Source organism: Prevotella sp. E13-17, assembly GCF_022024035.1.
Classification (GTDB): Bacteria; Bacteroidota; Bacteroidia; order Bacteroidales; family Bacteroidaceae; genus Prevotella.
Map to the genome: position 1 here is coordinate 3,106,030 of NZ_CP091787.1, position 115,343 is coordinate 3,221,372.

The 115,343-nt window shown below is 50.5% G+C and carries 79 protein-coding genes, 1 tRNA gene and 1 riboswitch (2 of these 81 only partly in view); of the genes, 35 read left to right on the forward strand and 45 right to left on the reverse strand.

Annotation, left to right across the window (positions count from 1 at the left end):
- From secDF to L6472_RS12415, 3 genes are all read right to left on the reverse strand, one after another.
- A protein-coding gene (gene secDF / locus L6472_RS12405; protein WP_237805561.1) for a protein translocase subunit SecDF crosses the window boundary here: on the reverse strand, positions 1–1,132 show its beginning. It extends 1,907 nt beyond the left edge of the window; 1,132 of the gene's 3,039 nt are visible here — the first part of the coding sequence; the start codon lies at positions 1,130–1,132; its stop codon lies off the left edge, out of view.
- 171 nt (positions 1,133–1,303) lie between these two features.
- Positions 1,304–2,392 (reverse strand): endonuclease/exonuclease/phosphatase family protein, encoded by a 1,089-nt coding sequence (locus L6472_RS12410; RefSeq protein ID WP_237805564.1) that lies wholly within the window; start codon positions 2,390–2,392, stop codon positions 1,304–1,306.
- 14 nt (positions 2,393–2,406) lie between these two features.
- A complete protein-coding gene (locus tag L6472_RS12415; RefSeq protein WP_237808031.1) occupies positions 2,407–3,357 on the reverse strand; it encodes a rhomboid family intramembrane serine protease in 951 nt (316 codons plus the stop codon).
- A gap of 228 nt (positions 3,358–3,585) precedes the next feature.
- On the opposite strand from L6472_RS12415, the gene L6472_RS12420 reads away from it, so the two are divergent.
- From L6472_RS12420 to L6472_RS12435, 4 genes are all read left to right on the forward strand, one after another.
- Positions 3,586–3,858, forward strand: a complete 273-nt coding sequence (locus L6472_RS12420; protein WP_027449222.1) for an HU family DNA-binding protein — start codon at positions 3,586–3,588, stop codon at positions 3,856–3,858.
- Between the two features lie 136 nt (positions 3,859–3,994).
- Positions 3,995–6,187, forward strand: a complete 2,193-nt coding sequence (rnr, locus tag L6472_RS12425) for a ribonuclease R (protein WP_237805566.1) — start codon at positions 3,995–3,997, stop codon at positions 6,185–6,187.
- 6 nt (positions 6,188–6,193) lie between these two features.
- Positions 6,194–6,853 carry a hemolysin III family protein gene (locus L6472_RS12430; RefSeq protein ID WP_237805568.1) on the forward strand — a complete coding sequence of 220 codons (660 nt, stop codon included), beginning with the start codon at positions 6,194–6,196 and terminating at the stop codon, positions 6,851–6,853.
- 10 nt (positions 6,854–6,863) lie between these two features.
- Positions 6,864–7,475, forward strand: coding sequence for a DUF4294 domain-containing protein (locus L6472_RS12435; RefSeq protein ID WP_237805570.1), 612 nt, complete (start codon positions 6,864–6,866; stop codon positions 7,473–7,475).
- Positions 7,476–7,571: 96 nt separating this feature from the next.
- Here the strand turns inward: L6472_RS12435 and L6472_RS12440 are convergent, their stop codons facing one another.
- The gene (locus tag L6472_RS12440) at positions 7,572–8,567 is read right to left on the reverse strand and encodes a M28 family peptidase (protein WP_237805572.1); all 996 of its coding nucleotides are present in this window, start codon (positions 8,565–8,567) and stop codon (positions 7,572–7,574) included.
- 222 nt (positions 8,568–8,789) lie between these two features.
- On the opposite strand from L6472_RS12440, the gene cysS reads away from it, so the two are divergent.
- The 4 genes from cysS to L6472_RS12460 all read left to right on the forward strand — a co-directional run bounded on the left by cysS (position 8,790) and on the right by L6472_RS12460 (position 15,213).
- Positions 8,790–10,280 (forward strand): cysteine--tRNA ligase, encoded by a 1,491-nt coding sequence (gene cysS, locus L6472_RS12445; protein ID WP_237805574.1) that lies wholly within the window; start codon positions 8,790–8,792, stop codon positions 10,278–10,280.
- 255 nt (positions 10,281–10,535) lie between these two features.
- Positions 10,536–13,403 carry a pitrilysin family protein gene (locus tag L6472_RS12450; protein WP_237805576.1) on the forward strand — a complete coding sequence of 956 codons (2,868 nt, stop codon included), beginning with the start codon at positions 10,536–10,538 and terminating at the stop codon, positions 13,401–13,403.
- 89 nt (positions 13,404–13,492) lie between these two features.
- Positions 13,493–14,737 carry a U32 family peptidase gene (locus L6472_RS12455; RefSeq protein ID WP_237805578.1) on the forward strand — a complete coding sequence of 415 codons (1,245 nt, stop codon included), beginning with the start codon at positions 13,493–13,495 and terminating at the stop codon, positions 14,735–14,737.
- Positions 14,738–14,793: 56 nt separating this feature from the next.
- Positions 14,794–15,213 carry a SufE family protein gene (locus L6472_RS12460; protein WP_237805580.1) on the forward strand — a complete coding sequence of 140 codons (420 nt, stop codon included), beginning with the start codon at positions 14,794–14,796 and terminating at the stop codon, positions 15,211–15,213.
- Positions 15,214–15,219: 6 nt separating this feature from the next.
- On the opposite strand, the gene L6472_RS12465 is transcribed toward L6472_RS12460, so the two are convergent.
- Positions 15,220–16,542: a histidine-type phosphatase gene (locus L6472_RS12465; RefSeq protein ID WP_237805582.1), complete on the reverse strand. Its 1,323-nt coding sequence runs from the start codon at positions 16,540–16,542 to the stop codon at positions 15,220–15,222.
- A gap of 119 nt (positions 16,543–16,661) precedes the next feature.
- Between L6472_RS12465 and L6472_RS12470 the strand changes: the two genes are divergently transcribed.
- The 5 genes from L6472_RS12470 to ispG are packed head-to-tail and all read left to right on the forward strand — an operon-like array spanning position 16,662 to position 21,421.
- The gene (locus L6472_RS12470; RefSeq protein ID WP_237805584.1) at positions 16,662–17,309 is read left to right on the forward strand and encodes a hypothetical protein; all 648 of its coding nucleotides are present in this window, start codon (positions 16,662–16,664) and stop codon (positions 17,307–17,309) included.
- A gap of 3 nt (positions 17,310–17,312) precedes the next feature.
- On the forward strand, positions 17,313–18,860 hold the full coding sequence (gene rpoN / locus L6472_RS12475) for an RNA polymerase factor sigma-54 (RefSeq protein WP_237805586.1): 1,548 nt from the start codon (positions 17,313–17,315) through the stop codon (positions 18,858–18,860).
- An 11-nt stretch (positions 18,861–18,871) separates the two neighbouring features.
- The gene (locus L6472_RS12480; RefSeq protein WP_237805588.1) at positions 18,872–19,528 is read left to right on the forward strand and encodes a phosphatase PAP2 family protein; all 657 of its coding nucleotides are present in this window, start codon (positions 18,872–18,874) and stop codon (positions 19,526–19,528) included.
- A 14-nt stretch (positions 19,529–19,542) separates the two neighbouring features.
- Positions 19,543–20,049: a 5-(carboxyamino)imidazole ribonucleotide mutase gene (gene purE / locus L6472_RS12485; protein WP_237805590.1), complete on the forward strand. Its 507-nt coding sequence runs from the start codon at positions 19,543–19,545 to the stop codon at positions 20,047–20,049.
- A complete protein-coding gene (ispG, locus tag L6472_RS12490; RefSeq protein WP_237805592.1) occupies positions 20,030–21,421 on the forward strand; it encodes a (E)-4-hydroxy-3-methylbut-2-enyl-diphosphate synthase in 1,392 nt (463 codons plus the stop codon). The genes purE and ispG overlap by 20 nt, the downstream gene beginning before the upstream one ends.
- 83 nt (positions 21,422–21,504) lie before the next feature.
- On the opposite strand, the gene L6472_RS12495 is transcribed toward ispG, so the two are convergent.
- The 3 genes from L6472_RS12495 to L6472_RS12505 form a co-directional block, all read right to left on the reverse strand.
- Positions 21,505–22,938: an amidophosphoribosyltransferase gene (locus L6472_RS12495; protein ID WP_237805594.1), complete on the reverse strand. Its 1,434-nt coding sequence runs from the start codon at positions 22,936–22,938 to the stop codon at positions 21,505–21,507.
- A 68-nt stretch (positions 22,939–23,006) separates the two neighbouring features.
- A complete protein-coding gene (locus tag L6472_RS12500; RefSeq protein WP_237805596.1) occupies positions 23,007–23,966 on the reverse strand; it encodes a phosphatase PAP2 family protein in 960 nt (319 codons plus the stop codon).
- Positions 23,957–24,970: an NAD(P)-dependent oxidoreductase gene (locus tag L6472_RS12505; protein ID WP_237805598.1), complete on the reverse strand. Its 1,014-nt coding sequence runs from the start codon at positions 24,968–24,970 to the stop codon at positions 23,957–23,959. The genes L6472_RS12500 and L6472_RS12505 overlap by 10 nt, the downstream gene beginning before the upstream one ends.
- A gap of 74 nt (positions 24,971–25,044) precedes the next feature.
- Here L6472_RS12505 and L6472_RS12510 point away from each other — a divergent pair, with 74 nt between their 5' ends.
- From L6472_RS12510 to L6472_RS12550, 9 genes are all read left to right on the forward strand, one after another.
- Entirely contained in the window at positions 25,045–25,689 is a 645-nt protein-coding gene (locus L6472_RS12510) for a M15 family metallopeptidase (RefSeq protein ID WP_237805600.1), read from the forward strand.
- Between the two features lie 125 nt (positions 25,690–25,814).
- Positions 25,815–26,795 carry a TlpA disulfide reductase family protein gene (locus L6472_RS12515; protein WP_237805602.1) on the forward strand — a complete coding sequence of 327 codons (981 nt, stop codon included), beginning with the start codon at positions 25,815–25,817 and terminating at the stop codon, positions 26,793–26,795.
- Positions 26,796–27,048: 253 nt separating this feature from the next.
- Entirely contained in the window at positions 27,049–27,927 is an 879-nt protein-coding gene (locus L6472_RS12520; RefSeq protein ID WP_237805604.1) for a hypothetical protein, read from the forward strand.
- The gene (locus L6472_RS12525; protein ID WP_237805606.1) at positions 27,927–28,610 is read left to right on the forward strand and encodes an HmuY family protein; all 684 of its coding nucleotides are present in this window, start codon (positions 27,927–27,929) and stop codon (positions 28,608–28,610) included. The genes L6472_RS12520 and L6472_RS12525 overlap by 1 nt, the downstream gene beginning before the upstream one ends.
- 3 nt (positions 28,611–28,613) lie before the next feature.
- A complete protein-coding gene (locus tag L6472_RS12530; RefSeq protein WP_237805608.1) occupies positions 28,614–30,560 on the forward strand; it encodes a TonB-dependent siderophore receptor in 1,947 nt (648 codons plus the stop codon).
- Between the two features lie 15 nt (positions 30,561–30,575).
- Positions 30,576–34,727, forward strand: coding sequence for a cobaltochelatase subunit CobN (locus tag L6472_RS12535; RefSeq protein WP_237805610.1), 4,152 nt, complete (start codon positions 30,576–30,578; stop codon positions 34,725–34,727).
- Positions 34,728–34,729: 2 nt separating this feature from the next.
- Positions 34,730–35,407, forward strand: coding sequence for a hypothetical protein (locus tag L6472_RS12540; protein WP_237805612.1), 678 nt, complete (start codon positions 34,730–34,732; stop codon positions 35,405–35,407).
- Between the two features lie 9 nt (positions 35,408–35,416).
- Entirely contained in the window at positions 35,417–36,022 is a 606-nt protein-coding gene (locus L6472_RS12545; protein ID WP_237805614.1) for a MotA/TolQ/ExbB proton channel family protein, read from the forward strand.
- The gene (locus tag L6472_RS12550) at positions 36,003–36,341 is read left to right on the forward strand and encodes a DUF2149 domain-containing protein (RefSeq protein WP_237808032.1); all 339 of its coding nucleotides are present in this window, start codon (positions 36,003–36,005) and stop codon (positions 36,339–36,341) included. The genes L6472_RS12545 and L6472_RS12550 overlap by 20 nt, the downstream gene beginning before the upstream one ends.
- A gap of 516 nt (positions 36,342–36,857) precedes the next feature.
- Here the strand turns inward: L6472_RS12550 and L6472_RS12555 are convergent.
- Positions 36,858–37,661, reverse strand: a complete 804-nt coding sequence (locus L6472_RS12555) for a gluconate 5-dehydrogenase (protein WP_237805616.1) — start codon at positions 37,659–37,661, stop codon at positions 36,858–36,860.
- 231 nt (positions 37,662–37,892) lie between these two features.
- Between L6472_RS12555 and L6472_RS12560 the strand changes: the two genes are divergently transcribed.
- The 5 genes from L6472_RS12560 to L6472_RS12580 all read left to right on the forward strand — a co-directional run bounded on the left by L6472_RS12560 (position 37,893) and on the right by L6472_RS12580 (position 42,919).
- Positions 37,893–38,501: an FKBP-type peptidyl-prolyl cis-trans isomerase gene (locus L6472_RS12560; RefSeq protein ID WP_237805618.1), complete on the forward strand. Its 609-nt coding sequence runs from the start codon at positions 37,893–37,895 to the stop codon at positions 38,499–38,501.
- Positions 38,502–38,554: 53 nt separating this feature from the next.
- Complete coding sequence (locus L6472_RS12565) at positions 38,555–39,406, forward strand: FKBP-type peptidyl-prolyl cis-trans isomerase (protein ID WP_237805620.1); 852 nt, start codon at positions 38,555–38,557, stop codon at positions 39,404–39,406.
- A 2-nt stretch (positions 39,407–39,408) separates the two neighbouring features.
- On the forward strand, positions 39,409–40,311 hold the full coding sequence (locus L6472_RS12570) for an FKBP-type peptidyl-prolyl cis-trans isomerase (RefSeq protein ID WP_237805622.1): 903 nt from the start codon (positions 39,409–39,411) through the stop codon (positions 40,309–40,311).
- A gap of 362 nt (positions 40,312–40,673) precedes the next feature.
- Positions 40,674–41,147 carry an Lrp/AsnC family transcriptional regulator gene (locus tag L6472_RS12575; protein ID WP_237805624.1) on the forward strand — a complete coding sequence of 158 codons (474 nt, stop codon included), beginning with the start codon at positions 40,674–40,676 and terminating at the stop codon, positions 41,145–41,147.
- Positions 41,144–42,919, forward strand: coding sequence for a membrane dipeptidase (locus tag L6472_RS12580; RefSeq protein ID WP_237805626.1), 1,776 nt, complete (start codon positions 41,144–41,146; stop codon positions 42,917–42,919). The genes L6472_RS12575 and L6472_RS12580 overlap by 4 nt, the downstream gene beginning before the upstream one ends.
- Positions 42,920–42,939: 20 nt before the next feature.
- On the opposite strand, the gene L6472_RS12585 is transcribed toward L6472_RS12580, so the two are convergent.
- The 11 genes from L6472_RS12585 to L6472_RS12635 all read right to left on the reverse strand — a co-directional run bounded on the left by L6472_RS12585 (position 42,940) and on the right by L6472_RS12635 (position 55,632).
- Complete coding sequence (locus L6472_RS12585) at positions 42,940–43,755, reverse strand: RNA methyltransferase (RefSeq protein ID WP_237805628.1); 816 nt, start codon at positions 43,753–43,755, stop codon at positions 42,940–42,942.
- A 22-nt stretch (positions 43,756–43,777) separates the two neighbouring features.
- Positions 43,778–43,849, reverse strand: a tRNA-Arg gene (locus tag L6472_RS12590).
- A gap of 94 nt (positions 43,850–43,943) precedes the next feature.
- Positions 43,944–45,338, reverse strand: coding sequence for a DUF5723 family protein (locus L6472_RS12595; RefSeq protein ID WP_237805630.1), 1,395 nt, complete (start codon positions 45,336–45,338; stop codon positions 43,944–43,946).
- A 22-nt stretch (positions 45,339–45,360) separates the two neighbouring features.
- Positions 45,361–47,256, reverse strand: a complete 1,896-nt coding sequence (locus L6472_RS12600) for a hypothetical protein (RefSeq protein ID WP_237805633.1) — start codon at positions 47,254–47,256, stop codon at positions 45,361–45,363.
- Positions 47,257–47,467: 211 nt separating this feature from the next.
- The gene (tyrS, locus tag L6472_RS12605; protein WP_237805635.1) at positions 47,468–48,769 is read right to left on the reverse strand and encodes a tyrosine--tRNA ligase; all 1,302 of its coding nucleotides are present in this window, start codon (positions 48,767–48,769) and stop codon (positions 47,468–47,470) included.
- 800 nt (positions 48,770–49,569) lie between these two features.
- Positions 49,570–49,812, reverse strand: coding sequence for a membrane protein insertion efficiency factor YidD (gene yidD, locus L6472_RS12610; RefSeq protein WP_237805637.1), 243 nt, complete (start codon positions 49,810–49,812; stop codon positions 49,570–49,572).
- A gap of 39 nt (positions 49,813–49,851) precedes the next feature.
- Entirely contained in the window at positions 49,852–50,280 is a 429-nt protein-coding gene (rnpA, locus tag L6472_RS12615) for a ribonuclease P protein component (RefSeq protein WP_255777024.1), read from the reverse strand.
- 21 nt (positions 50,281–50,301) lie between these two features.
- Complete coding sequence (locus tag L6472_RS12620) at positions 50,302–51,051, reverse strand: uroporphyrinogen-III synthase (RefSeq protein ID WP_237805641.1); 750 nt, start codon at positions 51,049–51,051, stop codon at positions 50,302–50,304.
- A 21-nt stretch (positions 51,052–51,072) separates the two neighbouring features.
- Positions 51,073–51,855: a DUF4271 domain-containing protein gene (locus L6472_RS12625; RefSeq protein WP_237805643.1), complete on the reverse strand. Its 783-nt coding sequence runs from the start codon at positions 51,853–51,855 to the stop codon at positions 51,073–51,075.
- Positions 51,852–53,108, reverse strand: coding sequence for a methionine adenosyltransferase (gene metK / locus L6472_RS12630; protein ID WP_237805645.1), 1,257 nt, complete (start codon positions 53,106–53,108; stop codon positions 51,852–51,854). Before metK ends, L6472_RS12625 begins: the two co-directional genes overlap by 4 nt.
- Before the next feature lie 88 nt (positions 53,109–53,196).
- Positions 53,197–55,632: an outer membrane beta-barrel family protein gene (locus L6472_RS12635; protein ID WP_237805648.1), complete on the reverse strand. Its 2,436-nt coding sequence runs from the start codon at positions 55,630–55,632 to the stop codon at positions 53,197–53,199.
- A gap of 818 nt (positions 55,633–56,450) precedes the next feature.
- Here L6472_RS12635 and L6472_RS12640 point away from each other — a divergent pair.
- Positions 56,451–57,680 (forward strand): LL-diaminopimelate aminotransferase, encoded by a 1,230-nt coding sequence (locus L6472_RS12640; RefSeq protein ID WP_237805649.1) that lies wholly within the window; start codon positions 56,451–56,453, stop codon positions 57,678–57,680.
- On the opposite strand, the gene pnuC is transcribed toward L6472_RS12640, so the two are convergent.
- Both pnuC and L6472_RS12650 read right to left on the reverse strand, forming a co-directional pair.
- Positions 57,661–58,290, reverse strand: coding sequence for a nicotinamide riboside transporter PnuC (pnuC, locus tag L6472_RS12645; protein WP_370640854.1), 630 nt, complete (start codon positions 58,288–58,290; stop codon positions 57,661–57,663). The genes L6472_RS12640 and pnuC overlap by 20 nt on opposite strands.
- A gap of 6 nt (positions 58,291–58,296) precedes the next feature.
- Positions 58,297–60,669, reverse strand: a complete 2,373-nt coding sequence (locus tag L6472_RS12650) for a TonB-dependent receptor (RefSeq protein WP_237805651.1) — start codon at positions 60,667–60,669, stop codon at positions 58,297–58,299.
- A 39-nt stretch (positions 60,670–60,708) separates the two neighbouring features.
- A riboswitch (TPP riboswitch) is annotated at positions 60,709–60,809 on the reverse strand.
- 207 nt (positions 60,810–61,016) lie between these two features.
- Here L6472_RS12650 and pyk point away from each other — a divergent pair.
- Entirely contained in the window at positions 61,017–62,456 is a 1,440-nt protein-coding gene (gene pyk, locus L6472_RS12655) for a pyruvate kinase (protein ID WP_237805653.1), read from the forward strand.
- 53 nt (positions 62,457–62,509) lie between these two features.
- The gene (locus tag L6472_RS12660; RefSeq protein ID WP_237805654.1) at positions 62,510–62,665 is read left to right on the forward strand and encodes a hypothetical protein; all 156 of its coding nucleotides are present in this window, start codon (positions 62,510–62,512) and stop codon (positions 62,663–62,665) included.
- Here L6472_RS12660 and L6472_RS12665 read toward each other — a convergent pair.
- The 23 genes from L6472_RS12665 to pnp form a co-directional block, all read right to left on the reverse strand.
- Positions 62,653–62,934 (reverse strand): SemiSWEET family sugar transporter, encoded by a 282-nt coding sequence (locus L6472_RS12665; RefSeq protein WP_237805656.1) that lies wholly within the window; start codon positions 62,932–62,934, stop codon positions 62,653–62,655. The two genes, L6472_RS12660 and L6472_RS12665, sit on opposite strands and share 13 nt — an antisense overlap.
- A 447-nt stretch (positions 62,935–63,381) precedes the next feature.
- Positions 63,382–65,388 carry a hypothetical protein gene (locus L6472_RS12670; RefSeq protein WP_237805659.1) on the reverse strand — a complete coding sequence of 669 codons (2,007 nt, stop codon included), beginning with the start codon at positions 65,386–65,388 and terminating at the stop codon, positions 63,382–63,384.
- Positions 65,389–65,411: 23 nt separating this feature from the next.
- The gene (locus L6472_RS12675; RefSeq protein WP_237805661.1) at positions 65,412–67,448 is read right to left on the reverse strand and encodes a sialidase family protein; all 2,037 of its coding nucleotides are present in this window, start codon (positions 67,446–67,448) and stop codon (positions 65,412–65,414) included.
- Positions 67,449–67,451: 3 nt separating this feature from the next.
- On the reverse strand, positions 67,452–67,979 hold the full coding sequence (locus L6472_RS12680) for a T9SS type A sorting domain-containing protein (protein ID WP_237805663.1): 528 nt from the start codon (positions 67,977–67,979) through the stop codon (positions 67,452–67,454).
- Between the two features lie 81 nt (positions 67,980–68,060).
- Positions 68,061–69,962 carry a VCBS repeat-containing protein gene (locus tag L6472_RS12685; RefSeq protein ID WP_237805665.1) on the reverse strand — a complete coding sequence of 634 codons (1,902 nt, stop codon included), beginning with the start codon at positions 69,960–69,962 and terminating at the stop codon, positions 68,061–68,063.
- Positions 69,963–70,044: 82 nt separating this feature from the next.
- Positions 70,045–71,127: a family 43 glycosylhydrolase gene (locus L6472_RS12690; RefSeq protein ID WP_237805667.1), complete on the reverse strand. Its 1,083-nt coding sequence runs from the start codon at positions 71,125–71,127 to the stop codon at positions 70,045–70,047.
- Between the two features lie 33 nt (positions 71,128–71,160).
- Entirely contained in the window at positions 71,161–72,774 is a 1,614-nt protein-coding gene (locus L6472_RS12695) for a RagB/SusD family nutrient uptake outer membrane protein (protein ID WP_237805669.1), read from the reverse strand.
- A gap of 21 nt (positions 72,775–72,795) precedes the next feature.
- Positions 72,796–75,840 carry a TonB-dependent receptor gene (locus L6472_RS12700; RefSeq protein ID WP_237805672.1) on the reverse strand — a complete coding sequence of 1,015 codons (3,045 nt, stop codon included), beginning with the start codon at positions 75,838–75,840 and terminating at the stop codon, positions 72,796–72,798.
- Between the two features lie 117 nt (positions 75,841–75,957).
- Complete coding sequence (locus L6472_RS12705) at positions 75,958–79,962, reverse strand: two-component regulator propeller domain-containing protein (RefSeq protein WP_237805674.1); 4,005 nt, start codon at positions 79,960–79,962, stop codon at positions 75,958–75,960.
- Between the two features lie 15 nt (positions 79,963–79,977).
- Positions 79,978–80,967: a family 43 glycosylhydrolase gene (locus tag L6472_RS12710; RefSeq protein WP_370640855.1), complete on the reverse strand. Its 990-nt coding sequence runs from the start codon at positions 80,965–80,967 to the stop codon at positions 79,978–79,980.
- A 754-nt stretch (positions 80,968–81,721) separates the two neighbouring features.
- The gene (locus L6472_RS12715) at positions 81,722–82,663 is read right to left on the reverse strand and encodes a glycoside hydrolase family 43 protein (RefSeq protein ID WP_237805676.1); all 942 of its coding nucleotides are present in this window, start codon (positions 82,661–82,663) and stop codon (positions 81,722–81,724) included.
- Positions 82,664–82,676: 13 nt separating this feature from the next.
- The gene (locus L6472_RS12720; RefSeq protein ID WP_237805678.1) at positions 82,677–83,057 is read right to left on the reverse strand and encodes a hypothetical protein; all 381 of its coding nucleotides are present in this window, start codon (positions 83,055–83,057) and stop codon (positions 82,677–82,679) included.
- 201 nt (positions 83,058–83,258) lie between these two features.
- Entirely contained in the window at positions 83,259–85,382 is a 2,124-nt protein-coding gene (locus L6472_RS12725) for a M6 family metalloprotease domain-containing protein (RefSeq protein ID WP_237805679.1), read from the reverse strand.
- 149 nt (positions 85,383–85,531) lie between these two features.
- Positions 85,532–87,430, reverse strand: coding sequence for a RagB/SusD family nutrient uptake outer membrane protein (locus L6472_RS12730; RefSeq protein ID WP_237805681.1), 1,899 nt, complete (start codon positions 87,428–87,430; stop codon positions 85,532–85,534).
- A gap of 39 nt (positions 87,431–87,469) precedes the next feature.
- Positions 87,470–90,736: a SusC/RagA family TonB-linked outer membrane protein gene (locus L6472_RS12735; protein ID WP_237805683.1), complete on the reverse strand. Its 3,267-nt coding sequence runs from the start codon at positions 90,734–90,736 to the stop codon at positions 87,470–87,472.
- A gap of 33 nt (positions 90,737–90,769) precedes the next feature.
- The gene (locus L6472_RS12740; protein WP_237805685.1) at positions 90,770–92,599 is read right to left on the reverse strand and encodes a fasciclin domain-containing protein; all 1,830 of its coding nucleotides are present in this window, start codon (positions 92,597–92,599) and stop codon (positions 90,770–90,772) included.
- 18 nt (positions 92,600–92,617) lie between these two features.
- Entirely contained in the window at positions 92,618–94,780 is a 2,163-nt protein-coding gene (locus L6472_RS12745; protein WP_237805687.1) for a fasciclin domain-containing protein, read from the reverse strand.
- Between the two features lie 29 nt (positions 94,781–94,809).
- Positions 94,810–96,582: a RagB/SusD family nutrient uptake outer membrane protein gene (locus L6472_RS12750; RefSeq protein ID WP_237805690.1), complete on the reverse strand. Its 1,773-nt coding sequence runs from the start codon at positions 96,580–96,582 to the stop codon at positions 94,810–94,812.
- Positions 96,583–96,615: 33 nt separating this feature from the next.
- On the reverse strand, positions 96,616–100,026 hold the full coding sequence (locus L6472_RS12755) for a SusC/RagA family TonB-linked outer membrane protein (protein WP_237805692.1): 3,411 nt from the start codon (positions 100,024–100,026) through the stop codon (positions 96,616–96,618).
- An 18-nt stretch (positions 100,027–100,044) separates the two neighbouring features.
- Positions 100,045–102,867, reverse strand: a complete 2,823-nt coding sequence (locus L6472_RS12760; RefSeq protein ID WP_237805694.1) for a fasciclin domain-containing protein — start codon at positions 102,865–102,867, stop codon at positions 100,045–100,047.
- Between the two features lie 252 nt (positions 102,868–103,119).
- Positions 103,120–106,647, reverse strand: a complete 3,528-nt coding sequence (locus L6472_RS12765) for a hypothetical protein (protein ID WP_237805696.1) — start codon at positions 106,645–106,647, stop codon at positions 103,120–103,122.
- Positions 106,648–106,854: 207 nt separating this feature from the next.
- Positions 106,855–107,088, reverse strand: a complete 234-nt coding sequence (locus tag L6472_RS12770; protein ID WP_237805698.1) for a hypothetical protein — start codon at positions 107,086–107,088, stop codon at positions 106,855–106,857.
- Between the two features lie 150 nt (positions 107,089–107,238).
- Entirely contained in the window at positions 107,239–109,599 is a 2,361-nt protein-coding gene (pnp, locus tag L6472_RS12775; RefSeq protein WP_237805700.1) for a polyribonucleotide nucleotidyltransferase, read from the reverse strand.
- A gap of 149 nt (positions 109,600–109,748) precedes the next feature.
- On the opposite strand from pnp, the gene L6472_RS12780 reads away from it, so the two are divergent.
- The 5 genes from L6472_RS12780 to speA all read left to right on the forward strand — a co-directional run.
- Positions 109,749–110,879 carry a redoxin domain-containing protein gene (locus L6472_RS12780; RefSeq protein ID WP_370640856.1) on the forward strand — a complete coding sequence of 377 codons (1,131 nt, stop codon included), beginning with the start codon at positions 109,749–109,751 and terminating at the stop codon, positions 110,877–110,879.
- Between the two features lie 167 nt (positions 110,880–111,046).
- The gene (locus L6472_RS12785) at positions 111,047–111,568 is read left to right on the forward strand and encodes an NUDIX domain-containing protein (protein ID WP_237805704.1); all 522 of its coding nucleotides are present in this window, start codon (positions 111,047–111,049) and stop codon (positions 111,566–111,568) included.
- 85 nt (positions 111,569–111,653) lie between these two features.
- Positions 111,654–113,969: a type I DNA topoisomerase gene (topA, locus tag L6472_RS12790; RefSeq protein WP_237805707.1), complete on the forward strand. Its 2,316-nt coding sequence runs from the start codon at positions 111,654–111,656 to the stop codon at positions 113,967–113,969.
- The gene (locus L6472_RS12795; RefSeq protein ID WP_237805709.1) at positions 113,966–114,493 is read left to right on the forward strand and encodes a shikimate kinase; all 528 of its coding nucleotides are present in this window, start codon (positions 113,966–113,968) and stop codon (positions 114,491–114,493) included. Before topA ends, L6472_RS12795 begins: the two co-directional genes overlap by 4 nt.
- On the forward strand, positions 114,490–115,343 hold the 5' portion of the coding sequence (gene speA / locus L6472_RS12800; protein ID WP_237805711.1) for a biosynthetic arginine decarboxylase. It continues 1,039 nt past the right edge of the window; only the first 854 of its 1,893 coding nucleotides appear in the window; it begins with the start codon at positions 114,490–114,492; its stop codon lies off the right edge, out of view. Before L6472_RS12795 ends, speA begins: the two co-directional genes overlap by 4 nt.

Below are 115,343 nucleotides of genomic sequence, written 5' to 3' on the forward strand. Positions count from 1 at the left end.
TGATAGCGTAGAGCTGGAAATAGTTGCCCTTCAAGGTGCCAAGGCGCTCGCCTTTTGCACTCCACAAGAGCTTCACGTCTGCGGGCAGGTCTTTCTTAGCAATATCTGAGTAGATGACGGCATTGACAGCTGCGGTATCCAGTTCGTTGACATCACCCAGCATAGCCAGACCAGCACGCTCGGTGTGGAGGTAGTAGAACAGAGGATTCTGCTTCTTCGCCTTCTCAATAGCCTCACTGTTGCCGGCTGTGTCCTTGCCACCAGCCAACTTAGCTGCCAGATCGTTCTGGACTGCTGCAGTGTCGCCCTCAGCAGCCTCAGCAACCTCGGCTACGGTGGTGTCGGCAACCTCGCCAGCCTTCTGGCTCAGCTCTGCAGCATAGTCAGAGTTCAACTTTGACAGGGCAGGAAGGATTTCCTGGGCATTGTAGGTCTCCCAGAACTCCAAATTGGCGCTACCCTGCAACAGCTTACGAACACGCTCGGGCTCCTTCACACCAGGCATCTCGACCATGATACGGCTCTGGCCTTCCAGCTTCTGGATGTTGGGCTGAACCACGCCGAACTTATCGACACGAGTGCGAACGACGGTCTCGGCATTGTCGATAGCCGACTGAACCTCGGCACGGATGGCTGCAACGACCTCAGCGTTGGTACTGCGGGTTGACACCTTGTCGCGCATCTGCTGGGTGGCGAAGATAGCAGCCATGGGGCGCGTCTCGTTCTGCTCCCACATACGGGCAAAGATTGAAACGAAGTCGCCCTGAGTCTTCTTCTCTTCCTCACGAGCCAGATTTAACACTTTGCGGAAACCTGCATCGGTCTTATGGTCTGCCAACATGTCAACGATGTCGGGGACTGAGACTTCGAGAACCACGTTCATACCGCCTTTCAGGTCAAGACCCAGGCCGATTTCCATCTCACGACACTCTTTGAGGTTGTAGGCCCAGAGCCAAACGTTTGAATTCTCGACCGAATCAAGGTACTCCAGACTAGCCTTCTCACCCTGCTGAGCAGCAATCTCAGCAGCCTTGTTCTCGTGATAGCGAGTGACAAACGAGAAGGAAAGATAGAAGCAGCAGATCAGCACAAGTGCGACCGCAATAAACTTTACAATTCCTTTGTTTTGCATTTTATTTTTTTGTTATTAATTAAGTATTTCAAAATTTTAGCTTGCAAATATAGTGATTTTTCTACACTTAGCGAAATTTTCAACCGATTTTCCTTCAATATTTAAGGTTTATGCACTTTTTCCTTGGGTTTTTGGTTTATCGGTAATCGTTTTTAGGGGTGGTTTTAGTTACTATTTTGTCCATTTCAACGAACAACTGATAGGATAGTGATCGCTGTAGTCTGCCCGACTATCAATCTGACAATCAAAGGGTTTAAAATGATCGGAGCAGAAGATATAATCTATCCGCACGTTAAAGCCTTTCTTATTGTAAGAAATGCCTGGTCCGCAACCACTTTCTACATAGCAGTCGTGCAGTCCCTGCCCTACGGTATAACGGGTAAACGAGATGGGGGTGTCATTGAAGTCGCCACATACAATCATGGGGTACTGACGGTGGTCCTCGACATATTGATGAACTGCCTTGGCCTCGCTGGCACGCGACACCATGGCTTTTGAGAGTTTTTCGATAAGCAACAGGGTTTCTGCTTCAGCATCTTCGCGCTCCATATTGCCTCGCAGCACATCCTTATAGCGCTGACGGTCATCGAACGATAAATGGGTGCTCTCCAAATGGTTATTGACCACAATGACGGTGTCATCGTTGACCTTTAAATAGAACGCCACCGAACCATTAGAATACGATTTGTAGTCGATGCGTTCTTTCTTCACAATGGGATAACGGGAATGGATGCCTAACGCATTGATATTGACACTTGTAGGATTGCTCACGTGCACCGTGTCATTGTAAGGATAGGTGTCCAGAAAAAAGGTGAGCTGATTGATTCTGGTGTTCTGTTCTTCCTGAATGCAAACGATGTCGGCATCAACCTTTTTCAGATATGAATAGATGGTGTCGTGAGCATTGCTATAACGGTGATTACCATCATAGCCACACACGTTGTAGGATACAATCTTGATGCAACTATCGGGAACCTCTTTATCAAAATGGATGGGGGCATAATTCCTTATTGGTACGTACGCGAAAGCAAAGGCAAGGAGTGGTATCCACACATATTTCCACTTGAAGAGTACCCACAATACGAGTACAACCAAATTGGCGATGATAAAGAATGGGAAGGTCATGCCCACACACGCCAGCAGCGGATGGGATTCTGGATCCAAACGATCGCTATAGCCAACCGCTACCATTGCAAAGGCAGTGGCACAACTGGCACCGAGCAGGATGCTTACGAGGAATTTTTTGATGCTCTTAAGCATGTGTGGCGATGATTTTATCGATCACGACTGGCTTCAAAGAGCCGTCTCTTCTCGTCTTTTGACAGACTGTCATAACCGCTGATACGTATCTTATCCAGAATTCTGTCTATCTCCTCTTGACGTTCCTTCTTACGGGCATTATATTCCATATCGTTATTAGAAGTGCCATCTGTACGAGTCTGACCGGAGAAGCCTGAAGTGGTCGTGAAGTTATTGCGCCACGTCGATTTTCTCATATTGTCTTTAGACCACCAGTCAAAGAACTGGCGAGTGCCATTCTGGTTGAAGTAATTATCGGGATGCTCACGCCAGTAGCGTATCAACAGAAAACCTGAAAGCATACCACCAAGGTGCGCTATATGAGCAACACCATCATCATACGAGGACATCACTGAGAACAACTCAACAACCACATAGAACGTGATAAACCACTTGGCCTTGACAGGAATAGGTAGCGGGAAAATAAAAATGCGCTCGTTGGGGAAAGTCATACCGAATGCTAACAGAATGGCATAGACGGCGCCCGAAGCACCTATCGTCAGAGAATGATTCAGGAAAGCCGCATTGTCCGACAGGCTCTTGAAGACATCTACGACAGAAGCACCAGGGACCCTACCCGCTACAAACAAATAGTAATCCACGAACTGAACAAGTTCCTGACAGACACCAGCAAAGATTCCACACGTAATGTAAAAAAACAGGAATTTCCTTGCTCCCCACTCACGTTCAATCACGCAACCGAACATCCATAGGGCAAACATGTTAAAGAATAAATGGGTCAAACTGCCATGCAAGAACTGATAGGTCACAAATTGAAACAAATGAAACTTGCTGGCCAAGAAAAAATAAAGGCCACCCAGACCATTCAGATCAATGCCGATGGTTGCCAACACCACCGTTGCCAAATAAGCCAACACATTGATGATAAGCAGATTCTTTGTGACCGTGGGTATATTAGCAAACATGTTCATAGCTCTATGTATAAATTATAATTATCTGTAAATGATGCTTTTGTGCGGCAAAATTACGAAAAATATCTCTTTTTTGCTAAAAAACAGGGGATAAACAACTTTTTTTAGGCAAAAAATAAAAATTTTCTCATTTTTTGCTTGTTATATAAATAGTTTCTTTTATATTTGCGTCAGAAATTAGACAATCTTTTTGTATTATTCACTAAAAAAAACGAAGAAATTATGAACAAGACAGAATTGGTAGAGAAGATCGCAGCTGGTGCTGGTATCTCAAAGGTTGACGCAAAGAAGGCTCTCGATGCAACTGTAGCAGCTATTAAAGGCGCTCTCGTTGCTGGTGATAAGGTAGCTCTCGTGGGTTTCGGTACTTTCGCAGTTAGCGAGCGTCCTGCTCGTGAGGGTATTAACCCCGCTACTAAGGCCAAGATTAAGATTGCTGCCAAGAAGGTAGCTAAGTTCAAGGCCGGCGCTGAGCTTGCTGACGCTCTGAACTAATAAATTCTGTAAAGAAAAAGTTAAGGTGCTTCTTTTCGCAAGAAGCACCTCTTTTTTTTTATTAACCTTGAAAAGTTGCCACATTCAATAAAATTATGTACTTTTGCGAAAGCAATCATAAATAACAGCTTTTATCATGGGTAAGAAAAGAGGTGGAAAACGCATGTCAAAACGCGATATCGCTGATGCGTTACAGGCTTTATTTCAGGCACATCCGAGTGAGACGCTCAGTTTCAAACAGATTTTCAAATCGCTCAAGCTGAGCACACATCCTGCCAAGATGCTTGCCATCGATGTGATGGAAGAGCTGGCATGGGACGACTGGTTGTCGAAGGTGTCGGACAACAGCTATCGCCTGAACTTGAAGACACAGGTTCAGGAAGGCTTCTTTATACGCAAAGCCAACGGCAAGAACTCGTTTATGCCTGCTGATGGCGGCAAGCCTGTATTTGTGGCTGAGCGCAACTCGATGTTTGCGCTCAACGGAGACCGTGTCAAGGTGGCCTTTATGGCGCGCCGGCAGAATCACATCAAGGAAGCTATTGTGACCGACATCCTGGAACGCAAGCATGATCAGGCTGTTGGTGTACTGCAGGTCGAGAAGGATTTTGCGTTTTTAAACACGGAAGGCAACATCTTTGTTCATGACATTCTGATACCCAAAAAGAAACTGAAAGGCGGGAAAACCGGCGACAAGGCTGTGGTGAAAATCATCCAATGGCCTTCCGCCAGCTCGAAAAATCTCGTAGGCGAGGTCGTTGACGTGCTGGGTAAGCAAGGCGAGAACACTGTCGAGATGCACGCCATTTTAGCTCAATATGGCTTACCTTATAAATACCCGAAACGCGTTGAAGAAGCTGCTGAGAAGATTCCAGCAGAGATTACTCAATCGGAAATAGACCGACGAGAGGATTTCCGCGAGGTTCTGACCTGCACCATCGACCCTAAAGACGCAAAGGACTTCGATGATGCGCTGTCAATCCGAAAAGACGGCAACTGCTATGAGGTAGGGGTGCATATTGCCGACGTCACGCACTATGTGACGGAAGGCAGTATCATCGACCGTGAAGCTGAGCAGCGTGGCACCAGCGTCTATCTGGTTGACCGCACCATCCCCATGTTGCCTGAACGCCTGTGCAACTTTATCTGTTCGTTGCGTCCCAACGAAGAAAAGCTGAGCTACAGCGTGATCTTTAAGCTCGACGAGGAAGCAAACATCAAAGACTGGCATTTGGCACATACGGTCATTCGCAGCGACCGACGCTTTGCCTATGAAGAGGTGCAAGAGATACTGAAGACACCCGAAGATGCCGTCAAAGGGCAGAAGTCTGACACAACCGACTGGAGCACTGCTTTGCATACGCTCGACAAACTGGCCAAGAAACTACGCGAACGCCGTTTTAAGAATGGTTCGGTGAAGTTCGACCGCGAAGAACTTCATTTCGATGTTGACGAGAACGGCAAACCGACCCGTTGCTATTTCAAGAAATCGACCGATGCCACCCAACTCGTAGAAGAGTTTATGCTGCTGGCCAACAAGACGGTAGCGGAATGGGTAGGAAAAGCAGGAAAGGCAAACAAGAACGAGAAGACGGAAAAAGCCACCAAAGGCAAGACGTTCGTCTATCGTATCCACGACCAGCCCGACCCACAAAAACTGGAGAGCTTGCGTACGGCGCTGGCGCCCTTCGGTTATAAGGTGAAGACCAGTGGCACCCGTGGTGCACTGTCAAGGGGACTCAACAAGTTAATGGAGGAAGCACAGGGCATGCGCGAGCAGAAACTGGTGGAGACGCTGGCACTTCGCGCTATGATGAAAGCCAAATACTCAACCCACAACATTGGTCACTATGGCTTGGCATTTGACAACTACACCCACTTCACTTCGCCCATCCGTCGTTATCCCGACATGATGGTGCACCGACTGCTCACCCGCTATCAGGATGGCGGACGCTCAGCCAACCAGAATCACTTTGAAGAACTGTGTGAGCATGCCAGCCAAATGGAGCAAACCGCACAGAATGCCGAGCGCGACTCTATAAAATATAAAATGGTAGAGTTCATGGCCGACAAGGTCGGCGAGGAGTTCGATGCCCACATCTCTGGCGTACAATCGTATGGCATCTATTGCGAGATCGACGAGAACCACTGCGAAGGTCTCGTTGGCATGCACGATCTGGATGGCGACTACTATGAATTCGACGAGCGCAACTACTGTTTGATGGGTCGTCGTCATCATCAGAAATATCAACTTGGCGATGCCATCCGCATCAAGGTGGCTCGCGCTAACATAGAAAAGCGCCAGCTCGACTTTGTGCTGGCCGACTAAACAACCATGGCTATCAATTACACAAGAAAAGAAGAAATCTGGAACACATGGACACATGCCGGTGGTGCCATCATGGCTGGTGCCGTCGGCATTGCCTTTATCATCGTTGTGTGTCTGGGCGACATGAACCGCATGTGGGCTGGTATTGGCGTGGGGCTCTACCTGATTGGCATGACAGGCAGCTATCTGGCTTCCACCATCTACCATGCCCTGAAAGAAGACAGTAAGTGGAAGGAGCACCTGCGCAAGTGGGACCATGCCGCCATCTACTGGCACATTGCCGGCAGCTACTCGCCCATCACGCTCATTGCGATGCGCGACTACGGGCACTGGGGATGGGTGCTCTTCACCTTTGTATGGTCGTGTGCCATCATAGGCACCTTCATCAGTTTTATCCGACTGAAAGACCACTCCAACATTGAGACCATCTGCTTCTGCATTATGGGACTGTCCGTCTTGGCTGCATTCAAACCACTCATCGAGACCGTAGAGGCATGGGCAGTGGTCATGATTGTGTTAGAAGGAGTCTTTTATATCACTGGTGCTATCTTCTATTCATTCAACAAAACAAGATACATGCACACAGTGTTTCACTTCTGTGTGCTTGCTGGCTCTATCTGTCACATCATTGCAGTGTGGGACATTCTGATTTGCGGCATCTTTTAATATTATTCAGATGAAAAAATCTTTTCTACTGAGCGCACTCTTGACAACAGGCATCCTGACCATTGCAGCCCAACAGCAGCAAGATCTGGGCGACCCTACCTTTGTTCCCACCGTCAAGGTGAGTAAGACACTGGTGGACGGTGACTCTATCCAGTATATGGAGATGTCAAACGTATATGTTTACCCCGAACCAACTTTCAAGAGTAAGCGTCAGCAGCAAGCCTATATGCGACTGGTGAAGAACGTCAAGAAAGTGCTCCCTCTGGCTAAGAACGTGCGCCAGATGCTCATCGAGACTGCTGAAGTGCTGGAGAAGTTGCCAACCAAGAAAGAAAAAGATGAGCACATGAAACGTGTGGAAGCTTCTATTGTGGCAGAATACAAGCCAAAGATGAAGAAGCTCACCTTCTCACAGGGCAAATTGCTTATCAAGTTGGTAGATCGCGAGTGTAATTCTACAGCCTACGAAGCCATGCAAGCCTTTATTGGCCCTATACGTTCTGGTATGTGGCAAGCCTTCGCCTGGATGTTTGGCGCTTCACTGAAGAAAGGTTATGAACCCGAAGGTGTTGACCGTCTGACGGAACGTGTTGTACTGATGGTTGAGGCAGGACAAATATAGACTTCTGCAACTCATCGTCTTTTTGCATCCTTCTGAAAAGACAGAATGATGCAAAGCAGAAGCTAATGAGCAGAGCAACTAAAACAAAGACACTTCTTATTTTTCAGAATACAGCACCTGAACCAACGTCTGCCCCACCGCCTTCAGAGTGGTTGGATCAATATGTTCCATATCATCATGCACCGTATGCCACGTGGGGCCAAAACTGCTCTCCACGCAATCGGGGTAATATGGAATGATATCAATACAAGGAATACCTGCCACCTCATTGACCGGACCATGGTCGTCGGTTATCATGCCACCATCTTGCTGGGGGAAGAATGAACCGAAGCCTGCCACCTCGGCAGCCTTCCAAACGCGATTCACCACTTTAGGAGCATATTGACGAGAGAACAGCTCACGATAAAAGCGTGCCCCTTGTCCGCCAACCATATCCAGGAGGATGCCATAACGATAGTTTCCGCCTTCTTTCTGTACTTTCTGTTGGGCTGCCCAGTATTGAGCACCTAACGCCCATGAGTCGTTCTGACCGTCGGTACCCCAATCTTCGGCATCGAAACAGACGAAGTCGATGCCAAACGACGCCAGTGTATCCTGTGCAGTATGAATCAATCGAGCGATCTCGAGCATCACAGCCACGCCACTGGCTCCATCATTGGCTGCCATCACCGGTTTGGTATGGTTAGCCTCATCGGGATCATTATCTGCCCAAGGACGACTGTCCCAATGGGCACAAAGAAGTATTCTGTCAGTCTGTTCAGGACGATAGCTCGCTATAATATTATTAGCGCGAAGAGGTGTTCCGTCAAAGCCTTTCAAGACGGCACGCTGTTCGGTGACAGCCATTCCATAGTTCTGAAACTGTGCTACAATCCATGCAGCACACTGGTCGTGAGCCTCACTATTCATCGTACGAGGGCCGAACTCACACTGTTTGGCACAGAAGGCATAAGCAGAGTCAGCAGAAAAGGCCGGTCCCATTGCCACCATTTCGTCTTCGTCCTTAGCACTCTTTTTGGTGCCTCCACAAGCAGTCATCACGATCATTGTCATGATTAGCAGACTGATATATGCCACTATCTTTTTCTTCATTGCTCTCGATTGATTTAGGCTTGCAAATTTACAGTGAATTCCCGAAATCTCCAAATTAATTTGTGTATTTCACAAGAAAACAGTAACTTTGCCGATTGAAAAAGAGCCGACCTGCACAAGGAGGACAGCAATTATCCACCAATGTAAAGAAACAGATTGCATTGGTGCAACGAAATAACGAGATAGACATAGAAATCATTCATAAAGAGATATATAGATTATATGGAATCAAAACTGGTCATTTACAATACGCTGACACGACAGAAAGAGCGTTTTGAACCACTCCATGCACCCAACGTTGGCATGTATGTCTGTGGTCCCACCGTCTATGGCGATCCACATCTGGGCCATGCACGTCCTGCCATCACCTTCGATCTAGTATTCCGCTATTTGAAGCATTTGGGATACAAGGTGCGCTACGTACGCAACATCACTGACGTAGGTCATCTGGAGCACGATGCCGACGAAGGCGAGGATAAGATTGCCAAGAAAGCCCGTCTGGAACAGCTCGAACCTATGGAGATTGCTCAGTACTACACCAACCGCTATCATCAGTACATGGACGCACTCAACGTGCTGCGCCCTTCTATCGAGCCTCACGCCACGGGCCACATCATTGAGCAGCAACAGCTGGTACAGCAGATTATCGACAATGGATTTGCATACGAGAGCAACGGCTCTATCTACTTCGACATTGAAGCCTACAATAAGAAGTTCCAGTATGGCATCCTGTCAGGCCGTTCGCTGGAGAACGTGAAGGATGCCAGCCGCGAACTGGATGGTGTCGGAGAGAAGCACAACCAAGCCGATTTCGCTCTGTGGAAGAAAGCTCAGCCCGAGCACATCATGCGCTGGCCCTCGCCTTGGAGCGACGGTTTCCCCGGTTGGCACTGCGAGTGTACCGCGATGGGACGCAAGTATCTGGGTGAGATGTTCGACATCCACGGTGGTGGTATGGACTTGGTGTTCCCTCACCATGAGTGCGAGATTGCCCAGGCGCAGGCTTCCATGGGGCATCCTGCCGTGAAATACTGGATGCACAACAACATGCTGACCATCAACGGTCAGAAGATGGGCAAGTCGTACAACAACTTCATCACCCTTGAACAGTTCTTCACAGGCAATCATCCACTGCTCGAGAAAGCCTATTCTCCCATGACCATACGCTTCTTCGTTTTGAGCGCCCACTATCGCGGCACCGTTGACTTCTCAAACGAGGCCCTACAGGCTGCTGAGAAGGGTTATGAGAAGTTGATGAATGCCATTGCCGATTTGGATCGCATCCAGGTGAGCGACAAGTGCGACGCCGAAACAGAGAAGGTGGTCAAGACACTGCGCGAGAAGTGCTACGATGCCATGAATGACGATCTGGCTACGCCTCTGGTTCTGAGCCATCTCTTCGAAGCTTGCACCGTTGTCAACAAGTTGGTTGACCACAAGGCCACCATCTGTGCCGACTGTCTGAAGGAGCTTTCTGAGACTATGAAGCTCTTTGCTTTCGACATTCTCGGCCTAAAGTCAGAGAAAAGCGGCTCTAACGACGAGCGTGAGGCTGCCTTTGGCAAGGTGATGGACATGGTTCTGGAATTACGTGCTAAGGCCAAGGCCGAAAAAGACTGGGCTACCAGCGACAAGATTCGCGATGAGCTTGCTGCTGCCGGTTTTGAAGTGAAAGACACGAAAGACGGTGTTACTTGGAAGTTGAACAAGTAAGTCTTACACTCTCAACAAAAAAAAGAAGAAGGGTTAGGTGTTCACCTATTCCTTCTTTTTTTGATCTTTTCAAGCAAAAACACAAATTAATTTGGTTATTCTCCCGAATTGCGCTATTTTTGCGCTATGAAGATGGAAGCTGGAAATCATTTGCGATACTCTCTAAGGGGCAAATCCTTGAATTTCTTTGGAGAACCGGGCTATGGTAGTCTTGGTATTATTCATCTTGCAATAGGTATTACATTATAGCAGAAAATGAAACGAATTGCTTTTCTTTTGGTTGTTGTCATGACGGGTGTGTGTGCTTATGCACAGCTGGACGTCAAGGAGTTGAAACTTAGTAATGGCATGACCGTATGGCTGAACGAGGATCACTCCCAGCCAAAAGTCTTTGGCGCTGTTGTGGTAAAGGCTGGCGCAAAGGACTGTCCCAATACGGGTATTGCTCACTATTTTGAGCATATCATGTTTAAGGGTACTGACCGCATGGGCACTATTGACTATGAGAAAGAGAAACCTTGGCTCGACAGTATCTCGGCACAATACGACCTGCTCAGCAAGACCAAGAATGAGGCAGAGCGCACTCGCATCCAGAAACATATCAACGAACTAAGTCTAAAGGCTGCCAACTATACGATTCCCAATGAGTTCAGTCGGTTGATAACAAAATATGGTGGCAGTTCTCTGAATGCCGGCACCGGTCATGATTTGACCTACTATCACAACTCGTTCCTGCCACAGTTCATAGAACAGTGGTGCTGGCTGAACTCCGAGCGACTCATCAAACCTGTGTTCCGCGGTTTTCAGGGTGAGTTAGAGAATGTTTACGAGGAGAAAAACCGTGCAGCCGATGCCCTAGGCAATGCGCAGGATAAAGTGTTCAGTGCGGTGTTTAAGACCCAGCCCTATGCCTATTCTCTCATTGGTTCTACGGAGAATCTGAAGAATCCACGTCTGTCTGATATGGAAGCCTTTTTCAAGAAATACTATGTAGCATCAAATATGGGCCTGATCCTCTGCGGAGATATTAAGCCTGATGCGGCGCTGACAGCTTTGTTGGAGAAGACCTTCGGACGTGTGCAGACTGGTCCTGCGCCAGAACGAATAAAGAGCCCTATGCCTACGATTACGGCTGGCGAGCGTGAGGAGGTGGAACTGCCTATCCCGCTTGTGGGTGCTGAGGCTCTGATATTCAAGGCTCCAACAGAGTTTGAGCCAGATGCTCATGCGCTCGACTTGGCTAACAAGCTGCTATATAACGGTAAGGCTGGTCTTCTAGATTCGCTGGTCAACGAACACAAATTGATGATGGCTGCAGCTGTGAGTGCCTCGTTGGATGATGCAGCAGGTTCTGGCATTGTGGTCATTCCCAACCTCTTCGGTAAGATGAAAAAGGCTGAGGCCCGTGTGATGGAACAGGTCAAAAAGGTGATGGACGGTGATTTTACTGACGAGCAGATGGAGGCCCTGAAGCAAGAGATGCTGATGGAGGCAGAACTGAACATAGAAACGATTAGCAATCGCTCGAATGTGCTGATTGATGCATTCTCGAAAGGGCGCAGTTGGCAGGATGTGCTTCAAAAGATGGAAGGTATTCGCCGACTGACAAAGGCCGACGTGGTAGCTGCGGCAAGAAAGTATTATGGTGCCAACTATATCACTTTGGTCAAGAAATACGGCACGTCGAAGAAAGAAACACTGAAACAGCCAGGCTATAAGCCTATCAGTCCGAAAAATATGGATACGAAGTCGGCCTTTGCCCAGCAGTTAGAGCAGGTGCCTGTCAAGGATACAACGGTACGTACCGTTGACTTTAAAAAGGATGTGACTATCCATCCTCTCAAATCTCAAACCGTGTTGTTTTACAAGGAGAACCCCATCAATGACGTATTTAGTTTTACCATCCGCTACAAGGATGGTGAACTGCATACACCAGCACTGAAGATCATGGCCGACTATCTGTCGCAGTTGGGCACCGACTCACTGAAGAAACAGCAGTTGGAACAGGCTTGGCAGCGTATTGGCACCACGATGGAGATAGTGCCTGACAACGTAACTTTCAGCATCAACCTCACAGGTCCTGACAATCAACTGGTGCCTGCCCTGCAGCTGTTGGCACATTTCCTGCGTTCGGCCAAAGGAGATCGTGATGCACTCAAAGATGTGAAGGATGAGGACAGGGTGGAACGTAAGAGCTTCGGCAAACAGAAAGACGACGTGTTGCGACCTGTGATGCATCGTATCGCTTATGGAGAAAGGTCGTCTTATCTCACGCAGATGAGTAGGAAGGAGGTGACGTCTCTGACAGATGAAGACCTGATGGTGCTCTTCCGTGAGTTGCAGCGATATGAGTGCGAAATCTTCTACTGTGGTCGCCAACCTATAGCGTATGTAGCGAACGAGTCGCAACGCATCCTTCCTTTGGCTCAATGCACCAAGCCTCAGGCTGATACGTTCCGTCCTTTCCTGCAGTATGATGCCCCAGTGGTCTATTTCTATCATGTGCCAAAGTCACGCCAGAACTATGTGGCCAGCTATGACGCTATCGGAGCGTTGCCTACACAGGCTGACCGTGCGCAGTTCAAGCTCTGGGATGAGTATTTCGGAGGCAGTATGTCGTCTGTGCTTTTCCAAAATGTCCGTGAGTTCCGCTCGCTGGCTTACTCTACGGGTGGCAATGCTCTGACTACAAGTCTTGCCAGGCATCCAGATTCAGTGCAAGGTTATGTCACGATAACAGGTACCCAAGCCGATAAGACATTGGAGGCGCTCTCAACCATAGACTCTCTGTTGCATCAGATACCGATGAAAGAGAACAATCTGGAAGCCGCGCGTCAGAGCGTTGTCAATGATATCCAGAATGCTTATCCTACTTTCCGTACCGTGGGAGAATATGTGGCAAACCAACTGAGAGATGGGTATAGCGCTGATCCTCATGCGGATATTGCCAAAGACATACCTGCCGTTACGTCTCAGGACATCAAGCAGTTCCACCAACGGTATATCGCCTCTAATAAAAATCGTGTCTGGGTGGTTATTGGCGACAAGAAACTGACGGACATGAAGGCCCTTGCTCGCTTCGGAAAGGTGATAGAACTGAAGAAAGAGGATGTATATAGGTAAGATATACATAGGTTAAGAAAAAGCCTGTGATACAAAGAAATATATTCTTTCGTTTTGCTATTCGCTGACTTATTCGTACCTTTGCAACCATGAATTTGAAGGATTTTGAGATTATGGCGCCTGTGGGCAGCCGCGACTCGCTGGCTGCAGCGCTGAAAGCGGGAGCCGACTCCGTGTATTTTGGAGTAGAACAGCTGAACATGCGTTCACATTCGGCCAATCATTTCACCATCGACGACCTGCGCGAAATTGCTGCTACATGTAACGAAGCAGGCGTCAAGACCTACCTCACAGTGAACACCATCATCTATGGCGAGGACATCGCGATGATGCATCAGATTGTAGATGCTGCCGTCGAGGCCAAGATATCGGCTGTGATTGCCTGCGACATTGCCGTGATGACCTACTGCCGCAAGGTAGGCATGGAGGTTCACCTCTCCACACAGTTGAACATCTCCAATGCCGAAGCACTGAAGTTCTACGCTCAGTTTGCCGATGTCGTCGTGCTGGCACGCGAACTCCGTATGGATCAGGTGGCCGAGATCTACCGTCAGATAGAAGAGCAGAACATCTGCGGTCCCAGCGGCAAACAGGTACGCATCGAGATGTTCTGCCACGGTGCTCTGTGCATGGCCGTGAGTGGCAAGTGCTATATGAGTCTTGACAACACGGGGCGCTCGGCAAACCGAGGCTCGTGCATGCAGATATGTCGCCGTTCATACCTGGTGACCGACCGCGAGACGGGCACCGAACTGGAGATAGACAACAAGTATATCATGAGTCCCAAAGACCTGAAGACTGTTCGTTTCATCGACAAGATGATGAATGCCGGTGTCCGCGTCTTCAAGATTGAAGGACGTGCGCGCGGTCCCGAATATGTGCTCACCGTGGTGCAATGCTATAAGGAAGCCATCCAGAGCGTACTCGACGGCACGTTTACCGAAGAGAAGAAGGATGCTTGGGACGAGCGCCTTGCCACCGTCTTCAACCGAGGTTTCTGGGATGGTTACTATCAAGGACAGACACTGGGCGAGTGGAACACCAACTACGGCTCAAGTGCCACCGAGCGCAAGAAGTATATCGGCAAGGGCGTAAAATACTTCTCGAAGTTGGGGGTAGCAGAGTTCTCTGTAGAAGCTGGCACTTTCAGCGTAGGCGACAAGATGCTCATCACCGGTCCCACAACAGGTGCACTCTATGTGACCGTTGATGAGATTCACGATGACACCAGCAGTGTACAAACAGCCCAACAAGGCACACGCGTCAGCATCAAGGTGCCAGAGAAGGTGCGTCCCAGCGACAAGCTATTCCTCATTGAGAAAGTTGAACATTAATAGTTCTTGGTGTTGCCAAGCAAATCAATTATTGATAATTAGGGAATCATTGAAATATGACTATCAACGAAAGACAAGACGAAATTATCGAGGAATTCAGTGGATTTGACGACTGGATGGATAAATACCAACTGCTCATCGACTTAGGCAATGAGCAGGAGCCGCTTGACGAGAAATACAAAACAGAGAGCAACCTGATTGACGGCTGCCAAAGTCGAGTATGGCTACAGGCCGACTATGTCGATGGAAAGATTCACTTCCAAGCCGAGAGCGATGCGCTGATTGTGAAAGGCATTGTGGCATTGCTCATCCGTGTACTTAACGACCAAACGCCGCAAGACATTCTGAGTGCCGACCTCTACTTCATCGAAGAGATTGGCCTGAAGGAGCACCTCTCCCCCACCCGCAGCAATGGTCTGCTGGCTATGGTTAAACAGGCTCGCATGTATGCGTTGGCCTTCAGTCAGAAAGCATAAAGGGGACTACTCTGTCAGATTCTCTTCATACGCATTGATGCGCTGCAGGTAGTAATCACGAAAATCATCCCAATGATAGTATGGGGCAACATCTGTATTCAAAGGCAGAGTTGCCTCATTTTCGTTTAACAGGATTTTGAACAACACATCCTTATCTGATACATTCTTGCGATAAAATGCGAACTGGACATTAGCCCCCATCGGCAAGACGCGATAGTCCACCCATCCACGTTTTTCCAGTTGATCCAGTTCATCCACCTGTTGATCGTAGCCATCCAGTCCCAACAAGCACACCAGTGGCATGATTACCATCTCATGACCAAAGCGAAGCGTACTGCCAGGATGTGCCATTTTGATACAACTGTCGGCCTGCTCAATGATGCGTCGCAACAGGTTGCGCTGCGAATAAGGCTGATCACCACCATCATACGGTGAGAATCCGTTTGTCAGATACTGCAACACATTCTCTTTCTGCCAGTTTTCGTATATCTCTTGATCAGTGTATAGATCATAGAAGGTCATCTCCTTGCGCAATTCCGAGCTCTGCAGATTGGATGCCAACCGAAACAGATGTCGGTTGAGCTTCTCACCATCCACCTGCTGTTCCAGATAGTCTTTGTCATTAAACAAAGCGCCCACCATGCGCTGCCAGCGACGACGTTTCTTACAGAACGTGTCAAAAGCCCGACGCTTCTGTGCCGACAGTCGTTCGGCCTGCAGCCCACTATCCCGCTGACACATATAGTACATCTCATGAAGGCTGGCATCCTGATGAATATCCAACTTCTGATTCAACAGCAACAATTGCTGCAATGCCACGCCCATGGCCAGCACCGTCTGTCCGTCGGTGGTACTATGCGCCTCCACATGCGCCCCTTCTCCAAACACAGGTCTGAATCGTTCATACATGCGTGCAATGATGACCCGCTGTTGCGACAGTCCCACCTCTGTCAGTTCGCCCCATCGCTGATAAGCCTCAGCCTTCATCCGTCTGACACGATCCAGCACATCTTTCCCCAGCGAGGTCAGCATGCCCTTATCATCAGCCGTCGTCAGGCAGTTCAAAGCAAAGTCATAGTCTATCTCCTCCTCATGATGATGCGAGCCGAAATGTCCGTAGTGGCTGACATAGAACAAGCGTTTCCCTTCGGGAGCTGGTGTCTGTTTGCGCTGCCGCGGGATAGGATATGCCAAAAACTCGCCACCAGACAGTCTCAGGTTCTTCTTGAACTCCTCCTTGGGCGTCGGTGCCTGTGTTTGCATCTGTATTTGACCCATGCCAGAAGACGAGAGTGCCGTCAGCATCAGCAGAAAAAACAGTTTTCGCATTGTTCTTAGTTATTATTTGATGCAAAAGTACAAAATAAATCAGAATTCTTCATGAAAGCATCTAAAAAAATTTGGTTATTCACGTTGTTTTCAGTAACTTTGCTCCAAAATTAAAGCACATGGCAAAGAATCAAGTTTGGAACGATGACTTCTGGTTGCCGCTACTGCAGCTCTACCTGAAAAAACCTGTAGGCACCAAACCACTCTACAGCAAAGATTTGGTGGACCTCAGCCTGGAGTTACACATTGCTCCACAGGCCCTGCAAGCTCGCATGCACCAGATAGAAAGACTTGAGACTCCACTCATTGAGCGCCTCTGGCAGACCTACAGCGAGAATCCTCGCCGCCTGCAGCGTGCTGTCAACACCCTGCGTCAGATGAAAGACTTTGGCGCCAGCGATGCATTCTATCGTGGTGTCGAGATACAAGAGTCGTTCGAGAAAGACTTCCGCCCATTGCCCGAGAACGAGCGGCTGAAGCCCGTCATGCTGATTCTTGTGCTCAATCTCTTCTTCCAGCTGACCCCTGCCACAATGGTCGAAGAGACGCCTGAGGTTGTCGAGCTGGCCCGCCAGATGAAGCTGTCGCCTGCCGAGGTCGTTGAAGTGCTCGTCACCTTCCAATCGTGCGATCCCTACTTTACCAAAAGTGATGTCACGCCATCACCACTCTTGCCCGCATGCCAGCAGATCTGGCATCGCTATGGCAATGGAGACCCCAACCAGCTTAACGAACTGGCACAGGAACTGATGGCTTATTTCAAGTAAATTATGGCTCAGATTCAGACTCAGGAACAGCGACAAGAACAGCGCATGCAGCAAGCCATCTCGCAGCAACAGCTGTTGAATGCACAACTGGTGGAACTACCCCTTCAGCAATTCATTGAACGGGTCAACACCGAGATGCACGACAATCCTGCTCTGGAACAACAGACAGACGAGCCAGAATATCCCGACAACCCAGATTTTAACGACAGTCTTGACGCTCAGGATAACCCCAACGAAGACTACGACAGTCAGCGAGAACGCGAAGAACGTCAAGACGCGCTTGACGCCGCCTTGCAAAGTTTTGGCCAAGACGACGAGGATCTGCCTGTCTATTCTGGCAGTCACACCACGGACGAAGATTCTCATGAAGAAGAGTCCTTTGGCACCAACGAGACCTTCTATGACATGCTGCTACAGCAAGTCAGCGAACTGGAACTCAGCGACGAGGAACGCTATGTGATGGAGTATCTCATCCGCTCATTGGCCGACGATGGTCTGCTGCGCACTCCCATCGACACCATCGCAGAGGAGCTGGCAATCTATCACAACATTGATCTCAGCCCAGAAGAAGTCGAGAAGATTCTTCATCGTCTTCAGCAATTTGACCCACCAGGCATTGGCGCTCGCAATCTGCAGGAATGCCTGCAACTACAAGTTAAGCGCAAACTCGACGAAGACACCAGTAACGTCGCGCCACAAGACAAGCTCGACATGGAGCAGCTCATGCTGCGCGTCCTCACCGATCACTTCGACGACTTTAAGAACCAGCGATGGGATAAGTTGCAGAAAGACCTCAACATAGGCAGTCAGCGGATGCAAGACCTGACGCGCGAACTGCGTCACCTCAATCCACGTCCTGGTGCATCCATGAGTGAGACCATCGGTCACTCCATACACCAAATCACCCCCGATTTCATTGTTGAAACACAAGACGATGGTACCGTCACCTTCACACTGAACACCAACGACATACCACAGTTGCAGGTTTCTCCATCATTTGCCGAACTGCTGAAGGACTATCAATCCAACAAGGACAGCATGACCCGCCAGATGAAGGAAGCCCTGCTCTACACCCGTCAGAAAGTAAGTGCAGCACAAAGTTTCATCGATGCCATCAAGATGCGTCATCACTCCATGACCCTCACCATGAAGGCCATCATTCAGTTGCAACACCCTTTCTTCGTGGAGGGCGACGAGACGCTACTTCGCCCCATGATATTGAAAGACGTGGCTGAGAAGACCGGACTGGACATCAGCACCGTCTCCCGTGTTTCCAACTCCAAATACGCTCAGACGCGATGGGGTACCTTCCCCCTGCGCTATTTCTTCAGCGAGAGTTTCACCACACAGAATGGCGAGGAGCTGTCCACCCGCGTTGTCAAAGCAGTATTGCGCGAGATGATCAACGAGGAAGACAAGCGCCATCCCCTTGCCGACGATGTTCTCTGTAAGATGCTGGCGCAGAAAGGCTATCCCATAGCCCGCCGTACCGTAGCCAAATATCGCGAGATGCTGGGCATACCCATTGCACGTTATAGAAAGTCTAATTAGTCATCATCAGGATGTCAAGAGAAAAAAACATCATCAGGATATCAAAAGATAAAAGCATCATCATTGCCGCCCGCACTATCAGCATGATGTTCACCCCCTTTTACCTGCCGTTGGTAGGTCTTATTGTACTGTTCACCTTCAGCTATCTCAGTCTGCTGCCTGCAGGCTATCGGTTCATGGTGCTTAGCTTGGTGTACCTGTTCACCATCCTCATGCCCACCTTTCTCATTCGTCTTTATCGCAACTATCATGGTTGGACACTTTTCGAACTGAGCAGCAAGCGCCGTCGCCTTGTGCCCTACCTCATTTCCATCTGCAGCTATCTGCTGTGCATACAGGTGCTCAACGCACTCAACATTTTCCATTTCGTATCATCCATTGTCTTTGCGGCATTGATGGTACAGATTGTGTGTGCCATCATCAACGTGTGGTGGAAGATTTCCACCCATACCGCAGCCATCGGAGGTGTGGCAGGTGCCCTGTTGGTGTTTGCCGAGATATTCTCCTTCAACCCTGTCTGTTGGCTTTGCCTCACCCTCATCGTAGCCGGTCTGTTGGGCAGTGCCCGCATGTTTCTGCGTCAGCATACGCTGGCCCAGGTGTGTGTAGGCTTCCTTGTAGGCTTCCTCATTGGTGGTACAGGCATTTTCTATTTCGCAATTGATTAAAAAGTATCAAGAATATGAAACCAGTAGTAAGTATCATCATGGGCAGCACGAGCGACCTGCCCGTCATGGAAAAAGCATGTAAGTTGCTCGACGAGATGCAGGTTCCTTTTGAAGTCAACGCACTCTCTGCCCACCGCACTCCCGATGCCGTCGAGACCTTTGCGCGCACAGCCCAGGAACGTGGTCTGAAGGTTATCATTGCCGGTGCCGGTATGGCTGCCGCCCTGCCTGGTGTCATCGCAGCCTCAACCACGCTGCCCGTCATCGGTGTTCCCATCAAGGGCATGCTTGACGGTCTCGACGCCATGCTCTCCATCATCCAGATGCCCCCAGGCATTCCCGTAGCCACCGTGGGTGTCAACGGAGCTCAGAACGCAGCCATTCTGGCTGTCGAGATGCTTGCCCTCAGCGATGCTGACCTGGCAAAGCGACTGAGCGACTACAAGACTGGTCTGAAGAGCAAGATCGAGAAAGCCAACAAGGATTTAGCAGAAGTGAAATATGAGTATAAGACGAACTAGTAGTGTCTGCCACGTAGGCCACATTGCCATTGGTGGCGACAACCCCATCCGCATACAGTCGATGGCTACCACCGACACCAACGACACCGAGGCAAGCGTGGCTCAGGCCAAGCGCATTATCGATGCTGGCGGCGAACTGGTACGCTTCACCACCCAAGGCAGTCGCGAGGCAGAGAACATGAAGAACATCTCTGCCCGTCTGAAGGCCGATGGCTACACCACCCCACTGGTGGCCGATGTGCATTTCACAGCTCACACTGCCGACATTGCAGCACAGTACTGCGAGAAGGTGCGCATCAACCCAGGCAACTATGTTGACCCGGGCCGCACGTTCAAACACCTGGAATACACCGACGAGGAGTATGCCGCCGAACTCGAGAAAATAGAGAAGAAGCTCGTGCCCTTCATCAACATCTGTAAGGAGCACCACACGGCCGTGCGTATCGGTGTGAACCACGGCTCCCTGTCCGACCGCATCATGAGTCGCTATGGCGACACCCCCGAGGGTATCGTAGAGAGCTGCATGGAGTTCCTGCGCATCTTCCGTCGCGAACAGTTCAACGATGTGGTCATCTCCATCAAGGCCTCGAATACGGTTGTCATGGTGACCACCGTGCGCCTGTTGGTGAAGACCATGGACCAGGAGGACATGCACTATCCTCTGCACCTGGGCGTCACCGAGGCTGGCGAAGGCGAAGATGGCCGCATCAAGTCGGCACTGGGCATTGGAGCCCTGCTGACCGAAGGCATTGGCGACACCATCCGTGTGAGCCTCAGCGAGGAACCCGAATACGAGATTCCCGTTGCCCGCAAGCTGGTGGACCTGATTCCCGAATGCACCAGGCTCCGTGCCGAGGCAGAGGCCAGCATTCAGGACGACACCATCACGCTGTGTCTTGATGCACCCGACTGGGAGACCTACCAGCTGAAGGCCGCCATGGCCGTAGGTGCCCTGCTCATAGACCGCAAAGCCACGAAGCTGCAACTGTCTGTCAGCCAACAGCCGACAGCCGACAGTCAGATGCTCACATCGCTGGCCGACGCCATTCTTCAGGCAGCACGCATCAAGTTCACCAAGACAGAATATATCTCTTGTCCAGGTTGCGGACGCACGCTCTACAACCTGCAGGACACCATTGCCAAGATCAAGGCAGCCACGAAAGAGCTGGTCGGACTGAAGATTGGCATCATGGGATGCATTGTGAATGGCCCCGGCGAGATGGCCGATGCCGACTATGGCTACGTGGGTGCTGGTCGTGGCAAGATCAGCCTCTATCGTGCCAAGGAGTGTGTGCTGAAGAACATTCCTGAAGAGGAAGCCGTAGAACGCCTTTTAGAACTGATCAACAACGACCGCGCCGCCAAGGCGTAGGCCGTTGCGCTGTATAAAAACAAGAAGAAGCCCCGGGCAACACTGTCCGGGGCTTCTTTTATTTAGAAAGATAAGTTGTGGGATTATCCGAAAAATTCGCCATCACCCTGCTGGTCGTAGCTGCTGCCATCGAAGCAGTGCGTACAAACGCTGTTCTTGGGCAGACCTATAGATGCGACGAGGTCCTCGAGCGTTGCAAACTTCACCGAGGTGAGTCCCAGACGGCGGGCAATCTCATCGACCATGCGCTTGTATTCGGGCGAGTCTGTCTGTGCATACTTGTCGAGCTTGGCCTTGTCGTCGCCTTCAAAGTCGCGAATAATCTGACGAGTGATCAGCTCCATATCGCTCTTTGAAGAGGTGAAACCGATGAATGGACAGCCATAGACCAATGGCGGACACGAGATACGCACATGTACTTCCTTGGCACCATTCTCAAAGAACTCGCGCACATTGTCGCGCAACTGTGTGCCACGCACGATAGAGTCGTCGCAGAACACGATGCGCTGGTCCTTCAGAATATTACCATTAGGAATCAGTTTCATCTTAGCCACCAGGTTACGACGCGCCTGATTGTTGGGAGTAAACGAGCGTGGCCAGGTGGGTGTGTACTTCAGTACGGCACGCTTGTATGGAATCTTAGCACCATCAGCATAGCCCAGAGCCATGCCTACACCCGAGTCGGGGATACCGCATACCAAGTCGGCTTCCACTTGATCTTTCTCACCCATGCGCTTACCATTGCGCTCACGCACCTCTTCCACGTTGATACCCTCGTAGCAAGAGGCAGGGAAGCCATAGTAAACCCACAAGAACGAACAAATCTGACAGCGCTTGAAGGCTGGCTGCATCACTTCCACTGCGTCGCTCTTCACCTTGACAATCTCGCCGGGACCGATGTCGCGCACGGTCTTATAACCCAGATTGGGGAAGCTGGTAGTCTCGCTCGACAGGGCATAGCCATCTTCTCGGTGGCCCAGCACGATGGGGGTGCGGCCCAGGAAGTCGCGCGCTGCGATGATGCCATCCTCTGTCAGAATCAGCATTGAGCACGAACCCTTGATTTTACGATAGACCAGATTGATGCCATCCACAAACGTGTTGCCCATGTTGATGAGCAGAGCCACGAGCTCTGTTTGGTTCAGGTTGTTGGCACTCTGCTCGCTCAAGTGCATACGCTGCGCCAGAAGTTCGTCGGCAATTTCGCGCAAGTTGTTTATCTTTGCCACCGTGACCACGGCATAGCGTCCCAAATGTGAGTTGATGATGATTGGCTGAGGGTCGGTATCGCTGATGACGCCTATGCCCAAATTACCAGAAAAGTCGTCAAGTTCGTCTTCAAACTTCGAACGGAAATAGTCGCGCTCCAAAGAGTGGATACTGCGTGAAAATCCCTTTTCTTCATCGTAAGTTACCAAACCTGCACGTCGTGTACCAAGGTGTGAATTGTAATCGGTTCCGTAAAACAAATCGTTTACGCAACTCTTTGTAGAGATTGTGCCAAAAAAGCCGCCCATAATTGTTATCGCTGTGTTGATTAAAAATCGGTGCAAAATTACAAAAATCTCGCTGAATGAGCAACATTTCAACGAGATTTTTTGTATATAAACCTTAAAAGGAAATAATAGAACGTGCCGAAGAATACACCGGCTATTGCATCGATGGCATAATGCGCCAAGATATAGAAGGTGCCAAAGAACATCAGGACCGCAAGGGGCAGCAGACTGAAGAACAGCCAGCGACTGCGTGCCTGCCATGCCAACCACAGCAGAATGGTGGTGACGCCGACATGACTGCTGGGAAAAGCAGCCGTGGGGCGCTCGCCGGCGTTGTGCGAGATGATGGTGAGTTGATGGAACAGACCGTCTTGCCACCCGGGAATGGGCAGACAGTCGGTGTTGTTCTCAAAATAGTGACCGACGTTGGGGAACACGCCTTGTGCAATCTGGTCCACACCCACGGCGCAGTAGTAGAACTGCGGGCCGACCACAGGCAGGAAGATGAACACCAGATAGAACAGGAAGAAACTGCCCAACAGGATGAATGCCATGCGCTCGAAGTCATCAAAACGCTTAAAGAGATAATAGAGCATCACGGCCAGCATCACCACATAATAGCTCTCGTAGCCCAGTTTCACCAGTTCGCTGACCAGCGGTTGAGGAAACTGCTGGGCAAAGAGCAGAGCGGGCTGACAGCTAAAGACCGTCTGTTCGCACTGGGCAAACACGTGATCGAGATTGGGCAGCATGCGGTTCAGCTCGTAGGTGTCGGGATACCACAGCCCCAGCAGCATCAACTGTGCCAGGGCGCGCAGGAACATAGTGAAGCGACAGGGCTTCAGTGTGTATATCCATTTCAGCAGAAATAGGGCTGCCAATGTCTGCAAACGCACGCTCACCATGGATGCCATGTGCAGTTCATGACTGAACGAGTAGTAGAGCATGAGCAGCGAGGTGAACACCACGTAAGCCATGATGAGCCATTCAAAAGCCAAGAATCCCTGACGGGGCTGCTCGTCACGAGCAAATAGTTGTCTTAAATCCATCCGTTATCTTGATACCATTTCACAGTGAGGGGCACTCCCTTCTCCAATGTGTATTGAGGGTTATAGCCCAACTCACGACGGGCGGGCTCGATGTCACAGCGCCAGTTGCGCTGTTTCAGTATGTGATACTTATCATTATTCAGTGCGCTAATCTTGCCACGCAGATGACCTATCTGGTCGCCAAACCAAGTGACCACGCGCAACACCCATACGGGTGCCGTGATACGAATCCACCAAGGGTTGCCCAGTTCGCGGCGAATCAAGTCAGAAAAGGTCGTTGACTGATAGACCTCGCCATCGCTCAGGAAGTATTTGTGGCCCACTTCGCCATGCTCCAGTGCCAAAAATACGGCCTGTACCACGTCAAGCACATAGACAAAAGTGATGTCCTGACGGGTGAAGCCCACGGCAAAGTCACTGTGCTGCTTGATGCTCTGCACCATCAGGAAGTAGTCGCGCTCGCGAGGACCATAGACGCCCGTGGGGCGTAGCACGATATAGGGGAAAAGCTTACCGGTCGATGATTCGCCATTCAGTGTGTCCAACCAGCGCTCTGCCTCCAGCTTGCTCTTGCCGTAGGCAGTGTTGGGCTGTGGTGTGTCGGTGTCCTTTATCTCGGTGTAGGGCTGACGTTCGCGGATGGCTCCAAAGACACTGAGCGAGCTCAGATAGACAAAGCGCTTCAGCGGCATCTGCAGTGCCATCAGGGCACGCACAAGATTCTTGGTGCCCTCGGTGTTCACGCGAAAGAAGTCTTCGGTGTTCAGGCATTTTGTCACGCCGGCAGCATGCACCACATAGTCAAACTGGTGGGGACGCAACTGCGCCTCCAGCTTAGACTGGTCCGACAGGTCGAGCTCCAGGAAGTGCAATCCCTCGATGTTCAGAAAGTCACGTTTGCTACTGCCACGCATGGCTGCCCAGGTGTCGAAGCCCTGACGCACGGCTTCTTCGCAAATAAACGAGCCTATAAATCCGCTGGCTCCCGTGATAAGAATCTTCATAATCGTCAAAATTTGGGTGCAAAGGTAGTAATTATTAACTGATTTTGTGTATATTTGCAGCAAAAAATAACAAGATGAAATGGCTCTTATATATTAATATGGTGGTGCTGACGCTGTGCGCACAAGGCTGCAAAGCACAGGGCGAAGACTTCTCAATCAGCGAAATCAGCGACTCGGTATGGCACGTGATGCAGGGCAAGACATACCACGACAACCCGCACATCCAGCGTGCCGACCTGCGCTATATCCGCGTGCTTCACTGGGACTACGACGGCAAGACACACCAGGGCGAGATGGTGTGCAACAAGCTCATTGCGCAAGACCTCATCGACATTTTCCGCCAACTCTACAAGGCGCACTACCCCATCGGGCGCATGGTGCTGCCCGACAACTACGATGCCGGCGACGAACGACAGATGCGCGACAACAACTCATCGTGTTTCTGCTATCGCGTCGTGGCCAACTCGAAGACGCTGTCGAAGCACGCCATGGGCATGGCCGTGGACCTGAACACGCTTTACAATCCCTACTACCGCCGCTACCCCAGCGGAAAGGTGGTCATTCAGCCCACCACCGGCAAGCCCTACTGCGACCGCTCGAAGAAGTTCCGCTATAAGATCACCAGCGACGACCTGGCTTGTCGCCTCTTCAAGAAGCACGGTTTCACGTGGGGAGGCGACTGGAAGTCGCACAAGGACTACCAGCATTTCGAGAAGTAAACACAGTGTAAACATAACATAAAAAAAGCGAACTTCTGAGCTTTTTGACGACTATACAGAGAGAATCAAAGAGAAAATAACTATTTTTGCAGTCGAAACTTATTAATAAAACAACACAACAGAAAATGAAAAGACTTTTTTCACTGGCTGCACTACTGGCAGCAGCACTGCCTTTCATGGCACAGACACAGTTCACCGTGAAAGGTACGGCTCATAAAGACGCCAAGACACTGGCCTTGATGGAGATAGGCACGAACCAACAAAACGAGACCATCAACGTGACCAACGGCACTTTCACCATCAATACCGACAAGCCCGAAGGCACGGTGATGGCTATCATGGATGCTGAGCACAAATTGTTCAACATGTTCGTGGTGGATGGCAAGGAGCTGACGCTGGATATGAACACCGACGAGGTGAAGGGCTCGGCACAGAACATGGCTCTTGCCAAGTTGGCGCTCGCCATGAGCAAGGCAAAAACGGAAACAGAACAGGAAGAGGTACTGCGCCAAGGACTGGCTGCTAACCCCAACAATGCTGTGGGCGCCTTCGCCATGTCGCAACTCATGTATGTCATGAGCTACGACGAGCTGAAAGCAGAGATTGAGAAAGATGCGCCCTACCTGAAACACCCCCTGTGTGCCAAGGTAAAACCATACTTGGAGTCGTTGGCCCTGCGTGCACCCGGCACCATGTTCAAAGATATTGAAGAGGCCGACACACTGGGCAACAGCCACAAGCTGAGCGAATATGTGGGCAAGGGCAACTATGTGCTGATAGACTTCTGGGCTTCGTGGTGCGGACCCTGCATGATGGAGATGCCCAACGTGAAGGCTAACTTCGAGAAGTACAAGGCGAAGGGCTTCAACGTGGTGGGCCTGTCGTTCGACCGCAATGCAGATGCTTGGAAAAAGGCTATCGTCGAGAAGGGACTGAACTGGACGCACCTCTCAGACCTGAAGTTCTGGCAGACCATTGCTGCCCAGACCTACGGCATCCGCAGCATTCCTTCGAGCATCCTGTGCGACCCCACCGGTAAGATCATCGCCATTGACCTGCGTGGCGAGAAACTCGGCGACAAGCTGAAGGAGATCTACGGTTTCTGAACAACTGCCAAAACGCAGGAAAAGCTTAGCCTTACATGACATAAGGCTAAGCTTTTTTTGTTGGTCACAATACCTACTTTTGGTTAATCTGTTATGACATATAGGAAATGGCTTCATGAAAGCAAAACCATCTTTTTTCGGTATTGCACAACTCACGCAATCATCCTACCTTTGCAGCGCTTTTTTGAGCACCGGCACGTCGTTGCAATTGATACACATACAACATATTAATCATTTAAAATCAGGTATTAGCATGAAGAAGATTTACTCAACTATCCTTGCAGTTGCCATGATGTTTGGCATGCAGTCGTCAGTGATGGCAGAAACTTATCAGGCATGGGGTGCCGTGCTCTTTTCCTACATCACATCACCTATGTATGATGCAGACGAAACCATTGAAGTGACCAACGAGACCATTAAGTTCCACTCAGACACGTGGGGCGACGGCTCTTTTGCCACCGCCAACGGCGAAGGCACATTGACAATGGCCGGTCATGGCGAGCCAAAGCAATATGCTGCCAACATCACGGGGTCTGTGGAAAGCCAGCAGTTTGTGATTAACGTGCCCTCTGTGATGGGAGGAACGACCATCAACGTGACGCTTGGCGACATGCCCGCCACTGTTGCCGTTGACGGCACCTACAAGGCTGGCACCTATGCCAATGCAGCCTACTTCAAAAAATATGCGCCCTCGGCCGACCAATCCATCGCTATCAAGGTCAACGAGGGACTGGAATCGGTGAGCGTGAGCCACACGTCAGAGACTTGGGGCACATTCACCTATGCGGCAGTGACGGTGACTGCCAACGAGGATGGTTCGTTCACGCTGCAAGGTGAAGGCACCTGCGCCATGCCAAGCATGCAGGGAGGCGACGCCAAGAACTATGCTTCTGATTTTAAAGGCACCGTGAAAGACGGTGTGCTGACGGCAGAACTGGTGGTGCCTTCTGTGATGGGCGGTGTGACCGTGGTGTTCAATCCTGCAGACTTTGAAGAGGTTCTGGCTACATCTGTCAGCGCCATCCGCAAGGATAATGCTGCAGCGCCCGTCTTCAACATCCATGGTGTGCGTGTGGATTCCAACTATAAGGGCATCGTTATCAAGAACGGAAAGAAATACTATCAGAAGTAATGAACAGACATCTACTTCTGTCAATGCTGGGAATAGTCGCTGTCATGGGACTATTCTCAGCTTGCGATATGATGGGAGACTTGTATGACGACACCATCACGGGCGGCGATGATCGCCAAGACGTGCCCGTCGTGGAGCAGCGCGAGGGACAATACTACATCGATGCCACCAGCTATACGAAGTGGGTTTACATCAATATGCACGGCGACTCACTGGCCATTACCGTGGCAGACATCAGCACCGAGGACCATACAGAGTCGGGAGCACCCGAGGAATGGGACTATGCCCACCACCGCTACGACGTGAAGACCAACGATGGCAGTGTGATGATGACCGACTGCCACTCCATCGAGCAGCTCGAAGCCATGGGGCTTCCTGCAGAGGCGACATGGACAAACGACGAATATAGCGAGCAGAGCATCACCGTAGATATGTCGCACATGTTGGAAGGCTATCTGGATTATGCCCCGGGGTTCAAGAACCGAGAGGCTGGTCGGTGGCTGGATGTGGACACCAGCTCGATGCCCCCCATCTACACCATGCACGACAACGTGATGCTCTTTCGTTTCAAAGACGGCACTTACGCTGCCGTTCAGCTGGTGAACTACATGAGTACAGACCGCTATCAGACCAAGGGTTGGATGACAGTAAACTACAAATATCCCATCTTTACGAACCAATAATCGATGAAGAGCTTATTCCTTATACTTTATATCATGATGCTGCCCGGCATTGTTCATGCTGAGGGAAAGGACACGCTGGCCACATGGAACAAGGACCCGCTGGGACTAGAGACCGTGGTGGTGACAGGCACCCGCACGCCAAAGACGCTGAAGGACATCCCCGTGGTGACACGCGTGATCAGTGCCGAAGACATCAAGAAGGTGGATGCCACCGACATCAAGGACATGTTGCAGCAGGAACTGCCCGGCGTGGAGTTCACCTACTCCATGGGGCAGCAGGTGATGAATATGGGCGGCTACGACGGCAACAACATCTTGTTCTTAATCGACGGCGAGCGCATGGCTGGCGAGTCGATGGACAACATTGACTTTTCACGACTGAACCTGCAAGGCATTGAACGGATAGAGATTGTGAAAGGAGCGGCATCAACGCTCTATGGCTCGGCAGCGATGGGCGGCGTGGTGAACATCATCACTAAGAGTCCGTCGGAGAAATGGGCTTCGAACATCAGTTCACGCTACGAGGGTGCTACGAAGGAGTGGCGCCACGGGGCAAACATGGACTTCACTGTGGGGCGCATGAACTCGTTCACGACCTTTCAGATGACCGATGCCGACGCACTCAATCTCAAGGGTGACGAGTCGTCCATTTCGACAGCCTATGCCTATAAGAGTTATCACGGAAAGGAACGGTTGACATGGAAACTGTCTGACGCCTTGAAACTGACGGGCAGGGCAGGCTATTTCTTCCGTGAGCGCAACGTCAGCGCAGAGAAGCATGAGCGCTACCGCGATCTGGACGGCGGTCTGAAAGTCAACTGGGACCTCTCTGCCCTGCAGAACATGGAGGTGGCCTACAGCTTCGACCAGTACGACAAATCGGACTTTGCGATGCTGACCAAGAAGGATGTGCGCGACTATTCCAACCGCCAAAACATTGCCCGGGCGCTCTACAACGTGAAGATGCCTGAATGGAAGTCGCAGTTGACAGCAGGAGCCGACTTCATGAACGACTATCTACTGTCGTACCAGTTTGCCGACCATCAGAAGTCACACGCACAGAACAGCTACGATGCGTTTGCACAATGGGACTACACCCCTAATGCACATTGGAACCTGTTGGCAGGTCTGCGCTACGACTATTTCAGTGCTGCAAAAATGGGAAAGCCCACATGGAAGATGGCGGGCATGTTCAAGACGGGCAAGCATCAGATACGTGCTTCCTATGCCTCTGGCTTCCGTGCCCCTTCGCTCAAAGAGCTCTACATGGACTTTTTCATGGGTGGCATCTTCATGATTTACGGCAACCCAGACCTGAAATGCGAGACAAACCACAACCTGTCACTATCGTGGACGAACTATGGATCTATCAGTGAGAACATCAAATACTGTGTAACGGCGACAGGCTACTATAACTTTTTCCGCAACTACATCACAACAGCTACCGTACAGCGCGACGGTGCCTACGGTCAGATGTACACCAACATCGCCAATCAGCAGATTACGGGGGTAGATGCCACCGCACAACTGCATCACCACAATGGACTTGGAGCCAAAGTGTCGTATGCCTTCGTGAAAAGCATCGTGGACAAAGGGCAACCCGACCTGACCGCTGCCCGTCCACACTCCATGACATGGCGACTGGACTACGACCGTCAGTTCAGCAAGGACTATGGTTTCCGTGTAGCCCTCTCAGGCCGTTTTCTGTCGGCTGTCAACGTGACGGAGTATGCCTCTACGCTACTCAACGACATGACGAGTGTGCACTATGACGGCTATAGCATCTGGAAACTGAGCCTTTCGCAGAGCATCATGAGTTGGCTGACACTTAACTGTGCCGTCGATAACCTCTTTAACTATAAGCCCAGAAACTATTATGCCAACTCGCCGACAACGATTGGCACAACCTGTACGATAGGCGCATCCATTGACATCGATAAACTTTTTTAAAATCATACACAGATCATGAGAATTTTCAAAGGGCATAAACGTGTGTGGCAGACAATAGGCATGGTGGCCTTACTGTGGCTGCTCTTCACGTTCTACAACCACTGGCTGAGTCGCACGAAAATTGCTTTCGTCAACTTCCAGCCCGTCACACTGCAAGCTTTCTCACAGGCCAACGACAATCCAATGATCAAGCTCTACGAGGTGAAGACCGACGAGCTGGACGAACTTGACGACTATGATGTGGTTCTGATAACAGGCATGGGACTGCAGATTACCGCTGAACAGCGGCAACAGATACAGGATGCGGCCAACAGCGGTGTCCCTGTCTTTACGTTGATGGCCACCAATCCAGACAATAACATATCGAACTTCACCATCGACGAGACTGTTCTGCTGTCGAAATTCATGATGAGTGAATCGAAGAAGAACTATCGCAGCATGCTGAACTTCCTGCGTCGCAACATTGACGGAAAACTTGTCTGCACCGGTGACATCGCGCTGCCAGAGCAAAAGCCAAGTGACTATCTGTACTATCCACTGGCTGACCAGCAGACTGGCGAGGATGAACATGAGTTCCTCAGCGTCGGCGACTATGAGAAGTTCATGAAGAAACAGGGACTTTGGTTCGAGGGCAACAAGAAGATTATGGTGACAGGACTCATCACCGACCCCACCGAACTGATCAAGTCGCTGGTGGCTCGGAAGTATAATGTCTATCCTGTCTCCTCGTTCCTTCATCTGCTCGACTTCGCCAAGGAGATACGCCCCGATGCCATCATCAACATGGCACACGGACGACTGGGTGACGAGATGGTGGAGTTCTTGACAGAACAGAACATTCCGCTTTTCGACCCGCTGAACGTGAATATGGAGATAGAGCAGTGGCAACAAGACCCTATGGGCATGGTTGGCGGCTTTATGTCGCAGAGCGTGGTGATGCCAGAGATTGACGGTGCCATCCGCACGACAGCAGTGTTCGGGCTGCGCAAGGATGACGACGGACTTCTGCATCCCTATGCCATACCTGACCGTCTGGAGAAGTTTGTCAAGACCGTTGACCATGTGATGGCGCTGCAGACGAAGAAGAATAGCGAGAAGCGTCTGGCTATTGTCTATTTCAAAGGTCCTGGCCAAGGCAATCTCACCGCCAGTGGCATGGACGTGGCACAGTCGCTCTACAACACGCTGGTGAACCTTCGGGCGCAGGGCTACAACGTCAGCGGTCTGCCCGCCACAGCTACTGAGTTCCGTCAGAAGGTCATGCAGATGGTCAACGACCCAGCCTCTTTTCCTCGCATTCTGTATGGCAACATCGCCTTGCTGCCTCAGCCGCTGGCTGGTGAAGGAAAGGATGTGTTTAAGATCATTCATGGCACAGGACAGAAACCGCCACAGAACTATATCGACACCTATCTCTGGATTCAGAATGACTTTAAGGCCGATGCCCTGTTGCATTTCGGCACACACGGCTCATTGGAGTTCACGCCTCAGAAGCAGGTTGCACTCGACAGTAACGACTGGCCCGATCGTCTGGTGGGCAGTCTGCCTCACTTCTATTATTACACCATCGACAATGTGGGCGAGGCTATGATTGCCAAGCGTCGCACGTATGCCACATTGCTGTCGTACCTCACACCTGCTTTCCATGAAAGTCGGCTGCGCCAAACTTATCAGAAACTGCAAGACAACATCTTTGCCTATCAGAATAACAAGGGTGACAAGCAGCAGTTGGCACAGACCATCAAGCTGCTGACAGAGCAACTGGGACTTCATAGAGACCTGGGCATTGAGAGTCCATCTTATTCAGAGGCAGACATTGAGCGCATCGGCAACTACGCTGAGGAACTGGCCAGCGAGAAGATTACGGACACACCGTATGTCATGGGTGTGCCCTATACGCAGGAGGATATCCGTTCTACGGTGTTCTCCATGACCGTCGATCCCATCGCCCACAGTCTCTATACCCTTGACAGACAGCGGGGAAAGGCGCCAAGCGGTTTGGATTCACAGCGCGCAAAGTTCAATGCCATCTACCTGAAACGTGCTGAAGCGCTGGTAGATCGTCTGTATGGCAACAGTCAGCCACTCACGATGGAACAGCTATCTGCAATCACAGGACTTAGTCCCATGATGATTGCTCGTGCCGACAGTATCACTGAGGCGCAGAATGCTCCGAAGGGCATGATGGCAATGATGATGGCGGCATCGAGAAAGAATGGAAACAAGACGTCTCGGGGTATGGGGATGATGGGTGACATGAAGAATGGCGCAACTACGATTCCCGAACCAAAGCGCAATCCTATTGCGAAGATGATGCAATGGAACATGCGCAAGATGATGGCAAAGAAAGATCCTCAGATGATGCTTGCCATTGCCAAAAAGATGGGAGCAAGCGAAGAGGCCTTGAAGAAGATGGAGGCTGGACTGAAAAAGCAGATGGGGGACCTCTCCCCCAATACCTCTCACAAAGAGAAGGGAGCCCAGGAAGAAAAGATTGTGGATCGTCGGGAACTGGAACTGGCTCATGCCGTCAACGAGGTGCGCACGGCTCTGAGTAACATTGGCCGCTACCGACAGTATCTGACGGAAAGTCCGAAAGAAGAACTGCAGGCACTGGTGAACGGACTGAATGGTGGCTACACGGCACCATCGCCAGGCGGCGACCTCATCGTCAATCCCAACACGCTGCCTACGGGACGCAACCTCTTTGCCATCAATGCAGAGGAGACGCCCACAGCAGATGCCTGGGAGAAGGGCGTGGCTTTGGCCAAGACCACGATAGCAGAATATCAGAGGAAGCACCATGGCGAATATCCCCGCAAGGTCAGCTACACGCTATGGTCGGGCGAGTTCATCCAAACGGGTGGTGCTACCATCGCCCAGGTGCTCTACATGTTGGGCGTAGAACCTGTCAGAGACCGTTACGGACGTGTGAGCGACCTGATGCTGATACCAACGGAGAAGTTGGGTCGTCCGCGTATCGACGTGGTGGTTCAGACCTCTGGACAGCTACGCGATCTGGCAGCGTCACGACTGTTCCTTATCAACAGGGCGGTGCGCATGGCTGCAGAGGCAGTCGATGACCAGTATGACAATCAGGTGCGGGCTGGCATTGAGGAGAGCGAGCGCTATCTCATCGACAAGGGCATCTCACCCAAACAGGCCCGTGAGATGTCTCAGTACCGCGTCTTTGGAGGCGCTGGCGGTGGCTATGGCACAGGCATACAGACAATGGTGGAACAGGGCAATGCCTGGGACAACGATCAGCAGATTGCCGAGGTCTATATGAACAACATGGGAGCCTTCTATGGTGACCAGGAGCACTGGATGAGCGATATGCACGAAGCGTTCTCGGCTGCCTTGACACGCACTGACGTGGTGGTGCAGCCGCGACAGAACAATACATGGGGTGCCCTCTCGCTCGACCATGTCTATGAGTTCATGGGTGGCATGAACATGGCGGTGCGTCAGGTAACGGGTAAGGATCCTGATGCCGTGTTCAGTGATTATCGCAATCGCAACAACTACCGCATACAGGACTCCAAGGAGGCCATCGGCGTAGAGGCCCGCACCAAACTCTTCAATCCGTCTTATATCAAAAATGCGCTGAAAGGTGGCGACCTGCATACCGACGAGATTGCAGAGATGGTGCGCAACACTTACGGCTGGAACGTGATGAAGCCCAAGAATATTGATAAGGAGATGTGGAATGAGGTGTACGACGTCTATATCAAGGACAAATATCATTTGGACATTCAGCAACAGTTTGCCGAGGTGAATCCCGGTGCCCTGCAAGAGATGACAGCAACAATGATGGAGACGGCGCGTAAAGGCTACTGGAAGGCCACACCCCAACAATTGGCAGACATCGCCGCACTGCATACCGACCTCGTCAATCGTTTTGGGCCTACAGGTTCGACCTTCGAAAGCAACAACCCCAAACTTCAGGCGTTTATTGCCCAGCAGGCTCCACAGGCGCAAGGTAAAGCTTATCAGCAACGTATGAGTAAAGACCTTAGCAAGGCAAAAGGTATGGTGATGGAGAAACAGACCACCCAAATAGGTGAAGCTGAGGAGACAGGCAGCGCAACGAGCAGCATTCTCGTGGTGGGTATTGTCTTGGTGCTCTTTGTAGCACTGGTCGTCATGCGACGTAAACGTAAGTGATTATGGAACTGATTATCGATGTACTCATCCTCTTTATCGTATTGAACTGCGTGTTCAAGCTCAGCCTATGGCGCTTCTGGCAGCGACTGACATACAGTCTGCTGCTGGGAGTCTTCGCCTGGTGGAGTGTGCGCTATGCCGTGTTGCAGTCGAAGACACAGATTTCCGACTTTCTACAAGACATCTCTGCTTTACAAACGGTGGCCATTCTCGTTACCATCGAGTCGGCAGTGGGGCTGTCGTTCTGTCTGAACAGACTGCAGGACGGCGGTCGCAAATGGTTGCGGGCATTGCTTTATGCCTATCCCAGTCTGCTGATGTTTCCCGTCGTGTTCTATCTGCTCACTCAGACGATATTCGCAGCAACAGGAGTTGACTTCAGCACGACGGCAATGGTCTTCGCTGTTGGCATCATCATCTTGTTGCCGATACTATCGAAAGCTGTCTGCTGGCTACTGCCTGACGAGACAGGCCGGTTGGAACTTCATCTGCTGCTCACGGTCTTCGTGTGCATCTTGGGGCTCATTGCCACAGAGCACGGACGCATGGTCTATGCCATCAAGGAGGCTCCCGTTGACTGGCTTTCGTTGGTCCGAACGCTTGGTCTCTTCCTACTACTGACGGTAGCAGGATTCTTGCTTAATCGTTTCAAATGGTATATAACAAATCGTAAAATGTAATACTGAACTATGGAAATTATATCAAAAGGGTTGTTTGGAATAGCCAATTCGCTGCTGATTCCTGATGTTATTCTGCTAATCTTATTCTTTATCCGCGCACTCATCATGCTGGGCGGCACGTACAGCCAGTTCATGATTCGCCGCAAGAACAGCCAGTTGCTCGATGATACCATCAAGGAACTGCGCCCGGAAGGTATCAGCCACCTGCGTAGCTTGTTGCCAGAAAAGCCCAATGCGCTGTTTACCAAATATCTGAGCGACCTGCTCAGTCATCCTGCAACAGAGGAGTATGCCGACTTCATCATCAGTCATTATGAGACGGAGGCCGCCAAGGATGTGAACCTATCTCGTCTGCTGACCAAGCTGGGACCTGTGTTGGGACTTATCGGCACACTCATTTCTATGTCGCCAGCTCTGGTCGGACTGTCAACAGGCGACATCTCCGGCATGGCCTACAACATGCAGGTCGTGTTCTCGGCCACCGTCGTCGGTCTGGTAATCTCTGCCGTCGGCTTATTTACCCAGCAGCTCAAAGCTCGGTGGTATGCCAAGGATGTGAACCGCTTGGATTATGTTTCACGAATTTATCAGCAGAATCATGAGAAAGAGGCGTAACAGCAATATACTGCAGGAGGACGATGGCGATCCACTGAGCGTGGTGGTCAACCTGTTTGATGTGGCAATGGTGTTTGCCGTGTCGCTGATGGTAGCCATGGTGATGCACATGAACATGACGGAGGTCTTCGGACAGGAAGACTTTACAATTGTCAAGAACCCTGGCAAGGAGAACATGGAGATCATCACCAAAGAGGGCAAGGAAATCAACACTTACAAAGCCAGCGGACAGACGACAGAAGGCGGCACGCAAGGACGTCGTCTCGGTACTGCCTACCAGTTGGACAACGGTCAAATAATCTATGTGCCAGATGAGTAGTCTGGGCTCAGTAGAAATTTAGTGAACTCAGTTGCAATTGCGTAGGTTTCGCGATGCTCCCAGAGTCTTGAATTGGCATTTCCAGAGTCTGGAGAGGGTCGTTTTTAAGTCTAAAAGCACGTATTCTAAAGTCTAGAAGAGGCGTTTCTGAAGTCTAAAACCTAAGCTATCATTTCTAGTCTAGCCCCTGGATGCTCTACATCCAGCCCTTAGAACAACCGCATCCAGGGGCTAAAACGACCCGTTCCAGGGGCTGGATGCGCCACATCTAGGGGCTGGACGGAGATCAAAAGTTAAGCTATTACAACGCAAAAGCGAAACTATAACAAGACGAAAGCAGCACTATGACAGTGCAAAACCGTTCCTATCCCGATGATTTTTCGCTTGACCCGTAGTCTGGCACACACAAGGAAATGCTGGTGAACCTAAAATCCCCCAGAAGTCATTTGCCTGACTTCCGGGGGATTACTCAAAATGGGCATGCCCTCTGTCAGGGCTGCAACCATGTGGGCTGATTTACTTAGGCTGCTTGCCGATGTAGGCCAGAATACCACCATCGACATAGAGCACGTGACCGTTGACGGCATCGGACGCATGCGAAGCCAGGAATACGGCGGGACCACCCAGCTCTGAGGGTTCGAGCCAGCGACCTGCTGGAGTCTTGGCACAGATAAACGAGTCGAACGGATGACGGCTGCCATCGGGCTGACGCTCGCGCAGAGGTGCTGTCTGAGGTGTGGCAATATAGCCCGGGCCAATGCCATTGCACTGGATGTTATACTCGCCATACTCTGAACAGATGTTGCGAGTCAGCATCTTCAAACCACCCTTAGCGGCAGCATAGGCGCTGACCGTCTCGCGACCCAGCTCGCTCATCATTGAACAGATGTTGATGATCTTACCCTCGCGGCGCTCCATCATCTCGGGAATAACAGCAGAAGAGCAGATGAACGGACCAACGAGGTCGATATCGATGACCTGCTGGAACTCGGCACGCTTCATCTCATGCATAGGAATACGCTTGATGATACCAGCATTGTTGACCAGAATATCAATCTGACCTACCTCCTCGTGAATCTTCTCAACAAGTGCCTTGACAGCATTCTCATCGGTGACGTCGCAAACATATCCCTTCACGTTCTCGATACCTGCCTCCTTGTAATTGTCCAATCCGCGCTGCAGGGCAGCCTCGTTGATGTCGTTGAAGATGATGTTCTTAGCACCGGCAGCCACAAAAGCCTTGGCGATGTTGAAACCAATACCGTAGGAAGCGCCTGTGATCCAGGCATTCTTACCCTCTAATGAAAAAATGTTAGCCATAATTAGTTTTATTAAAATAGTAATTGTTTTCGATGGGCAAAGTTACAAATTAATTTCCAACCACCACCACATTTCACGTCTTTCTTTAGAAAAACTTACTTAAAAAAACTAATTTTTGACCGATAGGACAAAATAATTCATAATTCATCGTGCTATATTCATATTTATTTTCTAACTTTGCACGGCTTTTTAAGCACGACTACACATTATAAATAAAGAGAAAGAAAAGAAATGGATAAAGTAAGCTACGCCCTGGGACTGGGTATTGGACAGCAGTTGGCACAGATGGGTGCCAACGACCTGAACGTAGATGACTTCGCACAGTCTATCAAAGACGTGCTGGCTGGTAACGAACTGAAGGTTTCGCACCGCGAAGCACAAGAGATCGTGCAGGAATACTTTGCAAAGAAAGAAGAGAAAATGAACGCCGAGCGTGCCGAAAAGGGCAAGGCTGCCAAGGCAGAAGGCGAGAAATATCTGACCGAGAACGCTAAGAAAGAGGGCGTCATCACCACCGAGAGCGGACTGCAATACCAGGTGCTGAAGGAAGGAAATGGCAAAAAGCCTTCAGCAAAGGATTCGGTGAAGTGCCACTATGAGGGTTTCCTCATCGATGGTACCGTGTTCGACAGCAGCGTACAGCGCGGCGAGCCCGCCACCTTCGGACTGCAACAGGTCATCGCAGGATGGACCGAGGGACTGCAGCTGATGCAGGAGGGTGCCAAGTACCGCTTCTTCATCCCCTACCGTCTGGCTTACGGCGAGGGTGGTGCAGGTGCCATGATTCCTCCTTTCGCTACACTGATCTTCGATGTAGAACTGCTCGAGGTCGTGAAGTAAGCATGATTCAACGAAAGAACGAAACAACGTAATAACAATAACAAATAAAAACAATGAAGAAATTAACATTCGTGGCCGGTATGGCCATTGCAGCCGTAGCACTGGTTTCGTGCGACGGCGGTGCACCTAAAGCAAGTCTGAAAAGTGACATTGACACTCTGACCTACGCTATTGGTGTTGCCAACTCTCCCTACATGAAGCAGATGATTCAGGACTCCACCTACACTGCCGAATTTATTAAGGGTATCAAGGATGGTGCTAACGCCGGAGAAGACAAGAAGAAGGCTGCCTACTTTGCAGGCTTCCAGCTGGGCCAGGAGATTGGCAACCGCTGGAAGAAGGGTCTGAACGAGCAGATCTACGGTGCTGACACCACCAAGACTATCTCTATGCGCAACCTGCTGGCTGGTTTGATTGGCGGCATCAAGGGCGACGCTACCATGACTCCCGAGGAAGCTGGCGAGACTGCACAGCGCCTGATGGACCAGATTCAGAAGACACAACAGGAGAAGGCCAAGGCCGACGGAGAGGCTTTCCTGGCTGCGAACGCTAAGAAAGAGGGCGTGAAGGTGACCGAGAGCGGTCTGCAGTACAAGGTGCTGAAGGCTGGTAACGGTGCCATCCCCAACGATTCTTCTATCGTTCGCGTAAAATACCGCGGCACTTTGGTTGACGGAACTGAGTTCGACTCTTCAAGCAAGTATGGCGACGAACCCGCCACCTTCCGCGCTAATCAAGTGATCAAGGGTTGGACAGAGGCACTGACCATGATGCCTGTAGGTTCTAAGTGGGAGCTCTACATCCCCTATCAGTTGGCTTACGGCGAGCAGGGCTCACGTGGCATCCGCCCCTACTCTGCCCTAATCTTCGAGGTTGAGTTGGTTGAGATCAAAGACGCTGAATAAATATGAAGAAATCACTGATAATTGCACTCGCCATCATGGCGGGTGCTTTCTGTTCTACTGCACAGGCAGGTAAAAAGAAAGATAAGAAAAAGAAACAGGAGAAGACCGAATGCTGCGTGGTTCCTGTGACACTGACAAACAGTCACGACACACTGAGCTATGCTGCCGGACAGATGATGACCAACGGTCTGAACAGCTATCTGAAAAGCCATTTTGACGTGGACGACAGCCACATGGCTGACTTCGTGCGTGGTTTCAACGAAGTGGTGAACGCTGCCGAGACTCCAGAGGCGAAAGCCCGCCTTGCCGGTATGCAGATTGCCACACAACTGAAACAGCAGATGCTACCTGGTATCATGAGGGAATTCACAGACACCCCCGACACCATTGTCAAGGAGGTGCTGTTCCGTGGTTTCACAGATGCACTGCTGAACGACAGCACCGTAAAGCTATCTAAGCCAGCCGACGAACTGTTCCGCGACTTGCAACAGAAGAACAAAGAAGCAAAAAGCGAAAAGCTGAGCGCCGAGGGACGCAAGTTTTTAGAGGAGAACAAACTGAAAGAGGGCGTCATCACCACCGAGAGCGGACTGCAATATAAGATTCTGGTACGCGGAGAGGGCGAGGTTCCACAGAAAACCGACAAGGTGAAGGTGCACTACGAGGGCCGACTGATTGACGGCACCGTGTTTGACGCCTCGTCAAAGCATGGCACCGAACCCGCTACGTTCCGCGCAGATCAGGTGATCAAGGGGTGGACAGAGGCACTGACCATGATGCCCGTAGGTTCAAAATGGCAACTGTTTATTCCTCAGAACCTGGCCTACGGTGAGCGTCAAGCCGGACAAATACCTCCCTACTCTACACTGATTTTCGATGTAGAACTGGTAGGTATTGAGAAGTAACAATATGCCATAAAGACCTTCTTGACCCTTGATTTTTGTCAATCGTATGTAGTTTTTGTCCATTTAATAACTTTTATTCTTCATGGTATAACAATGCAGAGGATTTATATTAACTTTGCAGAAAAATAAGGAAGAGAACAAAAACAACTACGAAACGATATAAATGGTTTTAGAACCGAGAGGAAAAAAGAAGCAACAGGAAACAGAAGAAACGATAACCCAAGCCCACAACAGGTAGGAAGGTTATCGTTTCTTCGTGTTAGTAAGAACACCGTTTTTCGAAAATTATTTAGCAAAAAACTTGCAATTATCATTTCTTTTACTTACTTTTGCTTTCAGAATGCTAAATAAACAGTAAAAGAATGGAAAAAATAGACAACTTAGACAAGCGAATATTGAGCATCTTGTCAAAAAACGCACGTATCCCATTCAAAGATGTTGCCGCAGAATGTGGCGTATCAAGAGCCGCTATCCATCAGCGCGTACAACGCCTGATAGACAATGATGTCATCACGGGTAGCGGATTCGACGTTAACCCTAAGTCGCTGGGCTACAAGACATGTACCTATGTTGGTATCACACTGGAGAAGGGATCGATGTATAAGGACGTTGTGAAACGTCTGGAACTGATTCCGGAAGTAGTGGAAAGTCACTTCACCACGGGTCCATACACGATGATGGTAAAACTCTATGCACGAGACAACGAGCAGCTGATGAACCTGCTGAACGGACAACTGCAGGAGATACCCGGTGTGGTAGCTACAGAAACTCTGATCTCGCTGGAGCAGAGCATTAAGCGAGAGATACCGGTACACTTTGAAGACGTAGCGGAATGAACACATTTGACCTTAAGTCGCAGACGGCCGATGCCTACAGACAGCTGCATGCTGCAAAGGAGCGGCCCGTCATTGGTATTACGGGAAACTACAACGAACTGACTTGCAAACTGGCTGAGGGCTATTATAAACAGATTATAACAGCCGGCGGCACGCCTGTTATCATACCACCCACGAGCGACAAAGCTGCGATCATGAGCGTCTTGGAGGGCATCGATGCACTCCTGCTGAGCGGCGGTGCAGACTATAACCCACTCTATGCTGGCGAGGAGCCATGTCCAAAACTGGGAGGCATCAACACGGAGCGCGACTTACCTGAACTGCTGATAGCGCAACTGGCCTTCAACCGCCAGATGCCTATACTGGGTATCTGTCGAGGTATTCAGACATTGGCTATGGCACTGGGCGGACACGTGAAGCAGGACATATCAGACATTCAGACGGTGAAGCACTCGCAGGATGCCGACCGCACCACGGCCACGCACACAGTCACGCTGGAAGAAGACAGCACGCTTTATGCTATCTACAAGCCGTTCTTTGGAAGTGAAGAAGAAAAAAAACTCGCAGTCAACTCGTTCCACCATCAGGCAGTGGACGCACCAGGACCACACTTCCGCGCTGTGGGCCATGCCGCTGACGGCATCATTGAGGCGATCGAGAGTACGGAGTTTAAGTCGGTGATTGGTGTGCAATGGCACCCAGAATGTATGGGTGACGATGGACTGCCACTATTTCAGTGGTTGGTGAGCATGGCTAAGGAGTTCCGCCAGGTGCAAAAGGTGCACGACCGCATACTGACATTAGACACACATTGCGACACACCGATGTTCTTTGACCTAAAGGTACAAAGCGGCAAAGCCGAGTGCTTTGGACAGAACATCCACTTCGAGCAGCGCGACAAGCGCATCTTGGTGGACTTGCCCAAGATGACCGAAGGACGACTCGACGCAACCATCATGGTGGCTTATATCCCACAGAAAGGTCTGGAAGAGAGTCCAAAGGCTTATGCCGACGGCATCTTTGACCAGATAGAACGTATTGCAAAGGAGAACAGTGCTTACCTGAGCATCGCCCGTACACCAGCAGAACTGCTTGTCAACAAACAGGCAGGACGAAAGTCAATCATGCTGGGCATCGAGAACGGACATGCCATTGAGGGAAGGATTGAGAACTTGGAACACTTCGCTCAGCGCGGCATTGTCTATATGACGCTATGCCATAATGGCGACAATGACATCTGTGACTCGGCCAAAGGCAGCTCAACACACGGTGGCGTGAGTGCCTTCGGCGAACAGGTGATTCGACGTATGAACGAGCTGGGCGTAATGGTAGATCTAAGCCATGCTGCTGAGACCAGTTTCTATGATGCCCTGGAGATTAGCAACACACCTATTGTGTGCAGCCACAGCTCGGCTAGAGCATTATGCAACCATCCACGCAACCTCACCGACGAGCAGATGCTGGCGCTGGCCAAAGCTGGCGGTGTGTGCCAGATTACACTCTATCCAGGTTTCCTGCGCACCGACGAGAAAGCCACCATCATGGATGCTATGGCACATCTAGACCATGCCATCAAGGTGATGGGCATTGACCACGTGGGGCTGGGCACTGACTTCGACGGCGATGGCGGAGTGCCAGGGCTTGCCAATGCGAGCGAGCTTTCAAACTTTACACGCCAACTACTACAGCGCCGCTATAGCGAGGCTGACATACAACAGATATGGGGAGGCAACTTCCTAAGGGTGATGCAGCAAGTGCAGCAACAACATTAAGAGTAAAAGAGAAAGAGAACCTAAGCTTTCGGATTGCGCTGACGTACGGCCTCAAAAAGCAGGATGGCAGCGCTGACAGACACATTCAATGAGTCAAGACGGCCCAACATCGGAATACGGATGTGGGCCGTCGCTGCTTGACGCCACTGGTCCGTCAGACCAGTTGACTCAGTTCCCATCACAATAGCCGTAGAACGACACATGTCGGTATCATAGTAGAGATGCGAATCCTGCAATTGCGCTGTCAGGATGCTGATGCCTCGCTGCTGCAAGAAACGGATACAAGCATCACTGCTGCATGCCACGGTGGGCACCGTGAAGATGGCACCAATGCTGCTACGAATAAGGTTGGGATTATAAAGGTCTGTCAGTGGATCACAAACGATGACAGCATCGGCCTGTGCAGCATCGGCTGAGCGAAGAACAGCACCAAGATTGCCAGGTTTTTCAACTCGCTCAAGCACAACAATGAGAGCATTCTCGCGGAGCTGAAGGTCTTCTAACTGAAGCTGACGGGTCTTGACCTCGGCAATCACACCTTCGGTGGTGCCACGATAGGCCACCTTCTCATAGACTTGCGGTGTCAGCTCGAAGATGTGAACATCAGCAGGAAGCGAATGCATCAGCTGTTCGGTCTGTGCCTCATCAACATAGAGCGAAGGACAAACGAAAAGGGTGTCGAGCTGATAGCCTGCTTCGACACAATGTTGTACCTCGCGCAGCCCTTCTACAACAAAAAGGCCTGACTGTCGGCGTTCTGATGATTTCTGTTGAAGTGCCAGCAACCGCTTCACCTTGGGGTTCTGAGCACTTGATAAAACGGATGCTGCTGCCATGTCGTAATCAGTTTTTAAGGTGTACCCCGACCGAGAATCGAACTCGGAACTAAGCTTTAGGAGAGCCTTGTTATATCCATTTAACTATCAGGGCAACATGCTTAAGTGAATGCAAAGGTACGAATAAAAAGTGAAATGCAAAAGAAAAGCAGCCTTTTCTTTTGCATTTCACTTTAATAGGAATAACGTTAGAATGCGACGTTCATACCCAAGTTAATATTCATGTTCGACTTGAGGGGTACACCCTGCTTAGCCACCTTACCCATGATATGGTCCATACCAATAAAGATATTAGCGCCAACAGGATGGATATTGAGAATCCAACCAGCACTGGTCCCGAAATCGCTGACAGCCACATTGACACCACCATCGAGCCACTTCAAGGGCTTCCAGTTAGCGCTCAGGCGACCTTCTGTCCACGAGAAATCGCCATTGAAACGGCGGGTTCCCAACAAGCCGAACGACAGTTGGCGGTACATGGGCAGTTCATACTCTACGCCTAAACGTGCTGTTGCACCAACGCCAGTGGTCTTGCTGCCCTTCTCGCCCGTGTCACGCAGATTGGCAAATTCGGCCAGCTGATCTCCGTATTCATCAAGGCGATCATCGAAGGTATCGCCATTGCCATCGTCTTTCACAGACATATCTTGGAAGCCATTGAAGATAAACTCTTTATTTGGATTAACTGCCGTCGCATGCTCTGACCAGTTAATGAAACCGAGATCTGTCACAGCGGCACTGACAGTCAACTCATCCAGCACCTTGTAGGTGGCACCAAGATCGACGGCAAAGCCAAAGCCACCAACACCGCCACCGTCAACATCGACATCATCAATATGCTCGTAAGTGCCTGGCTTGGTCTTAAACTCTGAGTTCTTTGACTTGAACTGGAAACCCTTCACCATAACGTCGGCCTTGGCATCGGCTGTGATACGCCACTGCTGAGCATTAGGCAGCAGCTCAGCATGAACATTATTCATGGTGAAGTCTGCACGACCAGCACCTATCAGGGCTTTCAGCTTGGCACCAACACGCAGCTTATCGTTGACACGATGAGAGTGACCGAGAGCGACTTCTGCAAAAGAGTGAGCATGCATATCCAAATCACTGAAGTCATAGACATTGTTGCTCAGATCCTTGGCAAAACGGAAGAAATCGTAGGGCAACGACATGCCCACCATCGTACGCTCGTTGACTTCAATGGTATTGTAGCCACCAAGGCCTTTGAATCCAATACTTATGAGGGTGAGACGAAGATCGAGATTGAATTTGTTGGCACCGTCATGGAAGCCCTTCAGCGCCTCATCGACAGACACATCGGGGTGCATAAAAGTGCGATCGTATTTGCCAGTGGCTGGATTCATGAACAGCAAGTCGCCCAAGCCAAAGTTTCCTTGGGTACGAACATTTAAGTTGCCCAAGACGGGGATGGCTACATAGCCTTGGTCGTTGCCAAAGGCTGGGTTCATGTCATGACGATATTTATAGTCCTGCGTGAAGTAGGCAGAATTCAATTCTTGTGCCACAACCTGTGTTGACAGCGCCATGACAGAAGCGGCTAAGATATACTTATATAGTTTCATAGTCTTTTCGATGTTTGAAGGGTTAATTTAAATCGAGGATGACGCCACCGACCAGTTTGATAGAGATATCCTTTAACTGGATTTTATGGGTCTCCTTGTTCAGCGTAACACCAGGTGTGGGTTTAGCCACCAACTTATAACGCAGACCGTCTATCTCTTTTAACTTATCATTAGAGTAAAGACCATTAGCATCGGGGGTTGGATTGATTTCAATCTTCAGATCGGTGACGCCATCAACAAGGTTGCCAGAAGCATCCTTGGTTGCGCCTGCCACAACGCCAGCCTTGGGATTGGCGTCATCCTTTGGCGTGATGACCACTTGAACATCGTTGATCACAGAACCATCTTTTCCGATAGCCTCTGCCTCGACAGACATTGAAGCAGGAATGCCATTGATGGCCTTGGCTGTGAATTCTATCTTAAGGTTGTTCAAGTCCATATCATCGGGCATATCCTCGGCCCAACCATCGAACTTATCATCGTAAACAATCTGAGCACTATTGCCAAATGCCAGGGGTACGTTGACTTCATAGTTGATATCCTTCATGCTATAGGTGCCGAGAGCTACCGTATGCACGTTATCCTCATCGGCTTTTGCATCGATCTTCACCTCAATGCGATAGGGCATCTTTGGCAAGAAGATCTTATTCAAGTCGGCAGTCTTCACATCAGTACAACCTTCTGGGATATCCTCGTTCAGCTTGGCAATACAGATCTTATTCAGCTGGTTATTGCCTGCCAGAATCTTAATACCGTCAACGACAATCTTACGCGACTGACCATGCTCATCCTTTGACTCGGTGCCATCTTCCTCCATTGGGATAATCGTAGCCTTGATGGTGCCAGGCAGAGGCAGTGAGGTCTTTGCATTAAAGACAATCTGTGGGTTATACAGATCAAGCTTCACCTCGTCTTTGGTCATGAAGTCAGGCAGGTCGTCCAGATCAATCTTACTTTCATCAACATTGATAGTAGGTGTGAACTTTCCCTTGACCTCCGACACAATCAAATCCTGGGTGGTTACAATGGTATTAATTTCATAGTTTTTACCATCATCAACCGCAACATTCTGGACCTCCAAATCACCAACGGTCACATCGATATAGACATCACCCTTCATGGAAACACGCGACTCGCCAGGCTTGCCTGTGGGCGCCAGAGTGATAGCGCCATATTTCGTTGTCTGACGATTGGCACTGAAATCAACACCGACAATCTGCAAGTTTAAATAGATATCGTTCATTGGCGACAGGTTCGAGAAGGTAATCCTGCCAGGATGATTGGTATCCAGCACACCACCATTTGGATTGTCTGTAGCAGCATTCTTGAAGGCTATATCAAGATAGGTTGGGAGCTGCACTTCGATCTTAGAGAAGCTCTTGATATAGCGCTTAACTTTCTTCGAGAAATTCAGCCTTACCTGTATGCCACCGTTCACGCTGGCATATTCCAACTTAGAAACATAGTCCTGAGCATCTGAAAGGTTACTGAAAGTACCGGCATGTTCATTAATCGATGGACCTGTATAAGTTGCCGACTGCCCTACACTGAGCGACTCAATAGAAGACGGCATATTGGGGATTTCGATATGATAAGAAGTAGGATCACTCTTAGACACCTTAATCTCACCGAGATCTACCGTTACATCGTCAATATCCGATCCCGTCTCATGATATACATAGTCGCCATTAGCATCGGTGCTTATACTGCTTGACTCGTCAAGATCCATAAAGTCGTCAAGCGTAATGTTCTTCACAGAGTTGTTGGTAGGTAGCTGAAGACCACTTCCACCAATGCCAACTTTCATGTCAAGATTGTCTAAATCATACTTATTATCCGTACAACCAGACAACACATAACCGCTACCCACAGCCAATAGCCCTGAGAGCAGAAAAGCGAGATTACCGTTGTGTTTCATTTTAATCTTATATTTAGATTGAGTTTTATAATCATTGGCTAAAAGTTCTGCAAATATAGTCAATATTTCTTAAAAACAAATTATAATTCAAAAAAAATGTTCAATTATTATTATTTTTCGAATACAAATGGGAATTTTCATCCCCAAAAAGCACAAAAAGGGCAAGGAATTTGAAAGATTCCTCGCCCTTTTTAATCATAAACTCTAATTGTTAGTCTTTAACCGTAATCAGATAATAGTTCTTTTTGCCTTTCTGAGCCAAAAGATACTTTCCATCTATCAGGTCGTCGGCAGTGATGGCACGATTCTGGTCGGTGAGCTTTTCCTTGTTCAACGATACGCCACCGCCCTGTACCATCTTACGCATCTCGCCCTTCGAAGGGAATACTGGGGCCACCGTTGTCAAGAGCTCAATGGCTGGTTGACCGAGCTGATCTTTTGAAATCTCAAACTTCTCTACACCATCGAACACATCGAGGAAGGTCTGTTCATCGAGTTTCTCAAGAGCCTCCTTGGTGGACTTACCGAAGAGGATGTTTGAAGCCTCAATGGCCATATCCAGCGCCTCCTGTGAATGAACCAACACAGTCACCTCTTCGGCCAGGCGCTTTTGCAGCACACGACGACCGGGATCCTGCTTGTGTTCCTCAACAAGTGCGTCAATCACATCCTTCTCCAGCGACGTGAAGATCTTGATATAGCGCTCGGCATCCTCATCGCTGACGTTCAGCCAGAACTGGTAGAAGCGATAAGGTGAGGTACGCTTAGGATCCAGCCAGATGTTGCCGCTCTCTGTCTTACCGAACTTCTTACCGTCACTCTTGGTAATCAGCGGACATGTCAGTGCAAAGGTCTCTACCTCGTTGCCCAGCGTACGGCGAATCAGCTCAGTACCTGTGGTCATGTTACCCCACTGGTCGTTACCGCCCAACTGCAACTTCACGCCCTTGTGCTGATAGAGATACAGGAAGTCGTAGCCCTGCAACAACTGGTAGGTGAACTCGGTAAAGCTAAGACCATCGCGAGCCGTACCGTTCAGGCGCTGCTGCACGCTCTCCTTAGCCATCATATAGTTCACGGTGATATGCTTACCCACCTCACGTGCGAAGTCAAGGAAGGTAAAGTTTTTCATCCAATCGTAGTTGTTCACCATCTCAGCAGCATTAGCTTCTTTACTGTCGAAATCCAGGAATTTTGCCACCTGAGCCTTGATGCACTCCTGATTATGACGCAGGGTTTCATCATTCAGCAGGTTGCGCTCCTGACTCTTTCCAGAGGGGTCGCCAATCATACCTGTAGCACCACCCACCAGGATGATGGGTTTATGGCCACAACGCTGCAAGTGGCGTAGCATCATGATGCCACACAAGTGACCGATATGCAGTGAATCGGCAGTAGGGTCTGTACCCAGATAGGCAGTCACCATCTCCTTCTGCAAGAGTTCTTCTGTGCCGGGCATAATCTGTGCCAGCATACCGCGCCAGCGCAATTCTTCAACGAAGTTCTTTTTCATCGTATATGCTTAATTTTTCGTTATTTATCTCTGAGTGTGCAAAGGTACGAATAAGTGAGAGAAAAACCAAATTAATTTGAGTTTTTCCGAACGTGAGTACCTAAGAACGAAGTTCAAAGGTACGAAAAAGTGAGAGAGAAAAACCAAATTAATTTGAGTTTTTCCGAACGTGAGTATCTAAGAACGAAGTTCAAAGATACGAAAAAGTGGTCGGGATAGGAACGGTTTCGCACTGTCATAGTGCTGCTTTCGTCTTGTTATAGTTACGCTTTTGCGTTGTAATAGCTTTACTTTTGATGTCCGTCCAGCCCCTAGATGTGGCGCATCCAGCCCCTGGAACGAGTCGTTTTAGCCCCTGGATGCGGTTGTTCTAAGGGCTGGATATTGAGCATCCAGGGGCTAAATCTGAAATGATAGCTTCGGTTTTAGACTTTAGAAACGCCTCTTCAAGACTTCAGAATACGTGCTTTTAGACTTTAAAACGACCCTCTCCAGACTCTGGAAATGCCAATTCAAGACTCTGGGAGCATCGCGAAACCTACGCAATTGCAACTGAGTCCACTAAATTTCTACTGAGCCATTAAGGCACGTAACCTATGCAATAAGAACGTAATATCCAAGCGGTTGCTTGGAGTCTAAAGCCGGGATTTATTTCAAGAGAATAAGTTTTTGCCGTTCAAAAGCAACCGTTTTACAGCTTAATACAAAAACTTTAACGATACAAAACCTGCCGAATAACGTCACGCCAGAGGGCTTAATGTTACCATAGAAAGCGAGCAACTTAGGGAGAAAAAAGTGTGTCATGGCACTGGGTCGTAGCCAGAACCGCCCCACGGATTGCAACGCAGGATGCGCCAAACGGCTAAAGCCAGCCCCTTAAAGGGTCCATGCTTGATGATTGCCTCTTTGGCATACTGCGAACAGGTGGGGGTAAAACGACAAGAGGGGGGCGTAAACGGACTGATAACTCGCTGATAGAAGATAATGGGCATCAGCAACAGCCATTTCAATACAGTCAGGATGATGTTACGCAAAGTCTTCATACGCCATACTATTTAGAGTCTGCGACACGCCACAGCATGCTATTCATGCGTAGCGTCCTGCTGCTCGGGCGCAACGCCCACCTTCTTTGCAATACGCGTCAGGAGATGCTTCACACGACTGTCCACCTCAGCAGAAGAGAAATGTTGGTCAGACATCCAAATGAATGCCACAGCCACCATCATCCCCTCGCCCACTTGTTCGGTCAGCAGCTGCTTCTGCTTGCGATAGGCCTCGCGCACCTGGCGCTTCACCCTGTTGCGATCCACCGCATGCTTGAAGTGCCTCTTAGAAACACTAATGAGCACCTCGACCGGCACTTGCCCGTCAGGGTGCTCTTTAGCTAAATAGACGGCTTTCAGCGGAAAGGCAACCACGGCATGACTGTGATTGCCATCAAAGAGCTCATCCATCAGTTTCCGGCTGACGATTCGCTCCCGTTTTTGGAATATAGCCGAAGCCGTCACCATATATATAAATATAATATGCTTTTAATCTTCTTGCATGATCAGGAAATGCTGCAAGGCACTTGTCATAGAAGGATACTTCTCTGAAGGAGCAGACAAGTCCAAACGCAGACCCGCATCCTGCACTGCCTTTGCCGTGGCAGGACCAAATGTAGCAATCGCAATATCACCCTGATTGAAGTTGGGGAAGTTCTTGGTCAGCGACTCGATACCGGCAGGACTGAAGAACACCAGCATGTCGTAGTCGAAAGCCTCAATCTCCTCGGGAGTAAAGTCGTTGCTCACCGTCTTATACATCACGCACTCAGTGTGGTTCAGCTTCTTAGAATCCAGCAAACGAGCCACAGAGTCGTTGTGAACGTCGCTCATAGGAACAAGATACTTCTCTGTCTTATGCTTCACCATGGTTGGAATCAGGTCGTCAATCTTACCTGTTGTACCAAAGAACACCTTACGCTTACGATACTGTACGTATTTCTGGATATAGAGTGCAATTGTCTCTGTTACGCAGAAATATTTCATATCCTCAGGGATAGCAACACGCATTTCCTTTGCCAACGCAAAGAAATGATCGATGGCATGGCGAGAGGTGAACACAATAGCTGTATAGTCCAGAATACTGACCTTCTGTGTTCTGAATTCACGGGCGCTGATACTCTCTACCTTGATAAAGGGGCGGAATACCAACTCCACGCCAAATCGCGATGCGATATCAAAGTAGGGTGATTTCTCACTCGTAGGCTTCGGTTGTGAAACCAAAATCTTCTTGATCATCTCTTGTCCAAATATTTTATTTTATAAAGTCTCCACAATCTTCTCCATTATACCTACCAAGGCGACAAGTGGAGCGATTTCGAGGGCACAAAAATACAAAAAAGATTGCAAAAATAAGCCCTTTTGAACAAAAAAGATGCTTTTTACCTTATAAAATGTTATGATTTTGAGCAAAAACAAGACTAAAATAAAGAAAACAGCCACTTTTTCTATTGCTAAGTCAAAATACACCAACAGCAATATAACAGGGTGAGTTATAACACCTTCCAACACCCAAAGGAAGCGTTGAGCCCTCATCCATTGTAAATTTTCTTTACTTTTATAAAAGACAAAATTAACACAAGAATAGAGCAACCACTTGAACACGAAGTACTGCACAAAGCTGATAAAGGCTAACAACAGGAACAGTGTGCGGTTATCACTAAGAAATGTCAGCCCCAATTTCTGGATAGCCCAACAATAAGAGAAAAAGGCCAGCATCAGACAGTTCACCGTGATGAGCGATATCTGAAAGAACTTCTCGTCGCTGGTATCGCCTAACGAATCTACTTCATGCGAAACAAAAAGCAGTTCTCTCAGGCGATGGCCTGTATAGCTGATGGAACGCGCAATCGAAACCACATAGACCATAAAGCAGACCAGCAACAACAGCGTGAAAAACACGCTATTAGTAATAGTGTCAGGGATAGGGTCACCTGCAACACCCATTCCTGACACCATATATATAGAATCTCCCGAAACGAAGTTCGCGATATCCAACTGACCAATGCCAGTCTGTGCCGCTACTTCCACGGAATCATTCATAACGAGAATTCGCGCTTGATATCATCCACACGGTCCAACTTCTCCCATGTAAACAATTCCACATCCACCGTCTTAGTTTCGTGATAATGACTGGTAAAGGTCTTCGTCACAACCTCCGACTTGCGTCCCATATGACCATAAGCCGCTGTCTCCAGATACATTGGCTGACGCAATTTGAGACTACGTTCGATTGCTTTCGGGCGCAAATCAAACAGTTTTTCAATGCGCTGTGCAATCTCGGCATCGCTCATATTCACGTGAGAACGACCATAAGTGTTCACATAGATATTCATGGGTTGTGCCATACCAATAGCATAGCTCACCTGCACCAGCATTTCGTCGGCCACACCTGCAGCCACCATGTTCTTTGCGATATGACGAGCGGCATAAGCAGCAGAACGGTCCACCTTCGAGGGGTCCTTACCACTGAAAGCGCCACCACCGTGAGCACCCTTACCGCCATAGGTATCAACGATAATCTTACGGCCTGTCAGACCCGTGTCTCCATGAGGACCACCAATCACGAACTTACCAGTGGGGTTCACGTAGTATTTGATATCATCGCCAAAAAGGGCCAACACCTTCTCTGAGTGTATCTTTGACTTTACACGAGGCATCAAGATATTGATAACGTCCTCTTTAATCTTAGCTAACATCGGTTCATCCTCGTCGAATTCATCGTGTTGTGTAGATACCACAATCGTATCGATACGCTCGGGGATACCGGCATCGCTGTATTGAACGGTGACCTGACTCTTTGAGTCGGGACGGAGATAGGTCATCACTTGTCCCTCTTTTCGGATCTCAGCCAGCGTCATCATAATCAGATGAGCCAAATCAAGCGAAACAGGCATATAGTTCTCTGTCTCGTTGGTGGCATATCCAAACATCATACCTTGGTCACCAGCACCTTGATTCTCGTCGTCCTCACGCTCCACGCCACGGTTAATATCAGCACTTTGCTCATGGATAGCCGTCAGGATTCCACATGAGTTTCCATCGAACTGATATTCAGCTTTTGTATAACCAATCTTCTTGATCGTTTTTCTTGCAATAGTAGGCAGGTCGATATACACATCACTGCGTACCTCGCCCATGATCACCACCTGACCTGTCGTCACGAAGGTCTCGATAGCACAATGAGCCTTTTCATCGTAGGCCAAAAACTGATCCAGCAGTGCGTCACTGATCTGGTCGGCCACTTTATCAGGATGTCCTTCCGACACTGATTCTGAAGAAAAGAAATATGACATACTTATTCTTTACTTATTTAATTATTAACGATTTCTGGGTGCAAAGTTACTACATTCTTTCCACACCACAAAGGAATGTCCCCTTATTTTATTGTTCGTAACCTCCAAAACTCTCGGTATCTTCCTCACCATTTTGCATCTCGTCGTGCCCCAGACGTTTCTTCTGGTTCATATTACCAAAGTTCCACGTCAGTTGCAAATTGATGCGGGGGTCGCGCCAGTTTTTCTGATGACGCCAGAATGTAGGCCCTTCAGTATAGTTCTCAAACTGACGGGTATTAAACACGTCGCGCCAGTTCAGTGCCACAGCAAAGGTCTTGTCAAGGAACGTTTTTCTCACGCCCAGATCCAGACTGCCGTTGGCCTTGCGGTAGCCCTGCGTGATAACCGAACGCGAACGATAGTTGCCCGTGGCCTGCAGCGAAATGCTGTAAGGCAGGATGACCGATGCCAGCACACGAGCATCCCAAGCAAAGTTCTCATCGCTCTCGCCCGTCACCACCTGTCCCTCGACCAGTGTTGAGAAACCATCCAGTTTATAATAGTATGCATTCAGGGTGGTGGTCAGGTCAAGAATACGGAACAGCTTATCCTTCAAGATCAGTTCTGCACCTGCACTTTGACTTTTTGCCACATTCAGGTTGGTCATAAACATCACTGGTTGTCCACTGTAGGTTCCCTGATAGCGCACTCGCTGCATCACGTCGGTCGTCGGACGATAATAGGTGCCCAGCGACAACGTATGAGCAGCCCACGTCTTCAGATAATTCACAGAGAACGAATTGGTATATTCGGGCGTCAGTTCAGGGTTACCGAACTCTATCATCGAGGCATCACGCGTGTTCTTAAACGAGTTCAGCTGACCGCCCCATGGACGACGCAGGCGACGTGTGTAGTTCAGCTGCAACTGCGAAGTCTTTGTCAGTTCATAGTTTAAGAACAGCGAAGGAAACAGTTGGAAATAATCCTTCTTAAACGGTTCTTCAACGCCATAATAGTCACGGCTCTTGGTATCCACGCGCCAATACTCTCCACGCAGTCCAGCCATAATCCCCATGCGGCCCATCTTCAGATTACCCGTGGCATAAAGCGCATGCACATCCATGTCGTAGATAAAGCGATTATAGAAATAAGGCTCATCCTCATATTGCTGGGTTGTCTGATTCCACATCTGCGACTCCTGCGGTGTGTTCTCATGCGAGAAACGTCCGTTATAACCAGCTTCCAATTTAAGGGCTTCGTTCAGTTGATTCTCATAATCCACCTTTGCCTCCCACGCTTGGTTATTGATATTCATCGGACGAAACTGTAGGCTGTAGGTCGGAGCGCTACCATCGAAATAGGTTGTATCATTGCGATAAGTGTTCGAACCATCACTGGTCCACTTATTGAATGACAACGAAGCATCCAACTTATGCGTCCCCTGCTCGTTGAACTTATGCGTAAAAGACAGTTCGCCATTATACATACGATGGTCGCCATCCCCCTTTGTGGTGCGTAGCATCTGTCGGTCATCACCAGTTGCCACGTTACCATAGCGATAACTTGTCTTATTGTCGTTCGAGTGGTTGCCATTCATCATCATGCCCGTCAGCGACAGGTCGTCATTTTCGGTCATATGAAAAGTAAATCCACCCCGCATAAAAAGTCCACCGCCACGATTATTGTCTTCACCATCTATCATCTGATAGTCACTACGGTTACCGCTGGCATCCTTGTAGTACTGTTCGCTTCGGTTGCCTCCGTCACCCTTACGACGACGATAGCCCACATTAGCAAACGCATCTATCCACTTCGACGAGTAGTTAATATTACCGCCCAAGTTCCAACCGCCTTGCTGGTTCACACCCGTCTGCACCGAACCATAATAGCCAGCACGACGATCACGCTTCAACACGATATTGATGATGCCAGCTGTTCCCTCGGGCGAGTACTTCGCACTGGGATTGTCTATCACCTCAATACGCTCAATGCTCTCGGCAGGAATCTGCTGCAGAATCTCTGCACGGTTGTCTGAAGTCAGTCCACTCGCCTTCCCATTGATCCACACTTCTACACTCGAGTTGCCACGCAGCGATATCTCTCCGTCTGTGGTCACCTCCACGCTGGGAATATTCTCCAGCAAGTCCGTCACGCTGCCACCAGCAGCTGCCAACACCTCATCAACGGTGAAGGTCTTACGGTCCACTTCCAACTTCATCTGTGAGCGCTGCCCCGTAATCTGCACTTCCTTCAGCGTCTGTGCATCTACCATCATAAACACACGGTTGAAGTGAGCCGTACGTTTCTGCGGCGTTATCTGAAACGTCCTGTTAACGGACTTGTAGCCCACAAACGACAGCTGCAAGTTATACTCGCCGTCCTTCAATCCACTAACTCCGAAATGGCCCTTTTCATCGGTCATTCCTCCACCTATTAACTTACCATTAGTGTCTGTCACGCGCACATTTACAAACTGCAAGACCTCATCAGTCTGCTTGTCTGCCACTATTCCGCGCACCATTCCCTGAGCACTCATGCCCATTGCGGAAACCAAAAAGAAAAAAAAGAATAATAACCTAGTCATTAATGTATAAATAGAACATAATTGCTGTATACAACATCAACAAGTAGCTACAGCCTTTCCAAATTTTTCCAAAGATATAACAAGCTATCATTAACACAACCAACCAGAAGACTGTTTCAGCCGTCACGGTTGTAGATATAAGCTCCAGCAAGTCCGTCGGAGGTTCCTCTAAACCCTCCGTCACCTCGGGCATATCCCTCATCGACCTTGGCACATCCCTCAAAGAGCGACTTCTTAATTCATATTCCCCTTCATCTTTTTGAGCCAGCATGGTGGTCCAACTCAACAAAGAGCAGAACAGAAAATACAACCGAGAAGGTATTCTTATTATAGTCGATCGTAGATGCATCATCTAGTTTTGGTGCAAAGGTAACTATTAATCACAACATCCGGAAATCTTTTAAGAATATTTGGATTTTTATTCTTTTAGTCTTTATCAATTCGCCACGACCATCCGACCCGTCCTTGGCGAATGCCAAAGAACAATAATTCTCAACAAACTTACATATTATTATAAATTTACACAATTACACTTTCAGATTGTAATAGTTACTACAATCACAAATTACACTTTGTCACTTTTTGCCTTTTTCAAGATAAAAGTACACGAATGTCATTCCTTTTTTGCATAAAAAATAAGTAATTTTGCATCCAGAACCTCGGTTCTGCCCCATAAAATCCATTGCAACACAACACAAATTAAATAAGATTGGTGCAAAGAAACGAGATATAATTCGTATCTTTGCACCATCGTTTTTGATTAATACACACCGCTTATGGCACTAGTCAACGAACACTTCCTGAAGTTGCCCAACAACTACCTTTTTGCCGACGTTGCGAAAAAGGTGAAAGTATTCCGCACCATGAATCCACGCGTCAACGTCATCACCTTAGGTATAGGCGATGTCACCCAACCCATCTGCCCTGCTGTGCGCCAAGCCATGCATCTGGCAGTCGATGAGATGGGCACTGAGAAAGGGTTTCACGGCTATGGTCCCGAGCAGGGCTATGACTTTCTGCGCGAAGCCATACTGAAACACGACTTTCTTGCACGTGGCATCCATTTAGACGCCGACGAGATTTTTGTCAACGATGGCGCCAAGAGCGACACAGGCAACATTCAAGAGCTGGTACGTTGGGACAACAGCATCAGTGTCACCGACCCCATCTATCCTGTCTATATCGATTCCAACGTGATGATAGGCCGTGCCGGTACTGTGGAGAACGGTCGTTGGTCAAACGTGTTTTATATTCCCTGCACAGCAGAGAACAACTTCATTCCTGAGATTCCCAAGCAACGAGTGGATATTATCTACCTGTGCTACCCCAACAACCCCACGGGCATTGCTCTCAACAAGCAGCAACTGCGCCAATGGGTGAACTATGCCCTGCACAACGATGCCCTAATATTCTTCGACGCAGCCTACGAGGCCTACATACAGGATGCCGATGTGCCCCACTCTATCTACGAGATAAAAGGTGCACGCAAGTGTGCCATCGAGTTTCACAGCTACTCAAAAACAGCAGGTTTCACTGGTCTTCGTTGCGGCTACACCGTAGTGCCCCATGAGGTTACAGCCTCAACGCTCAGCGGCGAGCGCATCCACCTGAACCACCTGTGGTACCGCCGTCAATGCACCAAATTCAACGGAACCAACTACATCACTCAGCGTGGCGCCGAGGCCACCTACTCGGCCGATGGCAAACAGCAGGTCCGCGAAACCATCAATTATTATATGGAGAACGCACGCCACATGAAAGATGTGCTCACGAAGTTGGGCATTGAAATCTATGGCGGTCAAAATGCGCCCTACTTATGGATGAAGACACCCAACGGAGCCTCATCCTGGCGTTTCTTTGAAGAGATGCTTTATGGTGCCCATGTGGTGTGCACCCCGGGTGTCGGGTTTGGTCCCAGCGGCGAAGGCTATGTCCGTCTGACGGCGTTCAACAGTCACGAGCAGACCGAAATAGCCCTCGACAGGCTCAGCAAATGGCTGGGGTAGCAGCACGCTTCTGCATCATGCGGCGCCATTTAAGATAGCCCAAGATGGCTATCACCACACTGATGGCATAGTAGCTGCCCTTCACCGGGATACCTTTATAGGCATAGAGAGCCACCTTGATAGCATCCACCACCACCCAGATGAACCATTGTTCGATGTATTTTTTCGACAATGCCCATAAGCCAACGATGCTCAAAGCATTGACAAAGCTGTCACTGATAGGCACGTTTGATGGAGTGCCATACGTCAGCCATAGCCACACCACTGCCCAGATTGCCACGAAAGCCAGCGCTACAGGCAACAGACTTGCGACAGGAAAATGACTGATCTCCAAGTGTCCTGCCTTCTCTTTAGAGACATTTCCCCCTTCCTTTTTCCCCCACTGCCACACACAAAAGCCCCAAATGGCAGCCACAGCATAGTAGCCATCCATCACCGAGTCGGCATAGAGTCCGTTTTGCCAATACAGCACAATGTCAACCAGTGGCATCACGATACCCACAAACCACAGCAGGATGCTGGCACGATACTCGCACCAAAGATACACCAGCCCCAGTGCCATTGAGAAGCACTCGAGCTGGTGTGTCTGTATATAGTCAACAACCATCATCTTTGATTAGAATCTCAGCGTCAGGTTGGCCATTGCCGTACTATTAGCCATGGGGAAGAAGTAGATCTGATAGTAGCGGTTGTTGTTGGGATGATCACCGCTGGCTATGCACGAATAGACATAGGCAGCCGTAGCATAGTGAGCATTAAACACATTATTGAAAGTCAGTCCCAGTTCCACTTCCTTCAGCGGAGCCACCTTCTCAACCTTCGAGGTGTAGCTCAAGTAGAGATTGCTAAAGGTATAGGCTGGCAACGAGCGGTCGCGGCACTCGGTGTTGTCCAAATACTGACGCGACACGTAGTTGGTATGCCAGGTAGCATTGAATCCTTTATAGTGGAAATCCACAAAACCATTCAGCACTGCCGATGGCGAACAAGCCAGCGTAGAGTTGTCGTAATGGAAGGTCTCCGTAGAACTCCAATCCACGCTCACCACCTCGTCGAAATTCTTAATCTTGTTCTGACTCAGAGCGGCATTGCCCTCGATGGTCAGCAGCGGACAGATGTCCCAGGCAGCGCTCAGTTCCACACCCATGCGATAAGAATCCTTGATGTTGGTGGTCAGTGCCTCGCCGATATCACTCATGGCGCCCGTTTTCACAAACTGGTCGGTGTAGTCCATGTAGTAGAAGTTCACGCCACCACGAAAACGACGTGATGAGTAGTTATAGCCCAGCTCATAGTCTATCACACGTTCTGCCTTGGGGAAAGGATAGTTATAGTTGTCCGTGAAATTATTGCGCTCCGGCTCGCGATGACTCATAGCCACCGAAGCATAAGCATGATGCGGACCCTTGTTGTAGCTCATGCCAGCCTTCGGATTGAAGAAGTTGTAAGTCTCGTCAACATCCAGTCGCTGAGCCTCCAGCTGACCAGCTCCGTTGGTATAGAACGCATCGTTTGTTCCGTCAGTCTTATAGCCCACATAGCGATACTGCGCATCAGCAAAGACGTTCCAGTTCTTGGCAAACTCATAGGCCGCCTTCAAATAGACGTTGGCATCATTCTTCGTCGCTTCCGAGAAGTTTATGTCGTATCCGTCGCGACCGATGCGGGCATCATGCAGTTCCTTGTTCTCAGCATAGATCAGCCGACTATAGTGGTCGCCCTTAAACTGCTGCAGCGAGAATCCGCCAATGATGTTCCAGCGTTGGTCCTTATAGTTCACGTTGCCCAATGCACCATAGGCATCCTGACTCATACCTTTCTTACGGATGAACGTATTCGTCTTCACCTGGTTGCCCTGTGCATCATAGAAAGGCTCCAGTCCGTACTTGGCCAGTTTTTTGTCGTATTTTAAGTCCTGATAGTAGCCATGACCATGAGTATAGTGTGCCGTCAGGGTAGCTGCCCAGCGGTCTGACAACCGGAAAGCGCCGGTCAAGATGTTGTGCCCCTGCCAGAAGTTGTCGGTTGCACCCTTCCATAGCGAACCATCGTTCAACTGATAGCGCTCTGTGATGTAACGACCATCAGCATCACGGGCAAAGGCAGACCCCTCGTTCACCATGTGTTCATACAGGTCGTTATAGCGTCCCAGACCAGCCTTGTTAAGGTCAGCATAGTCCTTGATGCCAGTATTGGCGCCCCAGGTGCCGTCCATCAACGACAAATCGCCGTCACCGGGAGTAACACCATTCCAAGCCTGCCCGGTCTTTTCGAAGTTACCAAAGTGCTTATAGCTGATCTGCATGCGGTCGTTCAGCCAGGTCAGTCCACCATAGTAAGAGCCCGAACGGCCATCCGTGCCGTGCACATAGCCATCCGTGCCGGTGGTGTGATAGGCCACGTCCACGACCAAATGATTGAGCATCAGTCCTGTGGTAAACTTTCCACCTATATTATAGGTATTATAGCTACCGAAGGAGCTATTCCATTCTGCCCCTGCCTTCATCGATGGAGCCTTCGACTGCAGTGCCACCGTTCCGCCAAAAGCGCCGTCGCCATTGGTCGAGGTGCCCACGCCGCGTTGAATCTGTGCCGACCCGAGCAACGAGGCATACGAGTTCATGTTGGCCCAGAAGACACACTGGTCCTCGGGCGAGTTGAGGGGCACACCGTCTAACGTCACGTTGATACGCGAGTCACCAGCACCGCGGATAGCCAGCTTGGTGGTACCAGTGCCCATACCGTTTTCGCTCCAAGCCATCACGCCAGGCGTACGAGCAAACAAGAAAGGCAGTTCGCGTCCCGAAGTTGAGAAAGCGCTCAACTCCTTCTGTTTGATATTAGCCACCGCATAAGGAGCATTCTTCTGCGTGCGTACACCACTGACAACCACCTCATGCAGTTGTTCCATTTTCAGCGAATCAACAGGTTCGGCTGCCATCGCATTCACAGCTATGAATGCAGTTAATCCCAAAAGAATCTTTTTCATTCTTGAAAATTATATTATTAAATCATGTTACGGGGTGTGTGCCAGCTGCCAATTCCATCCCTACGTCGGTATGACCCGCATCAGGTTTAGAGGGTATTATCTCAGCCGGCCAACAGAATCCGGCACCCCTTGAATTCCTGGCGCAAAGTTACACATTATTATTGTAACCACAAAAATATTAGCGGCAAACTTTTTTCTACAAGCGATTTACATCCTGTCAGAATCGCTTGTTTTCCTTTAATTAAACAGACTTAAAATACATCAAATAATACCCTTCTGCTCACCGATGTTTCAGAATTATTTCGTACCTTTGCAGTCGAATTCAGGTATAATGGTAAAAAGATTATATGAAGCAGACTAAAATTGTAGCATCGATCAGCGACAGACGTTGTGATACGGAGTTCATACGCTCGCTCTTTAACGCAGGTATGAATGTTGTTCGCATGAACACCGCACATGCTCCAGAAGAGGGCATCCGCCAGATTGTAAAGAACGTGCGCGAGGTGAGTCATCACATCGGCATCATGATTGACACCAAAGGTCCCGAGGTGCGCACTACCGCTTGCGCAGAACCCATCCACTACAAGACGGGCGACGTGGTGAAAATCTTTGGCCGTCCCGAGATGGAGACCACCCATGACATTGTGAACGTCACCTATAAGAACTTCGCTGCCGATGTTCACGAAGGCTGTCATATTCTCTTTGACGACGGTGCACTCGACATGCAGGTCATTGGCATCAGTGGTCCACAGATCATGGCACAGGTGAAGAACGATGGTGTGCTGGGCTCACGCAAGAGCGTCAACGTGCCTGGCATTCATATAGACCTGCCTGCACTGACCGAGAAAGACCGCAAGAACATCATGCTCGCCATCGAGCTGGACATCGACTTCATTGCGCACTCATTTGTTCGCTCGGCTGCCGATGTACGTGCCGTCCAGGCCATCCTTGATGCCTACAACTCTGACATTAAAATCATCTCGAAGATAGAGAACCAAGAAGGTGTGGACAACATCGACGAGATTATCGAGGCTTCCTACGGCATCATGATTGCCCGCGGCGATTTGGGCATCGAAGTACCCATTGAGCGCATCCCCGGCATTCAGCGCCGCATCATCCGCAAGTGCGTGCAGGCCAAGAAGCCCGTCATCGTGGCCACACAGATGCTTCACTCCATGATACAGAATCCTCGTCCCACCCGTGCCGAGGTGACCGACATTGCCAATGCCATCTACTACCGCACCGACGCGCTGATGCTCTCGGGCGAGACCGCCAGCGGAAAATATCCTATCGAGGCCGTCACCACGATGGCACAGATTGCCGAGCAGGCCGAGCGCGACAAGTTGCGCGAGAACGACATTGAGATTCCGCTCTCTTCCGATTGCGACATCCGCGAGTTCATGTCGCACAGTGCTATCGAGGCCACCGAGAAACTCGGCGTAAAGGGCATTATCACCGACTGTACCACGGGTCTCACCGCCCGTTCGCTGGCAGCCTTCCGTGGTCCCAACCCCGTGTTGGCCATCTGCTACCACGAGAAGGTGCAGCGTCTGTTGAACCTCAGCTATGGCGTTATCCCCGTCTATCAGAAGGAACACATTGACAGCGAAGAGCTCTTCCTGGCTGCCGTGCGCATGTTGCGCCAGAAAGGATATCTGGAGGACGACGACAAGATTGCCTATCTGAGTGGTAATGTTGGTGAGTGTGGCGGCACCAAGTTCTTAGAGATCAACACCGTGAGGGAGTTGTTCACCAACAAATACCGATTCCATCTTCCCCGGAAATAAGACATCGTTTTTTAAAACTCATAATAAATGATTGCCCCCCAGAAGTACATCGCATGGCTTTTGGGGGTTATTCATGCCGCGATGCGCTTCACGGTCAACTTATTGATGGCGTTCGACAAGTCCACCGTTGCGGTATTGGTCTTTCTGTCGGCCGACTGCATCAGGTGGTTCAGCGTGATGATGTGTGTGCTGAATGCTATTTGAAGTAGTCGTTATAGATCTTGATGGCAAACACGATGAGACTGCAAGAGCTCGTCACCAGATTGGTGAGAAACAGCGACCAGATGATGTCGGGCTCATGAAGCAGCCCCTGCAACATGAAAGCAATGCCGCCGATGCCCATCATCAGGAAGGTGGGCAGCGCAATGCCGTCGGTATTGCGGGTGCGTATGGTGGTGATGGCCTGAGGCAGATAGCCCAGAACCATACAAATAGTGGCAACATATCCACATATCTCTACAAATGATCCTTGTTCCATAGTCATCAATAAAAAGTTAATCGTACTGGTTGCAAAAATAAATAAAAATTCCGATAAACCTCACGATTCATCGGATTATTTATCTCGAAGCACCGCTATGACGACCTAAGAGCCTTACTCTTGCAAACCAAGAGTGCCCCCTTCAGCTTGCAATAGTTATACTTTTGATGTCTGTCTAGCCCCTGGAAAGGCCACTCCCAGCCCCTGGACAGCACCCATCTAGCCCCTAGACGGACCCATTCTAGGGGCTAGAAACGACTCATCCAGGGGCTAGAATGGCATCAAGAGCAAAGCTATTGCAGCACAAAAGTAAAGCTATGGCTGGGCAAAAGTAAAGCTATAGCAGGGCAAAAGTAAAGCTTTAACAAGACGAAAGCAGAACTATGATAATACAAAGAGAGGATGCGCAAGGGCGCATCCTCTCTGCAATGATATGACGAGGTTCACTTAGAACTTCTTTGTGGTCAGGAACGACGAGGTGCGGGTGGGACTATACATCTCCCACAGCGATGCAACGGTCCAGCCGGGGGCGAAGATGTCGTTATAAAAGCCCTTACCATTGCGACCGTAGTCCCAGTTGGTGTGCTGTACCACCTCGGGGTTGAAGCCCGGTACGCCGATGCCGCAGAGGCGCTCGGGTGTGGGCAACAGCTGATTGAGCGAAGAGTAGATGAGGTTGTATGCCTGTGTGAAGCGCTGCTCACGCAGTTCCTCGCCCAGCCACTTCACGATGTGGGGCAACTCAAAGACGAACACGTCGATGTGGTTGTTCTCCACAGACACGTTACCCCAACCGCGGCTCTTGAAGCCCAGGTCGCCCAGCATCTGTCCCTTAGCAAAGGGTACGTCCCAGAGGTAGTACCATGACAGGGCGAAGTAGGTGGCCTTCTGACACAGGTCGATGTAGTGCTGACGTTCCTGCTTCTTGGTGACCATCGCCATGTAGTAGGTAGCGGTGACGGCGCTGATGGCAGCCTCCTTGTCCTCGCAGTTGGCATCGAGGGTAGAAGAGAAATAGTCGCTCTTAGAGATGATGTTCTTCTCCAAGTAGTCGATGGTGCGCTTGGCAGCAGCCAGATAGCGCTTGTCGCCAAAGAACTTATAACCCATGACGAGCGTTGAGGTGGCACTGGGGGTAGAACCGCCCGAGGCGTCAACATCGCTGTGGTCGTCGCGATACTTGCGGGGGAAGCTGCCGTCGGCCTTCTGCAACTGCAGCATCTGGTTGAGCAGCGTGCGCATCTTCACCTCCCAGTCCTTATGCTGGCGGCCCTGCTTCTTCTCGTAGGCCAGGTAGTGGAGCACGGCATAGACAGCCTCTGACTGCTGGCGGATGCTATGGATGCAGTCCTTGTCGGCAGGAATGCCACGAGCAATGTGGAAGTCCTCCTTGAAATAGCCACGAGCGGTGAAGCCATGCTCCAGCCAGCTATTGAAGATCTCCTGTCCCATGCGTACGAACTCGGCATTACCCTTCTGTTCGCCATACTCCAAGGCATTGAAACCGTTGAGCAACACACGACCGCAGAAGCCCAGCTGCACATGATCCACGGGGAGGCAGTCGTCGCAGCGCAGACCGTGACCTGAGTGATACTTCAGGGCATACTTGTCAACATAGCCCTTGGCAAAATAGTTAGACAGCTGTGCTTTCATCTCGTCAGCGGTGTAGAGCGGCTGAATGGGCTGAGGGTTGATCTCGTCCATGCAGAAGTTCCACGTATCAGCCACAAACTGACCGAAGTCCTGAGCCTTGCCACGGGTGATGACCCAGGTCACGCTCTGCTTCTCGCCCTTCTCCAGACAAGCAAAGGCCTGGATGGGAGCCGTCAGCGTCAGCTTGCGGATGTAGCGCTTGGGGGTCTCCATGTAAGGATAGCCGAAGGTCAGGCTGGCTTTGCCGGTGGCATTGTCGAAGCCCAGATAGCCCAGCGAGGTCTTGCCACTGACGATGACCTCACCCTCCTGATGGGTGGTGAGTGCCTCGACAGGGGCATCCAACTGGCGCAGCACGGTCAGCGTGCTGCCACTCTTGGCATCATACACACCGGTGAGGGGCGACGACAGACGGTCTTCGCGCACGTTCCAGCTCTTTGAGGTGTGGAACGAAGGTGCCTCCTTGGGCGAACGAAGGTTCTTGTGATACCAGAAACCCGGCAGATAGAAGTCGCAATCGTCGGTGGCAAACTCCGTAGGGAGCATGGCACCAAAGTTGAAATAGACACGCTCCTTGGCCTGGAAAGTGACGGTCAGCAACTGGCTTTCGCCCTCCTGCTTCACATTCTTAGTGATGGTCAAGGGCAGTTCTTTGGCTGCCTTCAGCTGTCCCTGTTGCTCGCTGAGCAGATAGGTGACGGCATTGTTGCCTGGTTTCTTGATACTGATGTTGAAACGCTGTGCTGCACCCTGCATGGCAAAGGCAGCAGCTAACGAGAGTAAAGCAAATCTGTAGTTCATAAAATCAGTTTATTATATAATCATTATTGAATTGCAACAATCTTGCCTTCGAGCAACTCCACGGTGTTCTTGGTACAGGTAGAGCCATTGTAATAGCTGTGAGAGTAGAGCAGCCAGATGGTTTCGCTATCCTTCTGGAACAGCGAGCCATAGTAGGCGCCCTCACCACGTGGCAGGCTGGAGAAGGGGATGGTGCGATACTTGAAGTTGTGACCAGTATTGTCGCCCACGCAAACCTTCAGGCGGTTGGTCTGCCACACATCGCCATTCTGGTCGAGATGGCCCATCACAACCACCTCGCCGGTTTCCAGCTGCAAGGCATAGGGGGCGCATCCGCCAAGGATGGGATCTGCCACCCAACGACGATCGTCGATCTGCTCGTCCCAGTCGCTGCTGTCCCACTCGCCGTCGAGCGGACGCCAAGAGATAGAGGGGTTGTTGCCACTGCCAATGCTCTCGTAGCTGAACAGGATACCCTTGTTGCCCTGCAGCATCACCTGCACAGGCATACCATCGCGCTTGCCGGGATTATAGCTGGCACGCTTTTGTGCGGTCCATGTCTCGCCATTGTCGGTAGAGCGCGACACCACGATTTCCTGATTGAGATTGCCGCCAGTGCCCCACCATTGTTTCTCGCTTGACACGAGCAGTTCCAGTTCGCCGCCGGGCAACTGCACAATCTGTGGTTCCCACACACGGCCACGCAGCACGGTGATGGGGTCGCCCCAGGTCTGACCGCCATCCTTAGAGATCATGACAAACACCTGACAGTTCTCGTTGGTCTCGGGATTGGCATTCGATGACCACGTCATCAGAATCCAACCGTTCTGCAACTTCACCATGTCGGCATTCGTGAAGCGATACCAGCCATGAGTCAACCAAGTCTTGGTCTTGTCGAGAATCTTCTCGGGGTCGGTCCAGGTCTTACCATTATCGGTAGAACGGCAAATATAGATATTCTGCCAGTGGTCGGTAGAACCGGTGCTGCCATCGCCACCATGATAGGTCAGGATGAGGGTATCCTTGCTAACACGCAGCACACGAGGATACTCAGCCTGGATGTATGAAGGATTGAGCTGAATGGCTGTAGTGCGGTTGTTCCACTGGATGCGGTGAGACACAGGCTTCACGGTCTCATCTACCTCATAGGTACTATAGTCTGTCAGTGTACGGACGGTCTTCTCGATGACCTGCTCATCGCCGTCAATGTCGGCAGTGACACGCAGGTAGTAGGTGGTGCCAGACTTTAAGGATCTCAGGAGGTTTGACTTATACTTATGCGCATCAGCATCGACCGTTGAAATATCCACCGTGCTCATATTGTTCTTATCCGTGCCATACTCGAACTTCATCGTTGGCTTGGCATCCACATAGCCAGAGATTTTGAACTGTGGCTGAAGCATGTTCTTGGTGATGGTCCAATCCTCGCTGCTCCACTCCAGTCCTGGCAGAGTTTCCACCAGCTTGCCCGGACCATAGATAAAGGAACCGTCTTGGGTCTTGATATAGAAACGGATGCTATAGGTCTTGTTGGGAAGCAGACCGGGACAGGTAGCCTCAAAGTCTGTACCCGGAATCTGGGTGCCCACTGCCACATGCTGCATACTGCGGTAAGCACGGTTCACGCCGCTATAGTTATAGCAGAAGCCATACTCAGCCACAGCCTCAGGAGCAATGGTACAACCTGTGATCTCAAAGGTGGCCTCGTTGCTCAAAGCCTGCGACAGCGTTGCATTAAAACTAAAGACCTTGATAATATGGGTCTCGGTAAGCGGGGCGCAAGCCTCATCGCCATTGACGACAACGCGCAGATAGGTATCGGACGTAGGTGTTACCTCATACTCACGACTGGTGGCACCACTGATATTGGTCCAAGTCTGACCCTGATCCATAGATCTCTGCCACTGGATAGTGCCATAGTTGTCGGTGTTCCATGCCAGACTAAGTGTAGTCCTCATGCCACTACGTGCATAGCTAGTGATGGTGCGCTGAGCCTGGATGCCCATACTTACGAACAGGGCAAGAAGAGATATGAGGAGAGATTTATTTGTCTTCATCATGAGTTACTTTTTAACAGTGATTTTCTGGACAGACTCGGTGCCATCGGCATAGATACGACAAAGCACATAAGTGCCGTTCTGGAGTCCATCGGTATATGTTGTGATTGAACGAGTATTCTTAACCAGACGGCCCTTCAGGTCGAAGAGCTTGATTTGTTGTACATCCTGAATATTTGCGGGGTCGATGCCGGCAGGATCAGTGGCAGAGAACATCACGCTGACCTGACAGCCGTGACCATCGGTCACCTTCAGATAATAGTTGCCCCAATGCTTGATCTCGAAAGTCTTCTGGTTGCCCACCTGCTGTCCGGCAGCATTGGTCCAGAGATAAGTGTAGGAGCCGTCGCCACCTTCCACGCTGACGTCGCTACCCACAGTGATAGCGCCCTGCGAGACATCGACAGTGACCGTCTCGGCAACGGCTTTCAGCGGTGGATATTGATCTACTTTAACGGGAATGACGGTCTGTGCCACTGCTGAAGCTGCGCCCAGCACCATCATCATCATGACTGACAGCAATAGTTTCTTCATATGAGTTCGGTTTATATTGTTTTGTAGAAAAAGAGTTAAAGTGGGAGACGCTCTCCCACCCTAACTCTTATTTGAAAATAATTACTTCATGACTTTGCGAACCTCGCCATTAGACATCTTCACGATGTTGAGACCCTTCTGGGCAGCAGCCACACGCTTACCGTCGATGGTGTAGATGTTGGCAACAGCTGCCTTCTGGCTCATGTTGTTGATACCGTTCAGCTGCCCGGTAACAGTGAATGTGCCAGTAGCAAAGGTAGAACCCTGCAGGTCGGCAGCAACGGTCTGAACACCCCATGTATATTCGCCAGCAGGGATATTGTTCAGGGTCAGATTAGTGTTCATGAAGGCATTACCCTCGCGGAGCACCTTGCGCACACCGTCCTTGTCGCCACCGATGAATGAGGTAGCACCATTGTAGATCTTACCCTGAGCGTCCTTGATGAAGTACTCGTATGTAACGTTCTTCTGAGCAGTAGCAGCAGGAGTCCATGACAGTGTTACAGCATTGTCGTTAACCTCTGCCTGGGGAGCTGTAGGAGCAGCAGGACGTGCAGCCTTTTCCCAAGGATTCTTGGTGAAGACAGCGTTACGTCCCATGGGAAATTCTGGATTTGGATTGGCCTCTGTTGCCTTAGTGAAGTAAGTAGCATCACCATGATAACCCGTCATCATATAGTTCAAAGAACCCTCATTGCCATAGTCAAGGAATAGAACTGCTTGCTCAGATGCGCCAGGAATACGCTGGTAAGAGGTGAAACCATTCTCGCCACCAGGAAGGAACCAGCCAGCTTGCGTGCTTGCTGTTTCGTCAGGCATCGGATCACACCAACCCATCCAAAACAGATCATAATAGCCATTACCGTTATAGTCGATTGCACGCATACCTACATTAGTAGAGCTCAAAATCTTTGTATTAGTTCGGCGCAATGGCATCTGCACGTATTCACTATAGGATAGCTCATTACCATCAGTGGTCTGCTTAATCTTTCCATACATCATCATAGGAATGTAATCCCATTGATCATGAAATCCAAGACCTGACGCACTGGTAGGATCTTCACCAGTAACAAAAACATCAGGTGTACCATCATTATTGAAGTCTGCAACAAGAATATTACCATTACCGTAGTTATGTGTAATGTCTGTTAGCCCCATATCATAGAAAGACACGACATCTGCAGGATCTGTATCCACACCAAGATTCAAATAAGCAATAAAGGTACGGTCAAAAGGTCGTCCTTGATTATCCACATTACCTTGAAGAAGGAAATCTGCATAACCATCATTATTCAAATCATAAGCTTTGATAGTGGAAAGAGCAAACTCATAAATCATATCACCATTACCTATCAAATCCGTTGCACGTGCAGTAAAGGTTCCATCTCCATTATTAATAAGAACGCCACAATTGGGCTGACGGACACCACCAACACCACTCCAACCGATAGTTACAATATCGGGCAGACCATCAAGATTAAAGTCTGCAACATCGACAGAACGAGGATACCATCCAATAACCTCACCATCGGTATTCTTTACGGCAAAATTAGGATCTGCAGTAAAATTACCATTTCCATCATTCAGATAGACAGAAAAGAAATCATAGCCTTCTCCTCCAATCGTAACATCAATATTTCCGTCACCATTGAAATCTGCAGGAACTATCTGTCCACGCATACCAACAGGGCTGATAAATTCCTTTTTCTCATACGCACTTCCATTCCAAGAAATAATCCATGCTTGACTTTGCGTTTCTGTCTCATTACCTTCACCATCAAGAACAACCATGCCTGGTGCTTCGCCACGTGTCCATCCGCCAACAATGACTTCTTTCAAACCGTCATTATTGAGGTCAATCTCACATCCACTGGCATAGTCAATACTGATGTCTTTGTCCACGCTGGCAACAGAAATCTGCTTTTGTGCATTCACGCTCAGTGCCAAACCGGCAGCAGCCATTAATGTAAATAATTTCTTCATAATGTTTTGTTGTTTAAGTTAGTATTTGAGATTGGGAGTGCAGACGCTCACGCCTGCGCTCCGTCTCTCGTGATTAATATTGTTATTCGTAACGTGGGGAAGTCCATCCCTTTTGCGCTTTTACACTGCTTTTGAACCAGCCGTCATCGCCTAATTCAATAGGAGTAATAAGCATTGGCTTGCGCGCAAATCCACTCTTCATCTGAGCAGTTCCCGCCTCTGTAGCATTATAAGCCACATAGACGTGAGTCTGATCTGAATTCATGAAAGCACGCATAGGATTCTCTGGATTAATCATAACATCACCACCTTCAATAAGCAATTCTCCATTGCTGGTTGTAGCGACATCATTGCCACTCTTATCAAGATATGGCCCAGTGAAGCTACCAGCACGAGCATAACGGATTTCCGTATTAGCACCATTCTTCACTGTGAACATCAAATAAAGTTCGCTTGAGCTCTTTCTGAAGATTGCCACATCGTCCATATTAGCATTACCAATGAGCGTACGGGTTCCAGAAAGCGCTGCACTGGCAGCATCAGCCTTAGCTCCTTTCAAGGTAATCTTCTGAATATAGGTACCATTCTCAGTTGTGTAGCACAGGTAATAGTTTGTAGCAGCTACAATAAAGAATGGATTCTTAATTGTGGTTGCCCCTGCATCAGCAGCTGTCAGCAGCACGCCTTTATCTGTATATGGTCCCTGTCCCGAAGTTGAGAAAGCATAACCAATACCATCACCATCTTCCAACGTGTAGAACATCCAGAAACAAATCTTTATCGTCTTTGCATAGTCGATAGACAGTGAGTTCACACGACTGTCGTTCCACGATGGAATGGCTGTTTTCTCGAAAGCATCGTTGGCCACGGTCCAGTTCATCAGGTTTGTCGATGACAGCGTAGGACAATAGTTCGTTAGGCCCTTGGCCCACTGAGTGGTGCTTGAGATGGCAACAAACGTGCTGGCACCCTTGACCACAGTTCCTGCCTCGACCGATGGTTCGATGACTGGGTTGTGGAAACTGGTGTTGTCGGGGTTCTGACTACCGTTCCAAACCACGGAGTCCACACCATCGCCTCCCATATCGGTGCAACTGGTCATGCCGGCAGGAACAAGAGCGCCCATGCAGGCAACAGCAGCTATATATTTAATGATATTCTTCATAATTGTTCACTCTTAATAATTAATTCATAATTCTTAATAGCCAGGATTCTGTTTCAATCCCTCCCAGTTGTTGATCTCATGGTTGGGGATGCACCACAGGTGGCTGATACCCAAGCGATAGGTCTGGAAGTCGGCATCGCGCTCAGCCAGCTTGTTGATTTTCTCCTGATCGTGGATGTCGCCCCAACGGTCGAGGTCGAACCAGCGGGTGCACTCACCGCAAAGCTCTACCAAGCGCTCATGCTTGATTTGCTCGAGCAGTGTGTCGTAGGTGGTGTAGTCACTAGCTGAAAGGTCCTTCATATTCACACGACGGCGCACCTTATTAATATATTCTACGGCGAGGGCGCGGTCGCCATCCAGTTCGTTGAGCACCTCGGCATACATCAGATAGACGTCGGCCAAGCGCAGGATGCGGATATTAACACCAGTCACATAGCCTTCGCCCTGAGCGCTAGGATTGTTCTCAACGCTGGTATATTTCTTCCAGTAGCATGACTTTGCGAAAGGCTCGATGGCATTCCACTCGTCCCATGTCTTGCCATAATAGATGGCGGTCACGGTCTGAGGTTCATTGACATCCTTATAGAACAGGGTGTGGAACTTACGCATGTCGATGTTGCCATCCTTGTCGCGCTCCTTGTTGAACTCATCGAGCAGCCATGAGCGTGCCGAACCGTCATCCCAAGAAAGTCCAGACGAAGCACCGGCATAGAGTCCCAAGAACTTAGGACGCTGGTTGCCCACTTCCTTACCATTGATGGTGCCCTCTTTAAAGTTAATCTCGAAGAGAGACTCCTTGTTGTTCTCATTAGCCTCGGTGAAGTTATCCAACCAGTTGGGCACCAGATCATAGATACCCAGTTCAAAGATATCCTCTATATTCTTCTTGGCAGCCTGCCAGTAAGCCTTGGCAGCAGCGGGATCCTGATTGGCAGCATCCCAAGGGCGATGGCACTTCATGCCAGCCAACTGCATGTTCATGCGGGCCATCATGCCCAGTGCGCCACCCTTGGTGGCACGACCAGCCTCAGCAGCGGGCCAAGTGGTGGGCAGCAGTTCGGCAGCCTTGGTGAAGTCGTCAAGAGCTTGTTTATAGAGCTCTTCCTGTGTGCCGATAGGACCATTGCCTACAGAACTGGTCTGAATAGGACCACTGCCATAGATACCTGCAATAGCCCAGAAGGCGACGGCACGGATGAAGTAGCCCTGACCTAAGATCTTGTCGGCCTCGCTCTTCTCGAAGAGGTCATAACCATGGTCATTCATGTTGTCGATGACCTGGTTCACATAGTACAAGCTGTTATACATAGCCTGCCATGGCAGGTTCAATCCCTCGTTGCTGTCGTAGTTGTATGAAGTCATCACGAAGTTGGCATCGCCGATGAACTCAGGGTTGGGACTGTTGCTCCAGCCCTCATCGCCACGCAGCACGGTGAGCACCTGGAACCAACGGCTGAAGTAGCCGGGGCGGCGCCATGTAGAGTAGGCGGCGGTGAGACCCTCGTTAAACTGTTCGCTGGTCTGCCAGAACGTATCAGCAGTCTCCAGATTAGGATCGCTGAGTGAGAGCCAGTCATCGCTGCAAGCAGTCATTCCAGTGAGCAGCGATGCCGCAATCATTGTATTTGCTATAATCTTTTTCATGTTATTGCTCCTTTCTTAATTTTAGAATGTTACTTGCAGTCCGAAGTTTACCTGACGGCTTGATGGATACTGTCCGTTGTCAATGCCCTGAGAGTAAACATTGTTGCAGATGATATCAGGATCGTAGCCCTTATACTTGGTGATGGTCAGCAGGTTGGTGCCACTGATGTAGGCACGTACCTTGCGGATGTAGGCCTTCTGAGTGAGTGCAGCAGGCAGGGTGTAGCCCAGCTGCAGGTTCTTCAGACGGAAGTAAGAGCCATTCTCCAGGAAGCGGTCGCAATAACCGATATTATTAGATGTGGTACCTGCCAGCATGCGGGGATACTCCGTAGAAGGATTGTCCCATGTCCAAGGTGCAGCATCGGCAGGAATATTATCGACGTTGAAGTTGAGCAGGTTCTTGCGCAGCTCGTTGTAGATCTTGTTGCCGAACTTGCCAGCCCAGAACATGTTGAAGTCGAAGCCCTTGTAGGCCAGGCTGACATTCAGACCCATCTCGAACTTAGGCAGTGGGCTGCCGCTCCATGTGCGGTCGTTGGTATCGATGACACCATCGCCGTTGACATCCACATAGCGCACGTCACCAGGTTTAGCATCGGGCTGAATCACCTTCACAGTTCCGTCGGCCAGTGTGGTGGTGTGGTCGTAAACCTCGTCCATAGACTGGAAGATGCCTGCGAAAGGAATCAGATAGAAGTCGCTGATAGAGCGGCCCACCTCGGTGCGGGTGTAGGCATCCATCACATAAGACTCACCCATGCGGAGCACTTCATTGCGAACGGTCGATACGTTGGCACTGACGCTGTAGTCCAGTTCACCGGCCTTGTCGCGCCAACCTAAGGTCAGCTCGATACCCGAGTTGCGCATCTCACCGAAGTTGGTCCAGATAGACCCCACACCAGTGGCCCACGACTGTGGCTTGTTCAGCAGCAGGTCGGTAGATTTGGCAGTGAACCACTCGAACGTACCGAAGAGACGGTTGTTGAACATATTGAAGTCGAGACCGATGTTAGTGGTGGTCTTCGTCTCCCACCCCAGGTTCACATTGACCATGGCACTCTGGGTGGCACCGTTCAGCACGGTCTCGTTCTTGGAAGGACCGAAGATGGCATAGAAACCCTCGTAAGGACCGCTGTGGTCGATGCTGGGAATATAGGCATAGTTGCCCAGCGACTGCATGTCGCCCACCTTACCCCAGCTGGCACGCACCTTCAAGTTGTTGATGGTCTGCTTCAGAGGTTCGAAAAACTTCTCTTCAGAAACACGCCATCCGAACGAGAATGAGGGGAAGTAACCGCGGCGGTTGTTGGGACCAAACTTAGAGCTGCCGTCCGAACGGAAGTTGAACTGAGCCAGATACTTGCCATCATAGTTATAGTCGATACGACCGAGGTAAGACAACTGACGGCGCTGCTGCTCAGAGCCCGACATGCTGTGCTGTTCGCCAGCCAGGTCGATCTCAACGAGTCCGGGCACCTTCTGGTCGTAGCCGACAGCCTCGAGCCAGTGCCAGTTCACGTCCTCTGCAGTGTGACCGGCCAAGACGGTGAGGTTGTGCTTACCAAAGGTGTTCTGATAGGTCAGCGTGTTCTCCAAGATGGTGGTGATGCGCTGGTCGCGGTTGTCGTAGAGGGCATTGGTGAAGTGTGTCTCGACAGAGTTCAGACGCAGTGTATAACCATAGTCGAAGTTCTTATGACGGCCAAACCAAGCATCGATACCGAAGTTAATCTTATAAGTGAAATGCTTGAAGAGGCTCAGCTCTGCATAGACATTACCCAGCGCACGGTTGTTGATGCTCAGGTCCTGATAGCGCTCCTGCTCGCCCACGGGGTTCGAGGTGTAGGTCAGGAAGTTGGTGCCACCATAACCGTAGCCGCCACGACCAGAACCCTCGTTCGGATCGCGAACGGGAATCACTGAAGGCATCGACAGGGCATTCCAGAAGCCACCGCCGGTGGTCTCGTGGTGAATGGTGTGCTGGAAGGTCAGGTTCTCGCCAATCTTCAGGATGCCATAGGTGGCATCGCTGTTGATACGAGCGGTGAAACGACGATAGTCGGGACCATCAATCACACCGGTCTGATCCATGTAACCGCCACCAATGGCCATGTTGACATTGTCAGAGCCCTGACGATACATCACATTGTAGTCCTGCGTGAAGCCAGTCTGGAACTTAGCCTTCTGCCAATCGGTAGAGGGGATATACTTGCCAGTCATCAGTTCCGAATAGCTGGCAGCGGGCCACTGCTCGCCAGCGTTGATATACGCCTGTTCATTATATTTCATGAAGTCGGTGGCAGACATCATATCAATCTTCTTAGGCATGTCCGAGACGCTCCAGGTGGCGGTCACGTCGAGCGAGGGTTCGCCCTTCTTACCGCGCTTGGTGGTGATGAGAATCACACCATTAGCACCGCGAGCACCATAGATAGCAGCCGCCGAAGCATCCTTCAGCACCTGCATAGTCTCAATTTCATTGGGGTTCAGGTGGTTGGCATCATTGGCAATCATGCCATCAATCACGTAGAGCGGACCCACCGTGTTGAACGAGCCGACGCCACGAATCTGCACCTTACTCATCACACCAGGCTGGCTTGTGGTAGAGACCGAGATGCCCGGCACCTGTCCTTGCAGCATCTCATAGATATTGGTGGCAGCGGTTTTGGCCGCCTCCTTCATATCAACTACGCCCACAGCACCGGTCAAATCGGCCTTTTTCTGCGTACCGTAACCGATGACCACCACATCATTGAGGGTCTGAACGTCGGGAGACAATGCCACGTTGATGGTGGTCTTGTTGCCCACAGGTACGGTCTTGAGCAGATAACCAATATAACTAAACTGCAAACGCTCGTTCTTGCCGGCCTGGATAGAGTAGTTTCCGTCGAAATCGGTCACTGCCATACCCTTTCCGTCAATCGACTTCACGCTGACGCCAATCAGTGGTTCGTTGGTCTCAGCGTCGGTTACTGTGCCTTTCACGCTCTGAGCTTGCAACCCAAGAGGGATGAAGAAGAGCATCATTAACACAGACTTCCATGAAAATGTTCTTTGTTCCATATTATTATTGTTAGGTAGTAATTCACCATTTGTTAGGTTTAACGCTGCAAAAGTACGTCAAAACGCTGTTACCGGTATGTATTATTGTTTAGATTTCAGGTAAAATTGATTTTCCACCTAATTTTTCTTACTACAATACTCCGTAGGACTCATGCCTACATGCTTCTTGAACGTCTTCGAGAAATAGCTGGGATCAGAGAAGCCCGTGCTATAGGCCGTCTCTGAGACGTTATAGCCATTCTGCAACATCTGACAGGCCTTATCGAGTCGCTTCTTGCGGATGTAGTCGCCCATTGACATGTTGAGGATGTTCTTCATTTTGATATGCAACAGACTACGGCTGACGCCCAGCGCCTCGGTAATATCGGTAATCGAGAAATCGCTGTTGGCCAAATTGGCCTCAACAATCTCTGCCATCTTCTGCACAAAGGCCTTATCGAGTTCGCCCAGCGTATCGGTGGCATCGATGTCGGCACTGTCGGCATCCACAATCTCCTTCCGGCGCTTCTCCACCAGCTGCATGATGTTGTTCACCTGCAACTGCAGGATGTCGGGATCGAAGGGCTTAGAGACATAAGCCTCTGCACCACTCTGATAGCCTTCGAGCACATCATTGCTTTCACTCTTGGCAGTCAACAGGATGACGGGGATGTGCGAGGTCTGCATGTCGGCCTTCAGGGTGCGACACAATTCAATGCCATCCATCTCGGGCATCATCACATCGGAGATGACCAGCTGTACCTGTTGTTCGTGTGCCAACTGCAAGGCCTCCTTACCATTGGTGGCCGTGAGGACGTTATAGTCTTTAGAGAAGTAGTCGCGCAGGTACTGCAACAGGTCGGCATTGTCATCGACAATCATGATAGACATACGGTCGTTGTCCACATGCTGCTCCAACGGTGCATTGTCAACAGAGGTCATGATGGCAGGTTGGGCAAACTTATACTGATCAATGGGCTTGATGACCTTGTCGTCGGTGATCAGACTCTTTTCCGGGAAGGCATTGGCCGACACGTTCAGCCATACGGTGAACGTGCTGCCCTGCCCCACGGTGCTGTCCAATTCGACCTCACCTTTATGCAGGTCAACCAGGCGTTTCACCAACGAGAGGCCAATGCCCCAACCGCTGTTGTTGGCGTTGAAGCCGCGCTTGGTCTGATAGAAACGGGTGAAGATGTTCTCTTGCTCCTCTTTGGCGATGCCGATGCCGGTGTCTTTCACTTGGAAGCGCAAGTAGGTGTAGGGACTGTCGTTCTTGACGGTAATACAAGCATTGACCGTGATCGAACCTTCTGGCGGGGTGAACTTGATGGCATTCGAGACGAGGTTGTTCAGGATGCGTTCCACATAGGATGGCGAGAACCACACCTCCTCACCGTTGTTCTCGGTGCTGACACTCAGGTTGAGGCCTTTCTCGCTGCATGCCACATAGAAGTTGGCCATGCCCAGCTCGATGAACTCCAAGGGGTTGCCCTTCTGCAAATAGAAAGAGAAGTGGTCGGTCTCAATCTTATTGAAGGTGACCAGTTCGCCAATGAGCTCTTGCATCTTATTGGCATTCTTGATGATCATGTCCAAATGGCTGCGCGACTCCTCGCTCATGGTCTCTTTGGCCATGCTCTTCAGTGGAGCAATGATGAGCGACAGCGGGGTCTTCAGCTCGTGAGAGACCGTGGTGAAGAAGTCAAACTTGGCCTTATCCAGTTCTTCCAGCTTTTCCTTCTCCATATTGGCAATACGCACAGCGTTGCGCTCCTGCATACGCACCTTGAACAGCCGCTGAATCAATGCCAACAACGTCATTAGGACTAACAGATAGAATGCGTAGGCCCAGGTTGAGCGGTAGAATGGTGGGCGCACCACAATAGTGATCACCTTTTCCGGGCAATTCTCCCAGCCACGATTGGTGTTGTTGGCACGGATGTGCAAGGTGTAAGTGCCTGGCGAGAGGTTATAGCCAGAGAAGCGGCGCTCCGTGCCCACATTACGCCAGTTGCGGTCGATGCCCTCCACCCACACTTGATAGTTGATGGTCGATGTGTTGCCCGGCATGATGACGCTATAGTCGATGCTGAAGGAGCGAGCCTGTGAGTAAGAAAGTTCAATTTTGTCGGTTTCATCGAGTTCTCGAACCAACGGAGAGTCCTCGCTGGAGGTGTTGATGACCTCGTCGTTGATGGTCAGTCGCTTCAGGTGGACGACGAATGGTCCAGTCTTCTCCTTAATGTCGTTTGGATAGAAAGCGATGAGTCCGTTGATCGTGCCAAAGAACATACGGCCGTCAAGGGCTTTCAGCGAAGAAGCAAAGTTGAACTGGTTTGACGGCAGACCGTTGGACTCGGCAGAGAAGCGCACGATGGCCTCGGTCTTGGGACTGTAGCAGAACAGTCCCTGACTGGTGCTGATCCACAGATGACCACTCTTGTCTTCCTCGATGCTACAGATCGTGCACTGCGACAAGACGTCGCTCTCGATATCGTGTATTTTTCCATCGGGGGTCATGAACTGCAGACCATTATTGTTGTTACCAATCCACAGCGTGCCATGGCTGTCCTGATACAGGCAGATGATATAGTTGTCTTTCAGCCCCTTTCCCTCGGAGGTCTTGATGCTGCTCACCGTGCCACGCTTGCCGTCAACACGGAAGATGCCGTGGTTGATGACACTCGCCCACAGGTTGTCATGACGGTCGATGTGGAGCGAATAGATGAAGGTCTCGTCGAGATCTGCCGTTCCCGTGGGCAGAAACTGGTCGTGCTGGGCATCATAATAGCGCAAGCCTTCCATCGTGGCCACCCAGATGCGCCCACTCTTCTGCTTGGCAATGCTGAAACAGGCTTCGGAAGGCAAGCCGTTGGAACGGAAATAGCGCTTGATGGCCTTGGTCCTGAGGTTATAGCGATAGAGACCGTCGAAGCGTGTGCCTATCCAGATGTCGGCCGTGGCGGCATCGTAAAAAAGACCATGCACATTGTTGGCAGTGGCAGGAAGACCGCTGAACTGGGTGAACTGATTGGTCGTCTGATCGAAGATGTTGATTCCTCCATCCTCGGTAGCTATCCAGAACGTGCCCGGCATGGTCTCGATGATGGTGCGTGGCACACGCGCTTTCAGCTGATTAGGCGCTGAACCGGGTACGAACAGCAGGAACTGGTCGTTGTCGTTCTGCAGATAGTCAACACCTCCGAAGTAGGACCCCAGCCAGATATTGGATGCCTTATCGCAGAATATGGTATAGATAGCATTGTCGCTCAGCGAGTTGGCATCGGCAAAATGGTGTCTCAGCACCTCTATCTCGCCATTGGGATGGATGATGGACACACCCTTTTCCGTGCCCAGCCAGATGCGGTGACGGTTGTCTTCGGTGATGCAGCGCACGATGCCGCTGGAAAGCAGCTCGGCAGGATAGACCTTGGTGGCACCGCTCTTCAGGTCGATACACATGGCTCCCTGACCATTGCGACCGACCCACAGTCTGCCTGAGGAGTCGAACTGCAGCGGCACGATGACATGGGCACCCTTCATGAAGTCTTGGAAATAAGTCTGAGGAAGCACAGAGAAGTTGGTCAACGAGCGGTCGTAGCTGAAGATAGAGCTGTTGGTTGCCACAAAGAGATTATCGTTGCGGTCCATGGCCAGCGAGTTGACGAAGTCGGCAGTCCTCGTGGGAATGATGATCATCGAGTCTTGCTGCTCGTCATAGCGACACAGGGTGTTTCCGCCAAAGAAGATGTCGCCCTGGCTGGACTCGGTGATAGACCAGAAGAGTCCTTTCTCGAGTGCATAGTTGCAGAAGTCGTCGGAGTCGGGCCGATAGCGGCTGATGCCGTTTTCGGTGGTGATCCACAGGCGGTTCTGCCGGTCCACATGCAGTCCGTGGACAAAGTTGTGGCTCAGCGAATGGGGCTGAGAGGTGTGATAGTAGGTGCGGATGTCATAACCATCATAGCGTGCCAAGCCATTGCGGGTGCCTATCCACATGTAGCCTTTGGCATCTTGTGCCAGGGCCTCCACCTGCTGGTGGGGCAGCCCACTCTTGCTGTCAACATGCTGGAAGCGGTAGTTGCCCGCCCATCCCATTGATGCTATCAGCATCGTGATGATGGTTATAACGAATCGCATAGTCTCTTTTTTATATTAGAACTGAGGAGCCTCGTGTTTCTGGCTTGGCACACTGTTCTCGATATATGGCCAGCCGTCTTTCCATTTCACCTCATCGAGCAGCAGCACACGCCCGGCATCGGGGTCGTTGCGATGGAAAGCATGATAGAGCATCCAGTCGCGTCCGTTCTTGTCGGTGACGAACTCAGCGTTGTGTCCGGTGCCGACAAACTGGTCGTTCTTGTGCAAGACAATCTCGTGATGGTTCTTCAGAAGAGGCTGTCCCTGCTTGTCAACATAGGGGCCCAGGAGCTTCTTCGAGCGTCCCACGGTGACCTGATAGGTGCTCTTGGCACCCTCGCAGCAAGTGCCGCTGGAGCCAAAGAGGTAGTAATAGCCATCGCGCTTCAGGATGTAGGTGGCCTCCATGAAGGTGTCTGCCACCTTATGCAGTTTCTTGGGGTTCTTCAGCGCCAGGCCATCGGCCGTGAGCTCGGCTCCATAGATGCCTCGGAAACTGCCCCAGAACAGGTATTTCTTGCCTTTCTCTTCAATATAGAAGGGATCGATGCAGTTCTGCACGCCTATCTCCTTACTGATGAACATCTTGCCATGGTCGGTGAAAGGGCCCTCGGGCTTGTCGGCTGTAGCAACGCCAATGCCACACTCCCACTCGCCACCCCATGTTGACATGGCATAATAGAGCACATAGCGACCACCGAAATAGTTGATATCAGGCGCCCAGATGCTACCACGCTTCACAAAGCGGGGGCGCGTCTCGTCGTTGAAGGCGGTGCCCAGATAGGTCCAGTTGACCAGATCGTCGGAACGATAGATGGGCAGATTGCGGATATTCTCTGTGGCATACAGATAGAAATGACCGTCATCGGCCTTGATGACGGTGGGATCGGGCAGACTGTTATCGACTACAGGATTCTTGTAGGTGGTCTGTCCGTCAGCCGTGGTCGCCATTCCAAATACCGAGATCAGGATGGCACCAGCCAAAACCAAAAGTCTAGAGTTCATGCTTTTACAATTTGTTAGTTTGATTAATATACTGCAAAAGTACATATTATCTACTAATCGTTCCGGCACTATCGTCCAACACTTAGGTATTTTTGTCCATTCATTAAGCCAGAGAAGTATTCTTCGTAGCATTCTATCGCAAAGTTACAAATTATTCTGCAATGAGCAAAATAAATTGGCTAAAAACTTTGCAACACTCATTCTGCCCATTTGGGTCGCTCATAGTGCCGCTATAAAGAGTCAACACCAACGCTTTACGCATGCCAAACAATGACTCTTGATCTGGTTCCAGCCCCTGGACGACTCAATTCCAGCCCCTGAACGCAATCATTCCAGCCCCTGAAGGACGCGAGTCTAGCCCCTGAAAACGTCCTTTCCAGCCCCTGCATCTGTATCAATAGTGGCACTATTGCATGACAAAAGCAAAAGTATTGCATGACAAAAGCAAAAGTATTGCCTGCCAAAAGCGAATGTACAGGATGACAGAAGTGGAAGCATCGAGTCATGTTGTGAACCCAAACAGCTCCTCACCTCGGGGGAGGTCGGGAGGGTGCATAAAGAAATTTAGCCCCCCTTCACAGGGAGGCTAAGCTCATGAAAAAACAAATAATTCCTAAAAATAAAACTACTAACTATTTACTAACAATGTATGATCAAGAATCTGTTTCTTGTATGATATGTCTATTGTCTTTCGTGTTGACGTTGCAAAAGTACTACTAATTATTTAATTAGAATTGTATTTTTGTTTATTTCTTCAGTCATTTTGTGCATTTTGGTTCGGATACAACAGTTTCTGACCTAATATTTTCATTTTCCCTCTGGAAAATTTCATTTTTCCGATATACATGCCACGCGGGTAAACCTCTGATAATGAATAGTGTGCATGTAACACTATTCGCATTTTCCCGTCCTTATCTGTGAAAAAAGAGTGGTGGCCCGTGCCATAAAGTCCACCGACTCGCTGCACGATGGGATTGCCCTCGAACTTGGTCCACGGCCCCATGGGCGACTTACTGGTGGCATAGCCCACGCCATAGTCATGGCTACGGAAGTCATTGCCCGAATAGGTCAGATAGTAAGTGCCCCTATGTTTCACCATGAAGGGACCCTCGTTGACACGCCCTAACTTCTCTTCCCAGGGTGCCGACACGCTGAAACAGTGCTTCAGTGTGCCGGGTTTGGGCGTGATGCCGTCGGACTCGAGCTCACAGGCCCAGATGCAGTTGCCATCGGTGAAACGGACAAAGTAACAGTAGAGGCGACCGTCTTCGTCTTGAAAAACCGTCGAATCGATACATTTCTCATCGCCTATCAGACTCTTCATCATGCATCCTCCCACTTGTTTGAAAGGACCACAGGGCGTTTGGGCCACAGCGACATAGAGGTGTTCGTTGGCAGAGTAGTACATATAATACTGTCCGTTGCGGTGATAGACCTCGGGAGCCCAAAACCATTGTTCCTCGGTGGTGCTGTCTTTATGCAGCGCCAGTCCGCCACGCTGCCACGTCTGCAGGTCTTTAGAGGTGTAATACGCGATGCCATCCTTCTCACCAGTGCCGTAGGCATAGTAAGTGTCGCCGTCTAACAACACGTAAGGGTCGGCCAAAGGCACTTCACTGACGCGCTGGGCATGAGACTCTGCAACGCCGACTACGGTGATAGTCAGCGCCATCAATAGCTGTCTGAGTTGTTTCATCTTCTTCTTTCTATTAGTGAATAATGCGTTGAATCTTGGCCTCGTCGGTCAACAGATAGACCTTACCCAATGCTCCGACGGTGACGGGCACGTTCATGCCGTGATAGTTGACGGTGCCTACGGTCACAAACACATAGTCGCGGACCTTGAAATGCTGACGCATAAAGGCATCCAGCGCCTGCATCGCCATGACTGAACCCAATGCCGACACCGTCTCGGGCGCTGCTTCGGCCACCGCATCAGGCAGAGGTACGTCAGCGAGTTTCTGGTTTGCCACCTTCATGGCGATGCTGCGAACAGCCGCCTCGTGCTCCAGATTGCTGGGTTTTGTGAAAGGCAAGACAGCCAGCAAGGCCACCGCAAACAATACAATCAATACTACTACTCTTTTCATTGACTGATTTTTAGTTTAGTTCATTTCGGCTGCAAAGGTAAGAACTATTATCGGAAAAAACAAATATTCGCCACACGAAAGCGACTGGACGCTCATGGAACAGTGGCCTGAGAAACGAAAAGAGTGCCGCCATAAACAAAGAATAGCGGTACTATTCGCAGGGAAAAGTACCGCTATTCACAGGGCAAACCTATTGTTTGCTTATCGTATCACTTTCTTGCCATCCACTATATAAAGGCCACGACCAAGGGAATGGATGTCGCGACCCACATAACGACCATCGAGGGTATAGACGGCACCCGTCTTGCGAACTGCCACCTGCTCGCTGATGCCCGTTGTCTTGGGGGCCGTCACAAGCACGTCGTCCAGGAAGAAACGGTTCTTGATGGAAGCGCTGAACGTCAGTTTCACATCGCCATCGGCACTCACCACAGCCTCATATTCTTCGAAGCCACCCTTGCTCAGCTTGATCGTGGCAGGTTCTATGCTGCCATTGTTCACCGAGAGTTTTAGTGTGGTGCCCTCGTTTTCAGAATTCCAAGCGCCTGACAAGAAGGTCAACTGGGCTGTTCCGCTAACCGTAAAGGCTGGTGTTGTGGCTGAACCAGACTTCTTGGACGTTCCGAACTTCGCACAGCCATCACCACCACCGGCATTCTCTGTCACCCAGTCGTCGTTATCGAATTGAATCGCTGAGGAAGCTATCGCCCCAGACCATGCGCCATCATTACCGCCGGTGCCTTTACACATGTCGAACGACTCGTAGAAGATGGTATCACCAGTCTGTGTGTTCGTTGCTTTGAAGTCGGCCACAAAGTCAAAAGAGACGGTTTCATCGTCATTTTGTTTGATATTCTCTACTGATGAGCCAAGATAGAAACTGTTGTCTATATTCCTGTTATAAAGCTTAGCTGCTGGCCTTGTGCTCCTGTTGAAAGCATTGCAACTGCCATAAGGGAAGGGGTCGTTGGCCATGCCACTGAAGGTGAGACGATCATCAGCGTCCATCTGATACTTATTGTCGGCGGGAATCCATGTGAAGCGCTGATGCTCGGGATCGTCATTGGGTCCATTGAGATCCCACACGTCTTCATCGTAGTCAGCATGCAGAATCAGCAGACCAGCACCAGGCAGCGAGGCATCCCAGCCATCAAGCTGTCGGTTCTCCAAGAGGAAGAACTCGTTGCGATTCTTCTGGTTATAGATGACATAGCTTTCGCCGCCATTCTGCAGCGACTTCATGTTCTCGACGGTCGTGTCCTGACTCTCAAGGACGATGGGTTCCATCCATCCAGCCACCCAACGCTCGTAGCTGGTATATCCAGCAGGCTGATAGCCGTCGTCATTATAAGAACCAGAGTCCATCAAGTCCCAAGAGCCCATGCCCTGACCTCCGCTATAGTCTATGTCGTAGTAGTCGGGATAGCCCAGACAGTGGGAGAACTCGTGGCACATGGTACCGATACCGGAGATGGCAGCTCTCCAATCAAGCTCCGGACCGCAGGCATAGGTGTTCACCTTCTTGCCGCCATTCACGCTGACGGGGCCTGTGCCGTCACCATATTTGCTGGCTTCATCAAGGGCATAAGCATGCGGCCAGATGACATTCTCATCGTCATAGTCTGCCTCACCATGTCCGGCATAGACCACATAGACCTGGTCAACCTCGCCATCGTTGTCCCAGTCGTAGTCCGACCAGTCGGCAACTTCTTTGTTGGCCTGACTGACGGCCTCGGTAACCATCTCGCCGGGGCGCAGGTCATTGCCATCTTCATCATTCGCACCATAATAAGAATAGGTACGACTGACGGTGTAAGGTCCCAGCACATCGAAGTCCAGTTCGAACAGTCCGCGACTCTGATCCTTGAAATAGTCGGTCATCGACCCTTTGAAGTTGCCCTCATTGTAGCCTGGCTCGTTGGCGATACGCAGGAAGAGAGCCTTGTCGTGATCCTTTTGGAACGTGGAGTTTTTAAAGTTCACCAAGATGATGATGCCCTTTTTCTTACCCAGATAACTGCTCTGAGTGCCGGCACGGCGGGACAAGCGCTTGCCACGCACGGCATTCATCTTCTGGCGGTTCGACCTGGCTTTATGAATAACGGTTTGGGCATCTACCTGCTGATAGACACCTGCTGACGTCTTGCAATAGGCTTTTCCATCGGCACCTCTCCAAAAATGGCCGAATTCATCGCCTTCAAGACATGCCTTTACTTCTGTACCGTCTGCCAACTTCAACGTCTTCAAGACGCCACGCTTGGCTGGTACTGCTGCCACTGCCAGAGTTATCACCAGAAGCGACAGGACAAAAAACATTCTCTTCATTTTTCTTTTTGTTAGCTTTACAATTTTATTTCATAGGTCAATCAAAGGAAATGCAAAGATAATTAATTAAATCCACTTTGCAAAATATTTTAAACAAAAAAGCCGTTCGCGGCTGGCGAACGGCTTTTCTATGATCAGGTCCGAGCCTCTTACTGAATGCCAAGCTTTCCCTTCCACGTCATATACCAGTTCTTCGGATCGCTGAGGTCGCGAGAAACGGGAGCAGAGCTCTTCTTACCCTTGCGCGCCTCGATGTGTTTCTTCATGAAAGCACCAGGGTTAGCCTGACGCTTGGCAAAACGCATCAGGTCGTAGTAGCGGGTACCCTCGAAGGCTAGCTCCAGCGCCATCTCGTCAAGCAGCAGACTGTCCACATAAACCTGCTGTTCGGCAGTGAGCTGACGGTACTTCGCCTCGTTGGTCTCTACGGTGTCGTTGATCAACTTATAGAACTCGTTCATAGGAGTATAACCCGAACCACGTGTGTGGATACCAATGGTGTTAGGTATCTGCTCAGCATTGCCCGTCACGAAGAAGTTGGCCGAAGCACGACGATAGTTGTTCGTGGGGAAGTCGAACGCAGCCAGCTTGATAGAGTCGGCCTCGGGAATGGTATGACCGATGGAATCGCGCAGGATAGCGTTGTCCAGTCCCTCGCTCAGCGTAGCAAAGGCTGCACGTGGGAAACCAGCCTGGTTCAGGGCCTCAGCCAAACGCAGATAAACCATCTGTTTGCGATAGATATGGATGTTATTTCTTGCATTCTCCTCTCTTTTTTCCTTGTTTAGCATGTACTTGTACTTAGAGATAACCTGCGTTGGTACAAGATCGCCCGTCACAGGATCCTTGAAGCTATTGTAATTATTGAAATTCTGACCGAAACAGAAGGGGAGACGCAAGTCGCCAGAGCGATTTAAGTCAAGTCCACTGGGTGCATAGCTGACGGTGGTACCATTATTACCCAACACACAGTTGGCCATTGAGGCAGACAGCTCCTTCAGGCGTTCAGACGCTGTGATGCTGTACTGAGCCTGGTTCTCATTCGTTGAACAGAACAGGTTACCCAATTCGCTATAATAACCCTCAGCACGGATAGAGTCGCCGGCAATCATTGTAATGAGCTCGCTTTCGTTAGAGTATGATTCACTCCCCCAGAAGTCACCACCATACGCAGTAATACCGAGCCATGATGTGGTACCCTTCGGCCACATAACAGTTGTGACGCCAACAGGATAGTTGCTGCTTGCACTCTGACCATTGCGGGTGTTAATGTAGTTATAGTAGCAAGTTGCGGCCTTGTAGTAGTCGGCAGGGGTCTTGGCACTCCACAGATAGAGGTCGCCCAGCACGATATCAATGGGGAAGTAGAAGAAGCGAGAGTCCGTATTACGGATTTTTCCAATACCGGGATACTCCGTGCGATACTGCAAGGGGATGCTCTCCAGGTCTGCAATCAACTCGCTACAGATGTAGTCCAGATCACGCTTAGGTGCTCTCTCGGCAGCCTCAGCAGCCTCCTTGGTGAGCAGAGGCTCCTCGTAGTAAGCCACCTCGCCATAGTTCAGCACCAGCTGCAGGTAGGTCCATGCACGGATCGCCTTGATGGCTGCATACTCGGTCATGAACACATACTTGTCCTGACTGTTGCGCATGTCAATCTTGGCATTGGCAATATAGTAGTTGCAGTTGTTGATAATAGCATAGTAGTCGCGTGGCGAATTATACTTATTATCATCGTTCTCCTGGAACAGGGCCAGGTCGCGAAGATCCGAACTGGCCGCATCGGTCAGGTCAACAAGGTCGCCGCGCACCTCACCCAGCAGGATGGTGCGGTCGCCAATAACCTGCAACTTGTTCAGAATACCTGTGAGCGAATACACGGTATCCGTCCAGTTGGTAAGGTGGTCCTTGTCTGTGAAGATCACGTCCTCTGCCTCGGGCTCGAAGAAGTCCGCGCAGGAAGTCATCATGGGCAGCGCCATGAAGGCAGCTGCAAAGCCGCAGCACACTGAACCAGCCCCTTTACGAAATATATTCTTGATATTCATAATCTTTTTCATTTCTTGATTCTTCAATTAAATAGCGCATTACAGATTAATCTTCACACCAGCCACGATAGAACGGCTCTGTGCCAGACGACCCAGGTCGATACCCTGACCAATCACCTTTGAAGAGGTAGAGAACTCAGGATCGGTACCAAGATACTTAGAGAATGTCAGCAGGTTGTTGCCCTGAATCCAGAACTGAACGCCCTGGATGAACTCAGAGTTGACTGGCAGGTCGTAGCTCAGAGTGGCGCTCTTCAGACGCAGGTAAGAACCATCTTCGATCCAACGGTCGCTGAAGCGGCTGTTGCCCAGAGGATCCTGGAAGGTGATGCGAGGCATGTCGGTCTGCTGACCTTCTGCCTGCCAACGGTGGTTCATCGCCGTGGTCTGGTTCATGAAGCGGCTGCCGCCCTCCAACTGTGAACGCATGTAGTTATAGACATCATTGCCCACGCTGTAGTTGAAGTTCACGTCGAGCTTGAGGCGTTTCCAGCTCAGCGAAGTAAAGATGTTACCATAAATGTCGGGATTGGGGTCACCGATGACCACCATATCCTTTTCGTCGATAACGCCATCACCGCTCACGTCGGTGAAGTGTACGTCACCAGCCTGGAAGTAGTTATGGTCCTTACCGTTGGCACCCAGAACATACAAGCCGTTGGGGTCGCTGGTACCAGCAGCCTTGGCCTCGGCTGTCGTTGCAAAGACGCCCTCTGTGCGATAGCCATAGAACACATTAGCAGGACGGCCCACCTCTGTCAGGATGGTAGCGCCATAGAGTTCTGTCTTCAGCGTCTTGTTGTTGTCGGGCAACTCAGTGATCTCGTTCTTGTAGTGACCCAGGCTTGCACCTACTTGCCACTGCCAGTCTTTCTGTGCCAGCACCTTGACGGTGGCGGTCACGTCGAAACCGTTGTTCTTCAGCTTACCAGAGTTAGACCAGTTGTCGTCCAGACCGCTCAGGAAGCCCAGCGACTGGGTGGTGAGCAGGTTGTTGGTGGTTGAGCGGAAGTAGTTCAGACTCAGAGCCAAACGGTTGTTCAGCAGACTAGACTCCACGCCGAAGTTAAAGCGACGGGTGGTCTCCCACTGAATCTTGGTATTACCAATACCGGCGAAGGTCAGTCCAGACACATCGTGCAAGAACTGATTAGCACGGAAGAAGCTGCGAGCAGCATAGTAGTCGATGTTGTCGTTACCGCTCACATCGAAACCAGCCGACAGACGCAGGTAGTCCACATTCTTAACGCCAGCCATCCAAGGCTCGTTAGAGAGCACCCATGATGCCTGAACACCAGGGAACACGCCCCAGGCAGCATCGAACAGGCGGAAATCGCCGCCATCCTGTCCGAAGAGTGTAGATCCGTCAACAGTCAGGTTAGCCTGCAAGTAGTAACGGCTCATATAGTTATATTCAGCCTGTGCATACCATGAGATAGCGTTCCAGCTCTCTTCCACACCAGTTACATCCACGTTCTTCAAGCCACCACTCATGAATGGAGTCTTGTCACTACCCGTGTTGTAGCCCAGCTGTGTGTTGCTGGTGTAGTTTTCCCAGTTCACGCGCACACCACCGAAGGCATGGATGAAGTGAGCACCATAGCGGTTGTTCCAGTCCAGACGGGTATCACTCATCACCGAGTTCTGCTTAGAAGCCAGCGAACGAACCTCGTTTTGGCGTTTGCCACCAATGCTCTTCACATAGTAATCGGGCACACCGTTCACAGGAATATAGTACTGGTTGTGAGTGTTCACCAGATTATAGCTGAAGTGCTCACTCAGCGAGAGGTTAGCACTGAACATATACTTGGGAGTCACGCTGAGGTTCAGCAGTGAGTTCTCAAAACGGTTCTTGTTCTCGGCATCCGAGTATTCCAGGATAGAAGCGGGGTTACCCAACTGCCAGTTGTAACCGGTATAGCCTTCCAAGGCCTCACGCAGGTAGGTCTCGTCGGCATTGTCCCAGTGATTGTTTGACAGCAAACCGCGGCCATAGCTGTAAGGACTCATGAAGGGGCTCTTCACATAAGCCAGAAACGAGGGAGCAGAAGGTGTGCCTTCGTCGTAGGTTGTGGGAGCACCGTCGTTACGCAGGTTGCGTGTCTGGTTAGAGAACGACGCATCGAAACGCACGCTCAGCTCTTTCAGCAGTGAGATGTCGGTGTTGAAACGCACGTTCAGGCGGTTCATCTCGTTGTTCTTCAGCGTACTGTTAGCACCTGTATAACCCACCGAGAGGTTATAGTTGGCCACATCGTCGCCACCCTCTACGTTGATGCCGTAGTTCTGGGTGAAGGCGGTCTTATAGACATAGTCCTTCCAATCCGTGTTCTGGTGGTAGGGGGTGTAGTAATAGTAGTCGGGATCCTCGTTGAGGAAGCTGAAAGTGCGGATGTTCGTGTTCGTCGTGCGCAGCATTTCAGATGCATAGCCACGATACTGCGAAGCGCTCATCATGTCATAATACTTTGGCTCCATCACCACGCCCATCGAGGCTGTTGCGGTGATACGTGTAGCCATCGACTTGTTGCGACGGGTCTGAATCAGGATGACACCATTGGCACCCTTCGAACCATAGAGGGCTGTACCATTGCGCATCACCGTCACCTTCTCGATGTCGGCGGGGTTGATACTGGTCAGCAGGTCGTTATAAAAGCCCTGATGCAGCATCTCGCGACCATACTGTTGGTCAACAATCACATCGTCGATGACCACCAGTGGCTGGGCATTCACATTCAGTGAGTTCAAGCCCTGCACGAACATCACGCTACCGACACCCGGGGTGCCACTCAGCGTCTTGGTGTAGGTCTGTGCGCCCAACTGCTTCTGAATCTCGTCCTTGATATTAATGGCACTGGTATATTTGAAGTCAGTGGCCGCATAGTCATTGCGCACGTTGGTCTTGGCATCATACTCGGCAGCGAACGTGCTGGGATAGAGACAGATGGTCTTCTGCTGCTCGACAGCCTGCAGACCGATCTTCACGGGGTTATAGTCGGGAGTGGTCACAAACAATGCCGAAGAGAATACAGGCACCTTCAACTCGTAGGTACCGTCGTCTTCTGTCAGCACACTGTAGCCATCCATCTCGGCAACACGAACGATGGCACCGCTGACAGGCTTCCGCGTGGTGGCATCGAGCACAACACCCTTGACCACACGTGTCTCGTATTGTTTTATTTTCTTAGTGAATGTGCGTGCCTTGACTTCGACGCCTTCCTCTTCGTCATCGAACTCGTCTTGCGCCCATACATTCATTGGAAGTGCCATCAGTAGCGTGATTCCAAACAATATATATTTCTTCATAGTCTTCATAATTCGTTGTTTAAAAATCATACATTAATCTACGTGTGGTTTCAAGATGACACAGTCTATACGCATCACAGCAGAGTGAGTACCAGTGTCCTGACGCGTTTCCCTACTCTTCACGTCTGTGCTTACTTCGAGCGTAATACGTGGGTTATCCTCGACCAAGCCAAAGTTTGATGTGGGGAATACATATTTCTCTGCCAGTTTCAGGTAACCAACAGACTCTGTTGGGGTTTCCAGTTTAGAGGCTAACGCCTTACCATTACCACGACCAATGATGTCACCTTCCTCATCTTTATATTTGATATAGGCAGACACCTTGGTTGGACGACGCTGATAGGGAGACACGTTCTTGGTCTCTGCCTGTGCAGGTACGGTGACCAGATAGATATCGTAAGGCACATTCGAAAGAACATCGGTGATGTTGAATACCACTGTGTGGTTAATACCCTCCTGAGGTTCAAACTCTATATACTTATTGTCTGACACCTTGTTGTAGTATGGGTTAGGTGTGTTGTCAGAGTAAGCACTGGGCACAGTCTTAGGAATAGCACTGATGGTAGGCATCGAGTCCTTGGTTTCCTCGTTGACCTGATACTTGCTGACCTCCTTGATGGCATTGCGACCTTCTGCCTCAATGACAATTGTCCGCTTGAAGGTCTCCAGTGGGTTGAAGTTCCACTGCGAGGCTTTCATCAGTTTACCATTACTGCAATCCACCTCTGTCGTGCCGCTCAACACGCCATTGGCACCACGGGGATCGAAATACTGATAATAGTGCAGCGTGTCGTTGCCCCAAAAGTAGCGACGCAACTCATAGCTGGGCACAGCACTGGTTGACATCAGCGAGTCGGTAGCAGCAGAAGCGCCGTCAAACACCGCCTTGTTGATTGTACGACTGAACACGGTTCCTTCAACAATCGCCATACGTGTGTTGACATAGTTCAGCGAGTCGATGTTGCCCACACTCAGTATTTTATCGACGGTCTTGTCGTAAACGAAGTGTTTGCTATATTCTTCCACCAGGTTCTTCCAGATATTGTTGGTGGGAGCCACCATCCAATAGGTACTGTCTTCCTTGTTCAGCAGACCGATGGTAGAGAACAGCTTGCTGGTCTGCTCAGAGATAGAGTCCAGATAGACGGTTCTACCCAGCGAGTCAATGCCGCCCTCCACACTCTTCGAAGCCATGAACTTCTTGTAGTAAAGCTGCCACTTAGAATCGCTATAGAGGGGATCGCCGCTATATAGGAAATTGCGGATACTGTCCAGTCCCTCACCCTCCGTACGGAGATACTCAAAGACGTTTGGCACAAACTTCACACTCTGGTCCAGAGTGAACAGCAGACCATTGCTATAGAGTTTATTCAACTCCTCGCCATTCTGTATGAAGTTGGCATTGGCGATGCCGCTACCAGTCAGCACATTGTACTTACCGTTCATCATGGTGATGGTGTCCTTGCTGGTGCTCGACACCGAATGGTTGTACAGTGCGATGTGGTTCTGCAAGAACTCCACCACCACCGAGTTGTCTTTATCCTCGATGCCTTGCAGTTTCTCAGTTTGATAGCGGGCAATCAGCGACTCGGTCTGTGCATCGGTGAGCGATGCGTTGGTGGGAGCAAACACGGTGAACACCTGACTGCTCTTCAGTGCCTTGTCATAGCCACAGGCCACAGCCACGCGCTTGAAGTTCGACAGGTCACTATTGTTTTCAATAGCCTGCCAGATGGTACCGCTATTAACGCCCGTTGCCGAACCCTCATAGTGGTCGTCCCATGCATCAGTACAAGCCACGAAGGTGAGGGTGGCGACCGCCAGCCCTAGCACCTTATTACATATGTTATACTTGGTAATCATAATGGTCAATTATCAATTTTACAAATCGTCTTCCATATCTCCGTCGCCATCTACGCTGTAAACGCTACGTGGCACCATCTCGAAGTAGTCGAGCATGAACTCGTTGTTGTTACCCTGCTTGCCATCACTGGCCACACGGAAGCGGATGTAGTAGTCCTTCGTGCAGTCAACCTGGGCCGTACAGAGCACACGGCGATAGGTACGCTCGTTACCTGCGAAGTAGAACTTCTCACCTGTAGAAGGATTGAAGTGGTAGGTAGAAGTACCGGCGCGATAAGCTTTCAGGTTCTTCAGGATTTTCTGCTCCTGTGCCTTCTCCAGGTCGGTCTTGCTGTTATAGTCGTTCAGCTTCTCATCGCTCTTGAAACGGCTACCCAGATACATGTCTGTATTCAAGAACTTCGTCATATCCAAGGGGATGCCCTGAGGTGTCAGGTTCTTTGGATCGGAGCCGAAGTACACCTGCATCACACCACGGGTTTCCAGTGCGCAGAAGCCCAGACGGAACTGCCATTCGCCAGAGAAGGGCACTGGTGGGATGCGGAAGGTCAGGTCGTAGTCACCAAAGAGGTTCCACTCGTCGCCCTGCCATGACCAGAAGTTGGTGTGTGGTCGGCGCAATACGAGCAGACAGTTCTTGTTGAAGTCCACACCATCCAGATAACCCAAGGGGAAGTAGAAGTTACGTCCGTTCTTAGGTGTTGAAGAGTCGTCTGGTGTCTTACTATCATCATCGGCATAAGGGTTACCCTCCTGACGCATACCATTGGTCATCACCTCAGGGAATATGCTCGAGAAGTCCATGCGGATACGCATGTTCTGCACCTTCTCCAGCACGTCCTGACTGAAAGCAATCACATCGTCGATGTAGAAATAGTGTCCGTTCAGACCATCGTGCACGGGCTTCTTCTCGACCGTAGCATCGATGTGAGCGCCTTCGAAGGTGTAGTCGGGGGCGGCATAACGGCGGTTGATGTAACGCTCACCTATCGTGCCATTACCCTTGTTGTCGTGACCAGCCTTGTCGGTGCGAACCGTCAACTGCTCAATCTTCACCATGGTATGAGGCAGCAGCGTTGGATACCAGTCCACGGGGTTGATAATGCTGGTACTGATGCCGAAGGCCTCTGCCGTCTTTGTCATCACGATAGGCGTCAAGTCGGCCGTACCAGCCACCTGACGGTTCAAGATGTGATACTGAATGAAGCGTTTCAAGGCATTGTTGTCTGCCTTCAGGTCGTTATAGCTATACTTGCCTTTGTCGTCAGCATAGTTCTCGTTGCTGTCGTAGTACAGACAAGCCAGGTCGTAGAGGGCCTTCAGCGTATCTTTATCGACGATATCGATGCCCTTCTCCTCGAACTTCTTCAAGTAAACCTCGTTAGGCTCCACGAACACCGTATAGCCGATGTTCTTCTTGTCAGGAGCGCTGGCCACCTCGTTCCAGTTATGCGACTTATAGTACTCACGGATATACTTGCTGGGATCATAGTTCTCGTCAGCCACGCCCTGAATCTCGTTGATCACGCCAGTAGCCACCAGCGCTTTGTAGAAGATAGACACCTTCGAGTTCATGCGCAGCAGGTCGCTGATCATACTATTAGACTTCTCGATGACCATATCGACGGGATGAACGATACCATTCTCCACCGAGTCGTTCTGATGGATATAGTCGCCAGAAGCCGTAGTCTTACCAAAAATGGTCTTGGTCACACCCTCCAGCAGCACGATGGCATTATCCTCGTCGTCGGTCATCTGCTCGGTAGCGATGTAACGTCCCAGGAAGTTGGCCGTCTGCAGACGGTCCTGCGACATCTCGTAAGTAGAATAGAGGTTATTGATCAGGTGCGTACGTGCAATGGTATCGCAGTCGGCATCGCTCAGTTCAGCTACGCTTGTCAGTCCTTTCTCTGCCAAGAAGGCATCAACGGCCTCGTTGGTAGGTGCGAAACAAGTGTAGTGTCCATAGCCAGCCAGCAGATCCATCAGTCCGGCACGCTCAACGATGGCTTTGAATTCGCTGAACGACTCACGATTGCTCAGATAGTCGCTCATCATCTCGCCAGTGAAGGTATAGAAATTCTCCCTGTCTGGTTCGTCAGAGCAGCTGTTCATGGTGCCCAGTGTCATGACGGCGGCCAGAGCCATCAGTATGGTTTTGATATTATTCTTGATTTTCATATCTTTCAGTTTTCAGGTTTTCAACATCATTACTCATAGCTCTGATTCTCGCCAGAACCGAACGATGGATTCTGTCTCAGGTTCTTATTCACCTTCAGCTCATCGTTGTTGATAGGCCAGAAGATGGCATCCATCTTCTTGAAGAAGTTCTGCACGAACTCGCCATTGGTGATATCGCGACGAGCCATGGCCTGCGACAGGCGCTGAGTGTTTCCGTCGCGCATTGAACAGCGCACCAAGTCATAGTAGCGTTTGCCCTCGAACATCAGTTCACGCTGGCGCTCACGGTAGATCAGGTCTTCCATCTGTGTCTTGGTCTTATAGTCCTCGCGTGCCAGCTGCACGGTGGCAATATTGTTCTGCGCAATAGAACGGTTGTTCACAGCCTGCACCAGTTTGAATGCAGCATCCAGCAAAGGTTTGTTGGTAGCCTCAATCTCGGCATCGCTACCATCCTGCGCCTTCATGCAGTAGGCCTCGGCCTCCATCAGCATGATGTCGGGCAAGCGATAGATGATCCAGTTGCTGCTGTTGTAGTGGTGATCCACATTGTTGATTTTTGCAAAGCTGTACTTATCGCTCCACAAGCCGGGTGTAGAAGAACCGGCAGTCACCATGATGTTCTTATAAGTGAACTTAGCGATGACCTCCGTCTGCGTGTTGCAGTTCACGAAGAAACGGGCATCAGCCTTCATGTTCTTATCCTCATAGATCGTGCGGTTGCTTGTCAGCGAGTAGTCGCCAATCACAACGGTAGAAGGCTGCAGGTGTCCGGCGTTGGTGTCGTTGCCGTAGAACACGCTGACGGCCGAGTTGCCCAACATCGTTTTACCAGCCTCATCTTTGTCAAAGATCAGTTCGAAGATTGTCTCCAAGCTGTTTCCTGTGACGAAGATATTTTGATAGGCATTGCCATAGGTGGTGCTGCTGATGGCATTGTTCACCAGCGGATAGCCATTCGTACGCTCAAAGTTTCCACTGTTCTGTGAACCCATCGACGTGCTGTTTGACTGCTGTTCCTTGCTCAGGTTCAGCTTGTCGTTGATGACCCATTCAGCACAGCGGATACAGTTGTCGTAGTCTTGTTTCCACAGATACATCTCGCACAGCATGGCATAGATAGCACACTTGGTGATGCGTCCAGTCTGATACAATGGTTTGGTCGTTGGATAGCGCGTAATGGCATTCTCCTTCACAGCCTCCAGGTCGGCAATCAGCTTGTCGAGGATGGTGTAGAAAGGTGTTGCCGGCAGATCCATCTCCTGGTCATCGTCCAGATAGACCTCTTCAGTATAAGGCACATCACGGAACGTGCGGATCAGATAGAAATAGCACAGTGAGCGCAGAGCCGTCATCTCGGCAATCGTGGCTTTCATCTCGCTCTCCGTGTAGCCCGGGTCACGCTCTGCCACCGTGGGTGCATAGTTAATCACCGTGTTACAACGGTTAATGATATTATAGAACCCGTCCCATGTGGTATAGGGGTTCATGGCGGTAATGTTCTCGTTGAGCACATACGACAAGTTCACATCTTTATCGATGCTACCACCTGCCATCACGTTCTCGCTTCGGCCCTCGCCCCATACAATCATGCGGCGGATGATGGGATCGGCCTCCAGACCTGAGTAGCAGCCAGCCACGATAGCATCGATGTCGGCTTTCTCATTCCAGAAGTCCTCCAGCACAATCTCGTTCTGTGGTTTGATTTCCAGGAAATCGCTGCACGAAGAGAAGAGGAGCCCCGAGAATGGAACCAGCAGCGCCAGTCCCTTCACCTTATTATATATATTATAGCTTCTCATAATAGTCATGTTTTGTTTCGATTATCAATTCCTTTAGAAGTCAACAGTTAAACCCAGTGTGTATGAACGTGAACGTGGTGTCTGCGCATTGTCGATAGCGGGATCGTAGCCAGCGTTCGAGATATCGGGGTCAACACCCGAGTACTTCGTGATGACGAAGGGGTTGTTGATACTTGCATAGAGAGAAATACGGTTCAGACCAATCCAGGTGAGGTACTTCTTCTTGATGGCATACGACAGCTGGGCATAGCTCATACGCAGGTAAGAGCCATCTTCCACGAAGCGGTCGCTGACCAGCGAGTTGTAGGAATAAGGACCATCCTTGAAGTAGTGCATAGCGCGAGGAATAGAGGTGACGTCGCCCTCCTTGCGCCAGCGGTAGTTCACAGCCTGGCTCTGGTTGTCGTTGCCAGTCATGGCCTCGGCACGCAGACGTGCCATATTGATAATCTTGTTGCCCACACGATAGTTAAACTGGGTGGTGAGTCGCCAGTCGCCATAGTTGAAGCTGAAGCCGAAGCCACCAGTCAGCTTAGGCAGCGACGAACCCAGATAGGTGATATCGAGTGCGTTGATCTGTCCATCGTGGTTGATATCCTCATACATGGCATCACCACCGTTGAAGCGCACGTTCTTACCGGTGTTGTCGTTGGTATAGTTATACACCATACGTACGGGAGTGCCCGTAGCATCGAGGATCAGCTTGCCATCCGCATTCATGGCAACAGGAGCCGTGTAAGGACGCTTCTCCCAACCGCGCTCAGCATACCATGCGTCGGGCAGTGTTCCGTTGAGGAAGCCCTGCTGCTCGGCAGGTGTCAGTTTGATAAACGTGTTGTAGTTGTGCGTATAGACACCCTTGTACTTGAAGCCGTAGATAGCGCCGAATGGGTTGTGCAGCTGCACATAGCGCAGGAACTCACCGTTTTCATAAGAGAAGGTAGAGTTCAGGTTCTTCAGCAAGTACTCGTCCATCTCCAGAATCTCGTTGCGGTTGTTACCGAAGTTGGCATTCATGTCCATGATGAACTTACCAGCCTTGATCAGACGGTTGGTGTTGATATGGAACTCCCAACCCGTGTTGCGCATCTTACCGCTGTTGCGATAAGGAACGGTGGCGAAACCAGCGTTCGATGGGATGCGGTAGTTCTGCAACAGCATGTCGGTGGTTGTCGAGCTATAGGCCTCGATGGTCATGGTCAGACGGTCGTCTAAGAAGCCCAGGTCCATACCCAAGTTATAGCTTGACACGATCTGCCACTTCAGGTCGGTCAGTCGCAAGTTCAGGGGCACCATACCTGCCATGTCGATATAGCGGTCTGTTGTGCCATACTTTGAGGTATATAGATAGTTCTGGTTGGGCTGGTTACCCACGCGACCCCAGCTGGGACGCAGCGACAGCATCGAGAGTGTGGGTTTCAGCTTGGCCATCCATGGCTCGTCGATGATGTTCCAACGCAGAGACACAGAGGGGAAGAAGCCCCAGCGGTTGTTAGGACCAAACTTCGTGGTACCGTCGGCACGCAGGGTGAAGTCGGCCATGTAGCGACCCTTGTACGCATAGTGCGTAGAGAAGGTGTAGTACATGGAGCGCCACTGGTTGTACCACGAGCTGGGCGAGAAGTTCAGACCGCCGGCAGTCGGTGTCGATACGCCTGAAGCCAGACCGTTGGCACCTGTAGCCTGTCCGTTAGACGAACCTGATGTCAGCTCAAAGCGTCCCATCATCATCATCGAGTGGTCCTTGTTGGTGAATGCCGGTGTCAGCGTGAGGGTCTGCTTGGTGTTGAACGATACACTCTTCGAAGAGCCCTTCGAAGCACTGTTCACACCACCCTTCACACCCACGGGGTTCAGCTCCCAAGGATAGTACTTATCGTCGTACTGGTTGAAGATGTTCATATAGACACTACCACGCCAGTTCAACTGCCAGTGGTCCTCGTCGGTGCCCAGCAGCTGGTAGTTGATCACCAGCTCAGGCGACATGTCGTAGGTGCGGCGCTGGTTCTTAGCCAGGTTGGCACTTGCCACGGGGTTGACATAGGTGCGCTGGTCTTTCTCGAAGACGTCCGAGCCGCGCATGGGGTCGCCCTCGTAGCGTGGACGACGCATGGTGAAGTAGTCTGAGGTGTCGAGCCCCGTCACGGGGTCTTTCACATAGATGCTCATGTTAGGCATGATTCTCTGAGCGATAGACAACAGGTTGTCAGAGTTCATGTCATTCTTGGTGTAGGTCAGCGCGAAGTTCGTGCTGATGCGGATACGGCTGCTGACGTTGTAGTCCAGAGCCACACGGGTTGAGAAGCGGTTCAGCTTCTGCTTGATCATGGTACCGGTCTCATGGTCGAAACCACCACCGATACGGAACGAGGCTTTCTCGCCACCACCCGAGATGGTCACATAGTGGTTCTGACGCAGACCCCACTGTGTCACGGCGTCGCGCCAGTCGGTGTTGGCACGATACTCGCGCCAGTCGGTAAAGCCTTCGTTGTCGCCCATGTAGTTGATTTCGGGGATAGCATCCTTGTCGGCAATCGTACCATCCTGCATAGGATTGAAGTAGGCCTCTTTCAGCATCATGGTGTAGTCGTCGCCACTCAGCAGATTGTAGCCCTTAGGCTGGTAGGTGCCTGTCAGTTTCAGCGTATAGGTGAGTTTTGGTTTACCGCGCACACCACGCTTGGTGGTCAGTTCGATCACACCATTACCACCCTGCGAACCATAGACGGCCGTAGCGGCAGCGTCCTTCAGCACGGTGATTGAAGCGATATCCTCGGGGTTGATGTTCAGCAGTTCGGCAAACTTCTCATTGTTGGCACCAGCCATGTCGAAGTTGTCGAGGCTCACCTCGCGAATGTTACCATCGACCACAATCAGAGGGTTGGCATCGGTCAGTGACGAGAGTGAAGAGGCACCACGCAGACGCATGGTAGAACCAGAACCCAGGTCACCCGAGTTGCCGATAATGTCCAGACCGGCGATACGACCCTGCAGGGCTTCATCGACCGAGGTGATGCCCAGACCCTCGAACTCCTTCATGGAGATGGTCTGTGTGGCATACGAGATCTCGCGCTGTGGAATAGGCAGCGAGTTACCGTTAGCACGTTTCTTCGATTTGATGGTCACTTCCTTCAAGACGGTCTTCGACGACATCTTGATGTTGTAGGTCGTCTTGTTGATAGGCTGTGTCACCGTGTTCAAGCCCACATAGCTGAATCGGATGTGGTCTTTCGGGTTACGTATCTTCATGGTGAAGTTACCATTCAGGTCGGTAACGGCCGACTCGATGATACGTCCCGTAGCATCGATCTCGCAGACGGTGGCACCCATCAGCGGACCCAGCTCGTCGCTCAGCGTACCGTGAACCGACGTAATGTTCTGTGCGCCTACTGCTGTTGATAACAACAGTGCCAGAACGAATATCATGGATTTAAGTATCTTCATAGTGTTCGTTCCTCCTTATTATTTAATTACTTTAGCAGCAACAAGGGCCTCTCTGACAGCCGTCGTCCAGTTCTTCATGTCGCCATACATCAGTGCGCCCGAGTCGTCGAGCAGATGCACCATAGCGTTGCTACCCATGAAGAGGCGAGCCGTCTGCTCCTTCTCGTTATAGTTGCCCTGGAACCAGTATTCACGCACAATGTTGTTATAGAGACCGGGCGTGGTGACCACGTGGTGGGTCTTGCCGGCAGCATCCTTCACCGTGAGTGACGACTTGCCATAGGTGGCATTGATAGGATAGAAGCGACCATTGACGGGGTTGCGTTTCATACTCTCGTAGTTAGGTCCTACGCCATCCTCGGGTGCCATGTCGATACCGATGGCATGGTCGTGGACATGATAGCGGACGAAGTCGTCAACGATTGTGGTCAGCGCGGTCTTCACGGCTGTGCGCACTTTGGTAGAGTCAGCATCAGTTCTCGCATCGGCATCGCGGAACCAGTAGTTGGCATCACATATACTGTCAATCACACTGATCTCGATCTTCTCGCCAGGTGTAGAAACAGAGTCAATGCGGGTCTCTTCGAGTTCCTGCCACTTGGGCAGCTTGCCTGCAGCCTGCAGTTGCTCGATAGACTTGCGAGAAGGCACATAGACAGTGTAGTTATAGTTATCAAACAGCTTGAAGTTCTGATTGCCCAGGTCCTTACCACCACAGTTATAGGTGTTTGACAAGGTCTGTGTCAGGAAGTCGCAATAGCTGCTGTTCAGCAGATTCAGGAAGGGCTTATACTCGCTATGCTCGTTCAGCACAGCCACCAGCGACTTCTCGGCACCCAGGGGCACCTGAGCCTCCAGTTCGTAGGCCTTACCATTCTGCTTGAGGTATTTGTTCACCACAGGGATGCTGGTGCCGTGTTCCACCTGCCAGCCGCCGGCCACCTTCAGGTTGCTGCCGCTGCCGTTGACCTTGATGATAGAGCCGCTCTTGGTCTTATAGTAGGCATAACCACTCTCGATGTCGCCTACCACGATCAGCTGATCGACCAGGTCTTCCATCATCTTCTTGATCACGTCGCGGTTCACCTCAACAGAGTCGGTGCTGGTGTTCTTGACGATGTTTCCCTGTGCATCGACGGTTGACTTCCAGCGCCACGCCTTCAGCTGTGTGCTGCGCGTGGAAACCTTGGGGTCGATGAAGAATTCTATGATGTCGGGGGTCTCAGTTCCAGATGTCTCCTCTTTCAGTCCATAGGTATAGGGATCCACATAGAACTTCATGGCATCGTTGGTGGGCAACAGCAGGCTGTAGTGCTGGTCCATGGCCAGCAGGTAAGGCAGGAAGTTCAGTTCCTCAATACCCCAGTAGATGGCATTCATGGTCTTGCTGTGTGCCAGCGCAGGATAAACCACCGAAGCATATTCGGCAGGTGTGAAGATAGGCTTGGTGGGATTCTTGGGTTCAACCAGATAAACCACACCGTTGCAACCCATGTAGCACTTCACGATGTCCTCCTTCTTGATGCCGAGGCTCTCCTTGGCATCGTTGAGCACGTTCTGGAAGTTAGAAGGCACCGACTCGTAGAACGAAGTCAGCATGTTCACGTTGATCAGCTTGGCCAATGTCTTCAAGGGCACCTTGTCGAGGTCGCCACCATATTCATTATAGAGGTCGGCACCAGCACCCGTGGGGCTCCACCAGTTCTGCATGGCAGCATTGGTGGGCACAATCATGGCACCGGCATCGAAGTGCATGTCGAAGTCTTTATCGTCGCGATAGATATACTGGTTCCATCCCGGATCAAACTTCAGAAGACCAATCTCATCGGTAGGGATGAGTTTATCCTCGTCGGTCTCCAATGCCTTCAGACCTACTGACAGGTTGCTGAGATAGCGGAAGTTATAGACCGTATCCTTATCGGCACCCGCAGCCTTACCTTTGTTAGACACATAGTCATTGGTAGCAGTCACGTTGCGATAGGGCACCGAGAAGCGATCCAGTATCCTTGACCAGATAGAGGCCTCGGGCAGGTTGCGGATGATCTCAGCCATATTGGGCGAAGACTCGATCACGCCATCCACCTTGTGGATGTATCCGTTCTTACAGGTGATGTCGTGACCTTCCACACGGTTGCCGTTCTCGTCGTAGTTAGGCAACACGCGCTTGCCGTTGACCCACGACTCCTGAATAGAGGTGGCATGACCATTGGTCAGCAGCGAGAGGTCCTCGGCCGTGATGTTGTGATAGCTCATGAACGAGGGCAGGAAGTGAATCATGGGCGCTGCCGTCTCGTCTTTCAGCACGGGCACAGCCTTGCCGCGAGCGCGCAGTGCATCCCATGCGGGGTTGTTTGGCATGTCGGCAGGTTGCAGCACCTGAATAGAGTCATAGATGTGGGTTGACGTCTTGCGGCGCATGGCCTTACCCTCGCTGGGAGGTGTTCCCTTGGTGTTGCCCAGCAACTCGAGCAGATAGGCATTGTCGATCATCGAGTTCTTCAGCAGCAACTTCTTCTGCGATAGATTCAGCTCATCATAGCTCGACACGTTCCAGTCGTTGTTCTGGAACCAGTCGTCGTAGGCTTTGTCGTCGGCTACGAAAAGCGTTTTTGAACCTGTCTGATTGAGGACCTCTGCCAAATCCAGGTCCTCAATGAGGCGCACCGTGTAGTTGTAGTTACCGTCTTCTTGCAGGCGCTGGTAGATGGAGTTGCCCAGATACGAGGGCTGTCCGGTCAGCACATCGTCCTTACACGACTGCAGTGCTGCGGCTCCTATCAACGCACAGCAGGCGGTCATCACCACCCGTCGTCCTTGCGATACGATAGTTGTACGATTCATAGTGTGTTAGTATTTATATTAGTTGTTTTTTGTTTTTTCTACTTTGGGATTCAGCACACGGGGTGCCGAATGGGTTTGTCTTTCTCTCCCCTGTCGGGAGACAACGTTGTGTAGGTGTCAGCATAGTCAGATTTTAGGTTTTTAGATACTTGTTATATATAAAACAAGGGGTCGGAGACAGCATTTTTCAGCTGTCCCCGATCCCTTTTCATAGGAATATCAGTTGATGATATGTCATTATCAGTCCACTAATTACTTTTGCACTTTACGTACCACAACCTTGCCATTGTCAAGAACGGTCTTCTGGATGAAGATGCCCTTCTGAGCGGCATTGGTCTTGCGACCGTCTAAGGTGAAGAACTCTGTCTGAGCGCCACGCATGCTGATGGTGCTGATGCCTGATGCATCGTCGCTGGCTTCCTTCTGGCTGTTCTCACCGTAGTATGTCAGGGTGAAGTTGTCCAACAGAACCCAGTCACCGCTAATTTGCTCATCCTTCTTCACACCGATGCGCAGAGTCTTGTCTGTAACCTTCACGATGAGGCTGGTCTTGTAGCTACCCATATCGAAGAAGGCAGCGCAAGAAACCATGTCGTTAGGCATGTAATAGGTAGTGCCCTCGAAGGTCTGTGAAGACTGGCCAGAGATCTGAGGATCGCTTGTCAGTGCACCGGCAGTAGCGCAGACAGCAGGAGCCGAGCTGGTCTTGCCATCGCCTACGGCATAGAGGTAAGCCTGTGCGGCTTTAGGATTCTTGGTGTACTCAGCGAAGTCGTTGTCGAAGCCACCGATACGGTTGAACAGCTGTACGCTGACCTCATAGGTACCGTTGGGCAGACCCTTGATGTCCTGATACATGTCGAACTTCTTCTCATAGAACTCCAGAGCGTAAGCGCCTTTCTGGGTGTCATCGTTACCGAAGTTGTAACCGGTCGTGTTCTGCCAACCCTCGATAGAGTTGCTCTTCACGTCGTTCTCAATCTTCTCGAAACCAGGACTCTTGATCAGTGAAGTCATGTCAACTGGATTATCATCAGTAGCGTGCTTGTAAGCGGGGTCGGTGTTGAGCAGAGTGATCATCTCTTCAATCTTGTCTATAGCTTCCTTAGCCTCAGCGTCAGTCAATGCACCTGAAGTAATCTGACCACTAATCTGATCATAGAGGTCTCCGGCATTGCCTTGTTCATCCATGTTAATAGGATTCTGCACTGCAGTACCCAATCTGGTATTAGCTGCAGTCAGCTGATCGAACAGAGCGATAGAGGTCTTTGCCTTTTCAGTTACTTCGAGGATGCTGATCAAGACTTCAAACATAGCCTTACCCTCTTCCTTATTAACGTCGGCAGCAGCCTTGGCAACAGAAGCCACATTTTCCTTGACGTCCTTACCATAGTTCTTTCCATCAACAACACCGTTCAGATCGGCCAGAGCAGAATTCATAGCAGCAAGAACGACATCTGCTTTGTACTCATGATAGGTCAGTTTGAAGTTATCGAAGATAGCCCAGTTTGGACCAGAGCAGTCGCCCTTCACGCCAAGACGCATAGGATCACCATCCTTAGCTACGAGACCGAATGCAGAAGTCTTATACATACCTGCTGCAAAGGCCTCTGCTGCAGTGGTCATATCGTTGGGGAACCAATTGCCGTCAAACTTATTAACACCACCTTCTGTGTACATAATAGGAGTTTGGCCATCTGCTTCATATCCAAGAATACCGTTAGCCACAGGCTCTGAGAATACACACTTCAGAGGAGTCTCAGCCTGATTCATGTAAACTACACCAGGAGCAGTCTGTGTACCTGCCAGCCACCTATCATAAGCAGTCTGGTCACGATCTAAGCGGAAGAAGCTCTGTACTTCAATCTCATAAACACCTACAGGGGCATTCTTCAGTTCCTGATAAATATCGAACTTCTTATCGTAAGCCTCGGCACACTTATTGGGGTTACCACCAATGGCAGGGTTACCATTCCAGCCCTCAGCACCCTTCTGGAAATCTGCATTCTTCAAGTAGTAGGTGCAGTCTGTTCCAGGAGCCAGATGCTTCTTGGTCTCAGAGATAATGTCATCAAACTCAGCGATGAGCTCACGGAGTTCGTCGTTATCCAGATTCAAGCCCTTCTGGGCTTTCGACACATCATTCATTTCATCCTGCAAGTCTTCCTTCCAGTCGGCAGAGATATTCTTGTCTGCCTGAACGGCTTCTGCTTCAGTGTAGAGAGCAGCCAGTTCTTTCCACAAATTGATGTTGGCAATCAGCGAGTCCTCGACAGTCTTGATAGAAGCCAATACGCTGAGAACCTCGTCGCGGTTGGTAGCAGTGGCATTCTTGGCTGCATTCTCGTAATCCTCTAGATATGACTCTGTGCACTGTGTGTTCTTGTCATACTGGTTACCATTCTTGACAACCTCTGTCAGCCAGTACTGATAAGCCTCGGCCTTGTTGCCAAAATAGGTCAGCTTAAAGTTGTCGAATACAGTCCAGTCGCTACCAACGGCAACAGTCTTCTTGACACCCAGCTTCACGCTGCCACCGTCAACGCTGAAGAACAGATTGTTCATGTACCAGCCCTTTTCGAAGTAGAGGCGTGCAGCCGCGGGGTTGTTAGGTGCATAGTAGGTGACGTCATCAACAGTAACTTGAGCCTCCGAAGCCTCAGGGCCGAAATCGGTTGCACCGGCCATTGGCTGTGTGTTCAGGCAAGACCAACGGGTGGTGAGGGGCTGAGTCATCTCCTTCTCGTCAGCGACAGCATAGAGCAGACCATTCTTGTTGGTGCCATCCTTATACTCGCTCCAGCCATCGCCAGAACCACGGTAGAAGCCGTTAGCGCTGAGCATATAGACACCCTTAGGCATGTCGGTCAGCTCCTGGTAGGTGTCGTAGTTCTTATTGTAGTGCTCGGCAACATCTGAAGGCTCTTGACCACCAGCACCCCATGCAGGAGCGGTGCCCTTCCAACCTGTAGCATCATGACCATCAAAGTTGGGGTTAACGATGTTTGATGTCAAATCAACGGGTTTCGCTACTGAAGCTGCATCCTCAGCTGCCTTAGCAATGATAGCCTTCACCTGAGTGATGGCTGCTTCAATGTCTTCCATTGTAGCAGACTCGTTCAGATAAACAGCTTCCTGATCAGCCACATTCAGATTCTTCTCTTTGGCTGCATCCAACTGTGCCTTCAGGTCCTGAGCTTTCAGGAAGACAGCAATCGAAGTTTCATAAGCCTGATAGACTTCCTGCGTCATGAATTTCCAGTCAATACTTGCTGTGTCGCCCAGTTCTTCGGGGGAAAAGAAGTAAAGACGTGTGTTGTCTGCATGACCATTCCAACCAAGGTACATACCAGTGATTTCCGCCTTGGTGTCATTCGAAATGCGATAAGCACCTTCCACCTCTGTAACAGTCCAATAACGGTTTTCCTCACCATCATTGTCCACCCAGATGTCATTGTTTCCCGCATCTTTAATAACGAAAGTGGCCATCCACTTCTTGTGCTTCTCAACAGAGTCGCGAAGTTCAACACCAACATCCGTTCTGGTGAAAGTGACTTTGAATCCCTTCTCGCCTACACTGGCACGGGTGTCATAGTCGTTTGCTCCACGGAAAAACATTTTAGAACCTACGTTGTACATATACAACGTATCACCTTCAACATACTGCGTAAACGTCTGTGGCACCTCGGGCTTCTGGCGCACACCTTCTACAACAGCAGCCATCGCGCTTGATGCCGAGAGGCTAAGCGCGGTCAAAACAAAAAGTTTTGAGATTTTCATAAGCTAAAATTTGTGAAGTTAGTAAATATTATATATATAGTAGTAACTGTTTGTTTTTGAAAATACACTCTTAAAGAATGATTTCGGATGCAAATATAAGCAAAATTTTAATATCGCATATCATTTTTCATAGTTTTTTTTATCACGAAATACAAAAAAGTGTAATTTTAACACAATCCGTTAAGAAAAAGTTGTAATTGATACACCCTAGTTGTCAAAAACGGAAGAGTTGTCAGAAACAAGATGTTGAGGCATCTTATACAGGCTTAACCACTTCACCAACAACAAATTGCTGAAAAAAGAAAAACAAAGCGGCACTTTCGACTCAGAAAAGCGCTGCTTCACATTGCCAAGAGTGCCACTTTCAACAACCAAAAGTGGCACTTCTGAACCGATTCCAGCCCCTGAAAGCAACTCATCCAGCCCCTGAAAGCAACTCATCCAGCCCCTGAAAACGAGTCAGCCAGCCCCTGGATGCGAGCTGGCCAGCCCCTGAAACAAAAACAAAAGCTCCGCTTTCGCAGTGGAAAACGGAGCCTATTGCTTCACCTTATTATATATATAAGGCGACGAAACGACTACTATTACATGTTAGAAGTCCATGTGGTCGAGGGCATCGCTGAAGTCCTTGGGCTCACGGCTCTGAGCAGGATCGCGATAGACCTCGTCCTGGGGCTGCTCAGCACGGGGCTGACGATCCTGACGGGGCTGACGACGATCGCCACGGTCGCCACGGTCCTGACGGGGCTGACGGCGGTCGCCACGCTCTGGACGCTCGCCACGCTCACGACGAGCAGGACGCTCGCGCTCTACATAGCCCTCGGGCTTCTCGATGAGCACGCGGTGAGAGAGCTTGTACTTGCCGGTCTTAGGATCGATCTCGAGCAACTTCACCTTGATGTGGTCGCCCTCCTTGATGCCTGCCTCCTCGACAGTCTCGAGGCGCTTCCAGTCAATCTCGGAGATGTGGAGCAGACCATCCTTGCCGGGCATGATCTCTACGAAGCAGCCGTAAGGCATGATGCTGCGAACAACACCGTCGTAAACCTCGCCTACCTCGGGAATGGCAACGATGGCACGGATCTTCGCCAGTGCGGCATCGATGCTCTCCTTGTCGGGACCGCTGACCTGAACCTTACCGACACCGTCGGTCTCGTCGATGGTGATCGTGGTCTTGGTGTCTTCCTGCATCTGCTGGATGATCTTACCACCAGGGCCAATGACAGCACCGATGAACTCCTTAGGAATCTCGATCTGCACGATGCGGGGCACCTGAGGCTTGAACTCGGCACGTGGCTCGGCGATGGTGTCGGTCAGGCACTTGAGGATGTGCTCACGACCAGCCTTGGCCTGCATGAGTGCCTTCTCGAGAATGTCGAACGACAGACCGTCGCACTTGATATCCATCTGGGTGGCGGTCAGACCGTCTTTCGTACCGGTGGTCTTGAAGTCCATGTCGCCCAAGTGGTCCTCGTCGCCGAGGATATCGCTCAACACGGCATACTTATCTTCGCCGGGGTTCTTGATCAGACCCATGGCAATACCGCTGACGGGCTTCTTCATAGGAACACCTGCGTCCATCAGGGCGAGGGTACCGGCACAAACGGTGGCCATTGATGAAGAACCGTTAGACTCGAGAATCTGTGATACCAGACGTACGGTGTAGGGGAAGTCCTCGGGAATCTGACCCTTCAGACCGCGCCATGCCAGGTGGCCGTGACCAATCTCACGACGACCTACGCCGCGCTGGGCCTTGGCCTCACCCGTACAGAATGGGGGGAAGTTGTAGTGCAGCAGGAAGCGCTGGTAGCTCTTGTCGAGCACATCGTCCACCATCTTCTCGTCGAGCTTGGTGCCCAGCGTACAGGTGGAAAGCGACTGCGTCTCACCACGGGTGAAGATGGCTGATCCGTGAGGCATGGGCAGGGGCGAAACCTCGCACCAGATGGGACGGATCTCGTCGGTCTTACGACCATCCAGACGGATGCCTTCGTCGAGAATGCAACGACGCATGGCGTCGCGCTCTACGTCGTGGTAGTAGCGATCCATCATAGCCTCGTACTCTTCCTTGGAAATCTCCGAGTCCTCGGGGACCTCGGCCAGGAATTTCTCCTTGAAGTCAGTAAGCAGCTTCTCGAAGGCATCGGCACGGTCCTGCTTGGGCAGAGCCTGCTTGGTGATATCGTAGGCGGGCTGATACAGCTCTTTGTTCATACGCTCGCGCAGAGCCTCGTCGTTCACCTCGTGGTTGTACTCGCGCTTCACGTCCTTGCCCAGTTCCTTGCTCAGCTCCTTCTGCAGCTCGCACATAGGCTTGATAGCCACCATGGCAGCCTTCAGGGCACCCAGCAGGTCTTGCTCAGACACTTCGTTCATCTCGCCTTCCACCATCATGATGTTCTCGGCAGAGGCGCCAACCATGATGTCCATGTCGGCCTGCTTCATCTGCTCGAAGGTAGGATCAATCACATACTCACCATTGATACGAGCCACGCGCACCTCAGAGATGGGGCACTCGAAGGGGATATCCGAGCAAGCCAGGGCTGCTGAAGCAGCAAAACCGGCCAAAGCATCGGGCTGGTCAACGCCATCGGCTGAAAGCAGCATCACGTTGACAAATACTTCTGCGTGATAGTTGCTGGGGAACAACGGACGGAGCACGCGGTCCACCAGACGGCTGGTAAGGATTTCGTTATCAGAGGCTTTACCTTCGCGCTTGGTGAATCCACCAGGGAAACGGCCGGCAGCACTGTACTGCTCACGATAGTCAACCTGCAAAGGCATGAAATCGGTTCCGGGAACTGCATCTTTTGCGGCACAAACAGTGGCCAGGAGTACGGTGTTGTTCATCTTCAACATGACAGCACCATCGGTCTGTTTTGCCACTTTCCCGGTTTCAATGGTGATGGTACGTCCATCAGCCAATTGAAGGGTTTTTGTAATTACGTTCATCTTGTTTTATACATCTTTAATAAAAAAATACGTGCAAAAGTACACTTTTTCGGCTGAATAAAAGAATATTTATTAAAGTTTTACTATTTTTTAATGATTAAAGAGGCAGAAAAATAGTAACTTTGCACACAAATTACAAAATGACAACAATGAAAAAGATTGCGTATATTCTGCTGGCTACAGCCGCCATGGCTGCCTGCAATAACAAAAACACATTCACCATCGAAGGACATATAGACGGCGCACAGGACTCGGTGCTCTACCTGCACCACATGGGCGTGACGAAAGCTGAGGTGGTGGACTCGGTGAAGCTGGACGAGAGCGGCGACTTCTGTTTCGAACAGGCGGCACCGAAGGCTCCCGACTTCTACGTGCTGCGCATCAATAACCAGATTGTGAACCTGAGCATCGACTCGACAGAGACGGTCAGCGTGAAGGCTTCGTACCCCGGCATGGCTGCCAACTACGAGGTGGAGGGTTCGACCAACTGTCAGAAAATCAAGGAACTGGCACTGAAGCAGCAGGCACTGCAGGAGCGTGTGGCTGCACTGGACCGCAACACTTCGCTGGGACGTGAGCGTGCGCTGGACTCGCTGGAGCATCTGGTCAATGCCTATAAGGAGGACGTAAAACTGAACTATATCTACCAGGCTCCTAATGAGGCGTATGCCTACTTTGCCCTGTTTCAGACGGTAGGCCCTTGGAACATCTTTGACAAGAACGACCCACAGGACCTGAAGGTGTTTGGCGCTGTGGCTACCAGCTGGGAGACGTTCTATCCGGAAAGTGAACGCACCAAGAACTTGCGCAGCATGACGCTGAAAGGCATGAACGACAACCGTCAGGCTGCTGCCCGCCAACAGCGTGTGCTCAACAGCGACATGGTGGTGGAATCGGGCGTCATCGACTTGAGTTTGCCCGACAAGAACGGTCGCCTTCGCACGCTGACAGAGCTGAAGGGCAAAGTGGTGTTGCTGGACTTCCACTCGTTTGGAGCGAAGGACTCTGCACCTCGCATCCTGGCACTGCGCGACCTCTACAACAAATATCACGCTCAGGGACTGGAAATCTATCAGGTCTCTTTAGACGACAAGCACCTCTGGCGTCAAGCTGTCGAGGCGCTGCCATGGATCAACGTCTATGACAGCGAGGGCACATCTCTCGTGCGCTACAACGTGCAGCAGCTGCCCGAGTTCTTCCTCATAGATCGCAACAACCAGCTTCAAAAGCGCTCTGTGCAGATCAAAGACCTGGAAGAAGAGATTAGGAAACTTATCTAACGAGGAAGTTTTAACTGAGAGTTGAGAACTGAGAACTGAGAGGTATGATTACATCTATCGTTGAGTTAAGCACACAAATCTAACCATACTTCTCACCTCTCACTTCTCACCTCTCACTTTAAAAAAAAGTCTAATCATACCTCTCAGTTCTCAACTCTCAACTAAAAGTGCATCCCCTAGATAAATTCGCTTATTGCCCCGCTTGCGGCAGCAAAAGCTTTACGGAACACAACGTCAAAAGCAAGCAATGCAACGACTGCGGATTCGTGTATTATGCGAACCCGTCGGCTGCAACCGCTGCGTTTATCCTGAACGGCAAAGGAGAGCTGCTGGTGGTGAGACGCGGCAAAGAACCGGCCAAGGGAACACTGGACCTGCCTGGCGGCTTTGTCGATATGGACGAGAATGCTGAAGAGGGCATGCTGCGAGAGATTGAAGAGGAGACCGGACTGCAACTGAACAACCCTAAGTACCTGTTCAGCATTCCCAATCTGTACGAATACTCGGGCATGACCATCCACACACTGGACCTATTCTTCCGCCTGGATGTGGCCGACGACTGCCTGGCAACGGCTGGCGATGACGCCGCAGAGGCCATGTGGATGCCCCTGGAAAAGGTCAACGACAGACTGTTTGGACTGCACAGCATCCAACAAGCCGTGAAACGTTTTCTAAGCGTCAATCGTTAAGAAAACAAAAAATCTCCTATATATATAAGGTGGAAGAAAACTTTTTGTTTACTTTTGCACCCCAAAAGTAAACAAAATTGGATTTATGCAAAAGAACTTAGTCATAGTAGAGTCACCCGCCAAGGCGAAGACCATTGAAAAATTCCTGGGCGATGACTACAAGGTGATGTCGAGCTACGGACATATTCGCGACTTGAAGAAGCGCGAATTGAGTATCAACGACAAGACCATGGAACCCGAATATGAGATTCCCGAAGAGAAACAGAAACTGGTGAACGAACTGCGTTCACAGGCGCAGAAAGCAAGTCAGGTGTGGCTGGCATCCGATGAGGACCGCGAGGGAGAAGCCATCTCTTGGCACCTGTGCGAGGTGCTGGGACTGGACGAGGAGAAGACCAAGCGTATCGTGTTCCACGAAATCACCAAACCAGCTATCATAGAGGCCATCAATAACCCACGCACCGTGGATATGAACCTGGTGAACGCCCAGCAGGCACGCCGTGTGCTGGACCGTCTGGTGGGCTTCAAGTTGTCGCCTGTGCTATGGCGCAAAGTGAAACCTGCTCTCTCGGCCGGTCGCGTGCAGAGCGTAGCCGTGAGACTGATCGTTGAGCGTGAACGCGAGATTCAGGCCTTCAAGACCGAGACCTACTACAGCGTGACTGCCACCTTTGGCATCATCAACAAAGATGGGTCGCAATCGGAAGTCAAGGCCACCTTGGGACAGCGCTTCAAGACCGAACAAGAGGTGGAGCAGTTCATGGAGATGTGCAAGAACGCCACCTTCACCGTGACCTCGGTACAGAAGAAGCCCATGAAGCGCACGCCTGCACCACCATTCACGACCTCTACACTGCAACAGGAGGCTGCCCGCAAGCTGGGCTTCACCGTGAGCCAGACGATGATGGTGGCACAGCACTTGTATGAAAGCGGACGCATCACCTACATGCGTACGGACTCGGTGAACCTGTCGGCACTCTGTATTAACGCATCGAAAGAGGAAATCGTACGTCTGTATGGCGAGGAGTACAGCAAGGTGCGCCAGTATCACACCAGCTCGAAGGGTGCACAAGAGGCGCACGAGGCCATTCGTCCGACCTACATGGAGAACACGTCCATTGAGGGCAGCTCTCAAGAGAAGCGCCTGTACGACCTGATTTGGAAACGCACGGCAGCCAGCCAGATGGCAGACGCACAGATAGAGAAGACCACCGTGGAGATTGCCATCAACAACGGAGAAGCAGCCAACGAGGCATTGACCTTCATCGCACAAGGCGAGGTGGTGAAGTTCGACGGTTTCCTGAAGGTTTACCGTGAGTCGATAGACGACGAGGACGACAATAAAGATGACTTCGCACACGTGCTGCCACCACTGAAGAAAGGCGACGAGCTGGCACGACGCGAGATGCAGGCCATGGAACGCAACACACAGGGACCACAGCGCTATACTGAAGCGTCACTGGTGCACAAACTGGAGGAACTGGGCATCGGACGTCCTTCTACCTACGCTCCAACCATCTCGACCATCCAGCAACGTGAATACGTGATAAAAGGCGACAAGAAGGGCGAGGAACATCAGTTTGCGGTGATCACCTTGAAAGGTAAGGTGATCAGCCAGAAAAGCCGCACAGAGACCATTGGCTCGGACAAGGGTAAGCTGCTGCCTACCGACATAGGTATCGTGGTCAACGACTTCCTGATGGAGCACTTCCCTGCCATTATGGACTATAACTTCACGGCTAAAGTGGAACAGGACTTCGATAAGATTGCCGAAGGACGACAGGAGTGGAACAAGATGATAAAGGCATTCTACAAGGACTTTGAGCCTACGGTGGAAGAAACGCTCAACGCCCGCTCGGAACATAAGGCCGGCGAACGTGAACTGGGCAAGGATCCTAAGTCGGGCAAGCCTGTATTCGTGAAGATCGGCCGCTTCGGACCTATCGTACAGATTGGCAGCGCCGACGACAAAGAGAAGCCGCAGTTTGCACACCTGCCCAAGGAGTTCAGCATGGAGACTGTGACACTGAAGGACGCACTGGAACTGTTCCGTCTGCCCCGCATGCTGGGAACATACGAAGACGAGCCCGTGACCATCGGAACCGGACGCTACGGCAACTACATCCTGCACAAGAAGATGTACACCACACTACCAAAGACCATGGACCCACTGACCATCGGTATCGGCGAAGCCGTGAAACTGATTGAGGAGAAACGCAAACAGGAGACTCAGAAGCACCTGAAGACGTTTAGTGAGGATCCGAAACTGGAAGTGCGCAACGGACGCTACGGCCCTTATCTGGCATACGACGGCAAGAACTTCCGTCTGCCAAAGAACATGCACGAGCGTGCTAAGGAGCTGAGCTACGACGAATGTATGGCCATCATCAACAAGGCATGAAACGTATTATCCTGATAGGCTACATGGGAGCCGGAAAGACGACCGTCGGCAAAGCGCTCTCAAAGGAACTGGACATGCCCTTCTATGACCTGGACTGGTACATAGAGAGCCGCCACAGGAAGACGGTGTCGCAACTGTTTCAGGAGGTAGGCGAAGAGGGATTCCGCAAGATTGAGCACAGTCTGCTGCACGAGGTGGCTGAATTTGAAAATGTCATCATCAGTTGCGGCGGTGGGACGCCTTGCTTCTTTGACAACATAGACTATATGAACCAACAGGGAGAGGTGGTCTATCTGAAGGCTTCGCCAGAAGTGCTCTATAAGCACTTGCTGATGGCTAAGGTGGAACGCCCACTGCTGAAGGACAAGACGCCTGATGAGCTCATCGCCTTTATCCACGAACAACTGAAGAAGCGCGAGCCATTCTATACGAAGGCGAAACACACGCTCGACGTCAGTCTGATGGACAATTACGAGAAGATAAAAATCACGATAGATAAACTGAAAGAGTTGCTTGAACAATGAAGAAATGGACCTTGGACGACGCCCGTGAGCTATACAACATCAACGGCTGGGGCACAAGCTATTTTGGTATCAACGACAAGGGTAATGTCTTTGTGACACCCTGCAAGGATGATGTGAAGATCGACATACGCGAGGTGATGGACGAACTGGCACTGCGTGATGTCACACCACCTGTGCTGCTGCGCTTTCCCGACATTCTGGACAACCGTATCGAGAAGACATGGAGTTGCTTCAAAAAGGCTGCTAAGGAATATGACTACAAGGCCGAGAACTACGTGGTTTACCCCATCAAGGTAAACCAGATGCAGCCGGTGGTAGAGGAAATCATATCGCACGGCCGTAAGTTCAACCTGGGACTGGAGGCTGGCTCCAAGCCTGAACTGCATGCTGTGATTGCCATGCAGTGCCAAAGCGACTCTATCATCGTGTGCAACGGCTATAAGGACCAGAGCTATATCGAACTGGCACTGCTGGCACAGAAGATGGGCAAGCGCATCTTTATCGTGGTGGAGAAACTGAACGAGCTGGACATCATTGCACGCATCGCCAAGAAACTGGAAGTGAGACCAAACATCGGTATTCGCATCAAACTGGCTTCGAGCGGAAGCGGCAAATGGGAAGAGAGCGGAGGCGACGCCTCTAAGTTCGGACTGACCAGCGCAGAACTGCTGGAGGCACTCGACATGCTGGACAAGAAAGGCATGCGCGACTGCCTGAGACTGATACACTTCCACATAGGCTCACAGATCACAAAGATACGACGCATACAGACGGCACTGCGCGAGGCTTCACAGTTCTACATCCAACTGCACAAGATGGGCTACAACGTAGATTTCGTGGACTGTGGTGG

What these genes read in the sequence shown, in the direction of transcription:
- L6472_RS12410 (WP_237805564.1), bottom strand. Translation starts at nt 2,392, where the DNA reads ATGCTTAAGAGCATCAAAAAATTCCTCGTAAGCATCCTGCTCGGTGCC.
- L6472_RS12415 (WP_237808031.1), bottom strand. Translation starts at nt 3,357, where the DNA reads ATGTTTGCTAATATACCCACGGTCACAAAGAATCTGCTTATCATCAAT.
- L6472_RS12420 (WP_027449222.1), top strand. Translation starts at nt 3,586, where the DNA reads ATGAACAAGACAGAATTGGTAGAGAAGATCGCAGCTGGTGCTGGTATC.
- rnr (WP_237805566.1), top strand. Translation starts at nt 3,995, where the DNA reads ATGGGTAAGAAAAGAGGTGGAAAACGCATGTCAAAACGCGATATCGCT.
- L6472_RS12430 (WP_237805568.1), top strand. Translation starts at nt 6,194, where the DNA reads ATGGCTATCAATTACACAAGAAAAGAAGAAATCTGGAACACATGGACA.
- L6472_RS12435 (WP_237805570.1), top strand. Translation starts at nt 6,864, where the DNA reads ATGAAAAAATCTTTTCTACTGAGCGCACTCTTGACAACAGGCATCCTG.
- L6472_RS12440 (WP_237805572.1), bottom strand. Translation starts at nt 8,567, where the DNA reads ATGAAGAAAAAGATAGTGGCATATATCAGTCTGCTAATCATGACAATG.
- cysS (WP_237805574.1), top strand. Translation starts at nt 8,790, where the DNA reads ATGGAATCAAAACTGGTCATTTACAATACGCTGACACGACAGAAAGAG.
- L6472_RS12450 (WP_237805576.1), top strand. Translation starts at nt 10,536, where the DNA reads ATGAAACGAATTGCTTTTCTTTTGGTTGTTGTCATGACGGGTGTGTGT.
- L6472_RS12455 (WP_237805578.1), top strand. Translation starts at nt 13,493, where the DNA reads ATGAATTTGAAGGATTTTGAGATTATGGCGCCTGTGGGCAGCCGCGAC.
- L6472_RS12460 (WP_237805580.1), top strand. Translation starts at nt 14,794, where the DNA reads ATGACTATCAACGAAAGACAAGACGAAATTATCGAGGAATTCAGTGGA.
- L6472_RS12465 (WP_237805582.1), bottom strand. Translation starts at nt 16,542, where the DNA reads ATGCGAAAACTGTTTTTTCTGCTGATGCTGACGGCACTCTCGTCTTCT.
- L6472_RS12470 (WP_237805584.1), top strand. Translation starts at nt 16,662, where the DNA reads ATGGCAAAGAATCAAGTTTGGAACGATGACTTCTGGTTGCCGCTACTG.
- rpoN (WP_237805586.1), top strand. Translation starts at nt 17,313, where the DNA reads ATGGCTCAGATTCAGACTCAGGAACAGCGACAAGAACAGCGCATGCAG.
- L6472_RS12480 (WP_237805588.1), top strand. Translation starts at nt 18,872, where the DNA reads ATGTCAAGAGAAAAAAACATCATCAGGATATCAAAAGATAAAAGCATC.
- purE (WP_237805590.1), top strand. Translation starts at nt 19,543, where the DNA reads ATGAAACCAGTAGTAAGTATCATCATGGGCAGCACGAGCGACCTGCCC.
- ispG (WP_237805592.1), top strand. Translation starts at nt 20,030, where the DNA reads ATGAGTATAAGACGAACTAGTAGTGTCTGCCACGTAGGCCACATTGCC.
- L6472_RS12495 (WP_237805594.1), bottom strand. Translation starts at nt 22,938, where the DNA reads ATGGGCGGCTTTTTTGGCACAATCTCTACAAAGAGTTGCGTAAACGAT.
- L6472_RS12500 (WP_237805596.1), bottom strand. Translation starts at nt 23,966, where the DNA reads ATGGATTTAAGACAACTATTTGCTCGTGACGAGCAGCCCCGTCAGGGA.
- L6472_RS12505 (WP_237805598.1), bottom strand. Translation starts at nt 24,970, where the DNA reads ATGAAGATTCTTATCACGGGAGCCAGCGGATTTATAGGCTCGTTTATT.
- L6472_RS12510 (WP_237805600.1), top strand. Translation starts at nt 25,045, where the DNA reads ATGAAATGGCTCTTATATATTAATATGGTGGTGCTGACGCTGTGCGCA.
- L6472_RS12515 (WP_237805602.1), top strand. Translation starts at nt 25,815, where the DNA reads ATGAAAAGACTTTTTTCACTGGCTGCACTACTGGCAGCAGCACTGCCT.
- L6472_RS12520 (WP_237805604.1), top strand. Translation starts at nt 27,049, where the DNA reads ATGAAGAAGATTTACTCAACTATCCTTGCAGTTGCCATGATGTTTGGC.
- L6472_RS12525 (WP_237805606.1), top strand. Translation starts at nt 27,927, where the DNA reads ATGAACAGACATCTACTTCTGTCAATGCTGGGAATAGTCGCTGTCATG.
- L6472_RS12530 (WP_237805608.1), top strand. Translation starts at nt 28,614, where the DNA reads ATGAAGAGCTTATTCCTTATACTTTATATCATGATGCTGCCCGGCATT.
- L6472_RS12535 (WP_237805610.1), top strand. Translation starts at nt 30,576, where the DNA reads ATGAGAATTTTCAAAGGGCATAAACGTGTGTGGCAGACAATAGGCATG.
- L6472_RS12540 (WP_237805612.1), top strand. Translation starts at nt 34,730, where the DNA reads ATGGAACTGATTATCGATGTACTCATCCTCTTTATCGTATTGAACTGC.
- L6472_RS12545 (WP_237805614.1), top strand. Translation starts at nt 35,417, where the DNA reads ATGGAAATTATATCAAAAGGGTTGTTTGGAATAGCCAATTCGCTGCTG.
- L6472_RS12555 (WP_237805616.1), bottom strand. Translation starts at nt 37,661, where the DNA reads ATGGCTAACATTTTTTCATTAGAGGGTAAGAATGCCTGGATCACAGGC.
- L6472_RS12560 (WP_237805618.1), top strand. Translation starts at nt 37,893, where the DNA reads ATGGATAAAGTAAGCTACGCCCTGGGACTGGGTATTGGACAGCAGTTG.
- L6472_RS12565 (WP_237805620.1), top strand. Translation starts at nt 38,555, where the DNA reads ATGAAGAAATTAACATTCGTGGCCGGTATGGCCATTGCAGCCGTAGCA.
- L6472_RS12570 (WP_237805622.1), top strand. Translation starts at nt 39,409, where the DNA reads ATGAAGAAATCACTGATAATTGCACTCGCCATCATGGCGGGTGCTTTC.
- L6472_RS12575 (WP_237805624.1), top strand. Translation starts at nt 40,674, where the DNA reads ATGGAAAAAATAGACAACTTAGACAAGCGAATATTGAGCATCTTGTCA.
- L6472_RS12580 (WP_237805626.1), top strand. Translation starts at nt 41,144, where the DNA reads ATGAACACATTTGACCTTAAGTCGCAGACGGCCGATGCCTACAGACAG.
- L6472_RS12585 (WP_237805628.1), bottom strand. Translation starts at nt 43,755, where the DNA reads ATGGCAGCAGCATCCGTTTTATCAAGTGCTCAGAACCCCAAGGTGAAG.
- L6472_RS12595 (WP_237805630.1), bottom strand. Translation starts at nt 45,338, where the DNA reads ATGAAACTATATAAGTATATCTTAGCCGCTTCTGTCATGGCGCTGTCA.
- L6472_RS12600 (WP_237805633.1), bottom strand. Translation starts at nt 47,256, where the DNA reads ATGAAACACAACGGTAATCTCGCTTTTCTGCTCTCAGGGCTATTGGCT.
- tyrS (WP_237805635.1), bottom strand. Translation starts at nt 48,769, where the DNA reads ATGAAAAAGAACTTCGTTGAAGAATTGCGCTGGCGCGGTATGCTGGCA.
- yidD (WP_237805637.1), bottom strand. Translation starts at nt 49,812, where the DNA reads ATGAAGACTTTGCGTAACATCATCCTGACTGTATTGAAATGGCTGTTG.
- rnpA (WP_255777024.1), bottom strand. Translation starts at nt 50,280, where the DNA reads ATGGTGACGGCTTCGGCTATATTCCAAAAACGGGAGCGAATCGTCAGC.
- L6472_RS12620 (WP_237805641.1), bottom strand. Translation starts at nt 51,051, where the DNA reads ATGATCAAGAAGATTTTGGTTTCACAACCGAAGCCTACGAGTGAGAAA.
- L6472_RS12625 (WP_237805643.1), bottom strand. Translation starts at nt 51,855, where the DNA reads ATGAATGATTCCGTGGAAGTAGCGGCACAGACTGGCATTGGTCAGTTG.
- metK (WP_237805645.1), bottom strand. Translation starts at nt 53,108, where the DNA reads ATGTCATATTTCTTTTCTTCAGAATCAGTGTCGGAAGGACATCCTGAT.
- L6472_RS12635 (WP_237805648.1), bottom strand. Translation starts at nt 55,632, where the DNA reads ATGGGCATGAGTGCTCAGGGAATGGTGCGCGGAATAGTGGCAGACAAG.
- L6472_RS12640 (WP_237805649.1), top strand. Translation starts at nt 56,451, where the DNA reads ATGGCACTAGTCAACGAACACTTCCTGAAGTTGCCCAACAACTACCTT.
- pnuC (WP_370640854.1), bottom strand. Translation starts at nt 58,290, where the DNA reads ATGATGGTTGTTGACTATATACAGACACACCAGCTCGAGTGCTTCTCA.
- L6472_RS12650 (WP_237805651.1), bottom strand. Translation starts at nt 60,669, where the DNA reads ATGAAAAAGATTCTTTTGGGATTAACTGCATTCATAGCTGTGAATGCG.
- pyk (WP_237805653.1), top strand. Translation starts at nt 61,017, where the DNA reads ATGAAGCAGACTAAAATTGTAGCATCGATCAGCGACAGACGTTGTGAT.
- L6472_RS12660 (WP_237805654.1), top strand. Translation starts at nt 62,510, where the DNA reads ATGGCTTTTGGGGGTTATTCATGCCGCGATGCGCTTCACGGTCAACTT.
- L6472_RS12665 (WP_237805656.1), bottom strand. Translation starts at nt 62,934, where the DNA reads ATGGAACAAGGATCATTTGTAGAGATATGTGGATATGTTGCCACTATT.
- L6472_RS12670 (WP_237805659.1), bottom strand. Translation starts at nt 65,388, where the DNA reads ATGAACTACAGATTTGCTTTACTCTCGTTAGCTGCTGCCTTTGCCATG.
- L6472_RS12675 (WP_237805661.1), bottom strand. Translation starts at nt 67,448, where the DNA reads ATGATGAAGACAAATAAATCTCTCCTCATATCTCTTCTTGCCCTGTTC.
- L6472_RS12680 (WP_237805663.1), bottom strand. Translation starts at nt 67,979, where the DNA reads ATGAAGAAACTATTGCTGTCAGTCATGATGATGATGGTGCTGGGCGCA.
- L6472_RS12685 (WP_237805665.1), bottom strand. Translation starts at nt 69,962, where the DNA reads ATGAAGAAATTATTTACATTAATGGCTGCTGCCGGTTTGGCACTGAGC.
- L6472_RS12690 (WP_237805667.1), bottom strand. Translation starts at nt 71,127, where the DNA reads ATGAAGAATATCATTAAATATATAGCTGCTGTTGCCTGCATGGGCGCT.
- L6472_RS12695 (WP_237805669.1), bottom strand. Translation starts at nt 72,774, where the DNA reads ATGAAAAAGATTATAGCAAATACAATGATTGCGGCATCGCTGCTCACT.
- L6472_RS12700 (WP_237805672.1), bottom strand. Translation starts at nt 75,840, where the DNA reads ATGGAACAAAGAACATTTTCATGGAAGTCTGTGTTAATGATGCTCTTC.
- L6472_RS12705 (WP_237805674.1), bottom strand. Translation starts at nt 79,962, where the DNA reads ATGCGATTCGTTATAACCATCATCACGATGCTGATAGCATCAATGGGA.
- L6472_RS12710 (WP_370640855.1), bottom strand. Translation starts at nt 80,967, where the DNA reads ATGAACTCTAGACTTTTGGTTTTGGCTGGTGCCATCCTGATCTCGGTA.
- L6472_RS12715 (WP_237805676.1), bottom strand. Translation starts at nt 82,663, where the DNA reads ATGAAACAACTCAGACAGCTATTGATGGCGCTGACTATCACCGTAGTC.
- L6472_RS12720 (WP_237805678.1), bottom strand. Translation starts at nt 83,057, where the DNA reads ATGAAAAGAGTAGTAGTATTGATTGTATTGTTTGCGGTGGCCTTGCTG.
- L6472_RS12725 (WP_237805679.1), bottom strand. Translation starts at nt 85,382, where the DNA reads ATGAAGAGAATGTTTTTTGTCCTGTCGCTTCTGGTGATAACTCTGGCA.
- L6472_RS12730 (WP_237805681.1), bottom strand. Translation starts at nt 87,430, where the DNA reads ATGAATATCAAGAATATATTTCGTAAAGGGGCTGGTTCAGTGTGCTGC.
- L6472_RS12735 (WP_237805683.1), bottom strand. Translation starts at nt 90,736, where the DNA reads ATGAAGAAATATATATTGTTTGGAATCACGCTACTGATGGCACTTCCA.
- L6472_RS12740 (WP_237805685.1), bottom strand. Translation starts at nt 92,599, where the DNA reads ATGATTACCAAGTATAACATATGTAATAAGGTGCTAGGGCTGGCGGTC.
- L6472_RS12745 (WP_237805687.1), bottom strand. Translation starts at nt 94,780, where the DNA reads ATGAAAATCAAGAATAATATCAAAACCATACTGATGGCTCTGGCCGCC.
- L6472_RS12750 (WP_237805690.1), bottom strand. Translation starts at nt 96,582, where the DNA reads ATGAGAAGCTATAATATATATAATAAGGTGAAGGGACTGGCGCTGCTG.
- L6472_RS12755 (WP_237805692.1), bottom strand. Translation starts at nt 100,026, where the DNA reads ATGAAGATACTTAAATCCATGATATTCGTTCTGGCACTGTTGTTATCA.
- L6472_RS12760 (WP_237805694.1), bottom strand. Translation starts at nt 102,867, where the DNA reads ATGAATCGTACAACTATCGTATCGCAAGGACGACGGGTGGTGATGACC.
- L6472_RS12765 (WP_237805696.1), bottom strand. Translation starts at nt 106,647, where the DNA reads ATGAAAATCTCAAAACTTTTTGTTTTGACCGCGCTTAGCCTCTCGGCA.
- L6472_RS12770 (WP_237805698.1), bottom strand. Translation starts at nt 107,088, where the DNA reads ATGAGTTGCTTTCAGGGGCTGGATGAGTTGCTTTCAGGGGCTGGAATC.
- pnp (WP_237805700.1), bottom strand. Translation starts at nt 109,599, where the DNA reads ATGAACGTAATTACAAAAACCCTTCAATTGGCTGATGGACGTACCATC.
- L6472_RS12780 (WP_370640856.1), top strand. Translation starts at nt 109,749, where the DNA reads ATGAAAAAGATTGCGTATATTCTGCTGGCTACAGCCGCCATGGCTGCC.
- topA (WP_237805707.1), top strand. Translation starts at nt 111,654, where the DNA reads ATGCAAAAGAACTTAGTCATAGTAGAGTCACCCGCCAAGGCGAAGACC.
- L6472_RS12795 (WP_237805709.1), top strand. Translation starts at nt 113,966, where the DNA reads ATGAAACGTATTATCCTGATAGGCTACATGGGAGCCGGAAAGACGACC.